At 73.4% G+C, this 113,533-nt stretch carries 110 protein-coding genes and 1 riboswitch (1 of these 111 cut by a window edge); of the genes, 47 read left to right on the top strand and 63 right to left on the bottom strand.

Features of this window, described 5'->3' with window-relative positions; all coding sequences use genetic code 11:
- The 3 genes from GRQ65_RS11255 to GRQ65_RS11245 all read left to right on the top strand — a co-directional run.
- A protein-coding gene (locus tag GRQ65_RS11255) for a hypothetical protein (RefSeq protein WP_160878064.1) crosses the window boundary here: on the top strand, positions 1-939 show its 3' portion. The gene continues 396 nt to the left of window position 1, outside the view; 939 of the gene's 1,335 nt are visible here — the last part of the coding sequence; the start codon falls outside the window, past its left edge; it ends in the stop codon at positions 937-939.
- A 180-nt stretch (positions 940-1,119) separates the two neighbouring features.
- The gene (locus GRQ65_RS11250; protein WP_202387965.1) at positions 1,120-1,308 is read left to right on the top strand and encodes a hypothetical protein; all 189 of its coding nucleotides are present in this window, start codon (positions 1,120-1,122) and stop codon (positions 1,306-1,308) included.
- A complete protein-coding gene (locus GRQ65_RS11245; protein WP_160878062.1) occupies positions 1,305-1,532 on the top strand; it encodes a hypothetical protein in 228 nt (75 codons plus the stop codon). Before GRQ65_RS11250 ends, GRQ65_RS11245 begins: the two co-directional genes overlap by 4 nt.
- A 5-nt stretch (positions 1,533-1,537) precedes the next feature.
- Here the strand turns inward: GRQ65_RS11245 and GRQ65_RS24010 are convergent, their stop codons facing one another.
- Both GRQ65_RS24010 and GRQ65_RS11235 read right to left on the bottom strand, forming a co-directional pair.
- Positions 1,538-3,580 carry an ATP-binding protein gene (locus GRQ65_RS24010; RefSeq protein ID WP_160878061.1) on the bottom strand — a complete coding sequence of 681 codons (2,043 nt, stop codon included), beginning with the start codon at positions 3,578-3,580 and terminating at the stop codon, positions 1,538-1,540.
- 101 nt (positions 3,581-3,681) lie between these two features.
- Positions 3,682-4,503, bottom strand: coding sequence for a DNA-formamidopyrimidine glycosylase family protein (locus GRQ65_RS11235; protein WP_160878060.1), 822 nt, complete (start codon positions 4,501-4,503; stop codon positions 3,682-3,684).
- 34 nt (positions 4,504-4,537) lie between these two features.
- Here GRQ65_RS11235 and GRQ65_RS11230 point away from each other — a divergent pair, with 34 nt between their 5' ends.
- Positions 4,538-5,743 (top strand): hypothetical protein, encoded by a 1,206-nt coding sequence (locus tag GRQ65_RS11230; RefSeq protein WP_337191657.1) that lies wholly within the window; start codon positions 4,538-4,540, stop codon positions 5,741-5,743.
- 113 nt (positions 5,744-5,856) lie between these two features.
- Here GRQ65_RS11230 and GRQ65_RS22745 read toward each other — a convergent pair whose 3' ends face one another.
- The gene (locus GRQ65_RS22745) at positions 5,857-5,952 is read right to left on the bottom strand and encodes a hypothetical protein (protein ID WP_337191681.1); all 96 of its coding nucleotides are present in this window, start codon (positions 5,950-5,952) and stop codon (positions 5,857-5,859) included.
- On the bottom strand, positions 5,916-6,401 hold the full coding sequence (locus tag GRQ65_RS22740; RefSeq protein WP_337191655.1) for an RNA polymerase sigma factor: 486 nt from the start codon (positions 6,399-6,401) through the stop codon (positions 5,916-5,918). The genes GRQ65_RS22745 and GRQ65_RS22740 overlap by 37 nt, the downstream gene beginning before the upstream one ends.
- Before the next feature lie 160 nt (positions 6,402-6,561).
- Here GRQ65_RS22740 and GRQ65_RS11220 point away from each other — a divergent pair, with 160 nt between their 5' ends.
- The 3 genes from GRQ65_RS11220 to GRQ65_RS11210 all read left to right on the top strand — a co-directional run bounded on the left by GRQ65_RS11220 (position 6,562) and on the right by GRQ65_RS11210 (position 9,287).
- Positions 6,562-7,164, top strand: coding sequence for a hypothetical protein (locus GRQ65_RS11220; protein ID WP_160878059.1), 603 nt, complete (start codon positions 6,562-6,564; stop codon positions 7,162-7,164).
- A 115-nt stretch (positions 7,165-7,279) separates the two neighbouring features.
- On the top strand, positions 7,280-8,245 hold the full coding sequence (locus GRQ65_RS11215; protein ID WP_160878058.1) for a protein kinase domain-containing protein: 966 nt from the start codon (positions 7,280-7,282) through the stop codon (positions 8,243-8,245).
- 34 nt (positions 8,246-8,279) lie between these two features.
- Positions 8,280-9,287, top strand: a complete 1,008-nt coding sequence (locus GRQ65_RS11210; RefSeq protein WP_160878057.1) for a lipid kinase — start codon at positions 8,280-8,282, stop codon at positions 9,285-9,287.
- 196 nt (positions 9,288-9,483) lie between these two features.
- On the opposite strand, the gene GRQ65_RS11205 is transcribed toward GRQ65_RS11210, so the two are convergent.
- From GRQ65_RS11205 to GRQ65_RS11195, 3 genes are all read right to left on the bottom strand, one after another.
- Positions 9,484-11,202 carry a glycerol-3-phosphate dehydrogenase/oxidase gene (locus tag GRQ65_RS11205; RefSeq protein WP_160878056.1) on the bottom strand — a complete coding sequence of 573 codons (1,719 nt, stop codon included), beginning with the start codon at positions 11,200-11,202 and terminating at the stop codon, positions 9,484-9,486.
- A gap of 48 nt (positions 11,203-11,250) precedes the next feature.
- A complete protein-coding gene (gene glpK, locus GRQ65_RS11200; RefSeq protein WP_160878055.1) occupies positions 11,251-12,768 on the bottom strand; it encodes a glycerol kinase GlpK in 1,518 nt (505 codons plus the stop codon).
- Positions 12,769-12,838: 70 nt separating this feature from the next.
- Positions 12,839-13,687: an MIP/aquaporin family protein gene (locus tag GRQ65_RS11195; protein WP_160878054.1), complete on the bottom strand. Its 849-nt coding sequence runs from the start codon at positions 13,685-13,687 to the stop codon at positions 12,839-12,841.
- A 140-nt stretch (positions 13,688-13,827) separates the two neighbouring features.
- Here GRQ65_RS11195 and GRQ65_RS24005 point away from each other — a divergent pair, with 140 nt between their 5' ends.
- Positions 13,828-14,586 carry an IclR family transcriptional regulator domain-containing protein gene (locus tag GRQ65_RS24005; RefSeq protein WP_160878053.1) on the top strand — a complete coding sequence of 253 codons (759 nt, stop codon included), beginning with the start codon at positions 13,828-13,830 and terminating at the stop codon, positions 14,584-14,586.
- Positions 14,583-16,088 (top strand): glycerol kinase GlpK, encoded by a 1,506-nt coding sequence (gene glpK / locus GRQ65_RS11185; protein ID WP_160878052.1) that lies wholly within the window; start codon positions 14,583-14,585, stop codon positions 16,086-16,088. The genes GRQ65_RS24005 and glpK (GRQ65_RS11185) overlap by 4 nt, the downstream gene beginning before the upstream one ends.
- 100 nt (positions 16,089-16,188) lie before the next feature.
- Here glpK (GRQ65_RS11185) and GRQ65_RS11180 read toward each other — a convergent pair whose 3' ends face one another.
- Positions 16,189-17,025, bottom strand: coding sequence for an SCO6745 family protein (locus GRQ65_RS11180; RefSeq protein WP_160878051.1), 837 nt, complete (start codon positions 17,023-17,025; stop codon positions 16,189-16,191).
- A gap of 97 nt (positions 17,026-17,122) precedes the next feature.
- Between GRQ65_RS11180 and GRQ65_RS11175 the strand changes: the two genes are divergently transcribed.
- Complete coding sequence (locus tag GRQ65_RS11175) at positions 17,123-18,223, top strand: Leu/Phe/Val dehydrogenase (RefSeq protein WP_160878050.1); 1,101 nt, start codon at positions 17,123-17,125, stop codon at positions 18,221-18,223.
- Positions 18,224-18,387: 164 nt separating this feature from the next.
- On the opposite strand, the gene GRQ65_RS11170 is transcribed toward GRQ65_RS11175, so the two are convergent.
- The 3 genes from GRQ65_RS11170 to purF all read right to left on the bottom strand — a co-directional run bounded on the left by GRQ65_RS11170 (position 18,388) and on the right by purF (position 21,394).
- On the bottom strand, positions 18,388-18,576 hold the full coding sequence (locus tag GRQ65_RS11170) for a DUF3073 domain-containing protein (protein ID WP_160878049.1): 189 nt from the start codon (positions 18,574-18,576) through the stop codon (positions 18,388-18,390).
- Positions 18,577-18,738: 162 nt separating this feature from the next.
- Positions 18,739-19,824 carry a phosphoribosylformylglycinamidine cyclo-ligase gene (purM, locus tag GRQ65_RS11165; protein ID WP_160878048.1) on the bottom strand — a complete coding sequence of 362 codons (1,086 nt, stop codon included), beginning with the start codon at positions 19,822-19,824 and terminating at the stop codon, positions 18,739-18,741.
- Between the two features lie 13 nt (positions 19,825-19,837).
- Positions 19,838-21,394, bottom strand: coding sequence for an amidophosphoribosyltransferase (gene purF / locus GRQ65_RS11160; protein ID WP_160878047.1), 1,557 nt, complete (start codon positions 21,392-21,394; stop codon positions 19,838-19,840).
- A 138-nt stretch (positions 21,395-21,532) separates the two neighbouring features.
- Here purF and GRQ65_RS11155 point away from each other — a divergent pair, with 138 nt between their 5' ends.
- On the top strand, positions 21,533-23,320 hold the full coding sequence (locus GRQ65_RS11155; protein WP_160878046.1) for a sensor histidine kinase: 1,788 nt from the start codon (positions 21,533-21,535) through the stop codon (positions 23,318-23,320).
- Positions 23,321-23,335: 15 nt separating this feature from the next.
- Here the strand turns inward: GRQ65_RS11155 and GRQ65_RS11150 are convergent, their stop codons facing one another.
- The 6 genes from GRQ65_RS11150 to GRQ65_RS11125 all read right to left on the bottom strand — a co-directional run bounded on the left by GRQ65_RS11150 (position 23,336) and on the right by GRQ65_RS11125 (position 28,390).
- Entirely contained in the window at positions 23,336-23,845 is a 510-nt protein-coding gene (locus GRQ65_RS11150) for a hypothetical protein (protein WP_160878045.1), read from the bottom strand.
- Positions 23,838-24,371: a TIGR00730 family Rossman fold protein gene (locus tag GRQ65_RS11145; protein ID WP_160878044.1), complete on the bottom strand. Its 534-nt coding sequence runs from the start codon at positions 24,369-24,371 to the stop codon at positions 23,838-23,840. The genes GRQ65_RS11150 and GRQ65_RS11145 overlap by 8 nt, the downstream gene beginning before the upstream one ends.
- Positions 24,372-24,392: 21 nt before the next feature.
- The gene (locus tag GRQ65_RS11140; RefSeq protein WP_337191651.1) at positions 24,393-25,805 is read right to left on the bottom strand and encodes an FAD/NAD(P)-binding protein; all 1,413 of its coding nucleotides are present in this window, start codon (positions 25,803-25,805) and stop codon (positions 24,393-24,395) included.
- Between the two features lie 147 nt (positions 25,806-25,952).
- The gene (locus GRQ65_RS11135) at positions 25,953-27,314 is read right to left on the bottom strand and encodes a dipeptidase (protein ID WP_160878043.1); all 1,362 of its coding nucleotides are present in this window, start codon (positions 27,312-27,314) and stop codon (positions 25,953-25,955) included.
- Positions 27,315-27,341: 27 nt separating this feature from the next.
- Positions 27,342-27,701, bottom strand: coding sequence for a sterol carrier family protein (locus GRQ65_RS11130; protein ID WP_160878042.1), 360 nt, complete (start codon positions 27,699-27,701; stop codon positions 27,342-27,344).
- Between the two features lie 149 nt (positions 27,702-27,850).
- Positions 27,851-28,390 (bottom strand): helix-turn-helix domain-containing protein, encoded by a 540-nt coding sequence (locus GRQ65_RS11125; protein ID WP_337191650.1) that lies wholly within the window; start codon positions 28,388-28,390, stop codon positions 27,851-27,853.
- 72 nt (positions 28,391-28,462) lie between these two features.
- On the opposite strand from GRQ65_RS11125, the gene GRQ65_RS11120 reads away from it, so the two are divergent.
- Together GRQ65_RS11120 and GRQ65_RS11115 are read left to right on the top strand one after the other, a co-directional pair.
- Complete coding sequence (locus GRQ65_RS11120; protein WP_160878040.1) at positions 28,463-29,812, top strand: MFS transporter; 1,350 nt, start codon at positions 28,463-28,465, stop codon at positions 29,810-29,812.
- A complete protein-coding gene (locus tag GRQ65_RS11115; RefSeq protein WP_160878039.1) occupies positions 29,703-30,572 on the top strand; it encodes a DNA-formamidopyrimidine glycosylase family protein in 870 nt (289 codons plus the stop codon). The genes GRQ65_RS11120 and GRQ65_RS11115 overlap by 110 nt, the downstream gene beginning before the upstream one ends.
- On the opposite strand, the gene GRQ65_RS11110 is transcribed toward GRQ65_RS11115, so the two are convergent.
- Both GRQ65_RS11110 and GRQ65_RS11105 read right to left on the bottom strand, forming a co-directional pair.
- Positions 30,550-30,834 carry a histidine kinase dimerization/phospho-acceptor domain-containing protein gene (locus tag GRQ65_RS11110; RefSeq protein WP_160878038.1) on the bottom strand — a complete coding sequence of 95 codons (285 nt, stop codon included), beginning with the start codon at positions 30,832-30,834 and terminating at the stop codon, positions 30,550-30,552. The genes GRQ65_RS11115 and GRQ65_RS11110 overlap by 23 nt on opposite strands.
- A gap of 65 nt (positions 30,835-30,899) precedes the next feature.
- Positions 30,900-31,556: a histidine kinase dimerization/phospho-acceptor domain-containing protein gene (locus GRQ65_RS11105; RefSeq protein ID WP_160878037.1), complete on the bottom strand. Its 657-nt coding sequence runs from the start codon at positions 31,554-31,556 to the stop codon at positions 30,900-30,902.
- 193 nt (positions 31,557-31,749) lie between these two features.
- On the opposite strand from GRQ65_RS11105, the gene GRQ65_RS11100 reads away from it, so the two are divergent.
- Positions 31,750-32,544 (top strand): hypothetical protein, encoded by a 795-nt coding sequence (locus GRQ65_RS11100; protein ID WP_202387963.1) that lies wholly within the window; start codon positions 31,750-31,752, stop codon positions 32,542-32,544.
- Here GRQ65_RS11100 and GRQ65_RS11095 read toward each other — a convergent pair.
- The 5 genes from GRQ65_RS11095 to GRQ65_RS11075 all read right to left on the bottom strand — a co-directional run bounded on the left by GRQ65_RS11095 (position 32,497) and on the right by GRQ65_RS11075 (position 37,347).
- Positions 32,497-33,198 (bottom strand): alpha/beta hydrolase family protein, encoded by a 702-nt coding sequence (locus GRQ65_RS11095; protein ID WP_160878036.1) that lies wholly within the window; start codon positions 33,196-33,198, stop codon positions 32,497-32,499. The two genes, GRQ65_RS11100 and GRQ65_RS11095, sit on opposite strands and share 48 nt — an antisense overlap.
- Before the next feature lie 118 nt (positions 33,199-33,316).
- Complete coding sequence (gene arfB, locus GRQ65_RS11090) at positions 33,317-33,733, bottom strand: alternative ribosome rescue aminoacyl-tRNA hydrolase ArfB (RefSeq protein ID WP_160878035.1); 417 nt, start codon at positions 33,731-33,733, stop codon at positions 33,317-33,319.
- Positions 33,734-33,739: 6 nt separating this feature from the next.
- Positions 33,740-35,998, bottom strand: coding sequence for a phosphoribosylformylglycinamidine synthase subunit PurL (gene purL, locus GRQ65_RS11085; protein ID WP_160878034.1), 2,259 nt, complete (start codon positions 35,996-35,998; stop codon positions 33,740-33,742).
- Between the two features lie 49 nt (positions 35,999-36,047).
- Positions 36,048-36,773: a hypothetical protein gene (locus GRQ65_RS11080; protein ID WP_160878033.1), complete on the bottom strand. Its 726-nt coding sequence runs from the start codon at positions 36,771-36,773 to the stop codon at positions 36,048-36,050.
- A gap of 19 nt (positions 36,774-36,792) precedes the next feature.
- Positions 36,793-37,347, bottom strand: a complete 555-nt coding sequence (locus tag GRQ65_RS11075) for a TetR family transcriptional regulator (protein WP_160878032.1) — start codon at positions 37,345-37,347, stop codon at positions 36,793-36,795.
- A 125-nt stretch (positions 37,348-37,472) separates the two neighbouring features.
- Between GRQ65_RS11075 and GRQ65_RS11070 the strand changes: the two genes are divergently transcribed.
- Positions 37,473-38,927 carry an MFS transporter gene (locus tag GRQ65_RS11070; protein ID WP_160878031.1) on the top strand — a complete coding sequence of 485 codons (1,455 nt, stop codon included), beginning with the start codon at positions 37,473-37,475 and terminating at the stop codon, positions 38,925-38,927.
- A gap of 225 nt (positions 38,928-39,152) precedes the next feature.
- Entirely contained in the window at positions 39,153-40,544 is a 1,392-nt protein-coding gene (locus tag GRQ65_RS11065; protein WP_160878030.1) for a glycoside hydrolase domain-containing protein, read from the top strand.
- Positions 40,545-40,930: 386 nt separating this feature from the next.
- Here the strand turns inward: GRQ65_RS11065 and purQ are convergent, their stop codons facing one another.
- Genes purQ through GRQ65_RS11050 form a run of 3 tightly spaced genes read right to left on the bottom strand, consistent with a single transcriptional unit; the run spans position 40,931 to position 42,045 of the window.
- Positions 40,931-41,611 carry a phosphoribosylformylglycinamidine synthase subunit PurQ gene (purQ, locus tag GRQ65_RS11060; RefSeq protein ID WP_160878029.1) on the bottom strand — a complete coding sequence of 227 codons (681 nt, stop codon included), beginning with the start codon at positions 41,609-41,611 and terminating at the stop codon, positions 40,931-40,933.
- Entirely contained in the window at positions 41,608-41,871 is a 264-nt protein-coding gene (purS, locus tag GRQ65_RS11055) for a phosphoribosylformylglycinamidine synthase subunit PurS (protein ID WP_160878028.1), read from the bottom strand. The genes purQ and purS overlap by 4 nt, the downstream gene beginning before the upstream one ends.
- A 9-nt stretch (positions 41,872-41,880) precedes the next feature.
- Entirely contained in the window at positions 41,881-42,045 is a 165-nt protein-coding gene (locus GRQ65_RS11050) for a hypothetical protein (RefSeq protein ID WP_160878027.1), read from the bottom strand.
- Between the two features lie 105 nt (positions 42,046-42,150).
- Between GRQ65_RS11050 and GRQ65_RS11045 the strand changes: the two genes are divergently transcribed.
- On the top strand, positions 42,151-42,660 hold the full coding sequence (locus GRQ65_RS11045; RefSeq protein WP_160878232.1) for a YflT domain-containing protein: 510 nt from the start codon (positions 42,151-42,153) through the stop codon (positions 42,658-42,660).
- A 212-nt stretch (positions 42,661-42,872) separates the two neighbouring features.
- On the opposite strand, the gene GRQ65_RS11040 is transcribed toward GRQ65_RS11045, so the two are convergent.
- From GRQ65_RS11040 to GRQ65_RS11020, 5 genes are all read right to left on the bottom strand, one after another.
- The gene (locus tag GRQ65_RS11040) at positions 42,873-43,136 is read right to left on the bottom strand and encodes a hypothetical protein (RefSeq protein ID WP_202387961.1); all 264 of its coding nucleotides are present in this window, start codon (positions 43,134-43,136) and stop codon (positions 42,873-42,875) included.
- A 4-nt stretch (positions 43,137-43,140) separates the two neighbouring features.
- Positions 43,141-44,730 carry an AMP-binding protein gene (locus tag GRQ65_RS11035; protein ID WP_160878026.1) on the bottom strand — a complete coding sequence of 530 codons (1,590 nt, stop codon included), beginning with the start codon at positions 44,728-44,730 and terminating at the stop codon, positions 43,141-43,143.
- A gap of 33 nt (positions 44,731-44,763) precedes the next feature.
- The gene (locus GRQ65_RS11030; RefSeq protein ID WP_160878025.1) at positions 44,764-45,738 is read right to left on the bottom strand and encodes a sulfotransferase; all 975 of its coding nucleotides are present in this window, start codon (positions 45,736-45,738) and stop codon (positions 44,764-44,766) included.
- 155 nt (positions 45,739-45,893) lie between these two features.
- Positions 45,894-46,145, bottom strand: coding sequence for a hypothetical protein (locus GRQ65_RS11025; RefSeq protein WP_160878024.1), 252 nt, complete (start codon positions 46,143-46,145; stop codon positions 45,894-45,896).
- A 179-nt stretch (positions 46,146-46,324) separates the two neighbouring features.
- Positions 46,325-46,942: an HIT family protein gene (locus GRQ65_RS11020; protein WP_160878023.1), complete on the bottom strand. Its 618-nt coding sequence runs from the start codon at positions 46,940-46,942 to the stop codon at positions 46,325-46,327.
- Positions 46,943-47,016: 74 nt separating this feature from the next.
- On the opposite strand from GRQ65_RS11020, the gene GRQ65_RS11015 reads away from it, so the two are divergent.
- Both GRQ65_RS11015 and GRQ65_RS11010 read left to right on the top strand, forming a co-directional pair.
- Complete coding sequence (locus GRQ65_RS11015; protein WP_160878022.1) at positions 47,017-47,913, top strand: phosphoribosylaminoimidazolesuccinocarboxamide synthase; 897 nt, start codon at positions 47,017-47,019, stop codon at positions 47,911-47,913.
- Positions 47,913-48,326, top strand: coding sequence for an SRPBCC family protein (locus GRQ65_RS11010; protein ID WP_160878021.1), 414 nt, complete (start codon positions 47,913-47,915; stop codon positions 48,324-48,326). Before GRQ65_RS11015 ends, GRQ65_RS11010 begins: the two co-directional genes overlap by 1 nt.
- A 151-nt stretch (positions 48,327-48,477) precedes the next feature.
- Here the strand turns inward: GRQ65_RS11010 and GRQ65_RS11005 are convergent, their stop codons facing one another.
- Genes GRQ65_RS11005 through dacB form a run of 3 tightly spaced genes read right to left on the bottom strand, consistent with a single transcriptional unit; the run spans position 48,478 to position 51,591 of the window.
- A complete protein-coding gene (locus GRQ65_RS11005; protein WP_160878020.1) occupies positions 48,478-49,125 on the bottom strand; it encodes a DUF2510 domain-containing protein in 648 nt (215 codons plus the stop codon).
- Positions 49,126-49,173: 48 nt separating this feature from the next.
- Positions 49,174-50,067 carry a hypothetical protein gene (locus GRQ65_RS11000; protein WP_160878019.1) on the bottom strand — a complete coding sequence of 298 codons (894 nt, stop codon included), beginning with the start codon at positions 50,065-50,067 and terminating at the stop codon, positions 49,174-49,176.
- An 18-nt stretch (positions 50,068-50,085) separates the two neighbouring features.
- A complete protein-coding gene (gene dacB, locus GRQ65_RS10995; protein ID WP_160878018.1) occupies positions 50,086-51,591 on the bottom strand; it encodes a D-alanyl-D-alanine carboxypeptidase/D-alanyl-D-alanine endopeptidase in 1,506 nt (501 codons plus the stop codon).
- Between the two features lie 134 nt (positions 51,592-51,725).
- Here dacB and GRQ65_RS10990 point away from each other — a divergent pair, with 134 nt between their 5' ends.
- Entirely contained in the window at positions 51,726-52,262 is a 537-nt protein-coding gene (locus tag GRQ65_RS10990; protein ID WP_337191649.1) for an inorganic diphosphatase, read from the top strand.
- 467 nt (positions 52,263-52,729) lie between these two features.
- On the opposite strand, the gene GRQ65_RS10985 is transcribed toward GRQ65_RS10990, so the two are convergent.
- From GRQ65_RS10985 to GRQ65_RS10955, 7 genes are all read right to left on the bottom strand, one after another.
- Entirely contained in the window at positions 52,730-53,410 is a 681-nt protein-coding gene (locus GRQ65_RS10985; protein ID WP_160878017.1) for a methyltransferase domain-containing protein, read from the bottom strand.
- A 5-nt stretch (positions 53,411-53,415) separates the two neighbouring features.
- On the bottom strand, positions 53,416-55,440 hold the full coding sequence (locus GRQ65_RS10980) for an acyl-CoA dehydrogenase family protein (RefSeq protein ID WP_160878016.1): 2,025 nt from the start codon (positions 55,438-55,440) through the stop codon (positions 53,416-53,418).
- Between the two features lie 93 nt (positions 55,441-55,533).
- A complete protein-coding gene (locus tag GRQ65_RS22735) occupies positions 55,534-56,862 on the bottom strand; it encodes an NlpC/P60 family protein (protein WP_160878015.1) in 1,329 nt (442 codons plus the stop codon).
- Between the two features lie 356 nt (positions 56,863-57,218).
- The gene (locus tag GRQ65_RS10970; protein ID WP_337191648.1) at positions 57,219-58,265 is read right to left on the bottom strand and encodes a phosphatase PAP2 family protein; all 1,047 of its coding nucleotides are present in this window, start codon (positions 58,263-58,265) and stop codon (positions 57,219-57,221) included.
- A gap of 9 nt (positions 58,266-58,274) precedes the next feature.
- Entirely contained in the window at positions 58,275-59,252 is a 978-nt protein-coding gene (locus tag GRQ65_RS10965) for an ABC transporter ATP-binding protein (RefSeq protein WP_202387960.1), read from the bottom strand.
- A 16-nt stretch (positions 59,253-59,268) separates the two neighbouring features.
- Positions 59,269-60,900 (bottom strand): ABC transporter permease, encoded by a 1,632-nt coding sequence (locus GRQ65_RS10960; RefSeq protein ID WP_337191646.1) that lies wholly within the window; start codon positions 60,898-60,900, stop codon positions 59,269-59,271.
- Between the two features lie 7 nt (positions 60,901-60,907).
- On the bottom strand, positions 60,908-61,993 hold the full coding sequence (locus GRQ65_RS10955) for a thiamine ABC transporter substrate-binding protein (RefSeq protein WP_160878014.1): 1,086 nt from the start codon (positions 61,991-61,993) through the stop codon (positions 60,908-60,910).
- Positions 61,984-62,089: riboswitch (TPP riboswitch) on the bottom strand. (Overlaps the previous gene by 10 nt.)
- Positions 62,090-62,244: 155 nt before the next feature.
- On the opposite strand from GRQ65_RS10955, the gene GRQ65_RS10950 reads away from it, so the two are divergent.
- From GRQ65_RS10950 to GRQ65_RS10940, 3 genes are read left to right on the top strand one after another with little or no spacing between them, the layout of a single operon-like run.
- Positions 62,245-63,174 carry an alpha/beta hydrolase gene (locus tag GRQ65_RS10950; RefSeq protein ID WP_160878013.1) on the top strand — a complete coding sequence of 310 codons (930 nt, stop codon included), beginning with the start codon at positions 62,245-62,247 and terminating at the stop codon, positions 63,172-63,174.
- A gap of 10 nt (positions 63,175-63,184) precedes the next feature.
- A complete protein-coding gene (locus GRQ65_RS10945; protein ID WP_160878012.1) occupies positions 63,185-63,658 on the top strand; it encodes a GNAT family N-acetyltransferase in 474 nt (157 codons plus the stop codon).
- A 34-nt stretch (positions 63,659-63,692) separates the two neighbouring features.
- Positions 63,693-64,880, top strand: coding sequence for an acyl-CoA dehydrogenase family protein (locus GRQ65_RS10940; protein WP_160878011.1), 1,188 nt, complete (start codon positions 63,693-63,695; stop codon positions 64,878-64,880).
- Between the two features lie 143 nt (positions 64,881-65,023).
- Here the strand turns inward: GRQ65_RS10940 and GRQ65_RS10935 are convergent, their stop codons facing one another.
- Complete coding sequence (locus GRQ65_RS10935; protein ID WP_337191643.1) at positions 65,024-66,088, bottom strand: MBL fold metallo-hydrolase; 1,065 nt, start codon at positions 66,086-66,088, stop codon at positions 65,024-65,026.
- Positions 66,089-66,123: 35 nt separating this feature from the next.
- On the opposite strand from GRQ65_RS10935, the gene GRQ65_RS10930 reads away from it, so the two are divergent.
- From GRQ65_RS10930 to GRQ65_RS10910, 4 genes are read left to right on the top strand one after another with little or no spacing between them, the layout of a single operon-like run.
- Entirely contained in the window at positions 66,124-66,480 is a 357-nt protein-coding gene (locus GRQ65_RS10930) for a hypothetical protein (protein WP_202387959.1), read from the top strand.
- Complete coding sequence (locus GRQ65_RS24000) at positions 66,477-67,262, top strand: DUF3817 domain-containing protein (protein ID WP_337191641.1); 786 nt, start codon at positions 66,477-66,479, stop codon at positions 67,260-67,262. Before GRQ65_RS10930 ends, GRQ65_RS24000 begins: the two co-directional genes overlap by 4 nt.
- Before the next feature lie 10 nt (positions 67,263-67,272).
- Positions 67,273-67,698, top strand: a complete 426-nt coding sequence (locus GRQ65_RS10915) for a GtrA family protein (protein WP_160878010.1) — start codon at positions 67,273-67,275, stop codon at positions 67,696-67,698.
- The gene (locus GRQ65_RS10910) at positions 67,679-68,458 is read left to right on the top strand and encodes a putative protein N(5)-glutamine methyltransferase (RefSeq protein WP_337191640.1); all 780 of its coding nucleotides are present in this window, start codon (positions 67,679-67,681) and stop codon (positions 68,456-68,458) included. The genes GRQ65_RS10915 and GRQ65_RS10910 overlap by 20 nt, the downstream gene beginning before the upstream one ends.
- A gap of 420 nt (positions 68,459-68,878) precedes the next feature.
- Here GRQ65_RS10910 and GRQ65_RS10905 read toward each other — a convergent pair whose 3' ends face one another.
- Positions 68,879-71,149 (bottom strand): MMPL family transporter, encoded by a 2,271-nt coding sequence (locus tag GRQ65_RS10905; RefSeq protein WP_160878008.1) that lies wholly within the window; start codon positions 71,147-71,149, stop codon positions 68,879-68,881.
- A gap of 139 nt (positions 71,150-71,288) precedes the next feature.
- Here GRQ65_RS10905 and GRQ65_RS10900 point away from each other — a divergent pair, with 139 nt between their 5' ends.
- The 4 genes from GRQ65_RS10900 (at position 71,289) to GRQ65_RS10885 (ending at position 75,676) form a co-directional block, all read left to right on the top strand.
- Positions 71,289-71,894 (top strand): TetR family transcriptional regulator, encoded by a 606-nt coding sequence (locus GRQ65_RS10900; protein ID WP_160878007.1) that lies wholly within the window; start codon positions 71,289-71,291, stop codon positions 71,892-71,894.
- Positions 71,895-71,919: 25 nt separating this feature from the next.
- Positions 71,920-73,272, top strand: coding sequence for a threonine/serine exporter family protein (locus GRQ65_RS10895; protein WP_160878006.1), 1,353 nt, complete (start codon positions 71,920-71,922; stop codon positions 73,270-73,272).
- Positions 73,273-73,349: 77 nt separating this feature from the next.
- Positions 73,350-74,897, top strand: coding sequence for an ABC transporter permease subunit (locus tag GRQ65_RS10890; RefSeq protein ID WP_337191638.1), 1,548 nt, complete (start codon positions 73,350-73,352; stop codon positions 74,895-74,897).
- On the top strand, positions 74,894-75,676 hold the full coding sequence (locus GRQ65_RS10885; protein ID WP_160878005.1) for an ATP-binding cassette domain-containing protein: 783 nt from the start codon (positions 74,894-74,896) through the stop codon (positions 75,674-75,676). The genes GRQ65_RS10890 and GRQ65_RS10885 overlap by 4 nt, the downstream gene beginning before the upstream one ends.
- 96 nt (positions 75,677-75,772) lie before the next feature.
- Here GRQ65_RS10885 and GRQ65_RS10880 read toward each other — a convergent pair whose 3' ends face one another.
- Both GRQ65_RS10880 and ald read right to left on the bottom strand, forming a co-directional pair.
- The gene (locus GRQ65_RS10880) at positions 75,773-77,272 is read right to left on the bottom strand and encodes an APC family permease (protein WP_160878004.1); all 1,500 of its coding nucleotides are present in this window, start codon (positions 77,270-77,272) and stop codon (positions 75,773-75,775) included.
- A 258-nt stretch (positions 77,273-77,530) separates the two neighbouring features.
- Positions 77,531-78,655, bottom strand: a complete 1,125-nt coding sequence (gene ald, locus GRQ65_RS10875; protein ID WP_160878003.1) for an alanine dehydrogenase — start codon at positions 78,653-78,655, stop codon at positions 77,531-77,533.
- Between the two features lie 139 nt (positions 78,656-78,794).
- On the opposite strand from ald, the gene GRQ65_RS23385 reads away from it, so the two are divergent.
- Positions 78,795-79,280, top strand: coding sequence for an Lrp/AsnC family transcriptional regulator (locus GRQ65_RS23385; protein WP_337191636.1), 486 nt, complete (start codon positions 78,795-78,797; stop codon positions 79,278-79,280).
- A gap of 21 nt (positions 79,281-79,301) precedes the next feature.
- Here the strand turns inward: GRQ65_RS23385 and GRQ65_RS10865 are convergent, their stop codons facing one another.
- The 5 genes from GRQ65_RS10865 to GRQ65_RS10845 all read right to left on the bottom strand — a co-directional run bounded on the left by GRQ65_RS10865 (position 79,302) and on the right by GRQ65_RS10845 (position 85,766).
- The gene (locus GRQ65_RS10865; protein WP_202387958.1) at positions 79,302-80,264 is read right to left on the bottom strand and encodes a 3-hydroxyacyl-CoA dehydrogenase; all 963 of its coding nucleotides are present in this window, start codon (positions 80,262-80,264) and stop codon (positions 79,302-79,304) included.
- Complete coding sequence (gcvPB, locus tag GRQ65_RS10860) at positions 80,261-81,787, bottom strand: aminomethyl-transferring glycine dehydrogenase subunit GcvPB (RefSeq protein WP_160878002.1); 1,527 nt, start codon at positions 81,785-81,787, stop codon at positions 80,261-80,263. The genes GRQ65_RS10865 and gcvPB overlap by 4 nt, the downstream gene beginning before the upstream one ends.
- A complete protein-coding gene (gene gcvPA / locus GRQ65_RS10855) occupies positions 81,784-83,166 on the bottom strand; it encodes an aminomethyl-transferring glycine dehydrogenase subunit GcvPA (RefSeq protein ID WP_202387957.1) in 1,383 nt (460 codons plus the stop codon). The genes gcvPB and gcvPA overlap by 4 nt, the downstream gene beginning before the upstream one ends.
- 72 nt (positions 83,167-83,238) lie before the next feature.
- Positions 83,239-84,399, bottom strand: a complete 1,161-nt coding sequence (locus GRQ65_RS10850; protein WP_202387956.1) for an NAD(+)/NADH kinase — start codon at positions 84,397-84,399, stop codon at positions 83,239-83,241.
- A complete protein-coding gene (locus tag GRQ65_RS10845; RefSeq protein WP_202387955.1) occupies positions 84,396-85,766 on the bottom strand; it encodes an aminotransferase in 1,371 nt (456 codons plus the stop codon). Before GRQ65_RS10845 ends, GRQ65_RS10850 begins: the two co-directional genes overlap by 4 nt.
- A 149-nt stretch (positions 85,767-85,915) precedes the next feature.
- Here GRQ65_RS10845 and GRQ65_RS10840 point away from each other — a divergent pair, with 149 nt between their 5' ends.
- The gene (locus GRQ65_RS10840; protein WP_337191635.1) at positions 85,916-87,427 is read left to right on the top strand and encodes an NAD-dependent succinate-semialdehyde dehydrogenase; all 1,512 of its coding nucleotides are present in this window, start codon (positions 85,916-85,918) and stop codon (positions 87,425-87,427) included.
- Between the two features lie 13 nt (positions 87,428-87,440).
- On the opposite strand, the gene GRQ65_RS22155 is transcribed toward GRQ65_RS10840, so the two are convergent.
- The 8 genes from GRQ65_RS22155 to GRQ65_RS22720 all read right to left on the bottom strand — a co-directional run bounded on the left by GRQ65_RS22155 (position 87,441) and on the right by GRQ65_RS22720 (position 95,124).
- Positions 87,441-87,773 (bottom strand): 2Fe-2S iron-sulfur cluster-binding protein, encoded by a 333-nt coding sequence (locus GRQ65_RS22155; protein WP_160878000.1) that lies wholly within the window; start codon positions 87,771-87,773, stop codon positions 87,441-87,443.
- On the bottom strand, positions 87,770-88,726 hold the full coding sequence (locus GRQ65_RS10830) for a dihydrodipicolinate synthase family protein (protein WP_160877999.1): 957 nt from the start codon (positions 88,724-88,726) through the stop codon (positions 87,770-87,772). The genes GRQ65_RS22155 and GRQ65_RS10830 overlap by 4 nt, the downstream gene beginning before the upstream one ends.
- 34 nt (positions 88,727-88,760) lie before the next feature.
- Positions 88,761-89,984 (bottom strand): FAD-dependent oxidoreductase, encoded by a 1,224-nt coding sequence (locus GRQ65_RS10825; RefSeq protein WP_160877998.1) that lies wholly within the window; start codon positions 89,982-89,984, stop codon positions 88,761-88,763.
- Entirely contained in the window at positions 89,981-91,492 is a 1,512-nt protein-coding gene (locus GRQ65_RS10820) for an NAD(P)/FAD-dependent oxidoreductase (protein WP_160877997.1), read from the bottom strand. Before GRQ65_RS10820 ends, GRQ65_RS10825 begins: the two co-directional genes overlap by 4 nt.
- 3 nt (positions 91,493-91,495) lie before the next feature.
- Complete coding sequence (locus tag GRQ65_RS10815) at positions 91,496-92,365, bottom strand: ABC transporter substrate-binding protein (protein WP_237448145.1); 870 nt, start codon at positions 92,363-92,365, stop codon at positions 91,496-91,498.
- Positions 92,366-92,477: 112 nt separating this feature from the next.
- Complete coding sequence (locus GRQ65_RS10810) at positions 92,478-93,215, bottom strand: amino acid ABC transporter permease (RefSeq protein WP_160877995.1); 738 nt, start codon at positions 93,213-93,215, stop codon at positions 92,478-92,480.
- The gene (locus GRQ65_RS22725) at positions 93,215-93,970 is read right to left on the bottom strand and encodes an amino acid ABC transporter ATP-binding protein (protein ID WP_337191680.1); all 756 of its coding nucleotides are present in this window, start codon (positions 93,968-93,970) and stop codon (positions 93,215-93,217) included. The genes GRQ65_RS10810 and GRQ65_RS22725 overlap by 1 nt, the downstream gene beginning before the upstream one ends.
- A 188-nt stretch (positions 93,971-94,158) precedes the next feature.
- A complete protein-coding gene (locus tag GRQ65_RS22720) occupies positions 94,159-95,124 on the bottom strand; it encodes a VOC family protein (RefSeq protein ID WP_237448130.1) in 966 nt (321 codons plus the stop codon).
- A 157-nt stretch (positions 95,125-95,281) separates the two neighbouring features.
- Here GRQ65_RS22720 and GRQ65_RS10800 point away from each other — a divergent pair, with 157 nt between their 5' ends.
- Genes GRQ65_RS10800 through GRQ65_RS10785 form a run of 4 tightly spaced genes read left to right on the top strand, consistent with a single transcriptional unit; the run spans position 95,282 to position 98,601 of the window.
- On the top strand, positions 95,282-96,184 hold the full coding sequence (locus tag GRQ65_RS10800) for a TIGR03619 family F420-dependent LLM class oxidoreductase (RefSeq protein ID WP_160877994.1): 903 nt from the start codon (positions 95,282-95,284) through the stop codon (positions 96,182-96,184).
- Position 96,185: 1 nt separating this feature from the next.
- Complete coding sequence (locus GRQ65_RS10795; RefSeq protein WP_160877993.1) at positions 96,186-96,965, top strand: SDR family oxidoreductase; 780 nt, start codon at positions 96,186-96,188, stop codon at positions 96,963-96,965.
- The gene (locus GRQ65_RS10790; RefSeq protein WP_160877992.1) at positions 96,962-97,723 is read left to right on the top strand and encodes an SDR family oxidoreductase; all 762 of its coding nucleotides are present in this window, start codon (positions 96,962-96,964) and stop codon (positions 97,721-97,723) included. The genes GRQ65_RS10795 and GRQ65_RS10790 overlap by 4 nt, the downstream gene beginning before the upstream one ends.
- 20 nt (positions 97,724-97,743) lie before the next feature.
- Entirely contained in the window at positions 97,744-98,601 is an 858-nt protein-coding gene (locus GRQ65_RS10785) for an IclR family transcriptional regulator domain-containing protein (protein ID WP_160877991.1), read from the top strand.
- 168 nt (positions 98,602-98,769) lie between these two features.
- On the opposite strand, the gene GRQ65_RS10780 is transcribed toward GRQ65_RS10785, so the two are convergent.
- The 3 genes from GRQ65_RS10780 to GRQ65_RS10770 form a co-directional block, all read right to left on the bottom strand.
- Positions 98,770-100,032 (bottom strand): hypothetical protein, encoded by a 1,263-nt coding sequence (locus tag GRQ65_RS10780; RefSeq protein WP_160877990.1) that lies wholly within the window; start codon positions 100,030-100,032, stop codon positions 98,770-98,772.
- On the bottom strand, positions 100,029-100,559 hold the full coding sequence (locus GRQ65_RS10775) for a SigE family RNA polymerase sigma factor (protein ID WP_160877989.1): 531 nt from the start codon (positions 100,557-100,559) through the stop codon (positions 100,029-100,031). The genes GRQ65_RS10780 and GRQ65_RS10775 overlap by 4 nt, the downstream gene beginning before the upstream one ends.
- A 211-nt stretch (positions 100,560-100,770) precedes the next feature.
- On the bottom strand, positions 100,771-101,595 hold the full coding sequence (locus GRQ65_RS10770; RefSeq protein ID WP_160877988.1) for a hypothetical protein: 825 nt from the start codon (positions 101,593-101,595) through the stop codon (positions 100,771-100,773).
- Positions 101,596-101,703: 108 nt separating this feature from the next.
- On the opposite strand from GRQ65_RS10770, the gene GRQ65_RS10765 reads away from it, so the two are divergent.
- The 9 genes from GRQ65_RS10765 to GRQ65_RS10725 are packed head-to-tail and all read left to right on the top strand — an operon-like array spanning position 101,704 to position 109,954.
- Positions 101,704-102,528 (top strand): amidohydrolase family protein, encoded by an 825-nt coding sequence (locus GRQ65_RS10765; protein ID WP_160877987.1) that lies wholly within the window; start codon positions 101,704-101,706, stop codon positions 102,526-102,528.
- Positions 102,529-102,567: 39 nt separating this feature from the next.
- On the top strand, positions 102,568-103,092 hold the full coding sequence (locus tag GRQ65_RS10760) for an MSMEG_0572/Sll0783 family nitrogen starvation response protein (protein ID WP_160877986.1): 525 nt from the start codon (positions 102,568-102,570) through the stop codon (positions 103,090-103,092).
- 10 nt (positions 103,093-103,102) lie between these two features.
- Complete coding sequence (locus GRQ65_RS10755) at positions 103,103-104,161, top strand: MSMEG_0568 family radical SAM protein (RefSeq protein WP_160877985.1); 1,059 nt, start codon at positions 103,103-103,105, stop codon at positions 104,159-104,161.
- Positions 104,161-105,564: an MSMEG_0567/sll0787 family protein gene (locus GRQ65_RS10750; protein ID WP_160877984.1), complete on the top strand. Its 1,404-nt coding sequence runs from the start codon at positions 104,161-104,163 to the stop codon at positions 105,562-105,564. The genes GRQ65_RS10755 and GRQ65_RS10750 overlap by 1 nt, the downstream gene beginning before the upstream one ends.
- On the top strand, positions 105,561-106,442 hold the full coding sequence (locus GRQ65_RS10745) for a carbon-nitrogen hydrolase family protein (RefSeq protein WP_160877983.1): 882 nt from the start codon (positions 105,561-105,563) through the stop codon (positions 106,440-106,442). The genes GRQ65_RS10750 and GRQ65_RS10745 overlap by 4 nt, the downstream gene beginning before the upstream one ends.
- Position 106,443: 1 nt before the next feature.
- Positions 106,444-106,755 carry an MSMEG_0570 family nitrogen starvation response protein gene (locus GRQ65_RS10740; RefSeq protein ID WP_202387977.1) on the top strand — a complete coding sequence of 104 codons (312 nt, stop codon included), beginning with the start codon at positions 106,444-106,446 and terminating at the stop codon, positions 106,753-106,755.
- Positions 106,752-108,020, top strand: a complete 1,269-nt coding sequence (locus GRQ65_RS10735) for an MSMEG_0569 family flavin-dependent oxidoreductase (protein ID WP_160877981.1) — start codon at positions 106,752-106,754, stop codon at positions 108,018-108,020. Before GRQ65_RS10740 ends, GRQ65_RS10735 begins: the two co-directional genes overlap by 4 nt.
- Before the next feature lie 9 nt (positions 108,021-108,029).
- Positions 108,030-108,878, top strand: a complete 849-nt coding sequence (locus tag GRQ65_RS10730) for a carbon-nitrogen hydrolase family protein (RefSeq protein WP_160877980.1) — start codon at positions 108,030-108,032, stop codon at positions 108,876-108,878.
- Positions 108,875-109,954, top strand: a complete 1,080-nt coding sequence (locus GRQ65_RS10725; protein WP_160877979.1) for an MSMEG_0565 family glycosyltransferase — start codon at positions 108,875-108,877, stop codon at positions 109,952-109,954. Before GRQ65_RS10730 ends, GRQ65_RS10725 begins: the two co-directional genes overlap by 4 nt.
- Before the next feature lie 5 nt (positions 109,955-109,959).
- Here the strand turns inward: GRQ65_RS10725 and GRQ65_RS10720 are convergent, their stop codons facing one another.
- A complete protein-coding gene (locus GRQ65_RS10720; protein ID WP_160877978.1) occupies positions 109,960-110,550 on the bottom strand; it encodes a hypothetical protein in 591 nt (196 codons plus the stop codon).
- Between the two features lie 131 nt (positions 110,551-110,681).
- On the opposite strand from GRQ65_RS10720, the gene GRQ65_RS10715 reads away from it, so the two are divergent.
- A complete protein-coding gene (locus tag GRQ65_RS10715) occupies positions 110,682-113,387 on the top strand; it encodes a SpoIIE family protein phosphatase (protein WP_160877977.1) in 2,706 nt (901 codons plus the stop codon).
- The last annotated feature ends 146 nt before the right edge of the window (positions 113,388-113,533 follow it).

Raw genomic sequence — 113,533 nt, 5'->3', positions numbered from 1 at the left:
GAGGTCTACTGGGTGCGCCAGGGCTCGGCCACCCAGAACGCCGCGGTCGTCAGCTACGAGATCAACGACCCGCAGGCGGAGCCGCAGGTCCTCACCGAGCTCGGCCCCGGCACCGCCCGCGGCCTCGAGGTCTCACCCGACTACCAGTGGCTCTCGGTCGTCCTCGCCGGCCCGAGCAGCACCTCCGTCCAGCTGGTCCCGACCAACGGCGCCACCGTGCGCACCGTGCCGGCCACCGCACCGGGCTCGGGCGTCATCGGTGACCGGGCGGTCTTCTCGCCCGACTCGGGCCGCGTCGCCTACCTCTCCGGAGCAGCACCCGGGGCCGTCGGCTCGCTCTTCTACGCACCCGTCGCCGGCGACTACGCGCCCGTCGACGTCCGCGCCAACGCCTCCGAACTCTTCGACTGGTCCCCCGACGCCCAGACGCTGCTCGCCGCCGCGCCCGGCAGCGGGACCCTCGTCGGCTACGCCGTCGCGACCGGGGCCGCGGTCGCGACGTACCCCGTGAGCCGTCTGGGCGACGCCGGGGTCTTCTGGAGCGGCCTGGCCGCCGGGGAGTTCCCCCGGGACCGGATCCGCCCGCGGCTCAGGGTCGACCAGCCGAAGCGCGACACCGTGCGCGCGTGGAGCACCGTGACCGGCACCGCCGTCGACAAGGGCGAGTCGGGGCTGCGCTACGTGGTCTTCCGTGCCTTCCAGAAGCGCGGCAACGCGTGGTGGGGCCTCGTCGGCAACGGCAAGCGCCCGACGTGGAAGAAGTTCCCCAACCGCCTCGAGGCCAAGTTGTTCGCCAAGGAGCGCCGCGCCAAGATCGAGGGCAAGGCCTGGTCACTCGGCATCCCCGGGCTCCGCGCCGGGCGTCTCGTGCTGGTCGTCAAGGCCGCCGACGGAGCGGGCAACAGCAACGCCAAGACCGTCTCCGTGCAGGTGCGCTGAGCCGCTCCCCGCAGGGTTCCCGACGGTCCTGGCGGACCTCCTCGACCACCCCAGTGGTCTGGTCTGGCCCGAACGGGCCGGTGACACGCGCCGATCGGCGGAGCTTGAATGGTGCCGCGCTCGGCGTGGGGGGCGGTCTGTGGGGGACCGTCGCGCCGGGTGTCTCTCAGGGGGAGCGACATGCGAGCACTCATCGGAGTGCTGTGCGTGGTGTGGGGCGTCGTCGGCGCCTTCGCCGGCGCGCAGCGCGGACTGTACGGACACGGCCTGACGTGTGACGGCGCGGTGACCACCGCGGCCACCGTCGCCGCCGGCCCGCTCAACTACCACGGCGTCGACCCCGCCCTGACCTGCCCGCAGCCGTCGTGAGCACCGTCGTGAGCACCGTCGTCGGCCCCGCGCCGGTCCCGGTGGCCGCCAGCCTGAGCGAGCAGCTCGCCGAGCTCGACCGCCTCGAGGGCCTCGCCCGCGAGAGCGCCCGCACCGTCGCCGGGCGGCGGCTCGCGCTCGAGCGAGCGCGGGCCGCGGTGCCCGACCGGGGCCGCTTCCTCACCGCACGGCTCTACCCGGGCACGCTCACCGACGCTCGCTGAGGGGCTCATAGCCCGACGTCACGCTGCTCGTCGACCGCTGGCAGCAGCGCCGCGAGGGCGAACGCGCCGGCGTGCACCGGGGCCGGCAGACGGACCTCGAAGACCGTGCCGGTGTCCGCGGTCGTGCCGTCGGGGTAGGCGTCACCGGGACCCGGGTCGCGGACGGTCACGGTGCCGTCGCAGCGCTCGACGGCGCGCCGCACGATCGCCAGGCCGAGCCCGGTGCCGCGGTACTCGTCGCCGTGGGCGCGCTGGAACACCTCGAAGACCCGCTGGCGCAGCTCCGGTGAGATCCCGATGCCGTTGTCGCGCACGACGAGCACGGTCTCGCCGCCCTCGGTCCGGCCGCCGACGTGGACGCGGGGCTGCACCCCGGGAGCGACGTACTTGACCGCGTTGCCGACGAGGTTGTCGAGGACCTGGCGCAGCAGGACCGGGTCGGCCACGGCCGCGAGGCCCGGCTGCACCGTGACGAGCGGGCGGGACTCACGCGAGCGGAACAGCTCGGCCGCCTGCTCGGCCAGCGCCGAGACGTCGACCTCCTCGCTCCGCGCCGGTGCGTCCCGCACGACGGTGTAGAGCAGCAGGTCGTCGAGCAGGCTGGTCATGTCGCCGGCGGCGGACGAGACACGCTCGAGCATCGACCCCCAGGCCCGCCGGTCGAGCTCTCCCTCGGCGATCCGGTGGGCCAGCAGGCCGGTCCAGCCCACGATGCCGGTGAGCGGGCGCTTGAGGTCGTGGGCCACCACCCCGGCGAAGGCGGCCAGCGCGTCGCGGTCGTGGCGCAGCGCCGTGACGTTGCGGAAGCTCACCACGCCGCGGGCGTGCAGCCCCGAGAGGGCATCGCCCGGCACCGGACCTCCCACGACCTCGAGCACCGTCGGCTCACCCTCGGTGCGAGGGACGAGGTGGTAGTCGTCCTGGAAGCGCTCGCCGCGAGCGGCGCGCACGAACGGGTGCTCCCCGTCCTGCAGCGCGGTGCCGTCGGGCGACCGCAGCGCGCCCCGGTCGAGCAGCTGCTCCCCCGTCGCGTTCGCGAGCACCACCTCGCCGCCGTCCCCGACGACGGCCAGCCCCTCCTGCAGGTGCTCGAGGACGGCGCGCAGCTCACGGGCCTGCGCGGCGGTGCGCCGCTGAAGCTTCTCGAGCCGGGCGCCGACGACCGCGCGGTCGTGCTGGGAGAAGCTCACCAGGAGCGCGGTCACGAACGACACCAGCCCGTAGACCTGCACGACGAGGTCGCGCTGGGCGAGGTCCTCGACGGCCGTGAACGGGCCCTCGCCGAGACCGTTCAGCAGGATCGCCACGCCGCCCGCGAGCACGGCGTGGGCCATCGCGCCGATGGGTCCGAGCCGGGCCGCGACGAGGACGGTGATGGACAGCAGCAGGAAGCCGAGCGGCGCGCTGCTCAGCGGACCGAAGACGACCACGAGCGCGCTCAGGCTCAGCGCCCACAGGAGGACCGGTTCGACCGGCGAGCGCCAGGAGTGGTGGTAGGGCGCCCAGGCCACGCGGCCCCGGAGCTCCGCCGCGCGACGCACCAGCTGGGTGCCGACGACGAGGACGATCAGCAGACCGGCCGTGCTGCGCGCCACGTCGGCGAGCAGCCGCAGCGACCCGATGTCGCTCCCCGCGGCGCCCAGCCCCACCGCAGCGACGACGCAGCCCGCCCCCGCGCTGACCACGGACAGGACCACGAAGCGGGTGGCCTCACCCGGCGTGGTCAGCGCCCGGTCGCCCCCGAAGCCGTGGAGGTGGGGGAAGGCCGCGCGCAGCGCGGGGACGACGACGAGGGTCTGCACCACGTGCGCGGCCAGGAGCACGACCGCCTCCACCCCGGAACCCGTCGCCACCAGGTCGACGACGGCCACGAGCGCGAGAGCGGTGAGCAGGTCGACGGCCAGGCGGCGACCCGACGACGCCGCCAGCCACAGCGCGACCACCCCGGCTCCGGACCACACCGTCGAGGCACCCGGGCCGACCGGCAGGCTGAGCAGGCCCACGAGGGTGATGGCGAGGTAGGCGCAGCACCACCCGAGCTCGCGCACCGCGAGTCCCCTCAGACCCCCCACGTCCCCATCATGGCGCTCCCGGCGCCCGGCCGGACCGGAACGCCGATCACCGTCTCGGGCCCTGGGCGCGCTGGAGATCAGCGAGGGGTGTCGGCCTGCTCCTGCGAGCACCACCACGTGGTGCGACCGCCGACCGTCGAACGCGACATCGGGGCCCCGCAGCGCGGGCAGTGCCGGCCGGCGCCGCGGTGGGGCACGATCTCGCCGGTGTGGACGCCGCCCTTGCGGATGGCGCTGCGTACGGCGGACCGCAGGGCGCGGTGCAGCCGGACCGTCTCGTCCTCGTCGAGCTCGTCGGCGGGGCGACGCGGACTGATCTCGGCCTGCCACAGCACCTCGTCCGCGAGCAGGTTGCCGATGCCGGCGACGGCGTGCTGGTCGAGCAGCCGGGCCTTCACCGGGGCCGAGGAGCGGCTCAGCAGCTCGTGGAGCTCGCCCTCGCGCACCTCGCCGGCGTCGGGGCCGAGGGCGTCGACGTCGGGGTCGAGCCGCACCCGTCCGAGGCGCCGCTTGTCGAACAGCCGCAGGGCGCCGCCGCCGCGGAAGACGATCGTGAACCGGTCCCACTCGGGCTTGCCCGGGGTCGTGCTGCGCGGGGCCGCGCGGCCGTAGTCGGGCCCCACCTCCTCGAGGCCGTCGGTGCCGACGACGTGGATGCGCCCGGCCATCCCCAGGTGGATGCCGAGCACCGGGCCGTCGCCACCGGTCTCGACCCAGATCGACTTGCCGCGCCGGTGGGCCGCGGTGAGCTGGTGCCCGACGAGCGCGTCCTTGAGCTGACCCGGCGCGTGCGGGCGGCAGACGTAGGTGTCGGCGTCGTCGACGTCCTCGATCGTGCGGTGGAGCGCGGAGCGCTCGATCAGCGCCCGCGCGGACTCGACCTCGGGCAGCTCCGGCACCCCGGTCCGGTACCCGCCCTGCCACGATGGCGCCGTGCCCACCCCCCTGCCGTCGTACGACGTGGTCGCGCGCCGGCGCCCGGTCGACCTGGTGCGTCCCGGCCCTGTGCGCGCGCCGTACGCCGCGACGCGCGGGCGGGGGACGCTGACCCTCGCCAGCGGGAGCACGAGCATCACCTGCGACGACTCGGTGGCCCTGCACGTCACCCGGGACGGTCGCACCACGACGCTGCGCAGCCGCCGCCACGGGCGCCCGCAGGCCCCCGTGGACGAGCTCGCGCTGACGCTCACCGCGCGTCAGGTGACGGCGTTCGCCCTCGAGGCCGGGCGGTGGGTCGCCCGGGCCCGCCACGACCTCGACGACAGCGTGCCGGTGCACGACGAGGGGTGGCTCGCCGGTCTCGAGGCCTCCGCCGGACTGGGGCGGTTCGGTCAGGTGGGGCTGCGCGACCTGCGGGTCGTCACCCACGCCGACGGCTCCCCGTGGCTGGAGGAGGACCGGTGGCTGCTGACGGCGACCAGCGCCGGGCCTGGCGGGTTCACGACCGGCCACACCTCGGTGTGGTCCCTCGACCCCGAGACCCTCGAGCTGGCCCATCGCGCCGACCTGTTCGTGCGCCGCGACGGCGGGGTGTACGGCGACCACGCCGTGCACCTGGTGCGCGACGCCGGGCGCTGGCTGCTGGCGGCGAGCACGTGGGGCGACTTCGAGCCGCGGCTGCGGCCGGTCCGCACGGTGCTCGCCACCTCCGAGGACGACCTGACCACGGGCGTGCACGTGCTCGACGCCGCACCCCTGACGCTGCCCACCGACGGGCTGCGCTCGGTCGGCGTCTGGGACCCGCACCTCGTGCGCTGCGACGACGAGTGGCTCGTGGCCTACGTCAGCGCGCGGAAGTACTTCCGCTTCCACCCGGTCGTCGCCACCGGCCCCACCCTCGACGACCTCACGCTGCGCGCAGCGGCCTCGCGCCTGCGCGAGACCGAGGGCTCGACCCTCGCCCACGTCGACGGCCGGTGGCGGGTCCTCGCCAGCGACACCCGCCGGCAGGCCTACCCGGTCCTCGACCTCGACCTGCGCGAGGTCGCGACCCTCGACGCGGCGTACGTCTCGAACATCCCGTGGCCGACGCTGCTCGACGACCTGGTCGTCGGCTTCGACGGCACGACCTGGGGAGGCCCGCTGCTGGCCTACGGCACCCACGGTGACGTGGTGATCCAGCGGGCGCGGCGCGGCTAGAACCCTCGAGTGGTTTCGAGACGGTCCTGGTGGACCTCCTCAACCACCCACGGCACCACCACGGTGGTTGAGGAAGGACGACGTCCTGTCTCGAGACCACCCCGGCAGCGGTGTCAGCCGGTGACGTGCTGCAGCGGCCGAACGGCCTTGCGCGCGGCGTGGATGCGCGACTTCACGGTGCCGAGCGGGACGTCGAGCAGCCGCGCGATCTCCTGGTAGTCGAGCTGCTGGACGTCGCGCAGCACCAGGGGCTCGACCAGCTCCGGGTGGTCGGCGCCGACGCTCTCGAGCGCCTCGAGCAGGTCGAGCCGGCTGCCGCGATGACGCTGGTGGTGCGCGGGTCGGCGTGGACGGGCAGCTCGTCGGTGGGCCGCTCGGCGGCGCGTCGCTCGAGCGAGCGGTAGGTCATCCGCGCGCTGTTGGACGCCACCGCGTGCAGCCAGGTGGTGAACCGGCTCTGACCCGCGGAGGTGTGGATGCGGGTCGCGACGAGCAGCAGCGCGTCCTGGGTCGCCTCCTCGGCGTCCTCGGGGAAGAGCAGCATGCGCCCGCAGATGCGGCGTACGCGCGGCTGCACCTCGGCGAGCACCTGCTCGAGCGCGTCGCGCTCGCCCGCCGCGGCGCGCGCGGCGAGGGCGTCGAGGTCGTCGGGCTCCACGCAGCGACAGTAGCGCCGAGGATTTTCGCCAAGACCACCCAACCCGATGTGGTCGGACCCCGTCAGAGGAGAGGAAGCACGACGCGGTGCGCCTCCGGGTGGACCGCGCAACCCCACTCCCACCCCACTCCTCGGAGGACCCGTGAAGCTGAACTCGCTCGTGAGCAAGTCCGCTGGCAAGAAGGCCGCCGCGGTCGTCGGCGTCGTCGCCGTCGCCGCCACCGCCGGCACCGGCGCGTCGGTCGCCGCCAAGCAGATCACCTCGTCGCAGATCAAGGACGGGACGATCCAGACCCGCGACCTGACGAAGAACAACTTCGCCCGGTTCACCTCGACCGAGACCGTCAAGGTCGCCGAGACGCCGGTCAGTGCCACCCCGGCCTACGCCGGCGCGCGCGTCGTCGACGTCACCGGCGCCCAGACCGGCCTGGTGACCCTGGTGCTCAACAAGGGCACCTGGAAGCTCTCCGGCACCGCCCAGTTCTGGCACATCGGCGGCCCCACCCCGGCCGACACCACCGACTACGGCGTGGTGACGATCCCGGGCCTGCAGTCCGGCTTCAGCCGCAACGTCACCTCCGACGTGCCCGAGGGCGGCGTCAACCCGGCGCAGGTCAGCTTCGGCGGCACCATCAAGATCACCGCCAACAACACCCCGGTCGTCATCAGCGGCAACTTCACCGCCGACCGCCAGGGCCAGGCCGGCGTCTCCGTCACCGCCACGCAGTACGAGTACGTCAAGCTGTTCGACGGCGGCCAGTGAGCTGACCGCTCCCCCGCACCACGCAGCGGCCGCGCCCTCCTCGTCGGGGCGCGGCCGCTGTCGCGTCCGGGGCTGTCCCTCAGAACCGCCCTCGACCCGTGGGAGAGTGCTGCCCGTGCCCCTGCCCGAACGCCTCGGACGCCTCGAACGGCGCGAGCGGCTCGGGGTCGGCGGGTTCGCCACGGTGTGGCTCTACCACGACGCCGAGCTCGACTCCGACGTCGCGGTGAAGGCCCTTGCCGAGAACTGGGCGCAGCGCCTCGACGTCCGCGAGCGCTTCCTCGAGGAGGCGCGGATCCTGCGCCGCGCCGACTCCGACCACGTCGTGCGCGTGCACGACCTCGGCGAGGCCGACGGCACGCCGTACTTCGTGATGACCTATGCCGACCGCGGCTCGCTGGCCCAGCTGCTCGAGCCGGGAGTCCCGCTGCCGGTGCCGCGCGCCGTCGACCTCGTCGCCCAGGCGGCGTCCGGCCTGCGCGTGCTGCACGAGCTCGGCGTCGTGCACCGCGACGTGAAGCCCCAGAACCTCCTGCTGCGCAGCGGCGGCAGCGCCGGCGACCGGCTCCTCGTCGCCGACCTCGGCGTCGCCAAGGCGATGCTGCACGCCAGCGGGCTGACCCAGGTGGTCGGCACCCCGGCGTACATGGCACCGGAGCAGGCCTTCGGCGAGGGCGTCGACACCCGCGCCGACGTGCACGCCCTGGCCGCGGTCGCCTACCAGCTGCTCACCGGGCACCAGGCCCGCGAGGTCTCGATCCCCGAGCTCGCCCACGCCGGGCCGCCGGTGCCGCCGTCACAGCACGAGCCGTCGCTGCCGCCCGAGGTCGACGCCGTCCTGCTGCGCGCGCTCGACCCTTCACCGGAGGCGCGGTGGCCCGACGTCGACTCCTTCGTCGCTTCCCTCCGCTCGGCAACGGGGGACACCCGCCCCGACGCCACCCGGGTCGAGCCCCGGGGCGACCGGGCCGCCGTGGCGGCGCGTCCTCCTTCCGGCCGGCTGCGGCTCGTGCTCGCCTGCCTGCTGGTGTTCCTGGTCACCTTCGCGGCGGCGTACGGCCTGGTCAGGGCGCTCTCTTAGGGTCCCCTCACGGAGCCGACCTAACGTCGAGGCCATGAAGACGGCTGATCTCCTCGACCGCCTCCACCACGACGGTTCCGAGGTCGCGCTCGTGGTCAACGCCGCATCGCGTCGCGGCCGGGACGCCCTCGACCGCACGCGGGCACTCCTCGCGGCGGCCCGCGTCGAGCGGGTGCGCACGCACGCCGTGCTCTCGGGTGCCGAGCTGGGCGCGACCCTCGACCGCGTCGTCGCCGAGGGGCCCGGGCTGCTCGTCGTCGGCGGAGGCGACGGCACCGTCGGCGCCGCGGCCCACCGGGTCTCGGGCACCGACACGGTGCTCGGCGTGGTGCCGCTCGGCACCGCCAACGACTTCGCCCGCACGCTCGAGGTGCCGCCCGACCCGACCGCGGCCGTCGCCGCGCTGCTCTCGGGTCGGGTCGCCGACGTCGACCTCGGCCGCGTGGAGGACGCCTCGGGGCGTCACACGTTCCTCAACGTCGCCTCGCTGGGCCTCTCGGTGGGCGTCACCGCGATGCTCACCCCCGGGCTCAAGCGACGGCTCGGCCCGGCGGCGTACCCGGTGGCGACGCTGCGCGCCTACCGCCACCACGCGCCGTTCTCGGCCCGGCTGAGCTTCCCCGGCGGCGACCACCCGCCGCTGGTGCTCGACGACCTCATGCAGGTGGCGGTCGGCAACGGCCGCCACTACGGCGGCGGCAACTCCGTGGCGCCCAACGCCTCGATCGACGACCACCTGCTCGACGTCTACGCCGTCGAGCGAGGGCGGCTGCGCGACCACGTCTCCATCGCGCGGCTCCTCAAGGACGGCCGCTTCGTGGAGCACGAGCGGGTCACCCACCTCACCACCCGCGCCGTGCGCATCGAGACCGACGAGCCGCTCCCGGTCAACCTGGACGGCGAAGTCTCGGCCACCACCCCGCTCACCTCCACCGTCGACCGCAACGCGCTGCGCGTCGTCATCCCCTCCACCAGCCGCGCCGCGCGTTTCGACGGAGACACGGACGACGACGTCGCCGACGAGGTCGCACCCGTCGCCTGACCGCCGACCCGGCGCGAACTGCTGTCCCCGGCACGCCGACCCGGCGCAAAGTGTCGTCAGACGTACGCCGACCCGGCGCGTAGTGCTGAGGCATCCTCAGCACTACGCGCCGGGTCGAGGTGCGTGCGGCAGCAGTTCGCGCCGGGTCGGCGTACATCCAGCAGCAGTTCGCGCCGGGTCGGCGTACGGCGTGCCCCTAGCTGAGCGGGACGACGTCGGCGGCGCCGAGGCGGGCGGCGTCGGCGGTGGCGTCGTCGGGCATCTGCTGGCTCTCGCGCTCGGCCTCGACGCGGGCGCGGTAGTGCTCGATCTCGAGGCCGACCTGCTCCTCGCTCCAGCCGAGGACGGGCGCGACGAGGGCGGCGACCTCCTCGACCACGCCCACGCCGCGGTCGAAGGTCTCGATCGAGATGCGCGTACGCCGAGTGAGGAGGTCCTCGAGGTGGCGGGCGCCCTCGTGCGAGGCGCCGTAGACGATCTCGACGCGGAGGTAGTCCGACGCACCCTCGAGCGGACGGCCGAGCGAGGGGTCCCGCTCGACCAGGTCGAGCAGCTCGTGCACCAGCGAGCCGTAGCGCTTGAGCAGGTGCTCGATCCACACCTCGTGCAGGCCGTAGCGCTGCGCGAGCACGTGTCGGGAGTTCCACAGCGCCTGGTAGCCCTCGGCACCGAGCAGCGGCACCTTCGCGGTCACCGACGGCGGCACCGTGCGGTCCTCGTGGGAGGTCAGGCCGAAGACCGCCTCGTCGATGGCGTCCTCCGCCATCACGCGGTACGTCGTGTACTTGCCGCCGGCGACGACGACCAGCCCGGGCGCGGGGTGGCTGACGGCGTGCTCGCGGGAGAGCTTGGAGGTGGCCTCCGACTCGCCCTCGAGCAGCGGGCGCAGCCCGGCGTAGACGCCCTGCACGTCCGCGCGCGTCAGCGGAGTCTCGAGGACGGCGTTGACGTGGTCGAGCAGGTAGTCGATGTCGGCCTCGCTCGCGGCGGGGTGGGCCTTGTCGAGCGACCAGTCGGTGTCGGTGGTGCCGATGATCCAGTGCCGGCCCCACGGGATCACGAACAGCACCGACTTCTCGGTGCGCAGGATCAGCCCGGTCTCGGAGCGGATCCGGTCCTTCGGCACCACGAGGTGCACGCCCTTGCTGGCGCGCACGTGGAACGGTCCGCGCTCCCCGGTGAGCGACTGCGTCTCGTCGGTCCACACGCCCGTGGCGTTGACGACCTGGCGCGCCCGGATCGTGAAGACCTCGTCGCTCTCCAGGTCGCGCACCTTCGCCCCGGTCACGCGCTCGCCCTCGCGCACCAGCTCGACGACGCGGGCGCGCGAGGCCACGTGGGCGCCGTACGCCGCGGCCGTGCGGGCGATGAACATCGTGTGCCGGGCGTCGTCGACCTGCGCGTCGTAGTACTGCAGGGCGCCGACGAGGGCGTCCTTGCGCAGCGACGGCACGAGCTTGCGCGCCCCGCGGCGGGTCAGGTGCCGGTGCAGCGGCACCCCGGCCCGCCCGGAGATGCGCGACATCGAGTCGTAGAGCGCGACCCCGGCCCCGGCGTACAACCGCTCCCAGCCGCGGTGCTTGAGCGGGTAGAGGAACGCCACGGGGTGCACGAGGTGCGGGGCGAGCTCCTGCAGGAGCAGGCCCCGCTCCTTGAGCGCCTCGGCGACGAGGGCGAAGTCGAGCATCTCGAGGTAGCGCAGGCCACCGTGGACCAGCTTGCTCGAGCGGCTCGACGTGCCGGAGGCGAAGTCGCGCGCCTCCACGAGTCCGACCCGCAGCCCGCGGGTGGCGGCGTCGAGCGCGGCACCGGTGCCGACGACGCCACCGCCCACGACGAGGACGTCGAGCTCGTCCTCGGCGAGGTGCCGCAGCGCCTCGGTGCGGGACTCGGGTGACAGGGGGACGGATCGCATCTGGGTCTTCTCTCTCGGGATCGCGGTCGGGGGTGGGGCTGGGAGGCGTCAGTCGACGTCGACCCAGTCGAGGGTGCGCTCGACAGCCTTCTTCCACTGCCGGTAACCGGTCTCGCGCTGCTCGTCGTCCCACTGGGGCGACCAGCGCTTGCCCTCGTTCCAGTTCTTGCGCAGCTCGTCGGTGTCCTTCCAGAAGCCGACGGCCAGCCCCGCGGCGTAAGCCGCACCGAGGCAGGTGGTCTCGGCGAGCACGGGGCGGCTGACCTCGACGCCGAGCACGTCGGCCTGGATCTGCATGCACAGCTCGTTGGCGGTGACGCCGCCGTCGACCTTCAGCACCTCGAGCTTCACCCCGGAGTCCTGCTCCATCGCCTCTGCGACGTCGCGACTCTGGTAGCAGATCGACTCGAGCGTGGCCCGGGCGACGTGGGCGTTGGTGTTGTAGCGCGAGAGGCCGACGATGGCGCCGCGCGCGTCGGAGCGCCAGTACGGCGCGAACAGGCCCGAGAACGCCGGCACGAAGTAGACACCGCCGTTGTCCTCGACCTGGCGAGCCAGCGACTCGCTCTGCGAGGCGCCGGAGATGATGCCGAGCTGGTCGCGCAGCCACTGCACGGCCGAGCCGGTGACCGCGATCGAGCCCTCGAGCGCGTAGACCGGCTTCTCGTCGCCGAACTGGTAGCAGACCGTCGTCAGCAGCCCGTTCTCCGAGCGCACCAGCTCGGTGCCGGTGTTGAGCAGCATGAAGTTGCCGGTGCCGTAGGTGTTCTTGGCCTCGCCCGGCTCGAAGCAGACCTGGCCGACGGTGGCGGCCTGCTGGTCGCCGAGGATGCCGGTCAGCGGCACCTCGCCGTGGAAGGGGCCGTCCTTGCGGGTCGTGCCGTAGCACTCGGGGCAGCTCGACGGCTTGATCTCCGGCAGCATCGCGCGGGGGATGTCGAAGAGCGCGAGCAGCTCGTCGTCCCACTCGCAGGTCTCGAGGTCCATCAGCATCGTGCGGCTGGCGTTGGTCACGTCGGTGACGTGGACGCCGCCGTCGGTGCCGCCGGTGAGGTTCCAGATCAGCCACGAGTCGGTGGTGCCGAACAGCGCGTCGCCCGCCTCGGCGGCCTCGCGCACGCCGTCGACGTTCTCGAGGATCCACTGGATCTTGCCGCCGGCGAAGTACGTCGCCGGGGGCAGCCCGGCCTTGTGGCGGATCGTGTCGCCGTGGCCGTCGCGCTCGAGCTTGGAGGCGATCCGGTCGGTGCGGGTGTCCTGCCAGACGATCGCGTTGTAGTACGGGCGACCCGTCGACTTGTTCCACACCACCGTCGTCTCGCGCTGGTTGGTGATGCCGACGGCGGCGAGGTCGTCGCTGGTCAGCCCGGCCTTGCCCATGGCGGTCTCGATCACCGAGCGGGTGCGCTCCCAGATCTCGACCGGGTTGTGCTCGACCCAGCCGGCCTTCGGCATGACCTGCTCGTGCTCGAGCTGGTGGCGCGCGACCTCCTCACCGGCGTGGTCGAAGATCATGAAGCGGGTGCTGGTGGTGCCCTGGTCGACGGCTCCGACGTAGGTGGCCATGGTGTTCTCCTCGCTGCTGTGGCTGTGCGGCTGGTGGCTGGTGGTGGACCGGTGGGTGCTCGGGACGTGTCTACTGCTGACGCGGCTCGCTGACCACGACCTCCTCCTGATTCGACTCGGGCTCGGTCGGCGTGAGGTGCATGCCGATGAGCACCTTGAACAGCGCGCCGCCGACGAGACCGCCGACGATCGGGGCGACGATCGGCAGCCAGAAGTAGAGGTTGCCGTTCTGGTCGTTCAGCGCGCCGCCGTAGCCGGTGATGAGCGAGGCCAGGCGGGGGCCGAGGTCGCGGGCGGGGTTGATGGCGTAGCCGGCGTTGGCGCCCCAGGCCATGCCGATGGCGACGACGAGCAGACCGACGACGACCGGGCCGAGGTTGGCCAGCGGCGGGTTGTTCCACGCCGAGGTCAGCGCGAAGATCACGAAGACGAGGATCGCGGTGCCGACGACCTGGTCGAGGAACGCCGTCGGGATGCCGACGTCGGCGGCGCCGTTGCCGGGCAGCGTCGAGAAGATGCCCTGGGTCTTGATGGTGTGGCCGGGGTCGACCGCGCCGATGAGGTCGGCGTAGGTCACGCGCACGATCAGCGCGGCGACGAAGGCGCCGGCCGTCTGGGCCAGGGCGTACGGCGCGACCTTGCGCCACTCGAACTCCGTGAACGCCGCCAGCGCGATCGTCACGGCCGGGTTGAGGTGGGCGCCGGAGAGCCGCGCGGCGACGTAGACACCGAGCGTGACGCCCAGGCCCCAGGCCCAGGAGATCGAGTCGTGGTCGCCGAGGCTGCCGTCGGCGCTGGTGACGACCTGCGCGACCACCCCCACCCCGAACAGGATGAGGATCATCGTGCCGGCGAACTCGGCGCAGAGCTCGCCGACGATCGGCGGCCTCCTCGTGGCGGTGGTGTCGGTGGCGCTCATGCCTGCCCTCCCGGATCGGGTCACGGTTGACGAAGTGGTGTGCGACACACGCTCCCTGAGACGGCGGTCACACGGAAGCCGTTCCGTTCGACATCGTCGAACGATGGTTCGGCGATGCCGAACGGCGTACGGTCGGACCCGTGCCGGGCACCATCCAGTCCATCGAGCGCGCCGCCCAGGCCCTGCACCTGCTCGGCGCCGTGCCCGAGCCGCTCCCGCTCGGCGAGCTGGCCCGACTGCTCGACCTGCCCAAGACCACCGTGCACGGGATCGTGCGCACGCTCTGCGAGGTGGGGTTCGTCGTGCAGGACCCGGCCACCGGCCACTACTCGCTCGGCAGCGGGCTCGCCGACCTCGGCCGGGCGGTCGACCCCCACCTGCTCCGGGCCCGGGTGTCGCACTGGGCGGACGGGCTCGCCGCCCGCACGGGCCTCGCGGTCGAGGTCGCCATGCTGCGCGGGCCGACGGCCGAGCTGGTGGCCCACGTCTTCCGTCCCGACGGCTCGCCCCAGCGGCTGCGCGTCGGCGAGCTGGTGCCGGCGCACGCCACCGCGCTCGGCCACGTGCTGCTGGCCTGGGCCCCGGTCGCTTCCCGGGTCCGCGAGCTCGCGCTCACGGCGTACACCCCCACGACGCCGAGCACCCACGTCGCGCTCGGCCGCGCGCTGCAGCTCGCCCGCCGCCAGGGCTGGGCCGCGCTCGACGGCGGGCTCACCCTCGGCACCGCCGGGGTCGCGGCGCCCATCCACCACCAGGTCGGCACCGCCGTAGGCGCGATCGGCGTCGTCGGCCCCAGCGACCAGGTGCTGCAGCCCTCGGGCGCGCCGCACCCCGGACTCGTGGAGCAGCTGCTCGCGGCCGCCCACGCCACGGCCTCCACGCTCCGGGACCGACTGTGAGCGGTGGGTACGTCGCCGCCATCGACCAGGGCACGACGTCGACCCGCTGCCTGGTCTTCGACCACGCCGGGCGGATGGTCTCGCTCGCCCAGCACGAGCACACCCAACACTTCCCGCGCCCCGGGTGGGCCGAGCACGACGCGGCCGAGATCTGGGCCAACACCCAGCGGGTGCTGCCGGAGGCGCTCGCACTGGCCGAGCTCGAGGTCGGCGACATCGCCGGGGTGGGCATCGCCAACCAGCGCGAGACCACCCTGGTGTGGGACCGCTCGACCGGCCGTCCCGTCGCGCCGGCCATCACCTGGCAGGACACCCGCTGCGCCGACATCGTCGCCGAGATGCTGCGCGGACCCCACGTCGAGCTGTTCGAGCAGGTGACGGGGCTGACCCCGGCCGGCTACTTCGCGGCCCCCCGGCTGCGCTGGCTGCTCGACCACGTGCCGGGGCTGCAGCGCCGGGCCCGCACCGGGCAGCTCGCCTTCGGCACGGTCGAGAGCTGGCTGATCTGGAACCTCACCGGCGGTCCCGACGGCGGCGTCCACGTCACCGACGTGACCAACGCGAGCCGCACCCTGCTCATGGACGCGCGCACGCTGTCGTGGGACCAGCGCCTGCTCGACGCCCTCGACGTACCGGCGGAGTTGATGCCCGAGATCCGCCCCAACGTCGAGGTCCACGGCACCTGCCGCGTCGGTCTGCCGGGCGTGCAGATCGGTGGCGCCTTCGGCGACCAGCAGGCGGCGCTCTTCGGGCAGACCTGCTTCGCCGCGGGCGAGGCCAAGTGCACCTACGGCACCGGCGCCTTCCTGCTGATGAACACCGGCGAGGCCCCCGCACCGTCGGCGCGGGGACTGCTCTCCACGGTCGCCTACGCGATCGAGGGCGAGGCGCCGCGCTACGCCACCGAGGGCTCGATCGCGGTCGCGGGGGCGCTCGTGCAGTGGTTCCGCGACGCCCTCGAGATGATCGGCTCCGCCCCCGAGATCGAGACGCTGGCGCGCCGCGTCGACGACACCGGCGACTGCTACGTCGTGCCGGCGTTCGCCGGGCTCTTCGCCCCGCACTGGGAGCCCGACGCCCGCGGGGTGATCGTCGGGCTGACGTCCTACGTCACCCGAGCCCACCTCGCCCGGGCCGTGCTCGAGGCCACCGCCTGGCAGACCGCCGAGGTGGTCGAGGCGATGACCGCCGACACCGGCATCGCGTTCACCTCGCTGCGCGTCGACGGCGGCATGACCACCAACCACCTCGCCATGCAGATGGTCGCCGACGTCCTCGCCGTCCCCGTCGAGCGGCCGCTCGGCTCCGAGTCGGTGTCCGTCGGTGCGGCGTACGCCGCCGGGCTGGCCGTGGGCTACTGGCCCGACCTCGAGGTGCTGCGGGCCAACTGGCGCCGCGCGGCCACCTGGGAGCCCGCGATGAGCGCCGCCTCCCGCCGCCGCGGGCGCGCCGCGTGGGACCGCGCCGTCCAGCGCACCCGGGGCTGGGTCGTCGAGGACTGAGCCCGGCCGTCCCCCGCAGGTCTGGGGGTCGGGTAGTCCGCGACGTTCTGGTCCCTGACGTCCGCGCGCAGGGGCCAGAACGTCACGGACTGCCGACCCCTCAGCGCTCCGGCAGCCCGATCGGGGTCACGGTGGGCAGCTCGGCGCGGACGAGGTCCGACAGCGGTCCGGCCACCTCGCGGAACCGGTCGGCGACGTCGTCACCGGCCGCCTCCCACGGCTCGTGGGCGAGGTCGTCGGTGAGCTCCTCGGCGCGCTCGAGCTTGGCCCGTCCCGAGATGGTGGCGGTGCCGTCGGGCGACATCAGCCCGCGCGAGACCAGCGCCTTCCGGGCGGCCTCCCACTCGTCCTCGGTCCAACCCCTGCTCTCCTGCAGCACCTCGCGCGAGAGGTCGATCCCGGTGCGCAGCACCATCGTCGAGAGGCCGTCGAGCCCGACGGCGAGCTGAGCGGCGAGGTGCCCGTCGCCGCGGGTCTCGCGCAGGACGGTCGCGGCCTGCCAGAGCACCCCGAGCGGGTCCTCGGGCCAGGGCAGCGCGGCGTTGGCGGCGCCGAGGGCACGACCGCCGGTCTCGGCGCGCTCGGCGACCGAGCGCAGGAGCCCAGCAGCCTCCTCGACCTCGCCCTCCCGCCCGGCGAGGAGCCGTCCGAGCGCGTGGCGGGCGCCGTCGAGCCGGGCCTGGAGAGCGGCCTCCGGAGGGGCGAGGTCCCACACCGCCGGGATCGCGCGCTCGACGGTGCGCGGGGCGAAGCCGCCGAAGAGCGCCGTGACCACCGCGGCCGGCGTACGACCCAGTGGCGCGGAGCGGCCGGCGAAGTAGCCGCGCCAGAACCCTCGGTAGCCCGCCGCCTCGAACGCCGCGCGGGCCTCGGGGGCGAAGTAGGTGACGACGTGGAAGGGCTCGTAGATCGCCCACAGGTCCCGCGCAGGTCTCACCGGGCCTATCGTAGGCAGTGATCTGCGCCACCCCTGCAGCTCACCCACCACAGACGCCACCACCCACGTGGCCACAGCAGAACGGACGGGCCCACCCATGCCCCAGCACGCCAGCACCCAGCCCCTCGACGTCTTCGAGGCCGGCGCCGACCACGAGCAGGTCGTCTTCGCCCAGGACCCCGCCAGCGGTCTCCGCGCGATCGTCGCGATCCATTCGACCGCCCTGGGGCCCGCCCTCGGCGGCACCCGCTTCTTCCCCTACGCCTCCACCGGCGCGGCGCTCGCCGACGTCCTCGACCTGTCGCGCGGCATGTCCTACAAGGCCGCGCTCGCCGGGCTCGACCTCGGCGGCGGCAAGGCCGTGATCGTCGGCGACCCGGCGACGCTGCGCTCCGAGGCGCTCTTCCGCGCCTACGGCCGGTTCGTGCAGTCCCTCGGCGGTCGCTACTGGACGGCCTGCGACGTCGGGACGTACTCCCCCGACATGGACGACATCGCCCGCGACTGCGACTACGTCACCGGCCGCACCACCGCCCACGGCGGTGCGGGCGACAGCTCCGTGCTCACGGCGTACGGCGTGTTCCAGGGCATGCGCGCGGCCGCGCAGGTCGCCTGGGGCGCCCCGACGCTCGAGGGACGCACCGTCGGGGTCGCGGGCGTCGGCAAGGTCGGGCACCACCTCGTCTCGCGGCTCGTCGCCGACGGGGCGCGTGTGGTGGTCACCGACGTGAGCGACGCCGCCGTGGCGCGCGTCCTCGCCGAGCACCCGGGCGTGAGCGCGGTCGCCTCGACCGACGAGCTCGTGACGGGCGACCTCGACGTCTACGCGCCGTGCGCGATGGGCGGGGCGCTCACCGACGAGGTGGTCGCCGGGCTCCGGGCGCGCATCGTGTGCGGAGCCGCCAACAACCAGCTCGCGCACCCCGGTGTCGAGAAGCTGCTCGAGGAGCACGGGGTGCTCTACGCCCCCGACTACTGCGTCAACGCCGGCGGACTCGTCCAGGTCGCCGACGAGCGCGACCCCTCCGGCTTCAACCTCGAGCGCGCCGAGCAGCGCGCCACGGGCATCTTCGACACCACGCTGGGGGTCTTCGAGGTCGCCGCCGCCGACGGGGTCACCCCCGCCGAGGCCGCCGACCGGCTCGCCGAGCGCCGCATGCGCGACGTCGGCCGCCTGCGGGGTCTCTGGGTCGCCTGAGGGGTTTCGAGAGAGTCGCTAGCGCGACTTCCTCAATCACCGGCAACACGTAGGTCGAGGAGGTCGCGCTGGCAACGGTCTCGACGGTGGTCACCACCCTGGGGTGGTGACCACCGTCGCGGTGGTCGTACGACGTCCGGGAGCGCAGGCGCCCCCGAGAGGGTTCAGTCGCGGGAGGGGCCGGAGTAGTCCGACCACTTCTCCAGGACTTCCGGGTCGACGTCGTCGGACGACGTCTCTCCGGTCTCACGGTGGAGCTCGTTGGCCAAGGCCCCGAAGTCCGTCTCGTGGGTCCGGTACTTCAGGTCGCGTGCGACCTTCGTCTGCTTGGCTTTTGCACGGCCGCGCCCCATAGGGTCAGCCCCCTCGCACTCGGCCGGGGCAAGTCTGCTCCCGGGCTGTCTCAAAGAGTTCTCGTGCGCGCAACGCTACCTGTTGCCTGGCTGTTCCCGCACACCAGGACACGGAAATGGACCCGAAACCGCGCAACAGCGCGCAGATCGGCTCACTAGGGGCTACCAGCCGGGGTGCTGACCCGCCAGCTCGACGGTCCCGCCGCGTCCCTCGAGAGCGCCGGTGGCGGCCGAGACCTCGCCGGCGACCCAGGCGTCGATGCCGTGCTGGGCCAGGAGCGAGATAGCCGTGTCGACGACCGTGGGGGCCACCAGCGCGACCATGCCGACGCCGCAGTTGAGCGTGGCCTCGAGGTCGGGCTGCGGGATCGAGCCGACCTGGCGGACCACGTCGAAGACCGGCGCGGGCGTCCAGGTGCCGCGCTCCAGCGTCGCGCTGAGCTCCTCGGGCATGACGCGGGCGAGGTTGGCCGCGAGACCACCTCCGGTCACGTGGGCCATCGCGTGGACGCCGTCCTGGGCGGCCAGGGCGAGGCAGGCCTTGGCGTAGATGCGGGTCGGGGTGAGCAGCTCCTCGCCGAGGGTGCGGCCGAACTCCGGCACGTGCCGCTCGACGTCCCACCCGGCACCGCCGTCGGCCGCCGCGCGCAGCAGGACGTGGCGCACCAGGGAGTAGCCGTTGGAGTGCAGGCCGCTCGACGCCATCGCGATGACCGCGTCGCCCGGGCGGACCCGCGCCGGACCCAGCAGCCGGTCCGCCTCCACGACGCCGGTCGTCGCGCCGGCGACGTCGTACTCGTCGGGGGCGAGCAGGCCGGGGTGCTCGGCGGTCTCGCCGCCGACCAGCGCGCAGCCGGCCTCGGCGCACGCCTCGGCGATGCCCTTGACGATCGCCGCGATGCGCTCGGGCACGACCCGGCCGCAGGCGATGTAGTCGGTCATGAAGAGCGGCTCTGCACCGCAGACGACGAGGTCGTCGACGACCATGCCGACCAGGTCGAAGCCGATCGTGTCGTGCACGTCCATCGCCTGCGCGATCGCGACCTTGGTGCCGACGCCGTCGGTCGAGGTCGCCAGCAGCGGGCGGGTGTACGACGTCAGGGCGCTCGCGTCGAACAGCCCGGCGAAGCCGCCGATGCCGCCGATCACCTCGGGTCGCTTCGCCTTGTCGATCCAGACCTTCATCAGGTCGACGGCGCGGTCGGCGGCGTCGATCGAGACCCCGGCCTCGGCGTAAGCATCGGTCACGGCAGGGACTCTCCTACGGGTTGTTGAGCACAGGCAGCGCCTTGCCCAGGGTGGGCGAGGCGAGCGTCGCCTCGAGCAGGTGCTTGCCGAGCATCGACTCGTCCGGCAGCGCGATGGGGTACTCGCCGGTGAAGCAGGCCTTGCACAGCTGCTCCTCGGGCTGCTGCGTGGCCGCGACCATCCCCTCCAGGGAGATGTAGCCGAGGGAGTCGGCCCCGATCGAGGCGCGGATCTCCTCGACGTCGAGGCCGTTGGCGATCAGCTCGGCGCGGGTGGCGAAGTCGATGCCGTAGAAGCAGGGCCAGGTGACCGGCGGGCTCGAGATCCGCACGTGCACCTCGAGCGCACCGGCCTCGCGCAGCATCCGCACCTGGGCGCGCTGGGTGTTGCCGCGCACGATCGAGTCGTCGACGACGACGAGCTTCTTGCCGCGCACCATGTGCTCGAGGGCGTTGAGCTTGAGCCGGATGCCGAGCTGGCGCAGGGTCTGGCTGGGCTGGATGAAGGTGCGCCCGACGTAGGCGTTCTTGACGAAGCCCTCGCCGAACGGGATGCCGCTCTCCTCGGCGTAGCCCGACGCGGCGGGGGTGCCGGAGGCCGGCACCGGCATCACCATGTCGGCCTCGACCGGGAACTGCCGGGCCAGCTCGCGGCCCATCTCGACCCGCGCGGCGTGGACGCTGCGGCCGCTGATGGTGGCGTCGGGGCGGGCGAGGTAGACGTACTCGAAGACGCAGCCCTTGCGCGCCGGCTCGGCGAAGCGGTGGGTGCGCAGCCCCTGCTCGTCGATCGCGATCATCTCGCCCGGCTCGACCTCGCGCACGACGGAGGCGCCGACCGTGGCGAGCGCGGCGTCCTCGGAGGCGACGACCCACCCGCGGTCGACGCGACCGAGGACGAGCGGGCGGATGCCCTGCGGGTCGCGGGCGGCGTACAGCGTGTCGTCGTCCATCCAGACGAAGCAGTAGGCCCCGCGCAGCAGCGGCAGGATCTCCAGCGCACGCTGCTCGAGCGTGGTGTCGGGGTGGTGGGCCAGCAGCGCCGTGACCAGGCTGGTGTCGTTGGTGGCACCGGCCTCGCCGGCCTTGAGGTCGAGCTCGCCGGCCGGGCCGGGCAGCGCCGCGACCATCTCGCGCAGCTCGTGGGTGTTGACCAGGTTGCCGTTGTGGCCCAGCGCGATCGAGCCGTGGGCGGTCGGGCGGAACGTCGGCTGGGCGTTCTGCCAGGTGCTCGCCCCGGTCGTGGAGTAGCGCGAGTGCCCGATGGCGACGTGGCCCTTGAGCGAGTCGAGAGTGGTCTCGTCGAAGACCTGGGAGACCAGCCCCATGTCCTTGTAGACCAGGATCTGGCGGCCGTTGCTCACCGCGATGCCGGCCGACTCCTGGCCGCGGTGCTGCAGGGCGTACAGCCCGAAGTAGGTCAGCTTGGCGACGTCCTCACCGGGCGCCCAGACCCCGAAGACGCCACAGGCGTCCTGCGGCCCGCGGTCCTGCGGGTCGAGCTCGTGGGTGAGGCGTCCGTCGCCGGTACGCCGCGTGCTGGAGGTCCGCTGGGAGCGCTCGAAGGGCACCTGCGGAGTCTAGGCCGCATCGGGGCGAGGGGCGCAGTCGCGACGAGGCGTGGAGCGGTGAGAGGCGGTGCGCGCGTTCCGCAGACATCCAGACCACCCGGCCGTAGCCTGAGGGGGCTCCCTGACCCCGAGGTTCCGATGTCCAGCGAACGCCCCCCCGAGGCCCCCGTCGACGAGGCGACGAGCTGGGCCGACGAGACGACCCAGGAGGCGCTCCAGGTCGTGGCGGAGGGCATCACCCAGCTGGCCGGCTTCGGGGTCGCCGCGGTGAGCGTCGTGCGCGACAGCCACCACATGCAGGTGATGGCGGTGGCGGGCAGCGAGGAGGCCCGCGACACGCTGCACGGCACCTTCACCCCCATCGACCGCCTCCTCGGCGAGCTCGAGCAGGCCCAGGACTGGGGCCACTTCAAGTTCGTGCCCCAGGAGAGCCTCGACCCCGAGGTCGAGACCTGGGGCTGGGTGCCCGACATCTCCCCCCTCGACGGCCCCGACGCCTGGCAGCCGATGGACCTGCTCGTCGCCCCGCTGTACGACGACGCGGGGGTGCTGCGCGGGACCCTGTCGATCGACTGCCCCACCGACGGGCGCCGGCCCGACACCGCGCACCGGCTCATCCTCGACCGCTACGCCGAGCAGGCCGCCCAGGCGCTGCTCATGGCCGTGGAGCGCGAGGAGCTGGCCGAGCAGGTGCGGATGCTCTCGGCCACCCGCGAGGTGGTGCGCCAGGCCTCGCGCGAGCCCGACCTGGCCGCGATGCTCCGGCTGATCCAGCCGAGCCTGGTGGCGGGTTTCCGTGCGCAGGGGATGTGGGTGCACACCTTCGACGCCGACGGCCACGGACTCGGCGCGATCTACACCGGCGGCGAGACCGAGATCGAGATGCCCGAGCACCTGGTCGGCATCGCCGAGCGCGCCGCCGCCGAGGCCTGGTCGGCCCAGCAGGTCGGGGTGGTCTCGCACCAGGTGACCCACCCGAGCACGATCGGCGCGATCTCGGCGCCCGAGCACGAGCAGATCCTGGGCTACCTCGAGGACATCGGCGTCGAGGCCCTGCTGTTCGTCCCCCTCGGCGCCGGGGCCGAGGTGCTCGGCAGCCTGGTGCTGACCCGCTCGGCCGACGACCCCGAGTTCACCGAGGTGGAGACCGACGCCGCCCTCGAGGTCGGTCGCGACCTCGGTCGCGCCGTCCTCAACGCCCGGGCGCTGGAGCGCGAGCGCGAGCTGGTGCGCGAGCTCAAGGCGCTCGACGACTACAAGACGACGCTCATCGCCACGCTCTCCCACGAGCTGAAGAGCCCGCTCGCGGCGATGCTCGCCAACATCGAGCTCCTCGACACCATCGTCGACCTCGACCCCGAGGCGCACGGCGTGCTCGCCGCCGTCGACCGGGGCGCCGTACGCCTCGTGAAGGTGGTCGAGGACCTGCTGCTGCTCGCCAAGATCGGCGACCCGCGGATGCCGCTGCTGCCCCGGTCGGTCTACCTGCCCGACGTCGTCGAGGACGTCGTCAGCCTGACCTCGATCCCGAGCCAGCAGCGGGTCAAGATCGAGACGATCGGCGACGTCGAGGACGTGCTCGCCCTGGGCGACCCCACCGAGCTGGACATCCTGGTGACCAACCTCGTGACCAACGCGATGAAGTACTCCGACGAGTCGAGCGAGGTCACCGTGGCGCTGCGCCGCGAGGGCGCCGACGTCGTCCTGGAGTGCTCCGACCACGGCATCGGCATCTCGGAGGCGGACCAGGTGCACCTGTTCCGCGAGTTCTTCCGCTCCGAGCACCGGGCGGTGCGCACCAAGCCCGGCACCGGCCTCGGGCTCACGATCGTCGAGCGGATCGTGGCGCGCCACGGCGGGCGGATCGAGGTCGACTCGACCCTCGGCGAGGGCTCGGTCTTCCGGGTCTTCCTGCCCGCCGCCTGACCTCCTCCCGGATCCTCAGGGGAGCAGCCACTCCGCGGTCGCCACGCCCTCGGGCCGCCACGCGACCCGCTCCACCTCGTCCGCCGCCCCGTCCGCCGTCCCGTCCGCCACGGCGAGGCCGAGCCAACCGCTCACGCACTCGCCCGGGACGAGCGCCGTGCCCACCGGGAACGCCGGCCGCGGCGTCTGCGCGACCGGCTCCCCCGCGGTCTCGCCCCCGTCGGCACCGACGACCACCCACTGCGACGCGTCGGTCGAGAGCAGAGGCGCATCGGGGTCCTGCTCGACGTCGGGCGAGAGGCACTGCTCCAACTCGAGGTCCAGCGAGCCGGCGCCCGGCCGGACGTCGGTGAGGGTCGTGGTCACCGCGCGACCGGTGCGCGGCTCGCCGAGGTCCAGCGCCGCGGTGCCGGTGTCGGGCGGGGCGACGGTGGGTGCGGGCTCGGCGGCTGGCTCCGGGCGCTCCTGCGCGCACCCGGCGAGCAGGGCCGCGGCGGCGAGCACCGCGAGGCGGTGCTCACGCACGGTCGCACCACGCGAGGAGGGACGGTACGTCGCTCAGCCGGGTCAGCGCCGCCCGCGGACCGGTGCCGAGGTAGCCGTCGGCCACCGCCCGGTCGAGCTGCTCCTCGAGCGGCGTCCAGTAGTCGTCGGGGTCCCAGAGCGCGATGGGCTTGGCGTGCAGGCCGAGCATCGACCACGTGTAGATCTCGAAGAGCTCCTCGAGGGTGCCCGCGCCGCCGGGCAGGGCCACGAAGGCGTCGGCGAGCTCGGCCATCCGGGCCTTCCGCTCGTGCATCGAGCCGACGACGTCGAGGGCGCTCAGGCCGTCGTGCGCCACCTCGCGGTCGACGAGGTGCTGCGGGATGACGCCGTGGACCTCGCCGCCCGCGGCGAGCGCGGTGTCGGCGAGGAGCCCCATGAGGCCGACCCGCGCGCCGCCGTACACGAGCGAGTGGCCGGCGTCGACCAGCCCCTCGGCGACGGCGATGGTGGCGGCCCGGTGGGCCTCGGTGCCGGCGGAGGAGCCCAGGAAGACCGCGATGCGCACGGTCCCATCATGCAGGCGCCCTCAGGCAGGGGTCAGGGCCCTGATCCTCTGCGGGAGGCTCTGCGCCAGTGCGGCCGCCTGGTTGCGGATCTCCGGCACGGCGGTGGTCTCCCACAGCACGCCCTTGCGCGGCGGACCGACGACGTAGAGCCCCGGGACGACGGCGCCGGTCGCGTCGAGGACCTCGCCGTGCGGGGTGCAGGCGATGCCGAGGCGCAGCGGGTCGGGCGTGAGCAGACCGCGCGAGACGAGCGCGGAGAGCAGCGGGTCGGTGCTGCGCGAGACGTCGCTCATGGGGCCCGTGCAGTTGACGACGGCGTCGGCGACCACGGGTGCGGCGAGCCCCGGCACGACGACCTCGGCGCGGTCGTCGCGGTCGGCGACCGACTGGAGCCCGCCGCCGACGACGGCGAGGCGCCCCTCCTCGCGGTAGCGGTCGAGCCGCGCCGCGACGCCGGGGGCCATCCGGTGGCGGCGGATCTCCCAGGCGCGGCCGTACGTCGCGAGGAAGCGGCGCCGCTCGTCGTGGTCGAGGCGCTGCCACAGCGACGGGGTCGGCGCCCGCAGACCGTCGACGACGGCGCGCCAGTCGACGCCCTGACGGGCGGCGGCGGCGATCTGGTCGCGCAGCAGGGTGGCGAGCTGGTCCGCGGTGACCGGCCCCTCGGGCACCGGGCTGAGCCAGGCGGTGGAGTTCTGCTCGATGTGGGCCTCGGGCAGCAGCCCGTGGCGGCTGACCATGACCACGCGGCGCGCGGGCGCGTCGTCGAGGAGGGTGATCACTGCGTCTACGGCGGTCAGGCCGGTGCCGACCAGCACGACCACGGCGTCCTCGGGCAGCGCCGCGAGGCGGTCGACGTCCCAGGGGTCGGCGAGGTGCCAGGGCGCCTGCGGGAGCTCGGTGCCGTCGACGGTGAGCGGCGCGGGGCGCTGGTTGCCGTGGGCGAGCACGACCGAGCTCGCCCGCGTGGTGCGACCGCCCTGGGCCAGCACCTCGAAGCCGCCGTCGACCACCCGGACGTCACAGACGCGCTCGGCCCGGAACGTCAGCCGCTCGTCGCGCAGCCGGTCGAGCGTCTCGCGCAGGTAGACGGCGTAGTCGCGGCGCGGCAGGAACGCCTGCGCGTCGGGCTGGCGGCCCGTCCGCTTCGCCCACTCGACGAGGTCGGAGGGGATGTCGGGGAACGCGCTCATGTGGCGCGAGCGCACGTTGAGGAGGTGGCGCCGGTCGCTCGTGCCGTAGGCCAGGCCCTTGCCGAGCTCGCCCGAGGCATCGTGCACGGTGACCTGCAGCGCGTGCGAGCGCGAGGCCATCAGGTGGATCGCGGTCAGCGTGCCGCTCGCTCCCCCACCGATCACCGCCACGTCGGCGTACGACGTGCCGCTCGGGTCCTGCTCGGCGGGCCACACGGCGTTCGACTCGGGCTTCAGCACCCTGAGAACTGTAGTAGGTCACTCATGTTTAGCGCCAATGGCGCGCCGGGAGTGGTGGCCCCGGCCCGGTAGTCACCGACGTTCCGGGGGCCTGAGACACCTCTCACCCACCCGGAACGTCGGTGACTACCGCTCGAACGTCGGTGACTACCGCTGGGACAGGTTGCGCAGCAGCAGCGTCTCGGCGACCACGACCCGTTCGAACTCGGCGAGGTGGAGCCCCTCGTTGGCGCCGTGGGCGCGGGTGTCGGGGTCCTCGACGCCGGTGACGAGCACGCTCGCCTCGGGGAAGGCCTCGAGGAACTCCGCGATGAACGGGATCGAGCCGCCCACGCCCATGTCGATCGGCGCGGTGCCGTCCCAGGCCTCCTCGAAGGCCGAGCGGGCGGCGTCGTACGCCGGACCGGTGGCGTCGATCTGGGTCGCCTCGCCGGTGTCGACGACGGTGAACCCGAGCTGGGCGCCCCACGGCACGTGGGCCTCGCAGTGGCGGCGCAGCGCGGCCAGGGCGCTCTCGGTAGTGTCGCCGGGCGCGATCCGCATGCTGATCCGGGCGCGGGCCGCGGGCACGAGCGTGTTGGAGGCGCCGTCGACCTTGGGGGCGTCGAGGCCGGTGATGCTGAGCGCGGGGCGGGTCCAGAGCCGCTCGACGACCGACCCGTCACCGATCCACTGCACGTCGGCGGTGGCGCCCGACTCGACGCGCAGCCGCTCCTCGGGGTACTCCACGTCGGCCGCCGGGCCGGCGTACAACCCCTCGACGGCGACGTTGCCGTCGTCGTCGTGCAGGCTGGCGATCAACCGCGACAGCGCGATGAGCGCGTCGGGCACGAGCCCGCCCCACATGCCCGAGTGCACCGCGTGGGTCAGCGTGCGCACCTCGACGTCGGCGCGTACGAGCCCGCGCAGCGAGGTGGTCAGCGCGGGCACGCCGATGTCCCAGTTGCCGGAGTCGGCGATGACGATGACGTCGGCGCGCAGCCGCTCCTGGTGCTCGGCGAGCAGCTGCGGGAGCGTGTCGGAGCCGACCTCCTCCTCACCCTCGACGAAGACGACGACGTTGACCGGCAGCTCGTCACCCCAGGCGCGGATCGCGCCGAGGTGGGCGGCGATGCCGGCCTTGTCGTCGGCGGCACCGCGGCCGTAGAGCCGGTCGCCGCGCTCGGTGGCCTCGAACGGCGGGGAGTCCCACTCGGCCGGGTCGTTCTCGGGCTGCACGTCGTGGTGGGCGTAGAGCAGCACCGTCGGCGCGCCCTCCGGGCCGGCCTTGCGGGCGATGACGGCGGGCGCCACACCCGCGTCGCCGGCGGTGACGATGTCGACCTCGTCGAAGGCCTCGGCCCGGAACAGGTCCGCCACCGCCTCGGCCGAGCGCTGCACCTCCGCCGCCCGCGCCGGGTCGGCGCTCACGGACTCGATGCGCACCAGGTCCTCGAGGTCTCGGCGCAGTGCGGGCATCAGCTCGCGCACCGTCGCGCGCAGCTGCTCGGTCGTGTGCTCGGTGGTCATGCTCCCGACCCTAGGGCGCGTCGGGCCTCAGGTCAGGGGCAGGTACGACGTCAGGTCGGCGCGCTCGCCGCTCGCCCGCACCCGGCCCTCGCCGGTGGCCTCGGCCCACGTGAGCTCGGCGGTGGCCAGCGCGATCCAGGTCTGCGCGTCGGTCTCGACGACGGCCGGCGGGGTGCCGCGCGTGTGCCGCACCCCGGGGATCGCCTGCACCGCGGCGTACGGCGGCACCCGCACCTCGACCGAGTGACCGGGCGCCCGGGTCTCGAGGACGGCCAGATAGTGCTTGACCAGCAGTCGCAGGTCACCCTTCTCGGCCTCACCGCCCCGCACCCGCTCCAGCGCCGCCACCACCGTCGCTCGGTCCTCGACGCGCAGGCGGGCAGGCACCTCGTCACGATACCGGGCGGTACTCACCGACGTTCCTGCGGTAGTCACCGACGTACGGCACCCCTGAGAGCCCTCTCAGACCCCCGGAACGTCGGTGACTACCGGACCGGGGAGCACGTCAAGTCCGACCAGACCCCAGGCGAGACGACCTAGCGCGGGGTCGGCTGGAGGAGCTGGAGCACGGTGTAGGTGCGGCGGCGGGGGTCACGGCCGCGGGTGCGCTCGGTCCAGGCGTCGAGGACGCCGGTGAGCTCGGCGGCGAGGTCGCGAGCCTCGTCCTCGTCGAGACGCAGCGTGTGCTCGGCGACGGTGCGGTGGGTGCCGGGTTCACGGTCGTCGGAGTACGCCGCGTCGACGAGCTCGTGCGCGTGCGCCGCGGCCTGGCCGCGGAAGACGCGGGAGGCGGCCGCGCCGCCGGGGGCGCGCTCGATCGAGCCGAGGTCGACGGTGAGACCGTCGGGCGAGGTCGCCCGCCAGACCCGGTCCCGCTTGTCGCGCGCGGCGGCGGCGTCCTCCTCGACGAGGCCGTACTTCGCGAGCTGGCGCAGGTGGAAGCTCGCTTGGTTGGCCGGGATGTCGAGCTCGCGGGCGATGTCGGCGGCGCGCAGCGAGCCCTGGGCGGCGAGCTCGCCCAGGATCCGCGTGCGCACCGGGTGGGCGATCGCTCGGAGGACGGTCGGGTCGTGCACGCCACCAGTCTCGCACGTCTCAGTGCGCAACAATCATTGCGCAAGCAATAGTGCGCACGTAATCTTGCGCATGTGGTCGAGACCCCGCTGCACCGCAACCACGACTTCACCGTGCTCTGGGTCGGCCAGACCGTGAACCTGCTGGGCACGCGCGTGAGCATGTTCGTGTTCCCACTCGTCGCCTACGCGCTCACGGGCTCGGCCCTCCTCGCCGGGCTGGCCGGTGCTGCGGAGCTCCTCGGCACCGCCCTGGCCCTGCTGCCCGCGGGCGTGGTGGCCGACCGCGTCGACCGGCGCCGGGTGCTGCGCTGGGCCGCCGGCAGCGGGGTCGTGCTCTACGCCTCGCTCGTCGTCGCCGTCGCGCTCGACGCCCTCACGCTCGCCCACCTGCTCGTGGTGGGGGTGCTGACCGGGGCCGCCGCGGGGCTCTTCGCCCCCGCGGAGAACGCCGCGATCCCCGCCGTCGTCCCCACCTCGCAGCTGCCGTCGGCGCTCAGCCGCAACGCCGCCCGCGAGCGCGTCGCCGACCTGGTCGGCGGACCCCTGGGCGGTGCGCTGTACGCCGTCGGCCGGGCCGCGCCGTTCCTCTTCGACGCCGTGACGTTCGCGCTCGCGTGGGTCCTGCTCGGGCGGCTGCGCACCGACCTGCGTCCCACGCCCCGGACGTCGGCGACGCGCGGCAGCGCCCGCCGCGACCTCATCGCCGGGTTCCGGTTCGTGTGGAGCCGGCCACTGTTCCGGACCCTCGCCGTGTGGGGCATGGGGGCCAACCTCGCGGTCAACGCCGTGTTCGTCGCGGCGACCCTGCGTCTGGTGCAGGACGGCTTCCCGGCCTGGCAGATCGGTCTCGTGGAGACGGCCGCGGGCCTCAGCGGCATCGCCGGCGCCGTCGTCGCGCCGCGGCTGATCGCCTGCGTGCGCACCGGCCGGCTGACCGTCGTGGTGGCGTGGAGCTTCGTGCCCTTGCTGCTGCCGATGGTCTGCTGGAGCCACCCCGCCGTGGTGGCCGCCGCGCTGGCCCTCGGGGTGTTCCTCAACCCCGCGGGCAACGCCGGGATCGCGGCGTACCGGATGAGCGTCACGCCGCCGGAGCTCGTCGGTCGGGTGCAGTCGGTGTCGCAGTTCCTGTCCTGGTCGACCATGCCGCTCGCGCCAGTCCTCGCGGGCGCACTGCTGGCCGGGCTCGGCGGACGCGCGACCGTCGCGGCACTGGCGGTGCTGACCGCGCTCGTCGCCCTGCTGCCCACCCTCAGCCGCGCGGTGCGGGACGTCCCCCGTCCCGACGCCTGGGCCGCCCAGGCAGACTGGACGGGTGCCGGAGGGAGACAGCGTCTACCTGCTGGCGCGCAAGCTCAACCGCGCCTCGAAGGGGCGGCTGGTGACCGCCGCGAGCCTGCGGGTGCCGCGCCTGGCCACCCGTGACCTCAGCGGCCGCACCCTGCTCGAGCACGCGACGTGGGGCAAGCACCTGCTGACCCGGTTCTCCGGCACCGACGACGGGCCCCCGGTCACGCTGCACAGCCACCTGCTGATGGACGGCGAGTGGTCGGTCGTGCGGCCCGGCAAGCGCCTGCCGACCCGGCTGATGCCGCAGGTGCGGGTCGTCCTCGAGCTGGAGACCGGCGCGACGGCGTACGGCCTGCGGCTACACCAGCTCGAGCTCGTCGCCACCGCCGAGGAGTCGGAGGTCGTGGGCCACCTCGGCCCCGACCCGCTGCGGGCCGACTGGCGGCCCGAGGAGGCGACACGACGGCTGCTCACCGACCCGAGCCGACCGCTCGTCTCGGCCCTGCTCGACCAGACGTTGATGGCGGGGGTCGGCAACCTGTGGGCCAACGAGCTCGCCTACGTGATCGGGCGCAGCCCCTGGACGCCGATCGGCGACCTCGGCCACGACGGCGTACGCCGCCTCGTCGACCGCGCGGCGACCGCCCTGCACCACTCGGCGACGGTGCCGGGCGCCTACCAGGTGACGACCGGCAGCAGCCGACGGGGCGAGGACCACTGGGTCGCCGGGCGGCAGCGGCGCCCCTGCCTGCGCTGCGGCACCGTCGTGCAGATGGCCGACGAGCTGCCCAACGATCCCGACAACCGGCGCACCTGGTGGTGCCCGCACTGCCAGCCCGGCCCCGGGCCCGAGGGCCGGCGCCGGCGTTCGGTCAGCTCGCCCGCACCTCGCTGAGGGCGGCGTGCTCGCTCGCCTCGGCGATGTCGGCGGCCGTCGTGACGAGGTCGCTGAGGCGCTCGCCGGCCCGTTCCATCGCGTCGAGGCAGAACTGCACCTCCGGCGGTAGGTCACCGGCGTGGTCGCGGACGATCTCGAGGTGCCCCAGCAGTGAGGCCAGCGGCGTGCGGAACTCGTGGTTGATCGCGTCGGCCAGCGACACGGGCAGCGGCCGTAGAGCCGTGCCCTGAGCGCCGAGGGGGAGTCCGAGACCTTCCATGCAGGGTTCCTACCCCCGCCTCAGGGGCTCGACCCCTGACCCCCGTCCCTGGTCTGGACCGTCGCTCAGCCCGTACGCCGCTCGGGGGCCGGACGGCCGACCGCCCGCAGCGGCGCGCCGTCGGCGGTGCGGCCCGCCCGGTGCCGGTCGGCGTCGCGTTCGATGAGGCCCGAGACGCGGCAGACCAGGTCGCGCAGTCGCCAGCCGGCCCGTTCGACGGCCTCCAGCGAGCGCGCCAGGTCGGGCGAGACCTCGCCACCGAGGTGGTCGCGGACGACCTCGAGGTGACCGAGCAGCGCGGTCAGCGGGGTCCGGAACTCGTGGTCGACCACCTGCACCAGACGCCGGTGCAGGCGATCGGAGGTCGCGGCCTCCTCGAGCTCGGAGGTGACGTCCTGGACGAGGGCGATCGCGCCGCGGCACTGCCCGTGGCGCTCGAGCGGCGCGGCGTTGCACCGCAGGAACCGCTGTCGGCCGTGGCGGTCGCGCACCCCGATGACCGCGTCGGCGACGTACTCCCCCGCCCGGGCGCGGGCCAGGGGCATCTCCTCGACCGGCAGCGGGGTGACGCCGTCCTCGCGGCACAGGTGGAAGACCTCGGGCAGCGCCGCCTCGGCGATCGGCGCGAAGCCGATCCCGAACAGCTCCTGCAGGGGCGGGCTCAGGAGGGTCAGCTCACCGTGCTCGTCGCAGGCGACGAGCCCGACACCGGTGCGTTCCATGACCTGACGCAGGTCGAGGCCGCCGAGTGATTCGAGTGTTCCGAGGTGGCGGTCCACACGTGACCCCTTCCGTCTCGCGGTACCCCCCGGAGCATGCACATCCTTCCCCACCACGCTCGGACCTCACACGTGATTCGTCAACTCCGCTTTGACGGTTCACCCCTGCGGGGTGGCCGGACGCTACGGTCGGCGCGTGAGCCGGGGCATGCACGAGCCGCTCGAGGCGGCGGCGGTGCGCCAGACCGTCGAGGAGCTGTACGCGCGGGTGGCGGCCCGCTTCCCCGAGCGCGGGCTGCGCCGGGTCTGCGGCGACCTGCTGGTCATCATCGACGAGGTGACGAGCGGCTCGTCGCGCAGCCAGCACCGCATCCGGGCCGCACGGGTGGGCTCGCGGGTCGCGATGCTCCTGGTGCTCGTCGCGACGGTCGTCGCCCTCGCGATGGCGACCTGGGACGCCGTGACCGACGACGGTGCGGTGGACAGCTCGCTCGACCTGCTGCCGCTGATCGAGACCGTCGTCAACGACGTGGTCTTCGCCGGGATCGCGGTGTTCTTCCTGTGGTCGTTCCCGGAGCGGCTGCAGCGCGGCCAGCTGCTCGACCTGCTGCACCAGCTCCGCTCGACCGCCCACATCATCGACATGCACCAGCTGACCAAGGACCCGGAGCAGCTGAAGCCGAGCTTCGTGCCGACCAGCGCGAGTCGGCCGCTCGGGATGACGCGCGACCAGGTCGAGCGCTACCTCGACTACTGCTCGGAGATGCTGAGCCTGGTCGGCAAGACCGCCGCCCTGTGCGCGGAGGAGTCACGCGACGCGGTCGTGCTCGACACCGTGTCGACCGTCGAGCAGCTCACGGTCGGGCTGTCGCGCAAGATCTGGCAGAAGATCTCGACGCTGCCGCCCGGGGAGCCGTACGTCGCACCGGCGCCCGCGCCCGCGTCAGCCGAGGGAGTCGAGGACCTCGACGGTCAGCCGCCACGCCTCTGAGCCGGTGTCGATGACGACGAAGTGGTCGCCGTCGACCTCGATCAGCTCGGCCTGCCCACCCGCGGCGAGCGCCGCGTCGACGTAGGTGCGCGACTGGCTGATCGGCACGTGGGTGTCGTCGCGCCCGTGCACGCACCAGACCGGCACGGAGAGCGGGACCTGCTGCAGTGGGTCGACGTCGGAGTCGCCCGCACCCGGGTCGTGACCCAGGAACTGCGCGGTCGCCCCGTCGCCCAACCCCTCGCGCTCGGCGCCGACCAGGTCGACGACCCCGGCCTGGGAGATCACGTGGGTGACGCCCTGCACCCGCCCGCCCGCCCAGGTCGCCAGGTGGCCACCGGCCGAGTGGCCGAGGGTCACGACGCGGGCGAGGTCGAGCCCGGTGCCGCGGAGCGTGCCGATGGCCGCGCGCACGTCGTCGAGGGTCTCGGGCACGCCGCCGCCGTTGCCCACGCGGCGGTACTCCACGTTGAGCGCCGCCCAGCCCCGGCCGGCCAGGTCGGCGGCCAGCGGGCGGCCGAGCTCGAGGTCGTACGCCGCGCGCCAGAACCCCCCGTGGATGACCACGACCACGCCCCGGGGCTCGCCCTCAGGTCGGGTCAGCTCGACGAACTGGCTCGGGTCGTCGCCGTACTCGATGCGCTCAGGGGTCATGTCCCCACGGTGCCCGCTCGGCTGGCGCCCAGCCGCACCGCACCCGGGGAGCGGTGCCCCAGCAACCTCCCCGAGCAGCAGGACGGTTGCTCACGCACCGCCACCCCCGACCCCGCCCTCAGTCGAAGCGCCCCTGCCGCCCGCGCTTGACCTCGCCTCGCCGCTTCTTGGCGTCGAGCCGACGGCGCTGGGAGCCGCGCGTGGGCTTGGTCGCCCGGCGGGGGCGCGGGGGCGGGGCGGCGGCGCGGCGCAGCAGCTCGACGAGGCGCTCGCGGGCGGCACGGCGGTTGTCGAGCTGGGCGCGGTGCTCGGAGGCGGCGACGGTGAGCACGCCGTCGACGAGCCGGCCGGCGAGGCGGTCGAGCAGCCGGGACCGTACGCCGGCCGGCGCGCGGCGCACGTCGTAGGACAGCTCGACGCGTGAGTCCGCGGTGTTGACGCCCTGCCCGCCCGGCCCCGACGAGCGCGAGAAGCGCTCGGCGAGGTCACCGGCCGGGATCGTCCAGGTGGCGGTGACGACGAGGTCGTCGGCCACGCGAGGTCAGCCCAGCGCGTCGGGCAGGGTGCGGGTCCAGGTCTCGCGCAGGTCGCCGAGGTCGACCTCGAACTCCGCGCCGGAGTCGCCCGACACCGACAGCGCCGAGCCACCGGTCTCACCGAGCGCCGCGATCGGCACACCGTGGCGCTCCGCGAGACCGACGAGCGCGTCGGCGTCGTCCGGCGCGACCGTGACGAGCACGCGCGCGGCCGACTCGGAGAACAGAGCGACGAACGCGTCGCCCGGCACCTCCACCCGTGCGCCGACGGAGCGGCGCAGGCACGACTCCGCGAGCGCCTGGGCGAGGCCCCCCTCGGAGAGGTCGTGGGCGGAGGTGAGCAGACCGACGCCCTCGTGCAGCAGCTCGGCGAGCGAGCGCTCGGCCGCCAGCGAGACGGCGGGCGGGAGGCCGCCGAGGTGACCGTGCACGACGTGGGCCCACTCCGAGCCCGACAGCTCCTCGCGGGTCTCACCGAGCAGGAAGACCCGCTCGCCCTCGGCCTGGAAGCCGGTGGGGGTGCGCTTCGTGACGTCGTCGACGACCCCGAGCACCGCCACGACCGGGGTGGGCAGGATCGCCGTCGAGCCGGTCTGGTTGTAGAGGCTGACGTTGCCGCCCGTGACCGGGATGCCGAGCTCGAGGCAGGCGTCCTTGAGGCCCCGGCAAGCCTCGGCGAACTGCCACATGACGCCCGGGTCCTCGGGCGAGCCGAAGTTGAGGCAGTCGGAGATGGCGAGCGGCACCGCGCCGCCGGTCGCGACGTTGCGGTAGGACTCGGCGAGCGCGAGCTGCGCGCCGGCGTACGGGTCGAGGGCGGCGAAGCGGCCGTTGCAGTCGGTCGAGACCGAGACCCCGAGGCCGGTCTCCGCGTCGATGCGCACCATGCCGGAGTCGGAGGGCTGCGACAGGACGGTGTTGCCCTGGACGTAGCGGTCGTACTGGTCGGTGATCCAGGACTTGTCGCACAGGTTGGGGCTGCCGGCCAGGCGCAGCAGGGTCTCACGCAGCTCCGCACCGGTCGAGGGGCGCGGCAGCGACTCGGCGCCGTCGGCCTGCAGCGCGTCCTGCGCCTCGGGCCGCGCGTAGGGGCGGTGGTACGTCGGACCGTCGTGCGCGACCGAGCGGGGCGGCACGTCGACGACCCGCTCGCCGTGCCAGTCGATGTGGAGACGGCCGGTGTCGGTGACCTCGCCGACGACGGTCGCGTCGACCTCCCACTTGGCGCAGATCGCGAGGAAGCGGGCGACGTCGTCGGGCTCGACGACGGCCATCATCCGCTCCTGGGACTCGCTCATGAGGATCTCCTCGGGAGCGAGGGTGGAGTCGCGCAGCGGCACCTTGTCGAGGTCGACGTGCATGCCGCCGTCACCGGCCGAGGCGAGCTCGGAGGTGGCGCAGGAGAGCCCGGCACCGCCGAGGTCCTGGATGCCGGCGACGACGCCGGCGGCGAAGAGCTCGAGCGTGCACTCGATGAGCAGCTTCTCCATGAACGGGTCGCCGACCTGCACGGCCGGGCGCTTGGCGGGCCCGCCGTCCTCGAAGGTCTCGCTCGCGAGCACCGAGACGCCGCCGATGCCGTCGCCGCCGGTCCTGGCGCCGTAGAGGATGACCTGGTTGCCGGCACCGGACGCCTTGGCGAGGTGGAGGTCCTCGTGGCGCAGCACACCGACGCACAGGGCGTTGACGAGCGGGTTGCCGAGGTAGGTCGCGTCGAAGACGGCCTCGCCGCCGATGTTGGGCAGGCCGAGGCAGTTGCCGTAGCCGCCGACGCCCGCGACGATCCCGGGCAGCACCCGATGGGTGTCGTCGGCGTCGAGGGGGCCGAAGCGCAGCGGGTCCATCACCGCAACGGGGCGGGCACCCATGGCCAGGATGTCGCGCACGATGCCGCCGACCCCGGTGGCCGCGCCCTGGTAGGGCTCGACGAACGACGGGTGGTTGTGCGACTCGACCTTGAAGGTCACCGCGTAGCCCTGGCCGATGTCGATGACGCCGGCGTTCTCACCGATGCCGGCGAGCATCGCGCCGGCCGGCGTCTCCTGCGGGATCTCGGAGAACTGCTTGAGGTGGACCTTGGTCGACTTGTAGGAGCAGTGCTCGCTCCACATCACCGAGTACATCGCCAGCTCCGCCGAGGTCGGGCGGCGCCCGAGGATCTCGCGGATGCTGGCGTACTCGTCGGCCTTGAGCCCGAGGTCGGCCCACGGCTGCTGCCGCTGGGGGTCCTCGGCGGCGTGGGCGACGGTGTCGAGTCCGGTCACTGGGCTGGTCGTCGGGCCTGTCACAGAGGGCGCGGGCACGGCGGACAATCTACTGCGTCGCCACCCCGGTCACCTCGCCGACGGGGCGCGGTGAGAGCGCGGCCCGGTCCTCGGCGCTCAGGGCACCGGCCGCGGGGTAGGTCACCGTCGCGCTGTACGGCGCGGCAGCGTACATCGTGGCGAGCTTGGCCCGCCCGCCCTCGGTGGCGCCCCACGTGACGACGTCCGCAGTCGTGGTGGCGTCGCGCTGCAGGCCCTGACCGTCGTAGAACGCCTGCCCGTCCGCGACCGACGCCCACGCGAAGAGCCCGACCTGGGCGCGCGAGCCGTCGGCCAGGCGGTAGACGCACAGCACCCGGGTCGTCACGCCAGGGCCGCCCGCCGACGCCTTCCCGCAGCGCGCGTCCGCCAGGCCGGGGAAAACCCAGCGCAGCCCGGCCTCCCCGCTCGGCGCGCTGCACTGCGCGAGGTCGGTGGCGGCACTGCCGTCCCAGCAGGAGTACGCCGGCGCGGCGCTCGCGCTCTCCGAGGCCTCGGCGGGCGCCGACGACGAGGCGACGGGCTCCCGCGCGGTGCCCTGCTCGGGGTCGTCGCCACCCGTCACGAGCAGCACGACCGCCACGACGACGGCGACGAGCACCAACGCGACGACCGCGCCCACGACGTACGGCGGACGGCGGGTCGGAGTCCCCGGCACGCCGTACTCGCGCGGCGCGGGCAGGGGCGGGGAGGGGTGCGGCGGAGGCCAGCCTGAGGTGGGTGCCGGGTCTGCCACGCCTCAGGTGTACCCCACGTCAGGGCTGTCGGACCAACCCGTCCGCGACGACCTCGAGGAGCGAGCGCACCGTGGGCGCGTCGAGCTCGCTCTGGTCGGCGACCGTGGCGACGCCGCCGACGAGGCGGCACAGCTGCAGCGGCTCGACGCCGTCGCGCAGCACGCCGTCGTCGGTGAGCCGCTCGATGACGCGCTGGTTGGCCCCCGCGAGCACCTGGCACTTGCTGCGGATCGGCGACTCCGGGTCACCCATCGCGGTGGTGATCTTGGCGGGCCCGCCCCGGTGGAGGCTGATCAGGCCGACGTAGGTCTCGAGCCACGCCATGAGCACCGCCCGGCCGTCGCCCTCGTGGGCCAGCGCCTTGTCGACGGCGGTGTCGACGGAGTCGACCCACGACTGCATGACCGCGTCGACGAGGTCGTCACGGGTCGGGAAGTGCCGGTAGAGGGTGCCTGCGCCGACCTCGGCGCGCTTGGCGATCTCGTCGAGCGGGGCGTCGTAGCCCTGCTCGCGGAAGACCAGGCGCGCGACCTCGACGATGCGGTCTCGGTTGCGCTTCGCGTCGGCGCGCACGGGCGTGCTTCCTCTCGGTGCTTGCTAAACGGAGACACTCTCCGTATCGTTCTGGAGGGAAGCGGAGCCATCCTCCGGTTCAAAGAGTACCTCGCCCCTCGGGGGCAGAACAGGACCACACATCCATGTCTTCCGCCACCTTCGACGAGTCCACCGGGACGGTCCGCGACAGCAGCGACCACCCCGTCGACCTCCCCTCCGGCGCGGGACGCGCGGCCGCCGGCATCGCGATCGTCCTGGTCGCCCAGCTCATGCTCATCCTCGACGCGACCGTCGTGAACGTCGCCCTGCCCCACATCGACGCCGACCTCGGCTTCGGCCCCGCGTCGCTCTCGTGGGTGCTCAACGCCTACACCCTCGCCTTCGGCGGGCTGCTGCTCCTCGGCGGCCGCCTCGGTGACGTCTTCGGCCGCCGCCGTCTCTTCGAGGCCGGCCTCGCCGTCTTCACCGTCGCCTCCCTCGTCGGCGGTCTCGCCACCTCGCCCGACATGCTCGTCGCCTCCCGCGCCCTCCAGGGCGCCGGCGCCGCGCTCGCCGCCCCCGGCGTGCTCGCCCTGCTGACGACCAGCGCTCCCGACGAGCCTGCCCGGCTGCGGGCGCTCGCCCTGTTCGGCGCCGTCACCTCGGGCGGCATGTCCATCGGCCTGCTTCTCGGCGGCGCCGTGACCGACCTGGGCTCGTGGCGCTGGACGCTGTTCATCAACGTCCCGATCGGTCTCGCCGTCCTCGCCCTCACCCGCCGCTTCCTCGACGAGACCCCGCGCCGCCCCGGCCGCTTCGACCTCGTCGGCGCGGTGACCGCCACCGGCGGCGCGGTCGCGCTCGTGTGGACCCTCATCGGCGCCCCCGAGCACGGGTGGTCCTCCGTGCGCACCGTGCTGGGCTTCGTGGTCGCCGCCCTCCTGCTCGCCGCCCTCGTCTCGACCGAGCGCCGCGTGGAGCACCCGATGGTGCGGCCCGCCCTGCTGCGCAACCGCCGCCGCGTCGGCGCCCTGGCCGTCATCGGGCTGGTGGTCGCCGGTCAGCTGTCGATGTTCTTCCTCGTCGTGCAGTACGTCGAGGGCCAGCTCGGCTTCGGCCCGATGACCTCGGGTCTGGCGTTCCTGCCCCTGACGCTCGGCATCTTCACGATGTCGCGGGTCACGCCGCAGCTGCTCGGCCGCGTCGGTGCCCTGCCGATGATCGTCACGGGCACGACCGGCCTCGCCGCGAGCTTCGCCTGGCTGAGCACGCTCGGCGCCGGCGACGGCTACCTCAGCGGGCTCCTCGGCCCGATGCTGCTCAACGGCGTCTCGGCCGGCCTGGTCTTCATGCCCGTCACCTCTACCGTCCTCGGAGGCGTGGAGCCCGAGCACGCCGGCGCCGCCTCCGGTCTGCTGCAGACCTTCCAGCAGCTCGGTGGCGCGGTCGGCCTCGCGGTCATCGTGAGCGTCTTCGCCGCTCACACCGGGTCCGGTGCCTCCACCTCCTTCCTCGACGGCGCGCACGCGGCGTTCCTGGCCTCGGCCACTCTGGCCGCGCTGGCTCTCGTCGCCACGCTCCTGACGTTCGTCTCCCGCCGCCGCCCACTCGGTGGTTGAGGAGGTCCGTGAGGACCGTCTCGAAACCACTCCGCGTCGGGAGTGGTTTCGAGACAGGACTTTGTCCTTCCTCAACCACCGTTGCCGGAACCGGCTCAACCACGCCGGTTAGGGCGTTCCGAACTACAGTCTTGTAATTAGACCCGTCGGCGTGACGGGTGTGACTGGTGTGACTTACGGTCGTGGCGGACCCCGGCCCACCGACTCCCACAAGGAGCCCTCGTCATGCCTCGCCGCACCCGTCTCGCCGTCCTGACCGCCGTCCTCGGAGCGGCCCTCGTGGGCCTGCAACCAGCTCCCGCGGGCGCGCTCGGGACGGCGACCACGACCCCCACCGTCCTCGCCGCCAAGGCCACGAACCCGGTCACCCCGGGCGCCTTCACCGGCTACGGCTTCGACCAGTGCCTCACCCCCGAGCAGTACAAGATGGACGCCTGGCTCGCCGCGTCGCCGTTCCGCGCCGTGGGGGTCTACACCTCCGGCGCCTCGCGCGCCTGCCGCGACCAGCCCAACCTCACCTCGACCTGGGTCGCGACCCAGCTCGCGAAGGGGTGGGAGATCCTGCCGATCACCCTCGGCCCGCAGGCCTTCTGCAACCCGCGCTTCCCGCGCTACGGCGAGGCGGTCGTCAACGGCTCGGCCGGTGCCGACGGCAGCTACTCCGCCGCCCTCGCCCAGGGCCGCGCCGAGGCCTCCACGGCTGTCGCCGCCGCCCAGGCGCTCGGCATCGTGCCCGGCAGCACCCTCTGGTACGACATGGAGGGCTACGACTCCAAGAACACCGCCTGCCGCGAGTCCGCCCTGTCGTTCATGAGCGGCTGGACCCAGGGGATCAAGTCGCTCGGCTACGTCTCCGGCGTCTACTCCAGCGCCGGGTCCGGCATCAAGGACCTCGACGACGCCCGCGTGCTGCGCCCGGGTCGCTTCACCATGCCCGACCAGATCTGGATCGCCCGCTGGGACGGCGTCGCCAACACCTCGACGACCTACATCCGTGAGGACGGCTGGCGTCCCGGCGGCCGCATGAAGCAGTACAAGGGCGGCCACAACGAGACCTGGGGCGGGGTGACGATCAACATCGACAGCAACTACCTCGAGCTCGGCGCCACCACGCCGACCGCTCCGGTGACCCCGCCGACCACCGCCTGCAACGGCACCCAGATCGACCTGGCCAACTACTCGCGCATCAAGGCGCCGACCCGCACGGCCAAGCCGGACGGTGCGCAGGTCGCCGCGCTCAAGTGCCTGCTCAAGCAGCAGGGCCTCTTCAAGGGCAAGACGAAGGGCGCCTGGAGCGAGCGGCTCACCAAGGCCGTGAAGAAGTGGCAGAAGCGCGCCGGCTTGAAGAAGACCGCGATGTTCTCGCGCAAAGCGTGGATGGTGCTGCTCGCCGCCGGCCCGACCCCGACGCTCACCACCGGCAGCACGGGCGAGGACGTCAAGCGTCTCCAGCGCACCCTCAACGCCGCCTCGCCGCGCTACGGGCTGCCGGTCACCGGCAGCTACGACACCGCGACCGACGCGGCCGTGCGCACCTGGCAGGCCAAGCACGGCATCGCCGCCACCGGCTCTCTCGGGGCTGACTCCTGGACTCTGCTGCAGGCCGGCAAGCGCTGACCGTCGTAGCGACGGTCCGGCGTACGCCGGCAGTCCGGTCCGCGGGGGGTCTCCGCGGACCGGCGGGGAAGGCGGGTGGTCGCGAGCGTGCACCGGGTGGGGACCCGGACCGCTCGCGACCGCCCCGCCGTACGCCGACCCGGCGTGAAGTGCTGTCAGACGTACGCCGACCCGGCGGAAAGTGCTGTCAGACGTACGCCGACCCGGCATGAAGTGCTGAGGAATCCTCAGCACTCTGCGCCGGGTCGATGCCTTCGCAGCCGCACTCTGCGCCGGGTCGGCGTACAACCAGCAGCACTCTGCGCCGGGTCGGCGTACGTCCAGCAGCACTCTGCGCCGGGTCGGCGTACGTCCAGCAGCACTCTGCGCCGGGTCGGCGTGCGGGCTCAGGCGGAGACGGTGGCCAGCCAGTCGGCGGTGAGCGAGGTGAAGAAGCCGATGCCGTCGGTGCCGGCACCGGTGAGCTCCTCGACGCAGTGCTCGGGGTGGGGCATCAGGCCGACGACGTTGCCGCGGGCGTTGGTGATGCCGGCGATGTCGCGCAGCGAGCCGTTGGGGTTGCCGTCGAGGTAGCGGGCCACGACCTGCCCCTCCCCCTCGAGCCGGTCGAGGGTCGCCTCGTCGGCGACGAAGCCGCCCTCGCCGTTCTTGAGCACGATGGTGATCTCGTCGCCCTCGGCGTAGGCCGAGGTCCACGCGGTCGAGGCGTTCTCGATGCGCAGGCGCTGGTCGCGGCAGACGAAGCGGCGGTGGTCGTTGCGGATCAGCGCGCCGGGGAGCAGGTGCGACTCGCAGAGGATCTGGAAGCCGTTGCAGATGCCCAGCACCGGCATACCGCGTCCGGCCGCCTCGATCACCTCGCTCATCACCGGCGAGAAGCGGGAGATCGCGCCGCAGCGCAGGTAGTCGCCGTAGGAGAACCCGCCCGGCAGCACCACGGCGTCGACGCCGCGCAGGTCGTGGTCGCCGTGCCAGAGCGCGACGGCCTCGTGGCCGCCGATGCGCACCGCGCGCTGGGCGTCGACGTCGTCGAGCGAGCCCGGGAAGGTGACGACGCCGATCTTCACGCGCTCTGCTCCACGCCCTGCTCGACGCGGACCTCGAAGTTCTCGATCACGGGGTTGGACAGCAGCGTCTCGGCCATCTCGTGCACCTGGGCGAGCACCGCGTCGGTCACCTCACCGGCGACCTCGAGCTCGAAGCGCTTGCCCTGACGCACGTCGACGACCCCCTGGAACCCGAGGCGGGGCAGCGCTCCGAGCACCGCCTTGCCCTGGGGGTCGAGGATCTCGGGCTTGGGCATGACGTCGACGACGACCTTGGGCACGCGCCGATCCTAAGCCGTGTCGCCCCCGTCGTCGGGATCGAGGATGGTCGCATCGCCGTACGCCGAGGGCGGGGCCGCGTCGTCGGCCTGGGCCGCCACCTGGGCCGACAGGGCCAGCACGACCGCCGAGGCGGTCAGGCCGGCGGTGTGCAGGACGCGGCGGCGAGGGGTCATGACCGCCAGGGTGACGGCCGAACCCGTGCGGAGGCTGAGAGCGAGCGGTCGGGCTCACAGGCAACGCACAGGGGCCTCGGGCAGACTGGCGTCATGAGCATGGGCATGGGCACGCCGGCACCGGGTCGACCGGGCACCTCTCCGCTGGGGCTGGACTTCCCGCAGTCGCTGGCCGTCTACGACGACTACGCCGCCGCGCAGAAGGCCGTGGACTTCCTCTCCGACAGCAAGTTCCCGGTCGAGCAGTGCATGATCGTCGGCACCGACCTGAAGCGGATCGAGCGCATCACCGGGCGGCTCACCACCTCCCGTGTCGCGGTGGGCGGCCTGCTCTCGGGGCTGTGGCTCGGTGTCTTCGTCGGCCTCGTGCTCTCGCTGTTCTCCGACGGGGAGAGCTTCTGGACCACGGTCGTCGCGACCACCATCTTCGGTGGCGCCTTCGGCATCATCTGGGCCCTCGTCGGCTACGCCGCCACCCGCGGCCAGCGCGACTTCTCCTCGGTCACCCAGGTCGTCGCCACGAAGTACGAGGTGCTCGTCGAGCACAAGAGCGCCGCTCAGGCCCGCGAGCTGCTCGCCCAGCTCCCCGGCGGGACGCCGAACCCGTTCGCCTGACCCGGGCATGAGTTTCACCGGGTACCCGGTGGAACTCACGCTTCCCACACGAAACTTCGTACGGGAAGCGCCAGTTCTGTCACGGCAGTCGGCGATGAGCGCCCAGCCGGCCGCCGCAGCACACTGACCCGACCGAACTCGCGCTTCCCTCACGAAACTTCGTGCGGGGAGCACCAGTTTCACCGGGTACCCGGTGAAACTGGTGGCCTGCGCTACCTCTGCCCGTACCGCTCCCGGTCCAGCTCGGAGGCGAGCCGCTGCTGACGGGCACGCTGGACGATCGAGATGACCAGCCCGAGGCCGAGGCCGGCCACGAGGGGGCCGAGCACCGCCCAGGTGCCGGAGCCGCTCATCGAGGAGCCCTCGACCCAGCCCAGCCCCTGAGCGGTCCAGAGGACGCCGACGACGATCATCAGCAGGCCGATGACGACGCCGGCGACCCGGCCGAGGGTGATCGAGCGGGTGATCGAGCCCACGACCTCAGGACAGCTCGCGCTTGAGGATCTTGCCCGTCGCGGTCATCGGAAGCTGCGGCACGAACTCCACGATGCGCGGGTACTTGTAGCCCGCCATCTGCTCCTTCGACCAGGCGACCAGCTCGTCCTCGGTGAGCTCGGCGCCGTCCTCGAGGATGACGACGGCCTTGACCTCCTCGCCGTGCGAGTCGTGGGGTACGCCGATCACGGCGGCCAGGGAGACCGCGGGGTGCGACATCAGCACCTCCTCGATCTCGCGGGGGTACACGTTGTAGCCGCCGCGGATGATCATGTCCTTGGACCGGTCGACGATGTAGTACCAGCCGTCGGCGTCGCGGCGGCCGAGGTCGCCGGAGCGGAACCAGCCGTCCTGGATCGCCTCGTCGGTCGCCTCGGGGCGGCCGTAGTAGCCCTTCATGATGTTGTGGCCCTTGATGGCGATCTCGCCGACCGCGTCGGGGTCGCTGTCGTCGGCGTTGACCTCCTCCCACGACTCCGGCTCGATCAGCTTCATCTCGACCCCGGGGATCGGCTTGCCGATCGAGCCGACGCGCGGCGGCTCGCCGTACACCGAGAACGACGCCACGGGCGAGGTCTCGGACAGGCCGTAGCCCTCCAGGATCGTGACGCCGAACTTCTCCTCGAAGTTCTTGTGCACCTCGACCGGCAGGGCCGAGCCGCCGGCCGCGGCGACGCGGAGCTGCTTCGCGATCTGGGTGACGTCGACGGAGTCGCCGGCCTCCTTGAGCGCGCCGAGCAGGCCCCAGTACATCGTCGGCACGCCGGCGAAGAACGTCACGCCCTCCGACTGCATGAGCTGCAGCGCGGGGCCGGCCTCGAAGCGCGGCAGCATCACGACGGTGCCGCCGAACGCCACGCCGGCGTTCTGGATGACGGTCTGGCCGAAGGAGTGGAACAGCGGCAGCACGCACAGGAACGTGTCGGGCTTCTCGGCGTCGGCGCCGAAGATGTCGGCACCGGCGAGCGCGTTGTCGCGCATGTTGCGGTGGCGCAGCTCGGCGCCCTTGGGCTGGCCGGTCGTGCCGGAGGTGTAGAGGATGACCGCGGTGTCGTCCTCGTCGGTCCCGACGGTCTCGAAGCGCGGCGACTGCTCGGCCACGGCCTGACCGAGGGTCTCGGTGCCCTCGATGGGGCTGGGCGCCGACGGGTCGACGGTGATGAGGAAGAAGTGCTCGCAGCCGGGCGTCTGCTCGAAGCCGGCGTGGCCCTCCTGACCGATCGGCAGCTCGGGGGTGCCCTGGAAGCAGAAGTAGGCCTTCGCGTCGGAGTCGGCGAGGTGGTAGGCCACCTCGCGGCCCTTGAGCAGCACGTTGAGCGGGACGACGGTGGCGCCGGCCTTGAGGATGCCCCAGTAGACGATCGAGAAGTAGGGCAGGTTGGCGCAGCTCAGCGCGACCTTGTCGCCGGGCTGGATGCCGCGGCTGGCGAGCAGGTTGGCGACCTGGTCGGCCGCGCCGCGCAGCTGCGCGTAGGTCAGCCGGGCGCCGGCGGCCGGGAAGACGATCGCCTCCCTCTCGGCGTACTTCTCGGCGCTGTCGTCGAGCAGGCTGGCGAGGTTGAACGTCGCGGACACGTGGCCTCCGTCACTGGTGTGGGTGAGGCAAACCTACTGGCCGGTCACAGGCGCGTCAGCAGCTCGCTCCGAGAACGAGCCCCGCGCCTCCGCGGAGAGCCACTGCGAGAAGTCCTCGCCGGTCAGCTCGCCGAGCAGCGCGATGTCGTCGGCGAAGTGGTGGACCAGCCGCGCGCGGACGGCCGGGTCGAGCCGCGGGCGGTGGGCGCTGCCGGTGGCGAGCTGGCCGATCAGCGGCTCGCTGACCCGGCGCCAGACCTCCGGCGGGGCGAACTGGCCCAGCCACGCACCCGCCCGCACGACCGGTCCGAGCACGTCGGTGCGCCACCCCGGCTCGGCGTAGGTGTGGACGTTGTCGCGCGGGATCGACTCGAGGCCGGTCCCCTCGATGCCGAGGAACGCGCAGACCCGGTCGACGGTGGCGCGTGGCGCCTCGACGATGTCGCGGTAGCGCACGACCAGCACCCGCTCGGGGTCGACGTAGCGGTAGAGGTGCTCGAGCTGGCGGCCGTAGAACCCGAGGTCGCGGTAGCGCCAGAACGGCGCCCACCCGGCATCGATGCGCTCGGGCTGCTTGCCGAACGCCACCTCGAAGTCCCCCACGGGCTCGAGGCCGTCGGACCACAGGTGCATCCAGTTGCTGTACGCGCGGTCGACCGGGTCGCGGACCACCGCGATCAGCTTCACGTGCGGCAGGTGCTCGGCGATCCGTCGCTGCGCGGGGTAGGACCACAGGTAGAACGGCGTGCTCTCGCCGCGCACCTGGTGCTCGCCGGCAGGCTCGAAGAGCCGCTCGTAGTCCGAGAGCCGCCACACCCACTCCTGCTGGGAGTGCGCGTCGCCCGGGCCGACCCAGTGCGGCGGCGGGGCGTCGCCGCACATCCAGTACTTCGGCTCCTTGGGCGTCGTCGTGAACACCGCGGGGTGGAGCGTGAGCGCGGCGTGCAGCGCCGTCGTGCCGGCCTTGGGCGCGCCGATGATGAGGAAGTCCGGGCGGGGCTGGCGCACGGGATTGAGTCTAGTAGGTCAGTAGACATTGATGGCAAGAGCCACCCGCCGCTGGTTGAGGAGGCCGGCTACGGCTGCTCGAAACCCCATCGGCGGACGTGGTTTCGAGACAGGACTTCGTCCTTCCTCAACCACCGCGGCGAGGGCCACGAGAATCAGTCCTGCGGCGGGAGGCGGCGCTCGTGGGCGTCGAGCCGGGCGGCGAGGTCGTCGAGGCGCGCGAGGATCTCCTCGTCGCGGGAGGCCTCGCGCTCGTCGCTGGTCTCGGTGTCGTCGCGCACGAAGATCGCGGCGAGAGCGGCGCTGACCAGCGAGAGCATCAGGAAGCCGACGACCATCAGCCCCACCGACAGCACGAGTCCGCCGGTGGTCTCGGGCGGGCCGTGGATGTAGCCCGCGGTGGTCATCAGCGCGACGGCCCACAGGACGCCCTGGCCGAAGCTGCCGACCGTCCTGGACTCCAGCGGCGCCGGCTCCCGCGCCGGCGAGCAGCACGACGAGCCCGGCGAGCAGCGCCGGGAGGATCCACCGGGAGCGGCGTCGGACCCGCGCCGGGACGGGCGGCAGGTGCGGCCGCCGCGGCGCGTCAGGCGCGGGCGTCGCCGCCCCAGTTGGCGAGCTTGGTCGCGATGGCGCGGAGGTCCTCGCGCCAGACGTCCTCGGGGCCCGGCGGGATGATGTCGTCCCATTCGGTCGTCGGCGAGCCGAGCACCGTGGAGAGCCGGGCGGTGCGGCCGAGGAACCAGATGTGCATGTGGGCCCCGCCGTCGCCGATGCGCATCGTGTGGCAGCGGCCGATGTTGGGCAGCGCCTCGATGATGCGCACGAGCCGGTTGGTGATGCGGCCGTACTCCGAGGCGAGGTCGTCGTCGAGCTGGCCGAAGTCGAGGTGCTCGCGCGGCTCGAGCATCAGGACGACCGGCAGGCCGCTGGGACCGCCGGGGTGGGAGAGCGTCCAGTGCTCGTCCTCCCACACGATCCGCTCGGGATCGGCGCCGTTGGCGCACAGCCCGCACGGCTTGTCGGGGCTCTCACCCCAGCGCGGCGCCTCGTCGGCCGGCGGCGGCAGCTGCCGCGGGACGATCTGCCCGTCGACCACCGTCCACGGGAACACGTCCCAGCCGCCCTGCGGTGGCATCGGCAGGTGGCCGCTCCCCGCAGCGTCGAGGACTCGGGCGTGGACCTGCTCGGCAGTCTCGGCCATGCCCCTCACCCTCTCAGGGTCCACGGACGGGCCGCACCGCGGGCCCCACCCGCAGGGGTCAATACCCTGGTGTCGTGGCCGACCTCTCGCTCCCGCCCGCACCCGAGATCGACGGCGCGCGCCACCTGCACTCGGGCAAGGTGCGCGACCTCTACGAGCTGACCGAGGGCCCGCACGCCGGTCAGCTCCTGATGGTCGCCAGCGACCGGATCTCCATCTTCGACTTCGTGCTCGACTCGACCATCCCCGACAAGGGCGAGGTGCTGACCCGGCTCTCACTGTGGTGGTTCGACCAGCTCGCCGACCTGGTGCCCCACCACGTGCTGTCGACCGACGTACCGGCCTCCGTCGTGGGCCGCGCGGTCGTGTGCGAGCGGCTCGCGATGCACCCCGTCGAGTGCGTGGCCCGGGGCTACCTCACCGGCTCGGGGCTGCTCGACTACGACGCCACCGGTGAGGTCTGCGGCGTCCCGCTGCCGCCGGGCCTCGTCGACGGCAGCCGGCTGCCGGAGCCGATCTTCACCCCGGCGACCAAGGCCGAGCTGGGCGAGCACGACGAGAACGTCGACTTCGACGCCGTCGTCGCGACCGTCGGCGCCGAGCAGGCAGCCGAGCTGCGCGACCTCACGCTGCGGGTCTACGCCCGGGCCGAGGGCATCGCGCGCGAGCGCGGGATCGTGCTGGCCGACACCAAGCTGGAGTTCGGCGCGCGACCCGACGGCACGACGGTGCTCGGCGACGAGGTGCTGACCCCGGACTCGTCGCGGTTCTGGCCGGCCGACGCGTGGACGCCGGGCCGCGCGCAGCCGTCGTACGACAAGCAGATCGTGCGCAACTGGGCGCTCTCGGCCGAGTCCGGCTGGGACCGCGCCTCCGGGGAGGCCCCTCCCCCGCTGCCGCCGGAGGTCGTGGAGCGCACGCGCGCGAGGTACGTCGAGGCCTACGAGCTCCTGACCGGGGAGCGGTTCTGATGCCGGGCCTGGGCGCGAAGGTCTCCTTCCCGGTCCCGCGCGAGGTCGCCTTCGACTACCTCGCCGACCCCGCCAACCGGCCGGAGTGGCAGTCGTCGCTGGCGCGGGTCTCCGCGATCAGCGGCCCGGTCGCCGTCGGCCAGACCTGGGTCGACGAGACCGTCCCCGGTCTCAAGCCGCAGATGCGCACGACCGAGCTCGACCGCCCCTCGCGCTGGTCGGAGTCGGGCACCTGGCGCTTCGTGCGCGCCGACCTGACGCTGACCTTCGAGCCGGCGCCGCAGGGCTGCACCGTGGCCTACCGGTTCCGCATCGTCGCCCTCGGTCCGATCGGGCTCCTCGCGACCGCCGCCTCGGTGCCGGCGGTCGGCCTCGACCTCAGGAAGGCCGCGAAGATCCTGGGAGGCTGCTGATCAATGGGGGTGGATGGCAGCGTCGTCCCGGTGCGTGCACGAGTGGTGCCGACGAGGGAGCCGTGCCGGAGGCACGGCGACTGAGGAGAAGCCGCTCGGGTGCGTGCCGGGGCGGGGCTGACGCCGCCCCTTGCCATTGATCAGCAGTCTCCTAGACGTCGCTCATTGCGCTGACCTCGGGCAGCCTGACGCTCACCCGGGCCTCGGTCACGGGGCCGCCGGGCACCTGCACGCGCGCCCAGAGCCGAGCCGTCCCGGTGGCGAGCAGCCGGCGCGTGGTCAGCTGCGCCAGCGGTGGGCAGTACGCCGCCTCGAGGTCCGCGGGCAGCCGTCCGACCTGCGCGGGCCCGACGAGCACGGCGACGCCGTTCGGCGCGGCGGGGTCCCAGGGGTTCGGCACCAGCCGCACCACCTGCCCCTCGAGCTCGGTGCCCTCGGGCGTGGGCGCGACCCCCGTGGCGGCGTACACCCCGGCGATGCGGGGCAGGTCGGCCGGCGCGACGACGAGCTCGGCGCTCGCCGACAGCGGGTGGCGCGGCGGCTCGTCGCCGCACGAGGCGGCGACCGAGGCGAAGGTCGGCGTCTGCGAGCCCAGCGAGGTGTTCTGGTTGACCCACTTCCCGAGCGCGGTGAAGCCCTTGGCCACCCCGTCGGCGAGCTGCGCGCCCGCCGCGCTGAGCTGGTCGGTGGTCGTCGCCGGCCTGGGCGAGCAGTGCTCGGTCCACGCCGCGCCGTCCCACCAGCGCAGCTGGGTCGCGTCCTGGGGGTCGGCGTACCACCCCGCCGGTGTCTGCGTCACGGGCTCAGCCTGGCAGAGGGACCGCCGCGGGGGCGAGGGTCGTGATCGTCAGCGGACGAGCGTGACCAGGTCGTGCGCGCCGTCGGGACGCGCCGCCTCGACGTAGAAGCGGGTGCGGCCGTCCGGCAGCGGGACGGCGCTCGCGTAGCGCCAGGCGCCGTCGGAGTGCGGCGAGGCGATCGGCTCGTCGTCGGTGGCGACGAGGCGGGTGCCGTCCCAGCGGGCGACGCCGGTCGTCTCGTACCAGTTCGACGCGGCGTCCGGGCGGCCGTCGTACAGCACGGTGAGCGGGTCGCGGGTGAGCACGGTCGCGACCCGTGCGCCGCGCGCGTCCCACGCGCCGGGCCGTCCGGCGAGCACCTCACCGCGGTCGGTCCAGACGAGGCCGTCGGGCGAGGTCAGCCGGCGGGTCGTCATCCGGTCCTCGTGGCCGGGGTCGGTGAGCGGGTGGCAGCACAGCCACATCACCCAGTCACCGCCAGGGGCGTCCGGGGCGGTGACCACGGGGTCCTTGACCGCGACCTCGTCGTCGCCGGGCAGCACGACCTGGCGCGTGCCCGAGGGCAGCTCCTCGACGCTCGCGGCGGTGAGAGAGTCGACCCACCAGTGCTTGGAGTCGTACGTCGCGCAGGAGAGGTAGAGCCGCCACCCGGCGCCCGGGACGGGCACGAGCACCGGCCGCTCGAACGACTCGCAGCCGAAGGCGTCGCGGTGCACCTCCGTCACCGGCTCGAACCGCACGCCGTCGTCGGACCGGGCGACCACGACGGACACACCGCGGCCCTCGGTCAGCGGTCGACGCACGCGGTAGGTGAGCCAGAAGACGCCGTCGACGAGCACCGCCGACGCAGCGCCGGACCAGTTGCCGGGGCCCTCACCGGGCGCCGGGACGACGACCTCGACCTCGTCGGTGGTCGGCAGCGGCAGGGTCTCGACGGTCACGCCGCCAGCATAGTCGACTCAACCGGTGGAGTTTGGGGTCGCGGCGACCGCGCCGCAGCTGCACGCCGCGAGCGCGCCGGCGGCGGCGTCGAGGGCGTGCTGCGCCTTGGTCTCGTCGATGTCGGCGATCCGGTCGGCCATCAGCGCGAACAGCATCAGGTGGCCCTGCTGGTCGACGGCGATGCCGGCCAGACTGCTGACGTTGCTGAGCGTGCCGGTCTTGGCGCGCACCAGCCCACGCGCCTGCGGGTAGGCGAGGTCGAAGCGGTTGGTGAGCGAGCCGCTCCACCCCGCCACCGGGAGCCCCTGCGCCACCGCGTCGAGCTGGGGGCGGCTCGGGTCGACGGCGGCGCGGAGCACGCCGACGAGCGCGGCCGGGGTGATCCGGTTCTGCCGCGACAGGCCGCTGCCGTCGAAGAGCTGCACGCCCTCGAGCGGCACGCCGAGGCCCTGCAGGGTCGACAGCACCGCGGCCGCACCGGCCTCGAACGACGCCGTGCCGCTCACCGCGAACCCGACCTGGTGCGAGAGCACCTCCGCCGCCTCGTTGTCGCTGACCTCGAGCACGTGCTGGACGATCTCGCGCAGCGGCGCCGACTGCACGGAGGCCAGGTCGGTGCCGCCGCTGGCGACCCCGCGCGTCGGCGTGCCGACGACGCGGATGCCCTGCGCGACGAGCGCGTCGGCGTACGTCTGCGCCGCGGCGAGCGCCGGGTCCTCCGAGCGGACCGGCGAGCCCTGCTCGGCGCGGCCCTCGTCGACCCACAGCGCGGTGATCGACGAGACGACGTCCTCGGGGAGGTAGTGCGCCGGCCAGGCGGGGTTGAACGCCGGCTCGCTGAACATCGAGTCGTCGTAGCCGAGGCGCACCTTGGTGCGGCCCTGCTGCTGGAGCGCCGCAGCCGTCTGCTCCGCGAGCGTCACGACGTCGGCGCGCTCGGGGTAGGTGCTCCTCGACGCGGGCGCGGAGGCGAGGTAGGGGTCGCCGCCGCCGACCAGCACGATCCGGCCCGGGCCGGTGCTGACGACGCGGGTGGTGAACCGCGTCTCCGGGCCGAGCGCGGCCAGCGCCGCGGTCGTGGTGAGCAGCTTGGTCGTGGACGCCGGCACCGCGGCGCCGTCGCCCACCGAGACGAGCGGGCGGGCGTCGGCCGCGGCGGTCAGGTCGCTCACCGCCGCGACGACGTGGCGCCCGAGCGACTCGTCCGCCAGCAGGGGCGCGAGGGCCTGCTGGACCAGCGCCGGGTCGAGCGCGCCCGGCGGCGTCACCGCGGTGTCGACCGCCGGCGGGGCCGCGACCGGCGCGAGCTCGAGGCCAGGAGGCGGCGCGACGTCGGCAGGGCTCGTCGGGGCGGTCGGGGAGTCGGCGAAGAAGTGGTCGTACCACGGCTCGACGAGGTCGAGACGCCACGCGGCGACCCCCGCGGACACGAGCGCGAGCACCAGCAGGGACGCGAGCGCGCGGCCGACCCAGCCGCGTTCGTCGCGGCTGCGCCGGGAGTGGCGTCGGTCACTCTGCGTCAAGGAAGCCCCCGTCCGTGCAAGACCGCGACCATTGTGCGGGAGACTGTGACGACACCGACCATCACCGCACGACCGCGGCCGCCGCGCACCAGCCGGGGCCGTCGGCGCAGATTCAGCGAAGATCAGGAGTAGCCGTGGAGTTCGACGTCCTCGTGGAGATCCCCAAGGGGCAGCGCAACAAGTACGAGGTCGACCACCATTCGGGTCGGATCCGGCTCGACCGGACCCTCTTCACCTCGACGCAGTACCCCGCCGACTACGGCTACATCGAGCAGACCCTCGGCCTCGACGGGGACCCGCTCGACGCCCTGGTGATCCTCCAGGAGCCGACCTTCCCCGGCTGCCTGATCATGTGCCGCGCTATCGGCATGTTCCGCATGACCGACGAGGCCGGCGGCGACGACAAGGTCCTCTGCGTCCCCTCCACCGACCCGCGCCTCGAGCACCTGCGCGACATCAGCCACGTCTCGAAGTACGACCGCCTCGAGATCCAGCACTTCTTCGAGGTCTACAAGGACCTCGAGCCCGGCAAGTCCGTCGAGGGCGCCGAGTGGGTCGGCCGCGCCGAGGCCGAGGCCGAGGTCCGCGCCTCCTTCCAGCGCTACCAGGAGGCCGGCGGGCACGAGAACACCCCTCACCCGCCCCCCGCCTCCCAGCCCGGTCACGCCTGAGGTTCCTGCCCTCGGCCCTCTGGCCAGACCGGGTCGCCGTCGCACCGACAGTCGAGCTTTCTGGTCACCCGGTGACCGGAAAGCTCGACTGTCGGTTTCAGACCCGGCCGCCGCCCGGACCGTGCAACTTCCTGGTCATCAGGTGACTCGGACGTTGCACAGTCGGCTCCGCTCGGCACCTTGGCCCGGCCCGCCGTCGACAGTGCAACGTCCGGGGTCGCCTGGTGGTCCGGAAGTTCGACTGTCGATGCCCGGACCTCCGACAGTCCCGGCTCGTGGTGCGCCAGGTGACTGCAAACCTCGACTGTCGGTGACGGGGACGGGCGGCGCCCGATCTGTGCAGGTCTGGTGTCCCGAGATGACTGCGATCCTGCACGGTCGCCCTGGGTGGAGGGCTCAGCCCGACAGTCCCGGCTCGTGGTGCGCCGGGTGACTGCAGTCCTCGACTGTCGGAGGACGACGCCGGCTCAGGCCTCGCGGACTCCCCGGAAGTAGACGACCGGCCCGGAGGTGCGCAGGACCGGGTGGACGACGCCGCCGCGGGCGAGCCAGGTGCGCAGCTGGGCGCGGGTGCAGCCGGGGCCGAGCAGACCGGAGAGGCGGCCACCGACGCGCATCGGCTCGTAGCGCAGCCCGGTGTCGTCGAGGATCGCACTGCCGGTGAGCACGCCGCCGACCCGCAGCACCCGGGTCAGCTCGACGACGGCGCGCTCCGGGTCGGGGAAGCAGTGCAGGCCGGTGAACGACGCGACGAGGTCGACGCTGCCGTCGTCGTGACCGAGCGCGCCGACGTCCTCCAGGACGGTCCGCACCTGGTCGCCCACGCCGAGTGACGCGGCGAGCGCCGCGGTGCGGGACAGCATCAGCGCCGAGATGTCGGCGGCGACGTAGTCCACGCCCTGTCCGGGTCGCAGCGCGCGCACTGCGACCCCGCCGCCGCACGGTACGTCGAGCACCCGGGCGCCGCGCGGCAGCCGCCCGATCTCGGCGGCCGCGTCGTACAGCAGCCCGAGGTCGCTCTGCACCGTCAGCGCCCAGAGCAGTCCGCCGACGCGACGGTGCTCGACCGTCCAGTCGTAGACGTGGCTCCACAACGGGTCGCGGTCCCACCCGCCCAGCCCGGGCAGCGAGGTCAGGCGCCCGAGCACGGTGCTCAGCCGACCAGGTCGCGGGCGCGCAGCATCTCCTCGGGGACCCCGAAGGCGTCGACGAGCTCGCGGGCGACCGGGCGGACCCGGCGGCACAGGGAGTTGATGGCCCGGCTGATCTCCTTGGAGCGGGCGGTCGTCAGGCGGCCGTGCTCCATCCACCAGGCGCGGTCGGCCTCGATGACGCTCAGGGCGTGGAGGTCGAGCAGCAGCCCCAGGGCGGCCTTGGTCGAGCCGTCCTCGAGCGAGGCCACCTTGTCGGCGAAGGCCTCGACGACAAGGCGCTCGACGTGGGCGCGGGCGGCGTGGATGACGTGGTCCTGCACGCGGGAGAAGACCTGGCCGGGGTTCATGCCCTGGTCGATGCCGCGCTTGAGGCGCCGCGCGACGCCGGCGAGCATGTGCTCCTCGCGGAAGCGCAGCATCGCCAGCTGGTAGTCGGTGTCGAGGATCCCTGCCTCCTGGTCCCACTGTTCGCCGCCGGGGAGCAGGTCGCGCACGCGCTCGAGCAGCTTGTGCACGTTCGTCTTCTCGACGACCGTCTCGACGGCCAGTCCCGTCACGAAGCGGACCATTCCGAGCTGGTCCATCTCCTCGAACTCGCTGGAGTAGTCGGTGAGCAGCCCCTTGGCCACGAGTTGCAGCAGGACGGTGTTGTCGCCCTCGAACGTCGTGAACACGTCAGTGTCGGCCTTGAGCGCGGCGAAGCGGTTCTCGGCGATGTAGCCGGCGCCGCCGCACGCCTCGCGGCTCTCCTGGATCGTGCGGGTGGCGTGCCAGGTGCCGAGCGCCTTGGTGCCGGCGGCGCGCGACTCGAGCTCGCGACGGAACTTCTCGTCGGTGCGCTCACCCGAGAACACCTCGTGGCACTGCTGCGCGACGACCTCCTGGGCGAAGTGGAGCGCGTAGGTCTGCGCGAGCAGCGGGAAGAGGCGGCGCTGGTGCTGGCCGTAGTCGAGGAGGAGGTCCTCCTGGTCGGGGCTGGTCGCCTCGAACTGGCGTCGCTTCAGCGCGTAGCGGACCGCGATGGCGATCGCGACCTTGCTGGCGTTGATGCCGGCCCCGCCCACGCACACCCGGCCCTGCACGAGGGTGCCGAGCATCGTGAAGAAGCGGCGGTTGGGGTTCTCGATGTCGCTGGAGTAGGTGCCGTCCTCGCTCACGTCGGCGAAGCGGTTGAGCAGCGCCTCGCGCGGCACCCGGACACCGTCGAACCACAGCTTGCCGTTGTCGACTCCGTTGAGGCCGATCTTCAGCCCGTCGTCCTCGATGCGCACACCGGGAGCCGGCTCGCCCTCGACGCGGATCGGCACGACGAAGGCGTGCACCCCGTGGCGCTCGCCCGCGACCTCGAGGTTGGCGAAGACGACGGCGAGCTCGCCGTGGGCGGCGGCGTTGCCGATGTAGTCCTTGTTGGCGTCCGGCTCGGTCGTGGTGATGACGAACTCGCGCGCCTCGGCGTCGTACGTCGCGACCGTGCCGAGCGCCTGGACGTTGGAGCCGTGGCCGGTCTCGGTCATGGCGAAACAGCCGAGGAGCTTGCCGGTGATCAGGTCCTCGAGGTAGCGCTCGTGGTGCCGCTCGGTGCCGAGGTGCAGGATCGCGCCGCCGAACAGCCCGAACTGCACACCGGTCTTGACGAGCACCGACAGGTCGCCGAAGGCCAGGGTCTCGAACGCCGCGAACGACGCCCCGACGTCACCGCCGCCGCCGTAGGACTCGGGGAAGCCCATGCCCGTCTGGCCGGTCGCGGCCATCTCGACGAGGACCTCCTTGACGCGCCCGCGGTAGGCGTCGCGGTCGAGCGTCTCGGCCTCGTCGAGGATCGAGGAGTACTCGACCAGGTTGTGGCGCACGAGGTCTCGGACCTCGGCGTACCTCCCGTCGAGCACGGCGCGCAGCGCCGCGACGTCGACCTCGGCCTGCGGGAGACCGTGACGGCCTCCCGGCCGCTCGAGCTGCTCCGCCGCACCGGTCTCCGGTGCGGACTCGATCGCGGGGTCGGTGGGCGGAGCGGTGTCGGTCGCCATGGATCGAATCTACTGACGAGTTCGACGCCGCACACGTGGAACAGATCACGGCCCCTCTGGCGTCACCCGACGCCCCCTCCGACGTTGGGGCGCCTACTGGGGCCGGGCGAACATCGTCGGCGCGATCCAGTAGTACATCGAGACCTCCTCGACCGAGCGCCCCGGCCGCGGCGCGTGGATCATCCTGCCGTCGCCGACGTAGAGCGCGACGTGGTAGATCGAGGACGGTCCGGAGCCCCAGAACAGCAGGTCGCCGGGCTGCAGGTCGTCGAGCGTGACCTTGGCCGAGTCGGCGTACTGCGCGCCGGAGTAGTGCGGCAGCGAGACCCCGGCGGCGGCCCAGGCCTGCATGGTGAGCCCGGAGCAGTCCCACGACGACGGCCCGGCCGCGCCGTAGCGGTAGGGCTCGCCGATCTGCGCCCGCGCGAAGGCGATGGCCGCCTGGGCGCCGCTCGACGCCGGCGGCGGCGTCGTCGGTGCCGCGGTCTCGGTCGGCACTGTGGGGGTGGGGGTCGGGGTGGGAGTCGGGGTGGGCGTCGGGGTCGACGTCTCGGTCGGGGTCGGCGTCGCCGTGTGGGTCGGGGTGTGGGTCGGGGTGTGGGTCGGGGTCGGGGTGGGCTCGAGGATCGGCGCCGAGGTCACCGAGTCCGTCGGGCTGGAGGTCGCGGGCGCCGGGGTGGGGCTCGCCTGCTGAGCGGCCTCCTGAGCGGCCTCCTCGGCGGCCTCCTGAGCGGCCTGTTCAGCGGCCTGCTGCGCGGCGGCCTGGGCCGCCGCCTGCGCCGCGGCCTCGGCGGCGGCCTGCTCGAGCTGGTCCTGGCGGGTGGCGGCGAGCCGGGCGCTGACGCCCTGGAGGCGGGCGAGGTGGGCGACGAGGCGGGAGCGCTCGGCGGCGTACGACGACGCGACCTCGCGAGCCGCGCGGGCGGCCTCACGGGCCTGGTCGCGCGAGGCCTCGGCGGCCTGCTGGGCCGCGGCGGCGTCGGCGAGGGTGGCGGCGGCCCGGGTCGCGGCGGCGTCGGCCTCGGCGGAGGCCGCGTCGTAGGCGCGGAACCGGTCCTGCAGCGACCCCTCGGCGTTGCGCAGCGCCTCGGTGCGCTCGACGACCTCGGTGACGCCGTCGGCGTCGCTGATCGCGCCGAGGGCGCTGAGCTGCGGTGACATCTGGTACGCCGAGACGACCGCGTCGGCGTACGCCGTGCGCTGGCCGGCCAGCGTGTCCTGCGCCGCGACCGCGGCGGCCTGCGCCGAGGCGTGGGCCGCGGCGGCCTGATCGGCGCGGTAGGTGGCGCCGTTGAGCTCCTCGGCGGCCTTCGCGGCGGCGACCTGCGCGTCGTCGTAGGACGCCTGGGCGGTCGCGAGCTGGGCCTGCACCCCGGCGACGTCGTCGGCGGCCGCCCCGACGGCCGCCTCCGCGGCGCTCACCTGACGCTGCGAGACGGGCGGTGGCTCCCCGTCGGCTCGGGCGGCCTGAGCGGCGGGGACGGACAGGACTGCGGCACACACGAACGCCGTCCCCACGGCGCACCTGTGCCAGCGCGCGGTTGAGCGCACGGCGGACTCCAGTGCAGGTCTCGACCGGGCTCTTCCCCAGACCGGTCTCGGCGCGCGCTGCAGCGGCCCGGAGCGATCCCTCTTCCCAGAGACCACTTCAGTCACATGCAGCGCACAAGCATCAACCGTAGACAGGTTTCACAGCACGTCAACCGATTCGAGGATCTTTCTCAGATCCGTCGGCGTGTCGCCTTGACCCGACCCGATGGTGTAGCGGTCGAGCGGGTTCAGTCCTTGAGGACCGGCACCTGCGACGTGGTCGTGGTGGGGTACGACGTGAGCCCGCCGCGGCGGAACTTCTGACCGCTCGCACGCCCGCCGAGGTAGAACGACGCGAGGGCGATGAGGGCCCCGGCGACGTCGTCGGCGATGTAGTGCCAGCCGAAGTAGAGCGTGGCGATCACGGTGATGCCGAAGTTGATCCAGACCGCGATGCGCAGCCACCGGTTGCGGATCGTGTACTGCACCATCAGGGCGACCAGCAGGGTGATCGCGGTGTGCAGGCTGGCGAACCCGGCGACCGACTGCACGGCTCCGCCGACGGTGCCGGCCATGACCTCGCCGCGGGTGAACGCGAGGGAGTCCATCAGCTGCAGCGACGGGGTGGCGGCGACGTCGACGTAGAGCTGGGGGTACTCGAAGCCCGGGCCCAGGGTGGGCAGCAGGTAGTAGGAGATCGTGCCGAAGGTCCACGCCAGGCACTGCGAGGTCACGAACCAGTAGCCGTAGGACAGGTTGCGCGACCACACCACCCAGGCCGTCACGACGAGCGGCACCATCGGCAGGAACCACAGGTAGACGTAGCTCAGGATGTGCGCCGAGAAGCTGGTGCCGAGCACGGAGTGCAGCACGGTGGCGGGCTCGTGGCCGAACAGCAGCGCCTTGTCGAGCAGGTGCAGCTCACGGTCGTACTTCGTGTCGATCATGAACGGCAGGAAGGACTTGATGTTGCGGTAGGTCACGTAGACCACGTAGAAGCTGATGATCCCCGAGGCGACGAGGGTCCACCGCTCCTTCGTCCAGTGCTTGCGCAGCCGGCGGCGCACCGCGCCCGGGATCGCTCCGGGGGTGCGCAGGTTGGTCAGGATCGAGACCGGGACCAGGTCGAGCAGCAGCGCCCCGAGCAGGAGCAGCGGCAGGCGGATGTACGACGGGCCGAGGAAGCTGCCCTCGGGGTCGATCACGCTCTTGCCGAGGACCCACGCCTCGATCAGCGCCCACGCGGCCATCCCCACGGCGAGCACCACCATGAGGACCCAGGCGCGGCGATACACCCCGGCAGTCTAGGTGGTGGGCGCCAGGATCGCCGTACGCGTGGCGTCGAGGGCCAGGCGTACGCCGGCCCCCGGGGCGGGCACCCGGTCGAGCGGCGCCACGGCGTCGACCTCGCCGACCCCGTCGACGTCGACGACGAGCCGCACCTGCTCCGGCGTGGTGCGCACCGAGGCGACCGTGCCGGCGAGCGGGCCCGCCTCGTCGAGGCGGAACGCCGAGCGCCGCACGGCCAGCCGGTCGGCGCCGGGCCGCACGCGGGCGGCGGCGGAGCCCTCGAGCACCTGGGCGTAGCCGAGGAAGACGGCGGTGGCGGGGTCGGCCGGGGCGCGCCACACCTCGTCGATCGGGCCCTGCTGCACCACGCGGCCGGCCCGCATCACCGCGAGGTGGTCGGCGACGGTGAACGCCTCCTCGTGGTCGTGGGTGACCATCAGGGCGGTGGTGCCCTCGGCCGTGAGGATCGTCCGCAGGTCGGCGGCGAGCCGCTGGCGCAGCCCGGCGTCGAGCGCCGAGAGCGGCTCGTCGAGCAGCAGCAGCCGCGGGCGGACGGCCAGGCAGCGGGCCAGCGCGACCCGCTGACGCTCGCCGCCGGACAGGGTGGCGGGCAGCCGGTCGGCGTACCCCTCCAGACCGACCAGGGCGAGCAGCTCCGCGACGCGGGCGTCGGCGTCGCGCACCCGCCGCAGCCGCAGGGCGTAGCCGACGTTGCGGGCGACGGTGAGGTGGCCGAAGAGCTGACCGTCCTGGAACATCAGCGCGAAGCCGCGCTTGTGGGTCGGCGTGCGGGCGAGGTCGGCGGCGTCCCAGAGGATGCGCCCCGACGAGGGCGGCTCGAGCCCGGCGACGGCCCGCAGCAGGGTCGACTTGCCGCAGCCCGAGGGGCCGAGCACCGCGAGCACCTGGCCGTCCGGCACCTCGAGGCTCGCGCCCACCACGGTCGGCACGCCGTCGTAGCTCACCGAGAGGTCCTCGATCCCCAGCACCATGCGATCCTCCTCGTCCTCAGAGCGCGCCGAACGAGCGGCCGCCCAGGCGGTCGACCGCGAGCACGACGGCCGCGGTCGCGGCGGCCAGCACCACCGAGGCGGCCAGGGCGGTGCCGAACGCCTCCGGCTCGGGGCTGCCGATCAGCCGGAAGATGACGACCGGCAGCGTCGGGTGCTCGCTGCGGGCCAGGAAGCTGGTCGCGCCGAACTCCCCCAGGCTGACGGCGAAGGCGAACCCGGCGGCAGCGATGAGCGGGCGGCGCACGGCGGGCAGGTCGACGGTCGCGAACGTGCGCAGCGGCCCGGCGCCGAGCGAGGCCGCGGCCTGGCGCTGGCGGTCGTCGAGCCCGGTCAGCACGGGCACCAGCGTGCGCACGACGAGCGGCAGCGCGACGAGGGCCTGCGCGATCGGCACCAGCGGCGAGTCCAGCAGCGCGAGCGGGGGCCGCCCGAGCGTCAGCAGGAAGCCGAAGCCGAGCGTCACCGCCGAGACCCCCAGCGGGAGCATGAAGAAGCCGTCGAGCGTGCTGCGCAGACGGCGTTCGCCCCGCGTCGCCGAGCGCCGGCTCACGACCACCGCGATCAGCCCGCCGAGGAGCAGGGACATCCAGGTCGCGTCGACCGCGGTCCGCAGCGAGGTGACGAGCGCGTCGCTGGCCGGCACGAGCAGCGCCGAGCCCTGCCCGACCCGGTCGAGGGCGCGGTAGTTGTCGAGGCTCCAGGCGTCGTCGGCGCGCAGCGAGCCGACGAGCAGCGTGACCAGGGGTGCGGCCACGAGCGCGAGCACGAGGAGGGTCAGCCCCACCTGCACGCCGTCAGCGCCGCGCGGGCGCCTCGGCCGGGCCAGCTGCCTCGCGAGGGTCGGGTCGGGCACCGCCCGCAGCCGCCCCGCGACCACGAGCAGCGCGGTGACCGCGAGCAGCTGCAGCACCGACAGGGCGGCCGCCGCGCGCAGGTCGAGCAGCTGGGTGGTGAGCAGGTAGATCTCGGTCTCGACCGAGGAGTAGCGCAGCCCGCCCAGCGTCAGCACCACGCCGTACGACGTCGCGCAGAACAGGAACACCACGCTCGCGGCCGAGACGATCGCCGGGCGCAGCGCGGGCAGCGTGACCGTGCGGAACACCTGCGCCGGGCTCGCCCCCAGCGCCGCGGCGGCCTCGCCCGGGCGGGCGTCGAGCGACTCCCAGGCCGCCCCGACGGCGCGGATCACCACGGCGACGTTGAAGAACACCAGTCCCGCGACGATCGCGACCGGGGTGCCGTCGAGACCGAGCCCGCCGAGCGGCCCGGCCTCGCCGAGCAGCAGCCGGAACGCCACCCCGACGACGACCGTCGGCAGCACGAACGGCACCAGCAGCAGCGCGCGCACCACCCGCCGCCCGGGGAACGCCAGCCGGTGCAGGGCGTACGCCGCCGGCAGCCCGAGCAGCACGCTCACCACCGTCGCGACCGCCGCCGACCAGACCGTGAACCACAGCACCCGGTGGGTGCGCTCGCGGCCGAGGACCTCGAGCACCCCGCCGACGTCGAGCCCTCCGTCGACCACGAAGCCGCGACCGACCATGCCGACCACCGGCACGACGAAGAACACCGCGAGCACCAGCACCGGCCCCAGGGCCAGTGCCGCGAGCGTCGCGTAGCGCCTCACCGTGCTGTCACCGGGTGGTGATGTCCGTCCACTCCTGGAGCCACTGCTCGCGGTCGGCCGCGATGGTCGCCGGGTCGACGGTGAGGGGCTGGGTCGGGCGCTGGGCGAACGTCGCCCAGTCGGCCGGCAGCTCGGCGCCGGAGTCGACGGGGAAGACGTACATCGCCTCGGGCAGCGCCTGCTGGAAGTCACGGCCGACCATGAAGTCGACCAGCGCCTGCGCTCCCTCGGGGTTCTCGGCGCCCGCCAGCACGCCGGCGTACTCCACCTGCTGGAAGCAGGTGTCGAGCAGCGCCTGCGTCGTCGTGCCGCCGGAGTCGTCGAGGGTGAACGCCGGGGAGGAGTCGTAGGACGTCACGATCGGCCGGTCGCCCCCGCCGCCGCCCTGGGTGAAGTCGACCTCGTAGGCGTCGGACCAGCCCTGCGTGAGCTGGGTGCCGTTGTCCATCAGCCGGGTCCAGTAGTCCTGCCAACCGTCCTGCCCGTACTCCGCGATGGTCGCGAGCAGGAAAGCGAGGCCGGGCGAGCTGGTCGTCGCGCCGGGGGTGACGAACAGGTCGGCGTACGCCGGGTCCGCGAGGTCGTCGAGCGAGGACGGGGCGGCCAGTCCCTCGTCGGCGAACCAGCCGGTGTCGACGTTGACGCAGACGTTGCCGTTGTCGACCGGCGTGAGCTCGCGCCCGTCCGCACCGTCGTCGCCGGGCAGGACGTAGGTCTCCGCGCCGTCGGGCAGCGGCGCGTCGTACGGCGCCAGGACGCCCTCGTCGATCGCGCGGGAGCCGAAGGTGTTGTCGATGCCGAACACCGCGTCGCCGGTCGGGTCGTCCTTGGTCAGCACCAGCTTGTTGGTCAGCGCGCCGGCGTCGCCGCTCGCCTGGATCTTCAGGTCGTAGCCCGACTCCTGCTCGAACTCGCGCTGCAGGTCCTCGCTCATCACGAACGAGTCGTGGGTGACCAGCACGACCTGCTGGCGCTCGCTGCCGTCACCTCCCGCCGAGCTGTCGTCGCCGCTGCCGACCAGCGAGCACGACGCCGTCGTCGCCACCGCCAGCACCGCCGCTGCCACACCTGCGCGCGCAGACACGTGTCCCATCTCTGACTCCCTTCGCCGGTGCTAACCGGAGCAGGTTCGAGGGTCTGCGGCTGTTCCGCACTCTCAGCGCCACGTGGCGCTCCCCTGTCGTTGTGGTGCCACCCTAGCCCGGAGCCCGGTGGGAGTTGGCTTCGAGACAGGACTCCGTCCTTCCTCAACCACCGACGCGACGGCCGCCCGACCGGTGGTTGAGGAGGTTGCGCAGCAACCGTCTCGAAACCACGTTCGGAGCGGTGTGGCACCCTCCCGTCATGCCGAGTCGTCGTCACGAGCTGCTGGCGCGGCTGATCCCGCGGCTGCGCCGCTCGAGCGAGCTGGACTCGGTGGAGGCGGAGCGGGCGCGGCTGGAGCACCACCACACGCTGCCGGGGCAGGGGCCGCAGCGCGGGCTGCCGACGAGCCTGGTGCCGTTCTTCCACCGCCGGTTCACCGTCGTGCGCGAGGAGCTGGCCGGACCGGGCGGCTCCGGCTTCCCGGCGTACGTCGTCACCCCGCGCGGCCGCTCGCCGCGGCGCACCCTGGTGCACCTGCACGGCGGTGGGTTCGTGTCCCCGATCGACCCGTTCCACGTGCGGTGGGCGACGAGGCTGGCGACCCGCCTCGGCGCGCGGGTGGTGCTGCCTGACTACCCGCTGGCGCCCGAGCACACCTGGCGCGACTCCCACCGCGCCCTCGTCGACCTGACCGCCCGGTGGGTGGCCGACTCCCCCGACGGCGTGGTGTTGTCGGGCGACAGCGCCGGCGGCGGGCTCGCGCTGGCTGTCGCGCTGACGCTGCGCGACGAGGGGGTCTCGCCGAGCCACCTGCTGCTGATCGCGCCGTGGGTCGACCTGGGCGAGAGCACGCCGGAGACCGAGGCCGCCGCCCGCACCGACCCGTGGCTGACGATCACGAAGCTCCGCGCGTACGCCGCGTGGTGGGCCGGCTCGGAGGCCGACCTGGAGCGCCCGGAGGTCTCGCCGGCGCTGGCCGACCTCAGCGGCTTGCCTCCCGCGCTGATGTTCTTCGGCACCCGCGACCTGCTGCACCCCGGCGGCCGGCTGCTGACCCGGCGAGCCCGCGAGGCCGGGTGGGCGCTGACGAGCGTGGAGGAGCCGGGGCTGATCCACGTCTACCCGATCCTGCCGATCGTCCCGGAGGCCCGCCGGGCGTTCGGGCAGACCCTGGAGTTCCTGCGATGAGGTGTCCGCGATGAGACTGACCGCGCTGCCGTTCGCCCAGCTCGACCCGCTGGCGGCGTACGGCCTGTGGAAGCTGCGCCAGGACGTCTTCGTCGTCGAGCAGCAGTGCCCCTACCCCGACCTCGACGGCCGCGACCTCGACCCCGAGACCCGGCACGTGCTGCTCCTCGAGGACGACCACGAGACGGTCGTCGGCTGCGCGCGGGTGCTCGACGAGCTGCTCGAGGAGCCGGTGTGGCGCATCGGCCGGGTGTGCCTGCACCCGACCGCGCGCGGGCGGGGTCTGGCCGACGCCGTGATGGAGGCGGCGCTGCAGATCTGCCCCGGTCGCGACGTGGTGCTCGACGCCCAGGCGCCGCTCGCGGAGTGGTACGCCGGCCACGGGTTCGAGGTCGTCGGCGAGGAGTTCCTCGAGGACGGGATACCGCACCTTCCGATGCGGCTCGTCCAGGGCCGCACGCCGCAGGTGGGCCGGCACCTCTGAGCTCACCGCGGTCTCGACCCCACAGGAGCGCTCGATGGACGCCGGACCCGACGACACGCCGTTCTCGGACTTCCTCGGCTTCGAGCTGCTGCTGGAGGAGCAGGACCGCGAGCTGCTGAGCCGGGTGCGGGCCTTCATGACCCGCGAGGTCGAGCCGGTGATCAACGAGCACTGGACGCGGGCGTCGTTCCCCCACGAGCTGGTGCCGGGCCTGGCGGAGCTCGGCATCTCGGGGCTGGCCTACGACGGCCCCGGCTGTCCCGCGCGCGGGGCGCTGGTCAACGGCCTCGTCGCGATGGAGCTCTCGCGCATCGACCCGTCGATCGGCACCTTCATCGGCGTGCACGGTGGGCTGGCGATGGGCTCGATCATGCTCTGCGGCTCGCCCGAGCAGCGCGAGCGCTGGCTGCCGGCGATGGCGCGGATGGAGCTGATCGGGGCCTTCGGGCTGACCGAGCCGGAGGTCGGCTCCGCGATCTCGCAGGGCCTCGCGACCACCGCGCGCCGCGACGGCGACGCCTGGGTGCTCAACGGCGCCAAGAAGTGGATCGGCAACGCCACCTTCGCCGACCTGACCGTCATCTGGGCCCGCGACGTCGAGGACGGGCAGGTCAAGGGATTCGTCGTCGAGAAGGACACGCCGGGGTTCGTGCCGACCAAGCAGGAGGACAAGATCGCCCTGCGCGTCGTGCAGAACGCCGAGATCACGCTGACCGACGTACGCGTGCCGGAGGAGAACCGCCTGCAGGAGGCTCACTCGTTCCGCGACACCGCCGGCGTGCTGCGGGTGACGCGGATGGACGTCGCCTGGCAGGCCGCCGGCTGCGCGCGGGGCGCCTTCGAGCACGCGCTGCGCTACACGAAGTCGCGCGAGCAGTTCGGCCGCCCGATCGCGTCGTTCCAGCTCGTGCAGGACCTGCTCGTCAAGATGCTCGCCAACGTCACCGCCTCGACCGCGATGAACGCCCGCGCCTCGCAGCTGCAGGACGCCGGCCAGCTGCGCGACGAGCACGCCTCGCTGTGCAAGGCCCACAGCACCACCCGGATGCGCGAGACCGTCGGCTGGGCCCGCGAGGTCCTCGGCGGCAACGGCATCCTGCTCGAGCACCACGTCGGCCGTTTCGTCGCCGACGCCGAGGCGATCTACTCCTACGAGGGCACCCGCGAGATCAACACCCTCATCGTCGGCCGGGCCATCACCGGCGAGTCGGCGTTCGTCTGACGTCTCCGCCACGGGTCGGGTTGCCAGTTTCGTGCGGGAAGCGTGAGTTTCACCGGGTACCCGGTGAAACTGGTGTCTCCTGACGCACTGACCTCACGGAACTCACGCTTCCCGCACGAAGTTTCAGCCAGGAAGCGTGAGTTTCACCGGGTACCCGGTGAAACTGGCTCGAACTCCAGCACCCCGTCGGGGCGCGTCGTACGCCGGGCGGCGCCGCGGGCGACGAGGAGCTCGAGGTGGGCCCGGGTCTCCATGGCGGCGAGGCCGCGGCTGAAGACGTCGAGTTCGGAGAACGGGTGCTGGTGGCGGGTCCAGCCGAGGTCGCCGGCGACCTCGGCGCAGGTGCGCGGGCCGGAGGCGAGGGCGGCCAGCGAGGCGTCGAGGCGGGTCTCGTGGAAGGCGAGCAGCTCGTCGACGCGGGCGTGGACGGAGTCGGCGACGGGACCGTGGGCGGGCAGCAGCCGCAGGTCGGGCAGGGCGCGCACCTTGGTGAGCGAGGCCATGAAGTCGCCGAGCGGGTCGACCGGCAGCGGCACGGTGAAGCCGATCGAGGGGGTGATGGTCGGCAGCACGTGGTCGCCGGCGAAGAGCAGCCCGCCGGCGCGGTCGGCGAAGACCACGTGGCCCGGCGTGTGGCCCGGGGTCTCGACCGCGTCGAGGGTGCGGGCGCCGACCGCGATCGCCTGGTCGCCCTCGAGCCAGGTGTCGGGCGCGACCCACCAGGAGGTGTCCGGGGTGTCGCGGTGACGCTCCCACTGCTCGGCGAGGTCGGGCGCGCCCGCCGCCCGCAGCGCCCCGGCGAACGGGCTCGTCGCGAACGCCTCCGGGTCGCTCATCACCTCGATCGCCGGGCGCTCGCCCGCGCCGAGCGACACGTCGGCGCCGACCTCGCGGCCGAGGACGACCGAGAGCGAGTAGTGGTCGCGGTGCACGTGGGTGACCAGGAAGCGCCGGATGTCGCCGAACCTCGCGCCGATCAGCCGCAGCGACCGCTCCAGCACCTCGCGCGCCTGCGGGATCGCCCAGCCGCCGTCGACGAGCACCAGGCCGTCGTCGGTCTCGATCGCGTAGACGTTGACCGCCTTGAGCCCGTCCATCGGCAGCGGCAGCGGGATCCGGTGCACGCCCGGCGCGACCGGCCAGGCCCCCTCGGTGGTCCAGTGCTCGCCGGAGTCCGGGGAGACGGCGTACGCCGTGGGGGTGCTCACCCGTGCACAGTAGGGCGCCTTGGGATGATGGTCGCGTGGAGGCCGTGCTCGACCAGGTCAGCTGGTTCGCGACCGGGTACGCCGTGCTCGTGGCGCTCGTCGCCGGCTACGCGGCGTACCGCTGGCGCGCGCGCCCGCCGTGGCTCGCGTCACTGGCGTGGATGCTGGAGTTCCTCGTCGGGCTGCGCAGCGTGCTGGGACTGCTGAGCCTCGGCTCCGTGCAGCCGGACTCGATGGCCACTCACATCGGCTACCTGCTGGCGACTCCGTGCGTCGTACCGCTCGCGCTGCAGTCGGTGCGCGACGACGAGGGTCCGTGGTCGCTCGGCGTGATCGGCGTCGCGGCGGTCGCCGTCGCGGTGCTGAGCTGGCGGATCGTCGGGACGCTGTGAGCACACCCCAGGCGGCACCCGGGACCCGCTCCGGCCCCCACCAGGTGCTGCTGCTCGTCTACGCACTCTTCACCGTCGCCGCCGGCGCCCGCTCCGGCGTGCAGCTCGCGATCGACCCCGGCCGCGCGCCGGTCGCCTACGGCCTGTCCGTCGTCGCCGCGGTGACCTACGCCCTCGGCTGGGTCGCGATCCGCCGGGCGTCGGTCGGGCGCACCGGCTTCGCCCGCTGGATGCTGTGGGTCGAGCTCGGCGGCGTCGTCGTGGTGGGCGTGCTGAGCCTGGTGCGGCGCGACTGGTTCCCCGAGCCGTCGGTGTGGTCCGACTTCGGCATCGGCTACGTCTTCGTCCCGCTCGTGCTCCCGGTCACAGGACTGCTCTGGCTGCACCGCCAGGCGCCGGGCCGCGACCACGGCCCCGGCACCATGGTCACCGTGCACCGCCGCATCGTGACCGCCTTCCGCGTCGTCGCCCTGCTCGAGGCCGTGAGCTGGTTGGGCCTGCTCATCGGCATGTTCTTCAAGTACGTCACCGAGTCCGGCGAGGTCGGCGTCCAGGTCTTCGGGCCCATCCACGGCGCCGTCTTCATTGCCTACGTCGCCCTCACGCTGGTGACCGCGCGCCTGCAGCGCTGGTCGCTGCCCGTCACGGTCGTGGCGCTGGGGTGCTCGATCCCGCCGTTCGCGACCGTGGTCTTCGAGGTCTGGGCGCAGCGCACCGGCCGCCTCGCGGTCTCCCCCGCGGCGTCGCCCGAGGGTCGTCGGGAGTTCACCGCGGCGCCCTAGCTTCGGTGGTGTGCTGCGGCTGCCACCCACGCTCATCGGGTTCGCGGTCATCAACTCCGGCACCTTCGCGCTCGACCTCGCGCTGGTCTCGCTGCTCCACGGCCGCCTCGACGTGCCGCTGACCCTGTCGGTGACGATCGGCTACGCCGTCGCGTTCAGCCTCGCCTTCGTGCTCAACAAGCGGTTCAACTTCCGCTCGCACGCCCCGGTCGGCCCCGAGACGGTCCGCTACGTCGGCGTCGTCGCGGTCAACTTCGGCGTCGTGCTGCTCGGCGTGACCACCGGGCTGGCCGCGCTCGGCGTGCAGTACCAGCTCGCCCGGCTCGCCGCCGGGGCGTGCGAGGGCGCGTTCATGTACGCCGCGATGCGGTGGTTCGTGTTCGCCGCACGGGCGCGTGGCGGCGAGGATGCGGAGCGTGGAGCTCTCGTCGGCTGACCTCGCCGCGCTCGTCGCGCGGCTGCGCGCGGCGGGGTGCGTGTTCGCCGAGGAGGAGGCCGCGCTCCTGGTCGCGGAGGCCCCCGGCCCCGCTGCGCTCGAGCGGGCCGTCGTACGCCGGGTGGACGGGGAGCCGCTCGAGCTCGTGCTCGGGTGGGCGGAGTTCTGCGGGCTGCGGCTGGCGGTCGCGCCGGGGGTGTTCGTGCCGCGTCGGCGCACCGAGCTGCTGGTGCGCACCGGCGCCGCCGGGCTCGCGGCCGGCGACGTCGTGGTCGACGTCGGCTGCGGCACCGGGGCGGTCGCCGCCGCCCTCGGCGCGACGGTGCCCGGACTCGCCCTCCACGCCGTCGACGTCGACCCGGCCGCCGTCTCCGTGGCGCGCTCCAACCTGCCCGCCGCGCACGTCTGGGAGGGCGACCTGCTCGACCCGCTCCCCGCGCACCTGCGCGGCCGGGTCGCGCTGCTGGCCGCCAACACGCCGTACGTCCCGAGCGAGGAGGTCGCGCTGATGCCCCGCGAGGCCCGCGACCACGAGCACCGGGTCGCCCTCGACGGAGGCGGCGACGGCGTCGAGGTGCAGCGCCGGCTGCTGGTGCAGGCCCCGACCTGGCTCGCTCCCGGCGGCCGGGTCGTCGTCGAGACCGGCCGGCGCCAGGCCGCGCTCACCGTCGACGCCGCCCGTGCGGCCGGGCTCGTGGCCGAGGTCGTGACCGACGACGAGGTGGACGGCACCGTCGTGGTGGCTCGTCGTCGACCCTGATGGCGTGCACGAGGCGACGGGTCGGTGTCCGGGCGCGTGCACGAAGCGACGGGTCGGCGCGAATCCAGCAGCACTTTGCGCCGGGTCGGCGTGAATCCAGCAGCACTTTGCGACGGGTCGGCGTGAATCCAGCAGCACTTTGCGCCGGGTCGGCGTACATCCGGCAGCACTTCGCGACGGGTCGGCGTACATCCGGCAGCACTTCGCGACGGGTCGGCGCTCCCGGACGTGCACGAAGAGCCGGGTCGGCGCTTACGTCGTACACAGGTTGGAGTGACGGTGTGGCCTTGACACGCCGAGCGTCCTAGGATCGCGTGTCAACCGGGTTCGAACCCGGGGACGGCGACGGCCCCCGCTACGACGCCGCAGCTCCGGTGGGGGGTGGCTGCGTTCGCAGGGGTCGTCGCCTACGTCACCGGCTCAGCCCGCCGTGACGGGCTCGCGCTCGCGCTCCGGGTCGCTTTCGCCGAGCCGGCGCAGGAGGGTCTCACCCTCCACGTCGACCGACGGCAGGGCGCGGTCGAACCAGCCCGGCAGCCACCACATCTTCTCGCCCACGATCGCCATCACGGCGGGGACGATCGTCATCCGCACCAGGAAGGCGTCGGCGAGCACACCGACGGCGAGCGCGAAGCCGATCGTCTTGAGGATGACGTCGTCGGTGAACGCGAACCCGGCGAAGACGCCGACCATGATGACCGCAGCCGCGACGACGACCCGGGCGCTGTGCTCGAAGCCGAGCACCACGGCCTGGCGGGCGGGCGAGCCGTGCACGTAGGCCTCACGCATCCGGGTCACGAGGAAGACCTCGTAGTCCATCGCCAGGCCGAAGAGGATGCCCGTGAGCAGGATCGGCAGGATGAACAGCACCGGTGAGGTGGTGTCGAGGCCGAGCAGGCCGTTGAGCCAGCCCCACTGGAAGACCGCCACCGTGGCGCCGAGCGAGATGCCGACCGACAGCAGGAAGCCCAGCGCGGCCTTGAGCGGCACGAGCAGCGAGCGGAACACGACGATCAGCAGCACGAAGGCCAGCCCGACCACGATCACGAGGTAGAGCGGGAAGACGTCGCTCAGCTCCTGGGAGATGTCGACGCCGACCGCGGTCTGACCCGTCACCAGCGCGCGGGCGCCGGTCTCGTCGGGCAGCGAGGAGAACGTCGAGCGCAGGGTGTCGACGAGGTCCTTGGTCGCCTCGTCGGACGGGCCGCTGGCGGGGATGACCGTGATCGTCGCGAGCTGCGGGTCGGGCAGCGCAGCGGCCGCGGCCGCCGCGTCGCCGGTCGGGGCCTGGGGCGGCACGACGGCGGCGATGTCGCTGTCGGGCCGACCCTGCAGCTCGGTGAGCTCCCCGAGCGCGGCCTGCACGGCGGTCGTCGGGTCGGCGGCCTCCGCCGTGTCGACCACGACCACCAGGGGACCGTTGGCGCCGGGGCCGAAGTTCTCCGAGATCAGGTCGAAGGCGACCCGGGCGTCGCTGCCGGCCGGCTTGGTGGAGTCGTCGGGCAGTGCGAGCTGCATCGAGGCGACCGGGATCGAGGCGACCGCGGCGAGCGCGACGCCGGCGACGACCACGGGCCAGCGGAAGCGGGTGACCAGGTCGGCCCAGCGGCGACCGGCGGTGGGGGTGCGCGCGTGGCGGGCCTCCTCGCCGTCGCTCGTCCTCGGCTTCTGCAACGACAGGCGACCGCCGCCGAGCGCACGGCGACCGGCGAAGCCGAGGACCGCGGGCAGGAGGGTGAGCGCGATGACCACGGCGACCGCGACCATGGCGGCGCCGGCGACGCCCATCTGGGTCAGGAACCCGATGCCGCAGATCGACAGCCCGGCCAGGGCGATCACGACGGTCAGCCCGGCGAAGACGACGGCCGAGCCGGCCGTGCCGACGGCGACACCGGCTGCCTCGTCCTGCGGGCGGCCCGCCCGGACCTCGGCCTGGTAGCGGGACATGATGAACAGCGCGTAGTCGATGCCGACCGCGAGACCGAGCATCGCGCCGAGCGCCGGCGTGGTCGAGTTGAGCTGGACGAAGCCGGTCAGCAGGGTGATGCCGAGCATCCCTGCGCCGACGCCGAGGATCGCGGTGAGCAGCGGCATGCCGGCGGCCACGAGCGAGCCGAAGGTCAGCGTGAGCACGACGAGCGCGACTGCGATCCCGATGAGTTCGGCCAGCGGCGGGTGGAAGGCGCCCTGGAGCGCGTCGCCGCCGATCGCGACCCCGAGGCCGGCGTCCTCGGCCGACTGCTTGGCGTCCTCGAGCGCGGTGGTGTCGGCGGAGCTGAGCTCGACCGACGGCTCGGTGTAGCTGACCGTCGCGTAGCCCACGCGGCCGTTCTGCGAGATCGTGCCGCCGGTGTAAGGGTCGACCACCGAGGCGACGTCGGGCGAGTCGAGCTCGGCGAGCGCCGCCTGCACCGCCTGCTGCTGCGCCGGGTCGGAGAGCGTCGAGCCCTCCGGCGCCTCGAAGACGATGCGCGCGGTCGCGCCGTCGGGCGCCGCCGAGGGCACCCGCTGCTCGATCAGGTCGAAGGCCTGGGTCGACTCGATGCCCGACAGCTTGAACTCGTCGGAGGTCTGACCCGACAGCGTGGCCGCGCCGGCGCCGAGGGCGACGAGCACGACCAGCCAGAAGCCGGCGACGAGCCGTCGGTGGTGGAACGACCAGCGGCCGAGGCGGAACAGGTGCCACGCCATGTCGTGACCTCTTTCGTCGAGTCTCGTCGAGCGCGTGCGGACGCGCACTGATGGGCACTGCTGGTGGAAGGGTACCCCGAAGTGGAAGTGACTACCACGTCGGGAGTGACTGTTAGGGTGCTCACATGAGGTGGCTGTCGTGGGGCTGAGGGAGGTCAACGCCGCGCGCACCCGGGAGCTGATCCTCGACGCGGCGCTGGAGCTGTTCGTCGACCGCGGCTACGACGCCACGACGATGGAGCACGTCGCCGAGCACGCCGGGATCGGCACCTCGACGCTCTACCGCTACTTCCCGTCCAAGGACCAGCTGGTCATCGAGCCGCTCGCGCTGCAGGGCCACCTCTCCGCGGCGCTGCTGGCACGGCCCGAGGAGGAGCCCCTCGACGTCGCGCTCGGTCACGCCGTCATCAGCCTGATCGAGGCACCGCGGGCCGACCAGCAGCGGCTGGCCAAGATCGACGCCGCCGTCGCCTCCTCCGACGCGCTCCAGGTGCGGCTCAACGAGATGTTCGTGCACGTGCGGCGCGAGCTGGCCGAGGCGATCGGCGCCCGGCTGGGACGGCCCGGCACCGACCCCTACTGCATCGCGACGGCCGGGCTCACGACCCTCGTGCTCGAGCTCGCCGCCGACCCCGAGAACGACGCCACGATCGTGCTCGACGCCGAGGCCGTGGTCACCCGCGCCCGCGCACTGTTCCGCTCCCTGGCCGACGAGCCGCCCACCTCGCCCCGCCTCCCCGAATGACACCCTCACCCGTCAGGCTGGCCCCATGGCCTCCCCCGAGCCGCGCGACGTCCGCGCCGTCACCTCGGCGATGGACCTCGCGCTGCGCATCGGCGAGCTGCTGCTCTCCTCCGGCGCGGGCGCCAGCGACGTCAGCGCCGCGATGGGCAACGTCGCCTACGCCTGCGGTCTGCGCGGCACCAGCGCCGACGTCACCTTCACCGAGCTGACCATGACCCAGCAGGGCGCGCCCGACGAGGTGCCGGTCGTCCTGCTGCGCCAGGTGCGCTACCGCGAGGTCGACTACGGCGACCTGACCCTGGTCGACCACCTGATCCGCGACCTCGTCGACCAGCGGATCGACCAGGCCGAGGCGACGTCGCGGCTGAACCGGATCATCTCGACGGGCCACGACCGGCCCCGGTGGTCGGTGAGCGTCGCCCTCGGATGCATGGGCGCCGGGGTCGCGATGGTGCTGGGCGGCGACGCACTCGTCGTGGTCCTCGCCGCCCTCACCGCCGGCGCCGTCGACCAGCTCCAGCGTCACCTCAACCGGCGCCGGCTCCCGGCGTTCTACCAGCAGGTCGCGGGCGGTCTGCTCGCGACGCTCGTCGCGGTCGCGGTGGTCGCCACCCCCGCCGACGTCTCGCCGAGCCAGGTCATCTCCACCGGGATCATCGTCATGCTGGCCGGGGTCAACTTCCTCGGCGCCATCCAGGACGCGCTCACCGGCTACCCGCTCACCGCCGGCGCGCGCCTGCTGGAGGCGTTCCTGGCCACCGCCGGCGTGGTCGCCGGGGTCAGCGGCGGTCTGCAGGTCGCCGACCTGCTCGGCGTGCAGCTCGGCCCGGTCAACCCCGGCTACTTCTCCCTCGCCGACCTGCCGGCCACCGTCGTGGGCGGGGCGATCGCGGCCGCGGCCTACGCGTTCTCGGCGTACTCCCCCGTGCGGGCCCTGCTGCCGGTCGCCGTGCTGTCCGGCGCCGCGGTCGGCGTCTACGCCGTCGCGGCCGAGCGCGGCTTCACCACCGCCTGGGCCACCGCGGTCGCGGCGCTGCTGCTCGGCCTCTTCGCCTACCCCGTCTCGGCGCGGGTGCGGGTGCCGGCCCTCGTCGTGATCGCCGCCTGCATCACGCCGCTGCTGCCCGGACTCACCATCTACCGCGGCCTCACCCTGCTCGGCAGCGACCCGAGCCTCGCCCTGCTGGCGATGGCGACGGCCGCGGCCATCGCGATCGCGCTCAGCTCCGGGGTCTTCCTCGGCGAGTACCTCGCCCAGCCCATCCGCCGCGAGGCCCACCGCCTCGAGAGCCGTCTCGCCAACCCGCGTCTCGTCGGCCCGCACGCCGGGCGCGCGCTGCGCGGCGTACGACGGCGCAAGCGGGAGCGGAGCCGATAGTCCGCGACGTTCCGCACGCGGGCGCGGCGTACGGAACGTCGCGGACTATCGGAGCCGGAGCCGGGAACCGTGGAGGGGTGAGTCCCCCGACCCCACCAGCCGTCAGCGCGCCCGTACGCCGACTGCCCGCGCTCGCGCTGCTCCTGCCCACCCTGCTCGCGACGGCCCTGCTGGGTCTGGCGAGCGGCGCGTCGGCAACCACGACGAGCCCGTCGCCGACGACGAGCCAGGCACCGGCCGGGCAGACGGTCGTCCGCGTCGGCACCGAGGGCACCTACGCGCCGTTCACGTTCACCGACCCCGACACCGGCGAGCTCACCGGCTACGACATCGACGTCGTGCGGGCGGTCGCGGAGCGGGCCGGGTGGCGGCTGCAGTTCGCCGAGACGACGTTCGACGCGATCTTCGCGGCGCTCGACTCCGGGCGGGTCGACATGATCGCCAACCAGGTCACGATCAACCCCGAGCGCCAGGCGCGCTACCTGTTCTCGACGCCCTACACCTACTCGCGCGGCGTCATCGTGACCGCCGCCGACGACGACAGCATCACGAGCCTGGCCGACCTGAAGGGCAAGACGACCGCCCAGTCCGAGACCAGCAACTGGGCCCAGGTCGCGCGCGACGCCGGGGCACGGGTCGAGTCGGTCGAGGGGTTCGCCCAGGCCGCCGAGCTGCTCGTGCAGGGCCGGGTCGACGCGATCGTCAACGACAACATCGCGGTGCTCGACTACCTCGCCTCCACCGGCAACGACGACGTCAAGATCGCCGGCAACGCCGGTGACGAGGTCGGCGAGCAGGCCTTCGTCTTCCGCCAGGACGACCCGCAGCTGCAGCAGCAGGCCGACGCGGCGCTCGCGTCGATGAGCGAGGACGGCACCCTCGCCGACATCTCGGAGAAGTACTTCGGCGCCGACGTCTCGATCCCCGACGGCGGCGAGGTCACCGACCTCCAGGGCTCCGACACCCGCGACACCACCGAGGTGGTCGCCGACACGGCCTGGCCGATGCTGCGCGGGCTGATCACCGGCACCGTCCCGCTGACCGTCATCAGCTTCGTGGTGGGCATGGCGCTCGCGCTGGTCGCGGCCCTCGCCCGGATGTCGGCCAACCCGTTCCTGCGCCTGCCCGCACAGCTCTACATCTCCGTCATCCGCGGAACGCCGCTGCTCGTGCAGCTGTTCATCGTGTTCTTCGGGCTGCCGCAGGTCGGGATCAGGATCCCGAGCTTCACCGCGGCGTGCATCGCGCTGAGCCTCAACGTCGGCGGGTACGCCGCGGAGATCATCCGCGGCTCGATCCTGTCCGTCCCGCGCGGGCAGTTCGAGGCCGCGACCACCATCGGGATGGGCTACGCCCAGACCATGCGGCGCATCGTTCTCCCCCAGGCCGCGCGGATCGCCGTACCCCCGCTCGGCAACACGCTGCTCTCGCTGGTCAAGGACACCTCGCTCGCCTCGACGATCCTGGTCACCGAGCTGTTCCGCGAGGCGCAGATCGCGGCCGCCCCGAGCGGGCAGTTCCTGCCGCTCTACCTGTTCGCCGGTCTGTACTACTGGGTCGTGTGCTTCCTGGTGTCGGTGGCGCAACGCAGACTCGAGCACCGACTGGAGAGGTACGCGACGTGAGCGACCACGACCCCACCACGCCGCTCGTCGAGGTGCGCGGGCTGCGCAAGGCCTTCAGTGGCACCGACGTGCTGCGCGGTGTCGACCTGAGCGCCGGCGAGGGCACCGCGACGGTCCTGCTCGGGCCGTCCGGGTCGGGCAAGACCACCGTGCTCCGCTCGCTCAACGTGCTGGAGACGCCCGACGCCGGCCGGGTGCGGATCGCCGACGCGGAGGTCGACTTCGACGCACCGGCTCGCGACCGCGGCGCACGCCGGCGCGAGGTCGCTGCGCTGCGCTCGCGCAGCGGGATGGTCTTCCAGTCCCACCACCTCTTCCCGCACAAGACCGTGCTGGGCAACCTGCTCGAGGGGCCGGTCCAGGTGCAGGGCCGCAGCGTCGACGAGGCCACCGCCGACGCCCGGCGGCTGCTGGAGCAGGTCGGGCTCGGCGGTCGTGAGGACGCCTACCCCGCGCAGCTCTCCGGCGGTCAGCAGCAGCGCGTCGGCATCGCCCGCGCGCTGGCCCTGCAGCCGCAGGTGGTGCTGCTCGACGAGCCCACCTCCGCGCTCGACCCCGAGCTGGTCAGCGAGGTGCTCGCGGTCATCCGCGACCTCGCCGCCACCGGCTGGACGATGCTGATCGTCACCCACGAGGTGCGCTTCGCCCGCGACGTCGCCGACCAGGTGCTGTTCCTCGACGAGGGCGTCATCGCGGAGCGCGGGGGCGCCGAGGTGCTGACCGACCCCCAGCACGAGCGCACGAAGCAGTTCCTCCGACGGGTGCTGGATCTCTCCTGACGACCCACGCCCGCTCCGGTGGTTGAGGAGGCCGGCTACGGCCGTCTCGAAACCACTTTCGCCGGTCGTGGTCTCGAGACGGGACTTCGTCCTTCCTCAACCACCGTGCGGGGCGTCGTCGATGAAGACCGTCTCGGTGGCGCGGGCGCGCTCGGGGTGGGCGGTCCAGACCCAGGCGGCGAAGACGATGCCCAGGACCAGCCAGCCGAGGGCGATGTAGCCCGCGACGTCGAACGGCGAGGGCAGCGGTGAGATGAAGGGGAAGACGCTGGCGCCGACGCCGATGGCGGCCATCAGGGCCGGGACCATGACGACGATGGCGAGGACCGGCACGACGACGTGCAGGAGGGGGTTGAAGCCCTCGGGCCGGGCACGCATGAAGTACGTCGCGCAGGAGAGGGCGACCAGGGCGTAGAGCAGGATCGCGACGCAGGTCTCGATCGTGCCGAGGAAGCCGAAGGCCTGCAGCGGACCGCCGTCGAGCACCAGCCCGGTGACGACCGTGAGGACGACCGAGACGCCCATGAGGAGCCGGAGCGCGGTCAGCGGGGTGCCGGTGCGCTCGTCGTTGCGGGCGAGGGCGGCCGGCAGCAGCTCGATGCGGGCCATGGCGAACAGGTGACGGATCCCGGCGTTCGTGGCGCCGTTCGCGCTGGCGATCGCGGAGTTGAGGATCGCGAAGAGCAGGACGTACCACCCCAGGCCCCAGACGTCCTTGGTGATGCCGATCCAGGCGTCGCCGCCGTTGTAGACCGGGAACGACGAGAAGTCGCCGGGGCCGAAGTAGACGGTCGCGGCGTAGGTGCACAGGATGATGAACAGGCCCAGGATGAGCGGTGAGAGCAGCGAGACGAGCAGCACCGTGCGGCGCGGGTCGCGCGCCTCCTCGGTGAGCGGCACGACGTTCTCGAAGCCGACGAAGGCGTAGATCGCGTAGATCATCCCGCCGATGAGCCCCGAGGCCCCGGCGAAGCCCTCGACCGTCGCGAAGTGCGGGGTGAACACCTCCAGGGTGTTCTGGGAGCCGGCCTTGGCGATCAGGGTGACGGCGAGGGCTCCCAGCACCGCGAACTCGATGACGCCGAGGACGATCGCGGCGTTGGTGCTGAGCTTGGCGCCCTGCGAGACCAGCCAGTAGACGAAGGCGATGCAGGCCAGCGCCGCGACGACCCAGACCGGCTCCTCGGACCAGCCGAACCAGTTGTTCAGCGTCGAGGCGGTGAAGCTGCCGAACGGCAGGAAGAGCGTCGAGGGGAAGACGATCCAGACGATCAGGTAGAGCCAGGCCACCATCGTGCCGACCGCCGGGTGCAGGCCGTTGGCCACGAACGTGTAGAAGCCGCCGGCCGACGGGAAGCGGGCCGCCATCTGCCCGATGCAGGTCGCGACGAGCAGGATGCCGACGAGCGACAGCACCAGGGACAGGACCAGCGACCCACCCGCGAAGTAGGCGCCGACGATCACGGCGAGGGTCACCGAGAGGCCGGGGGCGGCCGACGTCAGCGCCTGGAACAGCACCTCGGCGAAGCCGAGCTCACCCTTCTTCAGGCTGTCGGCACTCTCGGCGCCGCTCGAGTGGACCTGGCCCTGCGCCATCGCGGCTCCCATCCGCCCGCGCACCGGCTGTGCGCACTGCGGACAATGATGCGCAGAACGCGCACCGGTCACGCCATGGTCCGGACGGGCCATCTTGACGGTGTGGAGGATGGAGTGGTTTCGAGACGGGACTCCGTCCCTCCTCAACCACCGTGACGGTGGTTGAGGAGGCCGGCTACGGCCGTCTCGAGACCACTCCGACGGTGGTTGAGGAGGCCGGCTACGGCCGTCTCGAGACCACTCCGACGTCGAGCGACCTCAGGCGAGGACGGCCTCCGGGTCGACGGCGTCGATGCCGGTGGCCTCGCCGACGGGGAGGTTGGTGAGCTGGCCGGCGTGGGTGTTGAGCCCCAGGGCGAGGCTGCGGTCGGCGCGGCACGCCTCGGTCCAGCCCTTGTCGGCGAGCGAGACGGCGTAGGGCAGCGTCGCGTTGGTCAGGGCGTACGTCGAGGTGTTGGGCACCGCGCCGGGCATGTTGGCGACGCAGTAGAACGTCGAGCCGTGCACCTCGTACGTCGGGTCGGCGTGCGTGGTGGCGTGGGAGTCCTCGAAGCAGCCACCCTGGTCGATGGCGATGTCGACGAGCACCGAGCCCGGCTTCATCCGCGAGACCAGCTCGTTGGTGACGAGCTTGGGCGCGGCCGCGCCCGGGATGAGGACGGCGCCGATGACCATGTCGGCCTCGGTGACCTGCTGCTCGATGGCGAGCTTGGAGGAGGCCAGGCCGTGGACGCGGTTGTCGTAGCGCCAGAAGGACATCCGCAGCTTGTCGAGGTCGGTGTCGAGCAGGGTGACGTCGGCACCCATCCCGAGCGCGATGTTGGCGGCGTTCTGACCCGAGACGCCCGCGCCGATGATGACGACCTTGGCGTTGGCGACCCCGCCGACGCCGCCCATGAGCACGCCGCGGCCACCCTGGGCCTTCATCAGCGAGTAGGCGCCGACCTGGGGCGCGAGGCAGCCCGCGACCTCCGACATCGGGTAGAGCAGCGGCAGCGCGCCGCTGGGCAGCTGCACGGTCTCGTAGGCGATGGCGGTGACCTTGCGGTCGATCAGCTCCTGGGTGAGCGGCTTGTCCGCGGCCAGGTGGAGGTAGGTGAAGAGGGTGAGCCCCGCGCGCATCCGGGAGTACTCCTCGGCGACGGGCTCCTTGACCTTGAGCACCATGTCGACCCCGCCGTCGGTGCCCCACGCCTCCTCGGGGGTGGCGACGATCCTCGCGCCGGCCGCGACGTACTCCTCGTCGAGGATCTGCGAGCCGACGCCCGCACCCTCCTGGATCACGACCTCGTGGCCGTGGGCGACCAGCTCGTGCACGCCGATGGGCGTGATGGCCACGCGGTACTCGTGGTTCTTGACTTCCTTCGGCACGCCGACGCGCATCTGGACTCCTGGTCTCGTGGGTGTGGCTGTTCGGTGGTTCAGTGAAGTGTCATGCTGGAGTTCGGCGGGCGCTACTGCTGCCGAACCAGATTCGGCAGAGAGAGTCTCTGCCGAACGATCGAGGACGGGAGGCGGCAAGGTGCCGGATCCGGCGAACGACGTTCAGCAGGTCGACGCGACCGACCGGCGCATCCTCACGCTGCTGATGGCCGAGGGCCGTCTGCCCAACAACGTGCTGGCCGCGCGGGTGGGGGTCGCGCCCTCGACCTGCCTGGCCCGGGTGCGCAGCCTGCGCCAGCGCGGGGTGATCCGCGGGGTGCACGCCGAGATCGACCTCGAGGCCCTCGGCCGCCCCCTGGAGGCGATGATCTCGGTCAGCCTGCAGGCGAGCGGGCGCGGTCGCATCGCGCAGTTCCGCGACTACCTGCTCGGCCTGCCGGGCGTCCTCGGCGTCTTCTTCCTGGCCGGTCGCACCGACTTCCAGGTCCACGTCGCGCTGCCCGACGCGGGCGCGCTGCGCGACTTCGTGGTCGAGAACCTCAGCGCCGTGCCCGACGTCGCGATGACCGAGACCAACCTGATCTTCGAGCACGCGCGGCCCCGCCCCGACACCGTCCTGGGCTGACGCCGCGACCGTCACGGTGGCTCAGGCCCCGAGCTCGGGGCCGGCCGCGGTGAGCCGCATGATCGCCTCGTCGCGGCGCAGCACGTGCTCGGACCACTGCTCGAGCGGCAGCCGCTCGTGCACCGAGGTCGCGACCTCGCCGACCAGCTCGACCGGCCAGGTGCCGTCCACGCCCTGGTCGCGCTCACCGGCCGACTCCCCCATCCGCAGGTACGCCGGCCCCATGACCTGGGCGTGGCGCTCGATCCCGCCGCGGGTGTTGAGATCGGCGGTGGCGAACGGGCCGATGACCGCCCAGCGCCGGCCGAGGCCGTGGCTGACGACGGTGTCGACGTCGGCGGCCGAGGCCACGCCGTCGCGCACGAGGCGGTAGGCCTCGCGCAGCAGCGCGCCCTGCAGCCGGTTGTAGACGAACCCCTCGACCTCCTGGTGGACCCGCACCGGCCGCATCCCGGCGCCGGCGAGCAGCGCGTGCGTCCGCTCCACCACCTCGTCCGCGGTGAACGGCGCGGGCACCAGCTCCGCGACCGGCAGCAGGTACGGCGGGTTGCCGGGGTGGACGACCAGGCACCGGGCGCGGCCGGGCAGGTCGGCGGCGAAGCGCGAGACCGGCATCATCGACGACGACGAGGCGAGCACCGCGTCGTCGGCGCAGAGCCGGTCGAGCTCGGCGAACAGCTCGCGCTTGACCGGCTCGGACTCGACCACGCACTCCTGCACGTGGACCGCACCGTCGACCGCGTCGGCGAGCTCCGCGACGACCACCACCCGGGCCGCGACCGGCGCGGGGTCGTCGAGCAGCCCGTGCAGCCGCAGCTGCTCGAGCCGCTCGTCGAGCTCCGCGTGGACCGCGTCGAGGCGCGCGCCGTCGACGTCGTGGACCCGGACGGGGTGGCCGGCCCGGGCGAAGACGATCGCCCAGGCCACGCCGATGCTGCCGGCCCCGACGACCGCGACGGGCGGCGGGGACGACACCTCGGTCACCCGCGACCGCTCTTGCGCCGATGCGCCCGCCAGGTGGTGGCCCACTTCTCCGGGTCGTCGAGCGAGGAGCCGTCGAGCTGGCCCACGACCTGCTGGTGCGGCGCCGTGCGCACGAGCTCGGGGTCGGAGCGACCCTCCTCGAGCACGTGGGCCAGTACGTCGATCCAGTAGTCGATGTCCTCGAGCGACCAGGTCTCGCCGGCCTCGGGCGTGAACGGCTCGGGCACGATCCACGGCTCGTGGCTCAGCCAGAACGCGTCGATGCCGTAGTCGCCCATCCGGTTCTGCACGTCGACCGCGGTGATGCCGGTCTCGGCGGTGTACTCCTCCAGGCTGAAGCGCGTCATCTCCAGGCGGCGCTTGGTCATCTGGGGAAACGCCTTGGTGACGCCCTTGAGCTCGAGCAGGCGCACCTCCATGTAGTTGTTGGCCAGCACGGAGATGTCGGCGGCCTCGCGGATGCCGTCGGCACCCATGGCGGTGAGCCAGCCGAACGCCTTGACGACCTGGTTGAGGTTGCCGAGGTACTCCCGCACCCGGCCGACGCCGCGCGGGTTCTCGCGGCGGACGTAGCCGTCCTCGGTCGCCTCGACGAGCGGACCGGGGAGGTAGGTCGCGAGCTCCTCGGAGCAGCCGTAGGCACCGACGGCCGGGCCGCCGCCGCCCTTGGCGACGCCGAAGGTCTTGTGGAGCATGAACATGCAGGCGTCGAAGCCGAGCTCGCGCGCCCGCAGCCGGCCCATGACGCCGTTGAAGTTGGCGTGGTCGTAGAAGCAGAGCCCGCCGACCTCGTGGACGGCGTCGACCCACTCCTTGATGTGCGGGTTGTAGATGCCCATGTCGTCGGGGTTGTTGATCATCAGCGCCGCGGTGCGGTCGGAGAGCACCGCCTTGAGCGCGTCGAGCGAGGCGTAGCCGTCCTCCTCGACCGGGAGCGTGATGACGTCGAACCCCGCCGCCGACGCGGTCGCGGGGTTGCACGGGTGGGCCTGGGCCGTCGTGATGATCTCGCGGCGCTGCTCGAGCTCGCCGCGGTCGGCGAAGTAGGCGCGCGTCACCGCGGTGTGGGTGTACGCCGCGTGCGCGCCGCCGCCGGGCTGGAAGACGAAGCGGTCCATGCCCGAGAGCCCGCGCAGCATCAGGTCGAAGCGGTGCACCGCCTCGAGGAGCCCCTGGAGGGTGCTGTCGTCCTGGTCGGGGTGGAGCTCGGCCATGCCGTCGCGACCGCTGAGCTGCTCGCCGACGCGCGGGTTGTACTTCATCGTGCAGGTGCCGAAGAGGCTGATGCCGACCATGCCCATCGTCTCCTGCGACAGGTGCAGGAAGTGGCGCAGGACGTCGGGCTCGGCGACCTCGGGCAGGGCGGGTGCCGCCTGGCGCAGCACGGCACCGGGCAGGGCGGTGGCCGGGTCGAGCTCGGCGATCGGCGCGGGCGGGACGTTGCCGCGACGGCCGGGGGCCGAGAGCTCCATGACGAGGGGCTCGTCCCAGACCGCGGCGTGGTAGTTGCGCAGCTCGCTCATGCGAGGACCTCCTTCAGCGCCGTGACCAGCGCGTCGATGTCGTCGGCGGTGTGCAGCTCGGTCACGCAGTAGAGCGCGCTCTGACCGAGGTCGGGGAAGTCGGTCGACAGGTCCTTGCCGCCGAAGACGTGGTGGGCGCGGAGCCCGGCGTTGATGTCGGCGACGCTGCGCCCGGTGGCGGAGAAGTCGACGACGAACTCCTTGAAGAAGCCGTCCGGCCAGCGCACGGTGACGCCGTCGAGCTCGGCGACCCGGCCCGCGGCGTACCGCGCGTTGGCGAGGATCGTGCGGCCCAGCTCGGCGAAGCCCTGCGGGCCGAGCAGCGACATGTAGACGGCGTTGGCGACGGTCCAGAGGTAGACCGAGTTGCCGGTCCAGTCGTTGCCGTCCTCGCGCGAGCCGTAGGACGACTGGTGGAACAGCGTCATGCCGAAGGAGCGCTCGCCGCGCGTGGTCTCGGCGACGCTGACCTGCAGGGTGGGGTACTCGCGGGCGTAGCGCTCCTCGTCGCGGGTGGCGATGAAGCCGCCCACACCGCCGCCGGCGTGCAGGTGCACACCCAGCGGCTGGGTCGAGCCGACCACGACGTCGGCGCCGAGGTCGCCGGGGGCGGCGAGCAGGCCGAGCGAGATCGGGTCGACGCCGAGCACGGTCTCGGTGCCGTTGGCGCGCGCGGCCGCGGCGATCTCGGCGACGGCGGTCTCGACGACGCCGAGGTGGTTGGGCGTCTCGAGGTAGACCGCGGCTGTGTCGGGCCCGAGGCCGAGCGCGGCGACGTCCACGGTGCCGGACGCCGGGTCGAAGTCGACCAGTCGCACGCTGATCGGGTCGTTGCCGCCCACCAGGCCGCAGTAGGTGCGGATCACCATGAGCCGCTCGGGCGAGATCGAGGCCGGGACGACGACCTCACCGCGACCGGTCAGGCGCGCGGCCATCCGGATCGCGTTGCCGGCGGCGCTGCCCCAGCTGTAGACGGGCAGGCCGACGAAGTCCATGGCCAGCAGCTCGCCGAGCATCGAGGCGTACTCGAACCACGCCTGGTTGCGGCCGAAGTCCGAGGACGTCGTGCCCCACACCGGGGTGAGGAACTCGCTGCGGGTCACGATCTCGTCGACCACGGCGGGCACGTGGTGCTGCCAGAGACCGGCACCGAGGAAGCTGAGGTTGGCGACGCAGTCGTCGTTGCGGTCGATGAGGCCGCGGACGAGGCGGCGCACGGTCGCCTCGGAGCGCACGCCCGGCGCCAGGCCGTTGGACTCGCGGGCGAGGTGGTCCTCGGGGATCTGCTCGAACAGCTCGTCGACGTCGGCCACGCCGACGGCCGCCATCATCGTGGCCTTGCTCTCGGCCGCGGAGTTGGGCATGTACGGATGGGCCACGGGCGGGCTCCCCTCTCGGATGGACTGGTCGATCGTCTCAGCGGTGGATCTCAGCGGTGGGTCGCAGCGGTGTCAGGTCTCGACCCGCAGCACGGTGCTGCGCCCCGGCGCGGTGCGCACGCGGCGGTAGCCCGCGAGCTCGGCGGCGAGCTCGGGGTCGTCGAGGTCGACGTGGAGGACGGGCTCGGGCAGCGCCCCCACCTTGGCGGGGGTGGCCAGCACCAGGATGCCGGCGAGCCCGGCCGGGTCGGCGGCCGCCAGCGCGCGGAGCACGGCGGGCGAGAGCTGCTGGTTGCCGCGGCCGAGCAGGAAGCCCTGCCCGCCGACGACGCCGAGCACGAGGGTGGCGCGGTCGTGGCGGGCGAGCAGGTCGAGCAGGGTCGCCTCGTCGGCGTCGACGGCGAGGAGCCGGCCGTCGCACACCGCGTCGACGCCCAGGGGCGTGGTGGCGAGGCCGAGCGCGTGACCGACCTGGTCGACGGTCGCGCCGGGGCCGAGGAGGTAGAGCCGACCGGGCTCCAGCTCGGCCGCGACCTCGGCGGCCAGGGCCGTCGCGTCGTCGGCCAGCGGCGCCGGTGCGCCCTTGGCCGGCTGGACCCCGGCCGGCAGGGCCGGCACCTGGACCGTGCCGTAGAGGCGTACGTCGCCGGCTGCGTCGCGGTCGACGACCTCGGCCTGCCGGGTGCCGTGCCGCTCGGGTGCCGCGAGGTGGCGCGACGCGGCCAGGGCGGCCGTCTCGGGCGTGAGGCCGAAGACGGCGGAGTGCATCTTGACCCCGGCCGGCACGCCCAGCACCGGCACGCAGTCGTCGCAGACCGCCCAGACGGCACCGGCGACGTCGCGGGCCGTGCCGTCGCCGCCCACGAAGAGGAGCAGGTCGACGCCCGCGGCCACGAGCGCGCTCACGGCGGCCCGGGTGTCGTCGGCCGTGGTCTCGGCCCCCGGCTCCGGGCCGTCCAGCACCGTGACCCGCCAGCCGGTCGCGTCCGGCAGGTGGTCGGCACCCAGGGCGCCGGGCGCGACCACGACGTCGAGGTCGGGAGCCAGCTCGTGGAGCCGCGCGAGCGCCCGGCGCGCGCGGGCCGGCGCCACCGGCTCCGCACCCCGCGCCCGGGCGAGCTCGACCTGGCCGTCGGTGCCGTGCAGCCCGACCCGGCCGCCCATGCCGGCGACCGGGTTGACGACGATGCCGAGGACCCGCGCGCGGGCGGCCCACGGGCCGGACGAGGTCACGCCAGTCCGAGCTCGCGGCAGACGTCGTCGAGGGCCTGGCGGGTGCCGGCCACCATCTGGTCGAGCTCGGCCTCGGTGACCACGAACGGCGGCGAGAAGGAGATCGTGTCGGCGTTCGGCAGGGCGCGGGTGATGACGCCCAGCTCACGGGCGCGCTTGACGATGGCGCCCGAGACCTTGGCGCGGGGCTCGAAGCGGCGCAGCGGCTCGAGCGACTCGGCGAACTCCACCGCCCCGACCAGGCCGTGCCCGCGCACCTCGGCGACGAGCGGGTGGCCGTCGAACGCCGCGTGGAGACGCTGCGCCAGGTGGTCACCGCGGGCCTTGGCCTGACCCATCAGCCCGTCGCGCTCGACGATGTCGAGGTTGGTCATCGCCGCGGTCGCGGCGAGCGGGTGCGCGGAGTAGGTGTAGCCGTGGCTGAAGAGACCGAACTTCTCCGAGCCGGACGCGATGACGTCCCAGACCGGCGAGGACACGATGACCGCCGAGAGCGGCACGTAGGCCGAGGTGATGCCCTTGGCCACCGTCATCAGGTCGGGCTCGACGCCGAAGGTCGTGGAGCCGAACCACTCGCCGGTGCGACCGAAGCCGCAGACGACCTCGTCGGCGATCAGCAGCACGTCGTGGCGGCGCAGCACCTCCTGGATCGCCGGGAAGTAGCCGGCCGGCGGGACGATGACGCCGCCGGCGGCCTGGAGCGGCTCGGCGATGAACGCCGCGACCGTCTCGGGACCCTCGGCGACGATCAGGTCGTCGAGCTCCTGGGCGAGGCGGGCGACGAACTGCTCCTCGGTCTCGCCCTCGAGGCCCTCGAAGCGGTGGTGCGGCGCGCGGGCGAAGCGGACCATCGGCAGCGGCAGGTCGAAGCCGGTGTGCATGCCCGGGAGGCCGCAGAGGCTGCCGGACATCACGGTCACGCCGTGGTAGCCGCGCTCGCGGGAGATGATCTTCTTCTTCTCCGGACGGCCCAGGACGTTGTTGTAGTACCAGACCAGCTTGACCTGGGTGTCGTTGGCGTCGGAGCCGCTGTTGCCGAAGAACACCTTGGCCATGTCGCCGGGGGCGTCGGTCACCAGACGGTGCGCCAGGCGGGCCACCGGCTCGTTCCCCATGGACGCGAACGTGTGGTAATAGGCCAGCTGGCGGGTCTGGGCGGCCAGCGCGTCGGCCATCTCCTCGTTGCCGTAGCCGATGTTGACGCACCACAGCCCCGCCATGGCGTCGAGGTACTCCTTGCCCTGCGCGTCGACGAGCGTCGAGCCGCGGCCGCTGACCATCGTCAGCGGACCCGAGCGCTCGTGGTCGCGCGCGTGGGTGAAGGGGTGGAAGAAGTACTGCCGGTCGAGGTCTTCGACGCTGCTCACGGTCATGGCTGCCTGCACATCTCGAGGGGTCGGCGGGTGGGCTGGTGTGGGTTCTGGAGGTGGTCGGACTGTAGCACTGGCTGCGCGCAAAGCGTACAGTTGGGCGCAGAACGGTCGTCGGAGTGGACGACCCCGTGAGAGAGGCCGCTGTGGACACCACGACGCACGAGCAGGACCGCCTGGAGAACGGGCTGGAGGACCGGCTGAACGACCGGCTCAACGACTCGGCGCTGCTGCGCACGCAGCTCTTCGTCGACGGCGAGTGGCGCGACGGCAAGGGCGAGGCCTTCGACGTCCTCGACCCGGGCAACGGCTCGCTGGTCGCGCGGATGTCCGCCGCGACGGCGGCCGACGTCGAGGACGCGCTCGCCGCGGCCGAGGCGGCGTTCGGGGGCTGGGCCGCGACGACCGCGCCGGAGCGCGCGAAGGTGATGCGCCGGTGGTACGAGCTGATCGTCGAGCACGCCGACGACCTCGCCACGATCCTCACCGCCGAGCAGGGCAAGCCGTGGGCCGAGGCCCGCGGGGAGATCCTCTACGGCGCCGGCTTCGTGGAGTGGTACGCCGAGGAGTGCAAGCGCGTCTACGGCGACGTCATCCCGACCAACAACGCCGGGCGCCGGCTGCTGACCGTCCGTCAGCCCGTGGGCGTCACCGCGGCCATCACGCCGTGGAACTTCCCCTCCGCCATGATCCTGCGCAAGGTCGCCCCGGCGATCGCCGCGGGCTGCCCGATGGTCGTCAAGCCCGCCGACGAGACGCCGCTGTCGGCGACCGCCCTGGCCGAGCTCGCGCACCGCGCGGGCGTGCCCGCCGGCGTGCTGGCCGTCGTGCCCGGCCCCGCCGAGGAGGTCGGCGGCGTGCTGACCGGCAGCCCGGTCGTGCGGGCACTGAGCTTCACCGGCTCCACCGCGGTGGGCAAGCTGCTCATGCGCCAGTGCGCCGGCACGGTCAAGAAGCTGGCCCTCGAGCTCGGCGGCAACGCCCCGCTCATCGTCTTCGACGACGCCGACCTCGACCTCGCGGTCGCGGGCGCGATGGCCTCGAAGTTCCGCAACGCCGGCCAGACCTGCGTGTGCGCCAACCGCATCCTGGTGCAGTCGGGCATCCACGACGCGTTCGTCGAGCGCCTGAGCGCGGCTGTCGCAGCGCTCACGGTGGGCTACGGCTTCGACGAGGGATCCGAGCAGGGCCCGCTCATCTCCGACGAGGCGGTCGCCAAGGTCCAGCGCCACATCGACGACGCGGTCGCCGGCGGCGCGCAGGTCGTGCAGGGCGGCGGCACCCACGAGCTGGGCGGCACGTTCTTCGAGCCGACCCTGCTCACCGGCGTGCGCGGCGACATGCTCGTCGCCCGCGAGGAGACCTTCGGCCCGCTCGCCGCGGTGATCCGGTTCGAGACCGAGGAGGAGGCCGTCGCGCTGGCCAACGACACGGAGTTCGGGCTGGCGGCCTACTTCTTCACCGGCAGCCTGGGTCGCACCTGGCGCGTGGGCGAGGCGCTGGACTTCGGCGTGGTCGGCATCAACACCGGCCTCATCTCCTACGAGGGCGCGCCGTTCGGCGGGGTGAAGGAGTCGGGGCTCGGTCGCGAGGGCTCGCGCCACGGCATCGACGAGTTCACCGAGATGAAGTACCTCTGCATCGACGGCCTCGCCTAGGGGCGAGGGCGGGTCAGGCGGCCGGGTCACGGCCGCCTGGCCCCGGGCCGACCTGCGTGTCGACCTGCATGCCCTCGCGCACCCACGTCATGCAGGCGCGGGTGCCGGGCACCCCGTCGACGACGACCAGGCACTCGAAGCAGACGCCCATCCCGCAGAACAGCCCGCGCGGCTCGCCGTCCGCCGTACGCCGCAGCGTGAGGTCGTCGGTGTCGGCGATCATCGCCGCCGCCACGCTCTCGCCGAGGTAGGAGGCGACCGGGCGGCCGTCGACGCTGATCGTCACGGGCTCGCCGCGCTCGACCCCCGGCTGGGGGTCGATGCGCGGGCCCGTCCTGCGCTTCACGCGGGCGCCTGCACGGCCTGAGGCTCACCCTCCAGCAGCCCGGCGCTGACCAGGACCGCCCGCATCTCGGCGAGCGAGTCGGGGTCGGTGATCGGCAGGCGCGGGGCGCGCACGTGACCGGCGGGCTGGCCGAGCATGCGCATCAGCTCCTTGAGCTGGCTCTGGTAGGAGCCGTACTTGCCGGCCCAGCCGCCCGGCAGCCACAGCTGCGGGAAGAGCGCGTCGGAGCGGACCGCGTGCGGACGGGCGGCCTCGAAGTCGCCCGCCCAGACCTGCTCGTAGTACGTCGGGTCGGGTCGCCCCCAGAGCGACCCGCCGCCGACGGTGCCGTCGCCACCGTGCTCGCGCAGCTCCTCGAGCCCCGCCTCCGAGAGGTAGGGGCCGAAGACCCGCACCCGGTCGCGCACCCGGCGCGAGGTGGCGAAGAACTGCTCGAGGCTCGGGGTGCTGTCCTTGATCGCGACGACGTGCTCGACGTCGGCGAGCCGGTCGGCGAGCTCGGTGTCGATGTCGATGCCGGCGCCGTAGGGCCAGTTGTAGACCGTGATCGGGCCGGAGACCCGCGAGCTGACGTCCTCGTAGAACGCGACGACCTCGGGCGCGAAGAGCTTGACGTAGGGCGGCGGCGAGACGAGCACGCCGTCGGCACCAGCGCCGAGCGCGTGCGTCGCCAGGTCGGCGACCTCGCCGGCGCGGTAGGACGTGCAGCCGACGAGGACGGTCAGCCGACCGGCGGCGGCACCGACGGCAGCCTCGGCGACCTGGCGGCGCTCTTCCTCGCTCTGGGAGAACCACTCGCCGCAGGTGCCGTTGACGACGATGCCGTGCATCCCCTCGGCGACGTAGTGCTCGACGAGCGCGGCGAGGGTGTCGAGGTCGAGCGCGCCGTCCTCGGTGAAGGGGGTCACGAAGGCGGGGAAGTAGCCCTGCCAGTCGACGTCGTGGCGGTCCATGGTGTCTGCGCTCCTGGGTCTGAGGTGGGGGAGGTCAGGGTTGGGCCCGGTCGACGGCGTACCGCTCCGGGAAGGGCTCGTGCTCGCCCGGGGCGCTCATCTGCGCGGCGAGCTGGCGGGCGAACATCGGGCTGAAGGTGAAGCCGGTCGAGGCGATGCAGGCGAAGAAGCCGGGCACGAGCTCGGACTCCCCCACCACCGGCGACATGTCGTCGGTGAAGACGATGACGCCCGACCAGGTGCGGACGACGCGGGCGTCGCCCAGCGCCGGGACGACGTCGAGGGCGACGGCGACGTTGCCCGCGGCGCTCTGCCAGCGGGTCGGGTAGCGCTGCGGCAGCGGCACGGCCGGGGCGGGCCAGCCGCCACCGATGATGAAGGTGCCCTGCGAGCTCTGCTTGAGCGTGAGGCGCCGCCCGATGTGCTGCACCATCGAGGGCAGGAGCCGCGGACGGCGCTCGGTGACGTTGACGTGCAGCCCCTCGTGGCGCACCGGCAGCCGCAGCCCGACCATCGCGGCGACCTCGCCCGACCACGCGCCGGCGCAGTCCACGACGCGGCGCGCCCGCAGGTCGCCCTGGTCGGTGCGCACCGTGAAGCGGTGGGGCTGGTCCGGGTGGTGGTCGATGGCCTGGACCGAGACGTGGGTGCGCAGCTGGGCGCCGTGCTCGGCCGCACGGACGGCGTAGAGCGGGGTGACGGACAGCGGGTCGGCGTGCCCCTCGGTCGGGCAGTACGTCGCGGCGAGGACGCGTGGGGAGAGGTACGGCGCGCGCTCGCGCAGCGCGTCGCCCTCGACGACCTCGGTCTCGATGCCGGCGAGCTGCTCGAGCTCGTGCTTGTCGCGCAGCACCTGGACCTGCTCGGGCGTCTCGGCGACCATCCAGCCGCCGGTCTCGTGCAGGTGGACGTCGCCGTCGAGCTCGTCGTCGAGCTCCTGCCAGAGGCGGTAGGCCTCGAGGCTGAGCCGGGCGTCGGCGAGCAGCCGGTCGCGGTCGGCGCCGGTGCCGGCACCGCTGAGCTGGTGGATGGCCAGCTGCAGGTGGAAGCTGCCGGCGTTGGTGCCGGAGGCCTCGCGGTTGAGCTCGCCGCGGTCGACGAGCACGACCTCGACGCCGGCGCGGGCGAGGTAGAAGGCGAGCGCGGCGCCGGCGATGCCGCCGCCGACGATCGCGACGTCGGTCTCGGCGGGCAGCGGCGCCCGCAGGCTGTCCAGCGACGGGACCGGGCCCAGGGCGCTCGGGGACGATGCGCTCACAGCGGGCCCTCCTCGCGGGCGACGGCCACGTCGGCGCCGTCGGCGCCGTCGGCCTCGTGGTCGGCCACGAAGAGCCCCGGGTCGGCGACGTCGGCGTCGGCCATCGCGGAGATCGGCACCGGGCGCACGGGCATCCGCGCGGTCGCGAAGTCGACGGTGCCGACCGGACGGTCGTGGGCCTTGGCGATCGTCGCGGCGACGTGCCGGGCGCAGTTGCGGCCCTGGCACGGTCCCATGCCGGCTCGGGTGAGCGCCTTGACGACGCTCACGTCGTCGGTGGCGTCGGCAGCGCGGCCGACCTCGGCCTGGGTGATGCCCTCGCAGCGGCACACGACCGTGTCGCCGTCTGCGAGGTCGTAGATGCCGGGGCCGACGCGGAAGAGGCGGCGCGTCGAGCGGGCGAGGGCGCGGCGGCGGCGCAGGCGGCGCCGGGCCGGCACGGCCCGCTCGTCGGCGGCGCGCTCGTCGAGCACCCCGGCGTCGCGGGCCGCGGCGAGCGCGGCGAGGACGCCCTCGTCGATCGCGACGTAGGAGCCCTCGACGCCGGTGCCGTCGCCCGCGGCGTACACGCCGGAGACCGACGTGCGGCCCCAGTCGTCCTTGCGGGCGACCCGGCCGCCGAGGTCCTCGTCGAAGTCGGTCTCGCAGCCGGCGAGGCGGAGCAGCTCGAGGCTCGGCACGAAGCCGTAGCCGATGCAGAGCACGTCGGCCTCGACGGACTGCTCGGTGCCGGGCAGGACGCGCCAGTCGCGGTCGACGGCGGCGTGGACGACGCGCTCGACACGACCGTCGCCCTCGGCGCGGACGACGACGCGGCCGTAGCGCAGCGGGACGCGGTGGCGCAGCAGCGTGGCGCGGTAGCGCGCGGCGTCGCGCAGCAGGTCGGTGTTGCCGCGCGCGATCCGCGCGACCTGCGCGGCGTCGCCGGGGCGCGGCGCGGGCCCGGCCTCGAGGGCGACCGCGATGTCGGCGCCGTAGTGCGCGAGCTGGGCCGGGAAGGCGAGCGCGACCGGACCGGAGCCGGCGAAGACCATCCGGCGACCGGGCAGCACGAACTGGCTCTTGGCCATCGACTGCATGCCGCCGGCGGTCACGACGCCGGGCAGGGTCCAGCCGGGGAACACCACCGGACGGTCGTGGGCGCCGCAGCTGAGCAGCAGGCGGCGGGTGCGCAGCGTCGTGGCGCGCTCCCCGTCGGGGACGACGACGACCGCGAAGCCGTCGTCGTCCTGCTCGACCGCGACGACCGAGGTGCGCAGCACCAGGTCGGCGGCGCTGGCCTGCGCGGCCTCGATGAGGCTGCGGCCGTACGCCGTGCTGCGGTCGGCCGCAGCCGGGTCCGTGACGCGTGCGCCCGGACCCGGCTGCTTGTAGATCTGACCCCCGAGGGTCGGCCGTTCGTCGACGAGCAGCACCCGCATCCCGACGTCGGCGGCCGTGCGTGCGGCGGACATGCCCGCCGGGCCACCGCCGACGACGAGGAGGTCGAGGCGCTGCTCAGTCAGCACAGGTCAGCACCCACCGGGCATCTCGGGGAAGTCGTCGACCCCGAAGTTCTTCTTGTACAGCTCGGCCAGGGTGCCGTCGTCCTGCGCGGTGCACAGGAACGAGTCGAGCTCGTCGACCAGGGTCGAGTTGCCCTTCTGGACCGCCCAGCTGCCGTAGCCGATGGCGAGCGGCTCGGGCAGGTCGGCCTTCTTCAGCTGGTCGGGGTTGCTGGCCTGGTACTGCGCGAGGATGTAGTCCTCGAGCACCGAGGCCTGGGCGCGGCCGGTGCCGACCTCGAGCAGGGCGGCGTTCTGCTGGCTGAAGCCCTGGACGTCGGCGTCGGGGAAGGTGTCCTTGGCGAGCTGCTCGCCGGAGGAGCCCTGGAGGGCGGTGATCTTCACGCCGGACTTGTTGTAGTTGTCGATCGTGAACGGGCCCTCGTCGTCCTGGGGCACGGCCAGCACGCTGACGTAGGGGACGTACTCGCGGCTGAAGTCGATGACCTTCTTGCGCTCGTCGGTGGCGGTGAGGCCGACCGAGACCATGTCGAACTGCTTCGACTGCAGACCCGGGATGAGGCCGTCGAAGTCGAGGTTGACGATGTCGAGCTTGACGCCCATCTCGTCGGCGAGGTCGTTGAGCAGGTCGACGTCGTAGCCGGCGGGCTCGTTGTCGTCGTCGAGGTACATCTCCGGCTTGAACTGCAGGTTCATGCCGACGGTCAGCGTGCCGTCCTTCATCAGGCCGAGGTCCTGCGACGACGAGCCGCCGTCGCCCGAGCCGTCCGAGGCGTTGCTGTCGTCGTCACCCCCGCCGCACGCGGCGAGCGAGAGGGCGAGGGTGATCGAGCTGGCGACGACGGCCATCCGTCGTACTGCGTTGGTGCGGGTCATCCTGAGCACAGCGGCTTCCTTCCAGGTGGGCGAACGGGCGGGTGGTGCGGGTGTCGCTGTGACCGGGCGACCGAGAGCCCGGACGGCTGTGGCGGGGGCAGGTGGTGTGGGCTCAGGCGAGCTCGGCGACGAGCGCCTCGATGCGGCGCTGCTTGCGGCCGCGCAGCATCTTCGAGACGACGCCCTTGGGCGGGGTCGAGAACGCACCCTCGCCGACGCGGAAGAGCAGGTCGACGGCGAAGGCGACGAGCACGTAGATCGCGGCGGCCGCGGTGTAGAGCACGAAGGGCTGGAAGGTCTGGGCGTTGACGTTCTGCACGACCCGGACCACCTCGAGCAGGCCGATGACCGTGAACGTCGAGGTGTCCTTGATCATCCCGATGAACATGCTGCCGACGTTGGGCAGGGCGATCTTGAAGGCCTGCGGCGCGACGACCGAGAAGAAGATGCGGGTGTCGCGCATGCCGAGCGCCTGGCCGGCCTCGCGGTGCCCGTGCGGCACGGCCTGCAGCGCCGAGCGGAAGATCTCGGCCATGAACGCGCTGTAGAGCAGCGACAGCGCGATGACGCCGGCCTGGAAGACGGTGAAGTTGATGCCGAGCACCAGCGAGACACCGAAGTAGATCCAGATGACCGTCACCAGCGCGGGCATGCCGCGGAAGACGTTGATGTAGATCGCGGCGATCCAGGTGAACGGCGCCTTGCCGAGGCGCACCATCGCCAGCCCGAGGCCCGCGACCACCGAGATGACCAGCGCGACGACGGACACCTCCAGCGCGGTCAGCAGACCGTGCAGCAGCTCGCTGCGGTAGTCCCAGATGAGACCCCAGTCGTAGCTCGTGATCCCCATCAGCGCACCGCCCTCATGAAGTCCTGGCAGCGCGGGTCGGTCGGGTGGTCGAAGAGCTCGCTCGAGCCCGTCTCCACCACCACCCCGGCGTCCATGAACACGTTGAGGTCGCCGATCTCGCGGGCGAAGCCCAGCTCGTGGGTGACGACGACCATGGTCATGCCGGCCTCGGCCAGCTCGTGCATCACGCGCAGCACCTCGCCCACCAGCTCGGGGTCGAGGGCCGACGTGGGCTCGTCGAACAGCATCACCTTGGGGTCCTGGCTGAGCGCCCGGGCGATCGCCACGCGCTGCTGCTGACCACCGGAGAGCTGCCCGGGGTAGTGCGCGGCCCGCTGCAGCAGGCCGACCTGGCGCAGCGACTCGGCCGCCTTGCGGTTGGCGTCGTCGGCCTTCATCCCCTTGACCGAGCGCAGCGGCAGCGCGACGTTCTCGAGCGCCGTCAGGTGCGGGAAGAGGTTGAACTGCTGGAAGACCATGCCGACCTTGCGGCGCAGCTCGATCGGCTTGCCGCGCTTGGCCGGCTTCCCGCTCCCCTTCTCACCGGGGAGGCCGGGGCCGTACTCCACGCCGTCGACGCAGACCGAGCCGGAGTTCGGCTCCTCGAGCAGGTTGATGCTGCGCAGCACCGTCGACTTGCCCGACCCCGAGGGGCCGAACAGCACGACGTGCTCGCCGGCGTGGACGTCGAGGTCGATGCCGTGCAGCACCTCGAGGTCGCCGAAGGACTTGCGCAGCCCGCGGATGCGGACCACGGGCTGGCTGGTGTCGCCGGTGGTGGCGACGCCGGGCTGGGCCGCCGGTGCGCCGTCGCGACGGGCGCGCCGCCCCGCCGGGGCCGGGGCGGCAGCCGCCTCGGCGCGCTCCTCGTCGCCGATGAGCACGCCCTTCTCGGCGGGCACGGGCGCGCCGGGGGTCGGGTCGGCCGCGGGGTTCACGGTGTTCACGCACGCACCTCCGTGATGCAGACGTACAGGTCGTCGGGGTCGCGGAAGTAGGCGTAGCGCCACGTCGCGCCGCCTCCCACGTCGAGGCTCGTGGGCTCGCCGACGAGCTCGATGCCGAGCCCGCCGAGGTGCTCGACGGCGGTGTCGAGGCAGCGGGCACCGATCGCGAACTCGAAGGTGCCGAGCCGCCCCCACTCCCCGCGCATGTCGGGCGAGGCGGGGTAGTGCTGCACCGGCTCCAGCGCGCCGCCGTACGGGTTGGTCAGCAGCATCATCCGCATCCGCGGCGGGGTGCGCTCGCCGAACCAGGGGTGCATCGGCTCGAAGTAGCCGTCGGACTCGAAGAGCTGGCCGGTGAAGCCGAGCTGGCGGTAGAAGGCGCGGGTGCGCTCGATGTCGTCCACACCGAACGCGACGTGGTTGACGCCGTGGGGGCCCTCCTCGAGCGGCCAGCCCGCGGCGAGCGTCGACCACTCGATGAGCTCGATCTTCGCGCCGTCCGGGTCCTCGACGTAGGACAGGCCGCAGTGGGTCTGGTAGGGCTCGAGGTCGGCCTCGTTGGGCTCCATCAGGCCGGTGTGGCCGCGGGCGACGAGGTCCTCGTAGAACTCCGCCTGGCCGTTGACGTGCACGCACACCTCGCAGATGCCGGGCTCGCCCCACGCCTGGCCCTCGGGCAGCGGCGGGTTGGGGCGGTCGAGCAGCTGCACCAGCTTGATCCCGGCGCGGCCCAGGACCGTCGGGTTGCCGGCGCGCAGGTAGACCACGCGCGCCTCGGTGCTCTCGTGACCGCTGACGCCGGCGAGGCCGGGCAGCGGTCCCGTGTAGTCGAAGGAGGTGTCGGTGAAGCCGAGCTCGGCGTAGAACTCGCGGGCGGCGTCGGCGTCGGTCGTGCCGATGCCGATGTGGTCGAGGCCGGACAGGGTGCCGAACTGACGCTCGGTCCGGGCGGTCGTCACCATGCGACGCAGTTCCTCTCGGGGTCGATCTGGCTGTCGGTGAGGCGGTCGTGGCAGGGATGCTCGCAGATCGTTGTGATGTGCGCAATACGTACAGAACAGCCGCTCTGCGTTTTTTTGCGCGCTTGACGCACACAGAGTGACTCGACACCATGACCGCGTGACCGCCTCCCCTGACGCCCCCGCCGTCGCTCGCCAGGTCGCGCTGGGAGCGAAGCTGCCCCACACCGGCGCCGTCGACCCTGTCTCGATCCCAGCCCGGGCCCGCGCCCTGGAGGAGGCGGGCTTCGACTCGCTGTGGGTGAGCGACCACGTGGCGATGCCGCTCGAGATCGGCTCGCACTACCCGTTCGCGCAGGACGGTAAGGCGACGTGGAAGGGCGACGTGCCGTACGTCGAGGCGCTGGTCGCGATGACCGCGGCGGCCGCGGCCACCGAGCGCGTCCGGATCGGCAGCGCGGTGCTCGTGCTGCCCATGCGCAACCCGGTCCTGCTCGCCAAGCAGGTCGCGAGCATGGACGTCCTGTCCGGCGGCCGCATCGAGCTCGGCGTCGGCGCGGGCTGGCTGCGCGAGGAGTTCGAGGCCCTCGACGCGTCGTTCGAGGACCGCGGCAAGCGGACCGAGGAGTGGATCGCGCTGCTGCGCGACTGCTGGAGCGGCTATCCCTCCGCCCATGACGGCCTCTACCCGCTCGCCGACGGCCTCGTGCAGCTGCCGACCCCGGCCCACGCGGTGCCGATCCTCGTGGGCGGGCACACCAAGGCGGCGTTCCGCCGGGCGGGCTCGCTGGGCGACGGCTGGCTGGCCCAGCAGGCGGTGCCGGAGCTCGACGTCGAGCACCTCGCCGGCGAGATCGAGGCCGTGCGCGAGCAGGCCCGCAAGGTCGAGCGCGACCCGGCGTCGCTGCGGTTCGTGCTTCGCCTGGTCGAGTCGCTGGGCCGCGAGACCGACGTCGCCGCCCGGCTCGGCGACCTCGCGGCCGCCGGCGTGCACGAGGTGATCGTCGACCTGCCGCTCGACGGCGACCCGCGGGCCTCGCACGACGCGCTGCGAGGTGCCTGAGATGTCTGAGACGCCTCGCGCCTCCGCCGTTCCGCAGCTGCTCGCCGGCCGCCGGGCCCTCGTCACCGGCGGCGGCCGCGGCCTGGGCGGGGCCACCGTCGCGGGCTTCGCCGCGATGGGCGCCCACGGCGCCGCGCTGGACCTGCCCGGCACCGACTTCTCCGACCTGCCCGAGGGCTGGGTCGGGGTCGGCTGCGACGTGACCGACGAGGCCCAGGTCGCCCCGGCCGTCGCCACGGCGGTCGAGCACCTCGGGGGCCTCGACGCGGTCGTGGCCGCGGCGGGCGTCGTACCCGTCTGGCAGGAGCCGGCCGCGCTCGACCTCGACGACTTCGACCGCGTGATGGCCGTCAACGTGCACGGCGTCGCGGCGACCCTCAAGCACGTCGCCCCGCACCTCGGCGCCGGCTCTGCCGTGACCGTCATCGGCTCGCTCAACTCCTGGCGCGGCGACGGGCGGATCTGGTCCTACGTCGCCAGCAAGCACGCCGTCCTCGGCCTCGTGCGCTCGGCCGCCGCCTCGCTCGGCGCCCACGGGGTGCGGGTCAACGCCGTCGGCCCCGGACCGGTCGCCACCGAGGCGCTCGTCGGCCGCATGGAGGCCCGCGCCGAGGCCACCGCCACCGGCCTCGACGAGGCGCTCGCCCAGGCGGCCCGCGCCACCGCGCTCGGTCGGATCGCGACCGTCGACGACGTCGTGAACACGATCGCGTTCCTGACCAGCGACCTCGCCGGCGGCGTCACCGGCCAGCTGCTGCCCGTCGACGGGGGCCTGCTGTGAGCGGCCCGCTCGCCGGTCGCACCGTGCTGCTCACCGGCACGTCCGGGGGCATCGGCGCCGCGACCGCGCAGCGGCTGCTCGCCGACGGAGCCGACCTGCTCGGGCAGTACCGCTCCGGGCGCGAGGCCGCCGAGGCTGCGGTCGACGGTCCCCACCGCGACCGCGCCACCCTGCTCGCCGGAGACCTGTCGACGCCGCAGGGCGCGCGCGAGCTCTGGCGGGCCGCCGAGGCCGAGCGCCCGGTCGACGTGCTCGTCCTCAACGCCGCGACCATCGCGCCGACGCCGTTCGACGGCGACGACGAGACCTGGGACGCCGGCTGGGCCGAGCAGCTCGCCGTCAACGTCGTCGGCGCCGGCGCGCTGCTGCGCGAGGCCGTGCGCACCTTCGCCTCGCGCGGTGGCGGCACCGCCGTGGTGCTGTCGAGCTGGTCGGCCGAGCAGGGCTCGCGCCTGCTCGACGTGAGCGGGTACGCCGCCTCGAAGGCCGCCATCCGCAACCTCGCCCAGACGCTCGCGCGCCACTTCGCCCGCGACGGGGTGCGGGTCGTCGTGCTGGCCCCCGGTGTCGTGGACACCGGGATGGGGGTGGCCGGTCAGAGTGCCGAGCAGGCCGCCGCGGTGGCGGGGCTCATGGCCAGCGGGGAGCTCGTGGGCGCCGACGAGGTCGCCGATCTCGTGTCGTACCTGGCCAGCGACCGATGCCCTAGTCTCACCGGTGCCACGTTGGACCTCAACGGTGCGTCGTACGTCCGCTGAGGACAGAGGGGAATGACGCGATGCCACTGCGCCCGGCGGAGGACGACCCGGCCGTGAACCAGGAGTCGAGCACGGAGTCGAGCGAGGAGTCGGAGGAGGGCCCCGGTCGCCACCGCGACTTCGTTCAGTCCCTTGAGCGCGGGCTCGCCATCATCCGCGTCTTCGACGCCGACCGTCCGCGGCTCACCGTCTCCGAGATCGCCCAGGTCGCGGGGCTCACCCGCGCCGCGGTGCGCCGCTTCCTCTTCACCCTGACCGAGCTCGGCTACGTGCAGCCGCACCGCAACGGCTACGAGCTCACCCCGCGGGTGCTCGAGCTCGGCTACTCCTACCTCTCCGCACTGACCTTCCCCGACGTCGCGCTCCCCCACCTCGAGAAGCTCGTCGCCGAGACCGGCGAGGCCAGCGAGGGCTCGATCCTCGACCGCGGCGACGTCGTCTACGTCGTGCGCGTGCCCGGCCCCGCGCTGATGACGATCTCCGTCAGCATCGGCGCCCGGCGCCCGGCGTACGCCACGGCGATGGGGCGCGCGCTCCTCGCCGACCGGCCCACGGCCGAGATCGACGACTACCTCGCCCGCACCGAGCTGGTCCCGATGCTGCCCAACACGATCACCGACAAGGGCGCGCTGCGCGGGGAGCTCGCCAAGGTGCGCGAGCAGGGCTACGCCCTGGTCAACCAGGAGCTCGAGATCGGCCTCGTAGCCGTCGCCGTGCCCGTGCACGACCGCCACGGCCAGACCCGGGCCGCCATCAACCTCTCCACCCACGTCGGCCGCAAGTCTGTCGACGACATGCGCGCCCTCGTCCCCCGCGTCCAGCAGGCCGCCGCCGACATCGAGCTCGGGCTGCGGCACTCGATCAGCTGGGCGGAGTAGGGCCGCTGGAGGCGGCGGTGCCTTCCCAACCTTCCTGGCTTCCTGGCTTCCTGGCTTCCTGGCTTCCTGGACGGTTGCTCTGCACCGCTCCCTGGAGCACGCCGACGGACTCGGGTCGTGTGCCCAGGAACGGGTCTCGGCTCGTTCTCAGGCACACGAGTCGTGCTCTCACCCGGTAGCCGCCCGCCTCCGGACCCCGCGACGGATGCGCCACGTCACCGATCCGGCCAGCAGCAGGAGCCCCGCGAGCACCCCCGCGCCGATCTCGCGCCAGCGCCACGGCAGCCGGTCGGTGAGGCTCCGCTGCGGACCCGCGGCGATCGCGTCGGTGGCCCAGATCGAGCAGGTGATCTCACCGAGTCGCGGGTCGGTCCGCACCCGTCCGGCCAGCACGTCGGCGTACGTCGGCACGATCGGCTCGTCGTCGACCCAGGTGGTCGGGCAGCCCACCTCCGAGGTCGTCGAGGTCGGGGACAGGGGTGTGTAGCCGCTCTGTTGCCCGGTGGTGAGGTCGTAGACGAGGGCCGAGGTCGAGCGAGGCCACGCGATCGCGAGGAACCTCTCGTCCGGCGAGAGGGATCCACTCCACTGCGACATCTCGTCGGGCAACGAGGGGAGCTCGACCCTGCGCAGCACCTCGCCGTCCAGATCGATCTCGACGTAGACCGGATCTTTCGAGGTCCCTAGCCAGGCGAGTCGGTCGTCGCCGACCCAGCCGACGAAGTATGTGGCGCGGCCGGGACGGGGTGTGACGGTCGCGGTCCCACCGAAGCCCATGAGGACGGCGCCGTCACGGCCTGCACCCGTGGGTCCTCCCCGTGCGGCGACGCGGGTGCCGTCGGGAGACCAGACGACCGGCTGCTGCGGGGACACGTACAGGGATGTGCTCGGCCCGTCCGCTCGTGCGGAGGAAGCACCGATGCCGACCTGGTCCATGCCGACGACCTCCCCGCGCACCAGGTCGCGCACCTCGAACCTCGCGTCCTCGGGGTCCCCTGCGCCGAACCCCGCCAGGTGCGTGCCGTCGGGCGAGAGCGCCGGGGTGCGGTCCTGCTGGTCGGGCAGCCGCCACTGCCGCCCCGACGCGCTCACCCCGCGCCACTCCCCCGACTCGAGCTCGACGAGTCCCGCGAGCGGCCCGGGTCGGGCGGGCAGGTCGCGGACCCACCACGGCGCCTCGACCCGGTCGGGGTAGCCGGTCACGCCCGGGCGACCGTCCCGCCCAGCGGGCTGGATCCGGTCGGGCGTCAGCCAACCGGACGTCGCGACCAGGACGACGAGCACGACCGCGAGCGTGGCACCCGCGCCGGCGAGCGCCGTACGCCGCCGCCTGCGTCGGACACCACCCGCCCAGGCGGCAGCAGGGTCGACGCGCACCTGGCGCGACGGGGCCTCGACCAGGTCGTCGAGCTGCTCGTGCAGGTGGCTCATCGGCGGGCCTCCTCGCCTGCGTCGGTCGTCGGGTGGTCGGTCAGGTCGTCGAGCAGGGCGGGAGCGACGTCGCGCAGCCGGGCCAGGGCGACCCGGGTCTGCGACTTGACCGTGCTGGTCGAGCAGCCGAGGACCCGCGCAGTCTCGACCTCGGTCAGGTCCTCGTAGAACCGCAGCGACACGACCGCCCGCTCGCGCGGCGTGAGCTGCAGCAGCGCGCGACGCAGCAGGAGCCGCCGGTCGGCCTCGTCGGCGCCGTCCCCGCCACCCGCCTCGGGCGGGGCATGGGTGAGCACCTCGTCGGGCCGGGACCGACGGCGGCGCCACCGGTCGACGGCGAGGTGGTGCATGACCGTGCGGGCGTAGCCGTCGGGGCGGTCGTCGAGCCGCCGCCACCGGCTCGCGACCCGCACCAGGGTGTCCTGGACCAGGTCCTCGGCGAGGTGGACGTCGCCGGTCAGCAGGTAGGCACTGCGCGCGAGGGCCGCCCCGCGCGCGTGCACCCACTGCTCGAACTCCGCGTCCACACCCCCATCAACGCACGCCACCCCGGTCTCGGGTGGGGCGATCTCGGGGTCGCCTCAGGCGGCGGTGCCTCAACAACCTTCCTGGGGCCGGGAAAGGTTGCTCACGCACCGCTCCCCGGCGTACGCCGCCACCGACGCCGAGTCGTGTGCCCAGCACGCGCCCGGGCTCGTCCTCAGGCCCACGACCTGTCAGACAAGCAGCCGCCAGACCTCAGCGCCGGGCGGCCCGGGTGTCGATGACGCCCTGGGTCTCGCGGGCGGAGGCGGCGATGGCGCCGCGCTCGTCGAGCCAGCCGCCGACGACGCCGATGACCGGGAGCTTGCCGAGGGCGCGGCCGAGGAACCCGCCGCGGGGGCGCTCGTCGAAGACGCTCTGCAGCTCGAGCAGCATCCGGGCCAGGCGCCACATGGCCCGCAGCGTCCGCTTCGGCAGACCGTCCTGGTCCTCGGAGGGGGCGTCGGCGCCGTCGACCTCGTCCACCTCGCCGACCGCGCTGGCCGCGGGGGTCTCGGCCTCGGCCACCTCGAGGTCGAGGCGGCGGTCGAAGATCACCTGGGCCAGCATCGGCACCCAGCGCACCGGGTCGTCGATGCCGTTCTCCCGGGCGACCGCGCAGACGGCGAGCCCGGAGGCGGCGGCACCGAGCCCGGCCTGGATCGGGAGCCGGTCGGAGACGAGCCCGGTGAACCGCGGCGCCGCGGCGACCGCTCCGGCGGTCACGCCGATCCGCGCCACCCACCAGTCGACCCGCTCACCGACCGGGAGCGAGTCCCAGTCGGGCGAGCCGGGGTGGGTGTCACCGGTGACGGCGTCGCGGGCCGCGCGCCACGACCGGCCGATGCGGCCCTGCAGGTGCTCGGGCTCGCCGTCGACGCGGAGCCAGTGCTCCGGCTGGTCGAGCACCTTGTCGGCGAGCCGTGCGAAGGCGCCCAGCGTGGCGGCGTACTGCTCGTCGCTGATGGCCGACGGTCCGTTGGCTGCGGCGCGTGCGGCACCGCTGCCGGCAAGGCCACCCAGTCTGCGGAGGAAGGACACGCGGAGCGGTACCCGCTAGGGCGCGTTACGTCGAACTTACGCTCCGCGCTGCATCTCGTGTTCCTGCCGAAACCAGTCGGAAACGACCGGCCCACAGGCTCTTCAGGCATGGCCCACCCCGTCCACGACGCCCACCGCCACATCGGCGTGCTGCCGTCGTACCCCTTCTACGGCGGTCCGGCCATCAGCGCGGACGTCACCGCGAAGGCGACCGTGACGGAGTTCCTGCGCAGCCTCGACGAGGAGGGGGTCGAGCGCGCGCTGGTGCTGCCCAACTACGGCGTGCCCGACCCCGACGTCGCGTTCGGTCACAACCACCTCGCCCTCGAGGCGGCCCAGCGCGACGACCGGGTGCGCTGCGGGCTGTGGCTCTCGCCCAAGGCCTCCGACGCGGAGCGCAACGACGCGGCGCTGGCGCTGGCCGGCGAGGACGGGGTGGTCGCGCTCAAGACCAGCTTCCTGCTCGGCGGCAGCCCCACCGACCCCGACTGCGCCGAGCAGCTCGACCGCATCTTCACCACTGCCGCCGAGCGCGACCTCGTCGTGCACGTGCACACCAGCCCGGGCGGCGCCTCCGACGTCGACCAGGTCGGCACCCTCGTCGAGCGGTACGGCGACACGGCGCGCATCCACCTCGTCCACCTCGGCGGCGGCATGAGCGGGCACATGAAGCTCATCGGCCACCGCCTCTTCGACTGGATCGAGACCGGCAAGCAGGTCTACACCGACGCCAGCTGGTCGATCGGCTTCGCCGCCGGCTGGCTCGTGCAGGAGATCGAGCGGCGCGGGACCGGCCACGACCGCGTGCTCTTCGCCACCGACACCCCGTGGGGCGACTTCGCGGGCGAGCACGCCCGGCTCGCCGCCGCGGCTGGCGACGGCGAGCTCGCCGCCGCCTTCTTCCACGACAACTTCTCGGCCCTCTACGGCTGAGCAGACCCACCCGCAGCACCCCACCCAGAGGAGCAGCAGATGTCCGTGTTCGACGACGAGATCCTGGCCAACATGGAGAAGTCCGTGGCCGAGATCCAGCACCCCTCGCAGCCCAAGGGCACCAACCTCTACGGCTCGACCAAGCTCTTCCCCGACTACCAGGCCAGCGAGGGCCAGGCGTGGCTGACGCTGGTCCACGGCATCCCGCACGAGAGCTCGGTCAGCTTCGTGGCGGTCCTCCAGACGACCCGCGCGTTGCGCAAGGGCTTCGACGCGACGCTCTACTTCTACGGCCCCGGCGCGCTCGCCTGCGCGGACACCCGCGGGTTCCCGACGACCGGCGACACGGCGTTCCCGGGCAACCAGAACATGAACGACGCGATCAAGACCTTCATCTCCGAGGGCGGCACGGTGCTGTGCTGCCGCTTCGGCATGGCGCTGCACGGCCAGCGCGAGGAGGACCTCATCGAGGGCGTCATCCCGTGCCACCCGCTCGACGTGCAGGACGCCGTCATCCACTTCGCCAACAAGGGCGCGATCATCAACAGCGTCTACAACCTCTGAGGGCCGACCCGTGAGCTCCTCGACGAGGGTGGACGTCGCCATCCAGGGCATCCGCCTGCTCGACGCGCCGGTGGCGCGTCGGGCGGGTGCGGGCCCCAGCGACGACGGTCACGTGCTGCTCGACGGGATCGGCGCCGCGATCCCGCTCAACCCGCGCAGCCCCTACACCGTGGCCGGCGGCCGGCTGCTGCTCGACGGGGCCGACACGGGCATGGGCGTGGAAGCCGTGGCCCGACCGCGGTTCTACGACCTCACCACCGCAGACGGGGTGCCCTACGAGCAGGTCGCGCGGCTGCACTCCGCGCGGGTGCTGGCGACCACGGTCGTGCAGACCTGCGTGCGGTACGCCGAGGCCGAGCGCTGTCGCTTCTGCGCCATCGAGGAGTCGCTGCGTCAGGGCTCGACCGTCGCGGTCAAGACACCCGCCATGATCGCCGAGGTCGCGCTCGCGGCGCACGAGCTCGACGGCGTCACGCAGATGGTGATGACCACCGGCACCAGCAACGGCCGCGACCGCGGCGCGACCCACCTGGCCCGGTGCGTGCGGGCGGTGCGCGAGGTGCTGCCCGACCTGCCGATCCAGGTGCAGTGCGAGCCCCCGGGCGACCTCGCCACGATCCAGGAGCTGTACGACGCCGGTGCGCGCTCGATCGGCATCCACGTCGAGTCGCTCGACGACGACGTGCGCCGGCGCTGGATGCCGGGCAAGGGCACCGTGTCGATGGCGGACTACCGCGCGGCGTGGGCCGAGGCCGTGCGCGTCTTCGGCTGGAACCAGGTCTCGACGTACCTGCTCATCGGGCTCGGTGAGGACCCCGACGAGCTGGTCGCGGGCGCCGCGGAGCTGGTCGCGATGGGCGTCTACCCGTTCGTGGTGCCGTTCCGTCCGCTCGCCGGGACCCTCGCCACCGACGTCGACGGCGTGCCGGCGCCTCCACCCGAGGTGGTGCACGACGTGACCGCCCGGGTCGCGGCCGTGCTCCGCGCCGCCGGGATGCACGGCGCCGGCCAGGCCGCCGGGTGCGCCGCGTGCGGCGCGTGCTCGGCCCTGGCCTGCGAGGGGGCGTGATGTCGCTCGTCGACGAGGTGGTGCTCACCGGCACCCGGCGTACGACGCCCGCCCTCGACTCGTTCGTCGTCGTGCCCGCCGGCCGGGCCGAGCTGGCGGCGTACCACCGGCTGCGGCACGAGGTCTTCGTGCGCGAGCAGGGACTGTTCGCCGGCAGCGACCGCGACGACGTCGACGACGACCCGCGCACCGTCGTGCTGGTCGCACGGGCCCACGACGGCGAGGTCCTCGGCGGGGTCCGCCTGCACCCTGCGCTGTCGGGGCGCGACCTCGGCTGGTGGCGCGGGAGCCGGCTGGTCGTCGCCCACGACGCCCGGCTCCTCCTCGGCGTCGGCGCGGCACTGGTGCGGGCGGCCTGCGCCGAGGCCGAGTCGCGCGGCGCGCTGCGCTTCGACGCCACGGTGCAGGCCCAGGCGGCGGCGCTGTTCCACCGGCTCGGGTGGGTGCCGCGCGAGCGCCTCCACCTGCACGGCCGGCCCCACGTGCTCGTCGACTGGCCGGTCCACCGCGTGCAGCGCCTCGTCGACGCGACCAAGGCCGCCCTCGGCCCGCTGCTGACCGGGCTCGTCGACAGCGGTGCCGGCTTCCTCGGCGACGACGGCGCACCGGTGCCGGGCACGGACGTGGTCGCCGCGTGCGACGCGATCCTGCCCTCGATGGTCGAGCGCGACCCCGAGTGGGCCGGCTGGTGCGCGGTGCTGGTCAACCTCAACGACCTCTCGGCGATGGGGGCGCGCCCGGTCGGGCTCCTCGACGCGGTCGGCGCCCGCGACGCGTCGTTCGCCCGGCGCGTCCTGCGCGGGCTCGGCGAGGCGTCGCGGGCCTGGGGCGTACCGGTGCTCGGTGGCCACACCCAGCTCGGCGTGCCCGGTGCCCTCAGCGTCACCGCGCTCGGCCGCACGACCACTCCGGTGCCCGGCGCCGGCGGGCGGGCCGGCCACGCCCTGCGGATCACCGCCGACCTCGGCGGCGGCTGGCGCCCCGGGGCCACCGGCAGCCAGTGGGACTCCTCGACGCACCGCACCGGCGCCGAGCTGCGCGCGCTCGCCGACGTCGTGCCCGCGCTCGCGCCCGCCGCGGCCAAGGACGTCAGCATGAGCGGGCTGGTCGGCACCGCCGGGATGCTCGCCGAGGCCAGCGGGGTGCGGGCGGTGCTGGACGTGGCCGACGTGCCCGCGCCCGACACCGCGGCCCCGGGCGACTGGCTCACCTGCTTCCCGGGGTTCGCGATGGTCACCGCCGACCACCGCGACGCGGCGCCGCGCACCGCCCTGCCCGCCCACGTCACCTCGCAGGTCTGCGGCGAGCTCACGACCGGCACGGGCGTCGGCCTGCGCTGGCCCGACGGCGTCGTCACCGAGGCCGTCTCCATGACCGTCACCGGACTGGGAGCAGCATCATGACCACCACCTCCACCACCATCGCCACGGTCTGCGCCGGCTTCGGCCGCGACGTGGACCAGTGCCTCGCCCAGGTCGCGGCGTACGCCGACCGCGCGCGGGCCCAGGGCGCCGACCTGCTGGTGCTGCCCGAGGCGAGCCTCGGCGGCTACCTGTCCGTGCTGGGCCGCGGGCGCGACGGCAGCCACGACGAGCAGCCCGAGTCGCTCCCACCCGTGCTCGACGTCGACGGACCCGAGCTGCGCCGGGTCGCCGCGATCGCCCGCGACCTCACCGTCGTCGTGGGCTTCTGCGAGGCCGACGCGGGCGAGCGCTACAACAGCGCGGCGGTCGTGAGCGGCGACGGCGTGCTCGGGGTGCACCGCAAGGTCCACCAGCCGCTCGGCGAGTCGCTGTTCTACGCCGCCGGCGAGGAGCTGCGGGCCTTCGACACTCCGGTCGGACGCCTGGGCATGCTCATCTGCTACGACAAGGCCTTCCCCGAGGCGGCCCGCGGGGTCGCGCTCGACGGGGCCGAGGTCGTCGCCTGCATCTCGGCCTGGCCCGCCTCGCGGACGGCGACGGCGGGCGATGTGGCCGAGGACCGGTGGACCCACCGGTTCAACCTCTTCGACCAGGCCCGCGCCTTGGAGAACCAGCTGGTCTGGGTCGCCTCCAACCAGGCCGGCACCTTCGGCTCGCTCCGCTTCGTCGGCCACGCCAAGGTCGTCGGCCCCGGCGGCGACGTCCTCGCCGGCACCGGCGTCGGCGAGGGCATGGCGGTGGCGACCGTCGACGTCCGTGACGCGCTCGCGACGGCCCGCCGCTCGATGTCCCACCTCGGGGACCGCCGCCCCGACCTCTACGGCGGGCTCGTGGGACGGGAGACCGCCCGTGCCTGAGATGACCGTCGACGTGTGCTGGCCCGACGGCCGCACGGAGTCGCTCTACTCCCCCTCCCTGGTCGTGCACGACCACCTGGTGCCGGGCCGCGCCTACTCCGTGCGCGACTTCACCCGGCGGACCACGCTCGCCCTCGAGACCGCCAGCGAGCGCGTGCGCGAGCGCTACGGCTTCGCCTGCACCTCCGCCCAGGCGACGATCGAGCAGGTCACGACCTCGGCCGCGGCGTACGACGCCGACGAGGTCGTACTGGTGACCCGGATGTGGCCCCCGCTCCCCGCGGAGACCACCCAGCAGGAGGCGAGCGCGTGAGCGCCGAGGTGCGCAGCACCCGGGTCGTCGTGGTCGGCGGCGGGCAGGCGGGACTGTCGACCAGCTGGTGCCTGACCCGCGACGGTGTCGACCACGTCGTCCTCGAGGCCGAGACCGCCGCTCACGAGTGGGCCGACCGCCGCTGGGACTCCTTCACCCTGGTGACGCCCAACTGGCACTGCCGACTGCCGGGCTACGCCTACGACGGTCCCGACCCCGACGGGTTCATGACGCGCGACGAGGTCGTCGCCTGGCTCGGGGGGTACGCCGCGACGTTCGGCCCGCCGCTGCTCGAGCGCACCCGGGCCACCTCGCTGACCGAGCGAGAGGGTGGCGGCTTCCTGGTGGCGACGACCGGCCCCGAGGGCGAGGTGATCTTCTCGGCCGACCACGTCGTCGTCGCCACCGGCGGCTACCACCTGCCGATCGTGCCCGCGTGGGCTCCCGCCCTCGACCCGTCGATCACGCAGCTGGAGTCGGCGCACTACCGCAACCCCGACCAGCTGCCCGACGGCGCCGTCCTCGTCGTCGGCTCCGGGCAGTCCGGCGCCCAGATCGCCGAGGACCTCCACCTGACGGGCCGACAGGTCCACCTCGCCCTCGGCGACGCCCCCCGGGTCGCCCGCACCTACCGCGGCCGCGACGTCATGACCTGGCTGTCCGACATGGGACTCTACGACACGCCCGTCGCGCAGTACCCCGGCGGCGCGACCGCCCGGGAGAAGACCAACCACTACGTCACCGGCCGCGACGGCGGCCGCGACATCGACCTGAGGCGCTTCGCGCTCGAGGGGATGCGGCTCCACGGCCTGCTCGAGGCCGGCGCGGGCACGCACCTGTCGTTCCTGCCGACCGCCGGCGCGGCGCTCGACGCCGCGGACGCGACGTACGTCTCGATCAACCGCGACATCGACCGCTGGATCGAGGCCCACGGCCTCGACGCGCCGCCCCCCTCGACGTACGAGCCCGTCTGGCGTCCCGAGGCCGAGACGACCGCGCTCGACCTGGTCGCCGAGGGCATCACGTCGGTGGTGTGGGCGATCGGCTACCGGCCCGACTATCGCTGGGTGCACGTCGGGGTCTTCGACGGCGCCGGGCGCCCGACGCACACCCGCGGCGTGACCTCGGTGCCGGGGCTCTACTTCCTGGGCCTGCCGTGGCTGCACACGTGGGGCTCGGGGCGCTTCCTCGGCATCGCCCGCGACGCCGAGCACGTCGCGTCCTGCATCACCGGGGCCGTCGCCCGGCGGCAGCCGGTCGGCTGAGGCCGTGAGATGAGGGTGGGCGCCGTCGCCGCGCACTTCGGGCGCGACCTGGAGCGCGCGGTGGCGAAGGTGGAGGGCATCGTCGCCGACGCGCGGCGCGAGCGGCTCGACCTGCTCGTGCTGCCCGACGCCACGCTCGGCGGCTACCTCTCGGACCTGGTGCACCCCGATCCTCGCTCGCTGCCGCCTGCCCTGGCCGAGGACTCCCCCGAGCTGCGCCGGATCGCCGCCGCGGCCGGCGACCTCGTCGTCTGCGTGGGGTACGCCGAGGAGGCCGTCGTCGACAGGACCCCGCGGCTCTACAACTCCGCCGTCTGCCTGCACGGCGGCGGCGTGCTCGGGCGCCACCGCAAGGTGCACCAGCCGGCGGGCGAGTCGCTCGTCTACGCCGCGGGCGAGACCTTCACGGCGTTCGACACCCCGGTCGGGCGGCTCGGGATGCTCATCGACTACGACAAGACCTTCCCCGAGGCCGCCCGCACGCTCGCCCTCGACGGTGCGGAGGTGCTGGCCTGCCTCTCGGCGTGGCCGGCGTCGGTCACCGACCGCGCCTCGCGGCTGCCGCAGGACCGCCAGTCGCGCCTGTTCGACCTCTACGACTGCGCCCGGGCGGCGGAGAACCAGGTCGTCTGGGTCTCCTCCAACCAGACCGGGGTGCTCGGCGGGCTGCGCTTCCTCGGCCAGGCCAAGGTCGTCGGGCCCGGTGGCGACGTGCTCGCCCGCACCGGGTCCAAGGGCGGGATGGCGATCGCCGAGCTCGACGCCGACGTGGAGGTCGCCCGCGCTCGCCGGCTGCTGCACCACCTCGACGAGCTCGTGCCTGCTGCCTACGCCGGCCCCGACGGGAGCGGCTCGTGAGACTGGCGCTGCTGACCTACACGACCCGCCCGCGCGGCGGCGTGGTGCACACCCTCGCGCTGGCCGAGGCGCTCGCCGAGCTCGGCGTCGACGTGCACGTCTGGACGCTCGGGCGCGGCGGCGACACGACGTTCTTCCGCCCGGTCGCGCCCGGCGTCACCGTCCACGCGGTGCCGTTCACCGCCGGCGACGACGAGCCGGTCGGGGCCCGCATCGTGCGCTCGATCGCGGTGCTGCGGGAGGCGTTCGCGCGCGAGCGGTCGGCGTACGACGTGGTGCACGCGCAGGACTGCATTAGCGCCAACGCCGCGCTGCCGTGCGTGCGCACGGTGCACCACCTCGACACCTTCACCACGCCCGAGCTGGCCGCCTGCCACGAGAAGGCGCTGGTCGAGCCGTCGGCGCGCATCTGCGTCTCCGCCGCGGTCGCCGCCGAGGTGCGGGCCGGCTGGGGCCTGGAGCCGGTCGTGATCGCGAACGGCGTCGACGCGGCGCGGTTCGCAGGCGGCGCGCTCGACCGCGCCGGACGCGCCGCATGGGCGGAGCGGCTCGGCGACTACGTGCTCGCCCTCGGCGGGATCGAGCCCCGCAAGGCCTCGCTCGACCTGCTCGAGGCGTTCGCGCTGCTGCGCCGCGACCGGCCGGGTCTCTCGCTGGTGCTCGGCGGCGGCGAGACGCTCTTCGACTACCGCGACTACCGCCGCGCCTTCGACGACCGAGCGGCCGAGCTCGGCGTCGAGCCGGTCGTGCTCGGCACCCTGACCGAGGAGGAGCTGCCGACCCTCGTGGCGCAGGCCTCGGGCCTCGCCATGGTGTCGACCAAGGAGGGGTTCGGCCTCGCCGCGCTCGAGGCGCTGGCCGCCGGTGTCCCGGTCGTCGCCCGCGACCTGCCGGTGCTGCGCGAGGTGCTGGGGCCGACGGTGACCTACGCCGCCGACCCTCCGTCGATCGCCTCGGCGCTCGCCCGCCTGCTCGACGACCCGCCCGACCCGCAGCCCGGTCGCGCCCTCGCCGCGGCGTACACGTGGGAGGCGGCGGCGAGGGCCCACCTCGACTTCTACGAGGCGCTCGGCTGACCCGCTCAGGTGCCTCCGAGGGCGGCGGCGGCGCTCTCGGCCACGTCGAGCGCCAGGGTCCGCAGGCCGTCCACGGGCGGCGGATCCCCCAGCCCGACTGCCGACTTCGCGTAGGTGAACAGGATCCGGCCGTCGATCTCGACGAACACGTTGGCCGCGGTCTGACCGCCCTTGCGACCGGACGTCAGCAGACCGTCGTGACCCGCGACCGACACCTCGGTGCGCGGCAGACCGAGCGGGTCGAAGGCGTCGCGCACCTCCTCGAGCGACGCGGCCGGTGGCTGGTAGTCGACGTGCACGAGCAGTGCGGAGTCGTCGGAGAAGGCGTCGCAGTACGGCACCCCGAGGTCACCCGTGCCGGTCCGGGTCTCGGAGAACTCCCGGCCCGTCAGCTCTCCGAGGACCTCGGGGGTCAGGTCTGCGCAGAGCGCCTCGGCGGTCACCTCGGCCGAGGTCACAGTCGCGGTCGCAGTCGCAGTCGGTGCCGCCGACCCGTCGCGGGTCGCAGCGGCTGGCGGCTCCGGGTCGTCCTCGCTGCAGCCGGCGACGCACACGGTCAGCAGTGCAGCGGTCGCGAGGGCGGCGTAGGGGCGCACGTCCGTGAGTCTCACCGCTGGTCCCGGCCGAGAAACCCCCCACGAGGTCACCCGTCCCCTACGCTGTGAGCGCCCCGACGCAACGACGACGCGCCGCCACGAGGTGGAGCCGCGAGAGACGGATCGAACCCATGGACCCGTCCGCCTCGACCTCCGGCACCCCGGACGCGACGGGCCCCGAGATCCTGGTCTTCTCCCGGGCGGCGACAAGCCACCCCTCGCGCGGCGAGCTCGCACGGCGGCTCAGCGGTGCGCCGCACGACACCCGGTCGCTGGACCGGATCGCCGCGCTCGCGGCCCGTCTGCTCGGGGCGTCCTCGGGCCAGATCGCGCTCCTGTCGGACGAGCAGCTCGTCATCGGCGGTGCGGGCGCCTCGGCCGGCGCGGTCGGGCGACGCTCACCGGCCGAGGAGTCGGTCTGCTCGTTGACGGTCGAGGCGGACGCCGAGGTCGTCATCACCGACGCCGCCAACGATGACCGCGCCGAGCACTTCCCGGTCGTCCGAGCGGGCACGGTCGCGGCGTACGTCGGCGTGCCGCTGCGCATCGACGGCGAGCCGGTCGGCGCCTTGTGCGTCTACGCCGAGGAGCCGCGCACCTGGTCGTCCGAGGACGTGCACGTGCTCGAGGAGCTCGTCGCGCCCGTCGTCGCCGAGCTGCAGCTCGCGGCGCTCACCCAGGAGTACGAGAGCGAGCGGCTGGTCTGGCAGCTCGCCGTCGACGCGGCGGGCGTCGGCGCCTTCGACTGGGACCTGGTGACCGGCGAGCTGCGCTGGGACTCGCGCCTGCTCGACCTCTTCGGCCTCGACCGCACGACGTTCGGCGGCACCATCGATGCCTTCAACGACGCCCTGCACCCCGACGACCTCGACCGGGTGACCCGGGCGCTCACCGAGGCGATCGACACCATCGGGCTCTACGCCGCGGAGTACCGCGTGGTGCTCCCCGACGGCACGATCCGGTGGATCGCCGCCCGCGGGCGCGCACTCGCCGGCCCCGACGGCCGGGCGGCCCGCGTGCTCGGCGCGGCGTACGACACCACCGCGGTGCAGGACGGCGAGGCCCGGGTGGCGCGCGTGCTGGAAGCGATGCCCACGGCGTTCTTCCACCTCGACCCCGCCTGGCGTTTCACCTACGTCAACGAGCGCGGTCGCGAGCTGCTCGGGCCGGTCCGCGGCGAGCTGATCGGCGCGAACGTGTGGGAGCTGTTCCCCGCCTCGGTCGGGACGGAGGTCGAGGCGCACTACCGGCGCGCGGTCGACTCGGGTGAGCCGGTCGAGTTCGAGGTCTCCTACCCGCCACCGCTGGACCGCAGCTACGAGGTGCGGGCGTGGCCTACCCCCGACGGACTGAGCGTCTACTTCATCGACGTCACGGAGCGCCGCGAGGCCGAGCAGCGCGAGGCCCAGGCCGCCGCGCGCCAGCACGTGCTGACCCGGCTCAGCGAGGACCTCACCCGCACCCTCGACGCCCAGCAGGCGGCGACGCAGCTCGCTGAGGCCGTGGCCGGCACCTGGGGCGACTGGTGCCTGGTCACGCTGGCCGACCGGCCCATCGCCGACCCCGCGGTGAGGACACCAGCTGCGGCCCCCTGGCGCCGGGGGCTGACCGATGTGGCCGGCGCCCACGTCGACCCCGCCCTGCGTCCGGTGGTCGACGCCTACCGGCGACTGCGCATCGACGCGCTCACCGACGCCTCCTTCCTCGCCAGAGCCCTCACCACCCAGGACACGGTGATCATCGAGGACGGTGCGACCGAGGCCATCGACGCCGTCCTGGGCACCGGCGACGCCCGCGAGCTGTGGCGACGACTCGCACCCCGCTCGGCCGTGCTGCTGCCTCTGCGCGGCCGCGACCACACCGTCGGTGCCCTGAGCGTGTTCCGCGACGCCGGGAGCGAGCCCTTCAGCCCGGAGGACGTGGCCGACCTGGTCGACGCGGCCTCCCGCGCGGGACTGGCGCTCGACAACGCCCGGCTCTACTCCGAGCAGCGGGACCTGGCCGAGGGGCTCCAGCGCAGCCTGCTCACCGCGCCTCCGGAGCCCGACCACCTCCACGTGGTCGTGCGCTACGAGCCGGCGGCCCAGGCCGCCCAGGTCGGCGGCGACTGGTACGACGCCTTCCTGCAGCCGGGCGGCGCGACCAGCGTGGTGATCGGGGACGTCATCGGCCACGACACCGCAGCGGCAGCCGCGATGGGTCAGCTGCGCGGACTGCTGCGCGGCATCGCGGTGGCCTTCGACGAGAGCCCCGCGACCGTGCTGAGCCGCGTCGACCGGGCGATGAAGACGCTGATGATCGACACGACGGCCACCGCGGTGGTGGCGCGGTTCGAACAGACGGCTCAGGAGCGGCGCGACGGAGTCACCCGGTTCCGCTGGTCCAACGCCGGGCACCCGCCGCCCCTGGTCGCGGTCCCGGCCGACGGCTACGGCGCGACGGTCGAGGTCGTCGCGCTCTCGCCCGACGACCCGGGCGCGCCGTACGAGCTGCTGCTGGGCCTGGACCCCGAGGCCGAGCGCACGGACAGCGTCGTGACGCTGCCGCGAGGCGTCACGGTGCTGCTCTACACCGACGGACTCGTCGAGCGCCGAGGTCGGCTCATCGACGAGGGCGTGGCGCAACTGCGAGAGGTGGTCGCCGAGCTGGTCGGTGCCGAGCTGACCCTGGACGAGCTCTGCGACGAGCTGCTGCGCCGGATGCTCCCCGAGTCGAACGAGGACGACGTCGCCATCGTCGCGGTGCGCCTGCACCCCGAGGACCGTCCCCGGCCCCCCGAGGCCGGCCCGCGCCGGGTGCCGGGCCCTCTGCCGGCGCCGCTCCCGCCCCGGGGCTGACGGGACCGCTGGTCGAGCAGCGAGCCATGGCGAGCGTCGTCGAGACCCCGCGAGGTGGGCAGTGGTTTCGAGACAGTCGCTAGCTGTTCCATCCACGGACGTTAGGTACGGCGTGCCGGCTGGACGATGACGAAGACCTCCGAGTG

Source organism: Nocardioides flavescens (genome assembly GCF_009823805.1).
Classification (GTDB): Bacteria; Actinomycetota; Actinomycetes; order Propionibacteriales; family Nocardioidaceae; genus Nocardioides; species Nocardioides flavescens.
Note: the sequence above shows the minus strand (reverse complement) of the source record. Positions and strands in the feature narration are given on the sequence as shown.

Excerpts from the sequence above, each read along its gene's own strand:
- GRQ65_RS11250 (WP_202387965.1), top strand. The coding sequence starts at position 1,120 with ATGCGAGCACTCATCGGAGTGCTGTGCGTGGTGTGGGGCGTCGTCGGC.
- GRQ65_RS11210 (WP_160878057.1), top strand. The coding sequence starts at position 8,280 with ATGAAGACGGCTGATCTCCTCGACCGCCTCCACCACGACGGTTCCGAG.
- GRQ65_RS11205 (WP_160878056.1), bottom strand. The coding sequence starts at position 11,202 with ATGCGATCCGTCCCCCTGTCACCCGAGTCCCGCACCGAGGCGCTGCGG.
- glpK (WP_160878055.1), bottom strand. The coding sequence starts at position 12,768 with ATGGCCACCTACGTCGGAGCCGTCGACCAGGGCACCACCAGCACCCGC.
- GRQ65_RS11195 (WP_160878054.1), bottom strand. The coding sequence starts at position 13,687 with ATGAGCGCCACCGACACCACCGCCACGAGGAGGCCGCCGATCGTCGGC.
- GRQ65_RS11175 (WP_160878050.1), top strand. The coding sequence starts at position 17,123 with ATGCCCCAGCACGCCAGCACCCAGCCCCTCGACGTCTTCGAGGCCGGC.
- GRQ65_RS11170 (WP_160878049.1), bottom strand. The coding sequence starts at position 18,576 with ATGGGGCGCGGCCGTGCAAAAGCCAAGCAGACGAAGGTCGCACGCGAC.
- GRQ65_RS11155 (WP_160878046.1), top strand. The coding sequence starts at position 21,533 with ATGTCCAGCGAACGCCCCCCCGAGGCCCCCGTCGACGAGGCGACGAGC.
- GRQ65_RS11135 (WP_160878043.1), bottom strand. The coding sequence starts at position 27,314 with ATGACCACCGAGCACACGACCGAGCAGCTGCGCGCGACGGTGCGCGAG.
- GRQ65_RS11110 (WP_160878038.1), bottom strand. The coding sequence starts at position 30,834 with ATGGAAGGTCTCGGACTCCCCCTCGGCGCTCAGGGCACGGCTCTACGG.
- GRQ65_RS11105 (WP_160878037.1), bottom strand. The coding sequence starts at position 31,556 with ATGGAACGCACCGGTGTCGGGCTCGTCGCCTGCGACGAGCACGGTGAG.
- GRQ65_RS11095 (WP_160878036.1), bottom strand. The coding sequence starts at position 33,198 with ATGACCCCTGAGCGCATCGAGTACGGCGACGACCCGAGCCAGTTCGTC.
- GRQ65_RS11070 (WP_160878031.1), top strand. The coding sequence starts at position 37,473 with ATGTCTTCCGCCACCTTCGACGAGTCCACCGGGACGGTCCGCGACAGC.
- GRQ65_RS11065 (WP_160878030.1), top strand. The coding sequence starts at position 39,153 with ATGCCTCGCCGCACCCGTCTCGCCGTCCTGACCGCCGTCCTCGGAGCG.
- GRQ65_RS11050 (WP_160878027.1), bottom strand. The coding sequence starts at position 42,045 with ATGACCCCTCGCCGCCGCGTCCTGCACACCGCCGGCCTGACCGCCTCG.
- GRQ65_RS11045 (WP_160878232.1), top strand. The coding sequence starts at position 42,151 with ATGGGCACGCCGGCACCGGGTCGACCGGGCACCTCTCCGCTGGGGCTG.
- GRQ65_RS11025 (WP_160878024.1), bottom strand. The coding sequence starts at position 46,145 with ATGACCACCGCGGGCTACATCCACGGCCCGCCCGAGACCACCGGCGGA.
- GRQ65_RS11020 (WP_160878023.1), bottom strand. The coding sequence starts at position 46,942 with ATGGCCGAGACTGCCGAGCAGGTCCACGCCCGAGTCCTCGACGCTGCG.
- GRQ65_RS11010 (WP_160878021.1), top strand. The coding sequence starts at position 47,913 with ATGCCGGGCCTGGGCGCGAAGGTCTCCTTCCCGGTCCCGCGCGAGGTC.
- GRQ65_RS10980 (WP_160878016.1), bottom strand. The coding sequence starts at position 55,440 with ATGGCGACCGACACCGCTCCGCCCACCGACCCCGCGATCGAGTCCGCA.
- GRQ65_RS10965 (WP_202387960.1), bottom strand. The coding sequence starts at position 59,252 with ATGGTGCTGGGGATCGAGGACCTCTCGGTGAGCTACGACGGCGTGCCG.
- GRQ65_RS10955 (WP_160878014.1), bottom strand. The coding sequence starts at position 61,993 with ATGGGACACGTGTCTGCGCGCGCAGGTGTGGCAGCGGCGGTGCTGGCG.
- GRQ65_RS10950 (WP_160878013.1), top strand. The coding sequence starts at position 62,245 with ATGCCGAGTCGTCGTCACGAGCTGCTGGCGCGGCTGATCCCGCGGCTG.
- GRQ65_RS10945 (WP_160878012.1), top strand. The coding sequence starts at position 63,185 with ATGAGACTGACCGCGCTGCCGTTCGCCCAGCTCGACCCGCTGGCGGCG.
- GRQ65_RS10940 (WP_160878011.1), top strand. The coding sequence starts at position 63,693 with ATGGACGCCGGACCCGACGACACGCCGTTCTCGGACTTCCTCGGCTTC.
- GRQ65_RS10905 (WP_160878008.1), bottom strand. The coding sequence starts at position 71,149 with ATGGCGTGGCACCTGTTCCGCCTCGGCCGCTGGTCGTTCCACCACCGA.
- GRQ65_RS10895 (WP_160878006.1), top strand. The coding sequence starts at position 71,920 with ATGGCCTCCCCCGAGCCGCGCGACGTCCGCGCCGTCACCTCGGCGATG.
- GRQ65_RS10880 (WP_160878004.1), bottom strand. The coding sequence starts at position 77,272 with ATGGCGCAGGGCCAGGTCCACTCGAGCGGCGCCGAGAGTGCCGACAGC.
- ald (WP_160878003.1), bottom strand. The coding sequence starts at position 78,655 with ATGCGCGTCGGCGTGCCGAAGGAAGTCAAGAACCACGAGTACCGCGTG.
- gcvPB (WP_160878002.1), bottom strand. The coding sequence starts at position 81,787 with ATGAGCGAGCTGCGCAACTACCACGCCGCGGTCTGGGACGAGCCCCTC.
- GRQ65_RS10830 (WP_160877999.1), bottom strand. The coding sequence starts at position 88,726 with ATGGACCGCCACGACGTCGACTGGCAGGGCTACTTCCCCGCCTTCGTG.
- GRQ65_RS10815 (WP_237448145.1), bottom strand. The coding sequence starts at position 92,365 with ATGACCCGCACCAACGCAGTACGACGGATGGCCGTCGTCGCCAGCTCG.
- GRQ65_RS10810 (WP_160877995.1), bottom strand. The coding sequence starts at position 93,215 with ATGGGGATCACGAGCTACGACTGGGGTCTCATCTGGGACTACCGCAGC.
- GRQ65_RS22720 (WP_237448130.1), bottom strand. The coding sequence starts at position 95,124 with ATGGTGACGACCGCCCGGACCGAGCGTCAGTTCGGCACCCTGTCCGGC.
- GRQ65_RS10795 (WP_160877993.1), top strand. The coding sequence starts at position 96,186 with ATGTCTGAGACGCCTCGCGCCTCCGCCGTTCCGCAGCTGCTCGCCGGC.
- GRQ65_RS10785 (WP_160877991.1), top strand. The coding sequence starts at position 97,744 with ATGCCACTGCGCCCGGCGGAGGACGACCCGGCCGTGAACCAGGAGTCG.
- GRQ65_RS10780 (WP_160877990.1), bottom strand. The coding sequence starts at position 100,032 with ATGAGCCACCTGCACGAGCAGCTCGACGACCTGGTCGAGGCCCCGTCG.
- GRQ65_RS10765 (WP_160877987.1), top strand. The coding sequence starts at position 101,704 with ATGGCCCACCCCGTCCACGACGCCCACCGCCACATCGGCGTGCTGCCG.
- GRQ65_RS10760 (WP_160877986.1), top strand. The coding sequence starts at position 102,568 with ATGTCCGTGTTCGACGACGAGATCCTGGCCAACATGGAGAAGTCCGTG.
- GRQ65_RS10750 (WP_160877984.1), top strand. The coding sequence starts at position 104,161 with ATGTCGCTCGTCGACGAGGTGGTGCTCACCGGCACCCGGCGTACGACG.
- GRQ65_RS10745 (WP_160877983.1), top strand. The coding sequence starts at position 105,561 with ATGACCACCACCTCCACCACCATCGCCACGGTCTGCGCCGGCTTCGGC.
- GRQ65_RS10740 (WP_202387977.1), top strand. The coding sequence starts at position 106,444 with ATGACCGTCGACGTGTGCTGGCCCGACGGCCGCACGGAGTCGCTCTAC.
- GRQ65_RS10730 (WP_160877980.1), top strand. The coding sequence starts at position 108,030 with ATGAGGGTGGGCGCCGTCGCCGCGCACTTCGGGCGCGACCTGGAGCGC.
- GRQ65_RS10715 (WP_160877977.1), top strand. The coding sequence starts at position 110,682 with ATGGACCCGTCCGCCTCGACCTCCGGCACCCCGGACGCGACGGGCCCC.